We start from the raw sequence: 115,343 nt of genomic DNA, 5'->3' as shown, positions 1-115,343 counted from the left end.
GTACACACCAGCAGGTTAAAGCGCTGGTGGTAGAAATCATTCATGATGCGTTCGAGTTCGCGCTCTCTCATCTGACCATGAGCCACGGTAACGCGAGCTTCTGGAATCAGCTTCTGTAGTGACTCAGCTGTCTTTTCAATCGTGTCGACTTGGTTGTGTAGGAAGTAAACCTGACCACCACGCATAATTTCACGCAGTACCGCTTCTCTTACGACTGCATCGTCACTTTCGCGAACGAAGGTTTTAATTGCCAAGCGTCGTGCGGGTGGTGTTGCGATGATCGAAAGGTCACGCATGCCGCTCATCGCCATGTTCAGCGTTCTTGGAATCGGTGTTGCGGTTAACGTAAGGATATCAACATCGGCACGCATCGCTTTCACTTTCTCTTTCTGACGTACACCAAAGCGGTGTTCTTCATCGACAACCAATAAGCCAAGGTCTTTGAACTTAATATCACTAGAAAGCAGCTTGTGAGTGCCGACCAGGATATCAACCTTACCGTCGGCGACATCTTGCATGATCAGTTTTTGCTCTTTAGCTGACTTAAATCGAGATAGAACCTCAACACGAATCGGCAGATTGGCGAAACGGTCTCGGAAGTTTTCGAAGTGTTGCTGAGCAAGTAGGGTAGTTGGTACTAACACGGCCACTTGTTTGCTGTTGTCGGTACATACAAATGCAGCGCGCATTGCCACTTCTGTTTTACCAAAGCCAACATCACCACATACTAAGCGATCCATGGCTTTTGCTTGGCACATGTCAGACATAACCGCATTGATAGCCATCGCTTGGTCATCGGTTTCTTCAAACGGGAAGCCCGATTTGAAAGTCGCGTATTGACCTCGATCGAGCACAAACTTGTAGCCTGGCTTAAGTTCGCGTTTGGCGTAAACATCAAGCAGTTCGGCTGCAACGTCACGTACTTTCTCTGCGGCGCGTTTACGAGCTTTCTGCCACGCTTCACCACCGAGTTTATGAAGTGGTGCAGAATCTTCAGCGCCGCCAGAGTAACGCCCGATTAAGTTTAAAGAAGCAACTGGTACGTAAAGCTTGGCATCGTTTTGATATTCAAGCGTTACGTATTCGGTTTTCATACCACCGGCTTCTAGGGTTTGCAGGCCGATGTAGCGCCCAATACCATGGTCAATGTGAACGACAGGCTGACCCGGTTTCAGCTCCGCAAGGTGACGGATGACCGTGTCACTATTAACGCTTTTTTTATCTTTCTTACGGCGCTGGACAACGCGATCACCCAACAGGTTGCTTTCACAGATAAGGGCGATGTCTTGTTCTTCGTGGATAAAGCCATGTTCAGCTGAGCCAAGGATCAGGCTGAACTTGTCTTGGCCTTTAATCGCTGCATCAAGGTTTTCAATTTCGCTTGGACGAACTTTGATGCCTCGAAGTAATTCACTCAGCGCTTCACGACGACCTTCTGATTCAACTGAAAAGACGACTTTACCGTCGAAGGCTTCAGTGAACTTTCTTAGGTTTGCGAGTGGCTCTTTATTCTGATGTTGAACACTGAGGTCAGGCAGTGACACAACAGGCAAGTTAGTGCGGCCTGCTTTCTCTTCAATACAATCAAGACTTAGGTTGACCTGTGGCTTCTGTTTGAAGTGAGCGAACAGCTCGTCTTTCCTCAACCAAAGTTGTTCAGGTGTGAGCAGTGGTCGTAACGGATCAACACCACGCTGTTCGTATCGATGGGCGACGTCTGCAAGGAAAGCATCAACCGCGGTTTCAACATCACCTAAAACGAGAATTTGCGCTTCATCGGCAACGTAATCAAACAAGGTTTCTGTATGATCGAAGAACAGTGGCTGCCAGTATTCAATACCAGCAGGCCATGTGCCTTTAGATACCTGCATATAAACCGATTCTGGTTCACGACGTGCATCAAACTGTTGGCGCCAACGAATGCGGAAATCTTCAATAGCACTTTCCGAGGTTGGGAACTCATGAGCAGGCAGCAGTCGAATCTCAGATATGTCTTCAATAGAACGCTGGTTTTCAGGATCGAAAGTACGGATGGTGTCGATCTCGTCATCGAAAAAATCGATCCGATATGGATCTTTGCTTCCCATAGGGAATAGGTCAAGAATAGAACCACGGCTTGCGTATTCGCCCGGGCCAAACACTTGATCAACGTAACGATAGCCAGATTTTTTAAGCTGTAAGCGCAGTTTCTCAAGCGAGTAGAGATCGCCCGTTTTCACCATTAACGTGTGCTGTAGCAAAAAGTCTCGCGGTGACTGGCGTTGCAATAATGTGCTGATCGGAACGATCGTGATGCCGTCTTTTAATGTTGGCAGTGCGTAAAGGCGAGCGATACGATCTGAGATGATCTCTTGGTGCGGCGAGAAGCTATCGTATGGCAGCGTTTCCCAATCTGGGAACAGTGCGACTTCATGTGCAGTAAACTGACCAATTTCAGATTGAAGCTTAAGTGCAACTTGTGGGTCCGGAACAGCTAATACAGTATGGCTGTTATGTTGCTCTGCGAGTTTGGCAATGGCAAGAGCGAGAGACGAACCGACTAGGTTACCAATGTGTTTTTTGTCACCGGCACCTTTAAGTTTAGGTAGTGTAAATATGGATTTTTTGGTCATGTTAATTTACTTGTTATCTCGGTCTAGAGAGCGTTGACGCAAGAGTTTCTGTTGTTGATGAAGTGCCGCTTTAATGAGCAGGTCTTGGTCGGTATCGCGAAGATGAGCATATTTAAATTTGATTTCGAAACCTGAGTCTTTCGCTTCACTCGCAAATACTTCTGCGTAGCAATAAATGGCCGCAGCAGGGTGCTCTAGGAAAAGTTTGGCTTTTACCAAGCGACCCAGTTCTATGTCTGCTTTTGAAAAGCATGAAAACTGACTCGCACCAAAGGAGTAGGTGTGAGTACGAAATTTCTCATCATCTTGTTGCGATAGCATGAAGCTCAACAAGAGGTTTAATTTTGAGTTTTGTGCATCCAATAAACTGGTGACATTCTTCAAGTCGCTGTTTTTCAGTTCAGCACGAGCGCTGTCAGCTAACAGATCCAATTGGCTAAATTCACTTGCCACCACAAATGGTGCTGGGATCTCAGATTCGAATTGAATTTGAGAAGGTAAAGTGAAGCCGCTGTCCATTGGCTCAATATTAGCAGTAAGGCTGTGGTGAACGGTGAAAAACTCTTGTTCGGTCATGCGTTAGTTCCTTGAAGTGATCTATTGATTATCGCTATGTGGCCGCAGTAATCAAGGTCAGTTAATTGAAAGTCTCAAATAGTTGTTTGAAATTTGGCTATTTGACAAGGTTCTGTTTTTCAAGCCTAACTAATTGAGTTAATTCACTCTATATTTTCAATTAACCCCTACACAGTAACAGCAATACCCGTTACATTAACCCGCATCCCCTTTAGATGGTTCAAAGTATGTTTCATCCTATTTCGTTGTTTGTTGGCCTACGCTATTTGAAAGGTCGTTCAGGTGATCGCTTTAGCCGTTTTGTTTCTTATATGTCAACGGCAGGGATCACCATTGGTGTGCTGTCTTTGGTTACTGTTTTATCGGTAATGAATGGATTCGAAGCGCAGTTAAAAGACCGAATTCTTGGTGTTCTTCCTCAAGCAGTCGTTTATGAGCAAGGAGGTACTACCTCTCTTTCTGCTCAAGCGCCGAGTTTTGCAGAGCAAATGTCGCTTAATGGCCACGTTGAACCGATTGTTCGAAGTGAGGCGGTGATTCAGAGTCCTGCTCAGTTATCTGCGGGTCTGTTAATCGGTATTGAACCCAATTCAGACGACCCTTTGCAAAACCACTTAATTGCAGGCAGATTGTCTTCACTTAAAGCGGGTCAGTATCAGTTATTTCTTGGTCATACCTTGGCGAGAAATTTGAAGGTCTCAATGGGTGACAAAGTTCGCTTGATGGTAACTAGCGCGAGTCAATACACGCCGTTAGGTCGTATTCCAAGCCAACGAAATTTCACCGTTGCTGGTATTTTCAATACGGGCTCTGATATCGATGCTCAACTGATGGTGACAGATATTAAAGATGCCGGGCGTTTGATGCGCTATAAAGCAGACACTATTTCAGGCTGGAGACTGTTTTTTGAAGACCCATTTGAAGTCGCAGAGTTATCGAATCAGCCATTACCTGAAGGTTGGTTGTGGAGTGATTGGCGGGATCAACGAGGTGAGTTATTCCAAGCCGTTCGTATGGAAAAAAATATGATGGGCTTAATGCTTGGGCTGATCATCGGTGTTGCTGCTTTCAATATTATCTCTGCACTTATTATGGTGGTGATGGAGAAGCAGTCTGAGGTGGCGATTCTTAAAACCCAAGGTATGACCGATGGTCAAGTGATGGGCATCTTTATGGTTCAAGGCGCAAGTAGTGGTGTGATTGGTGCGCTCTCCGGTGGCGTGTTAGGCGTTGCCCTAGCGATGAACCTTAATACTATTTTAGAGGCGATGGGCGTTGCTCTATTCTCGTTTGGTGGACAGTTGCCAATTCTGATTAACCCAATTCAAATCGTCGTTGTTGTGGTTCTGGCTATTGCACTTAGCCTGATTGCCACAGTATTCCCTTCTTATCGTGCATCGTCTGTGAAACCTGCTGAGGCCCTTCGTTATGAGTAATTTTCTTCAATGTAATGATATCCGTAAAACATACCGTGAAGGCTCGTTGGATACCGAAGTCCTCAAAGGAGTTAGCTTTGAGGTCGAGAAAGGGGAGCTAGTCTCTATTATTGGTACGTCTGGCTCGGGCAAAAGTACCTTACTACATATCCTTGGCGCATTAGATGATGCTTCTGCGGGCAGTGTGAGCTTTCTTGGTCAGGACTTAGCATCTTTGAGTTCGAATAAGCAGGCGAAGCTTCGCAACCAGCATCTTGGTTTTGTTTATCAATTCCATCACCTTCTTTCGGATTTTTCAGCGTTAGAAAATGTGGCAATGCCTCTGTTGATTGGTGGTGAAAAGCCAGCGAAAGCAAAACAAGAAGCACAGCTCCTACTTGATAAAGTGGGGCTAAGCCACCGTGTTGATCACAGACCTTCAGAGCTTTCTGGTGGTGAGCGACAGCGTGTGGCTATTGCTCGAGCATTGGTTAATAAACCTGCTTTAGTACTGGCGGATGAACCCACTGGTAACCTAGATCACAACACAGCCTTGTCTATTTATGACTTAATGCGAGAGCTTAACCGCGAGTACGATACTGCCTTTTTAGTTGTTACTCATGATGGTGAACTTGCTGGCAAGATGGACCGCCAACTTCACATGAAAGATGGTTTGCTGGTCAACGTAGAAAAAGAGGAGAGCTAAGTGTTTTCTTCTTTATCTCTATTGATAGGCGGTCGCTTTAGCCGTGCTAAACAGCGAGACAAGATGGTGTCGTTCATCTCTTTGTCTTCAACGATTGGTATCGCTGTTGGTGTCGCGGTAATCATTATTGGCTTATCCGCGATGAATGGCTTTGAGCGAGAGCTTCAGTCACGAGTGCTTTCTGTTATTCCTCACGGTGAGTTTGAAGGCGTGAATGAACCTGTGACTCGGTGGGAACACGTGATTGAGGAGTCGGTTAAGCACGATAAAGTCGTTGCTGCGGCACCCTATGTAAAAATCACTGCGCTTGCTGAAAAGGGCAAAGAGCTCAAAGCGATCGAAGTTCGCGGTGTTGACCCACAACTTGAACAGCAGGTATCAAGCCTATCGAGTTTTATTGATAAGCAAGCTTGGAGTGAGTTTAAGGCCGGGCAACAGCAAATTATCTTGGGCTCTGGCGTAGCGAATGTGCTGGGGGCGAAAGTCGGTGATTATCTGACTTTGATGATTCCAACGGTGAATGGCTCTGTGAAAGTTCAGGCGCCAAAACGTGTTCGAGTTAAAGTCGTCGGCCTGCTAACGCTTAATGGTCAGATAGACCACAGCTTGGCTCTAATCCCGATTGGTGATGCGCAAGTTTACGCAAATCTAGGCGAGGCGGTGACAGGGGTTTCTTTAAAAGTGACCGATGTGTTGAACGCAAACTCTATAGTGCGTGAAGTGGGTAATCAGCTCGATGTGTATGTCTACCTGCGTAGCTGGCAACAAAAATTTGGCTTCTTGTATCGAGATATCCAACTGGTTCGTACCATCATGTACTTAGTTATGGTGTTGGTTATTGGCGTCGCTTGTTTCAATATCGTCTCGACCTTAATGATGGCAGTGAAAGACAGAGCATCAGAGATTGCGATTTTAAGAACCATGGGTGCATCAGACGGTCTTGTGAAACGCATCTTTGTTTGGCAAGGCGTATTCTCTGGCGTGTTAGGTAGCTTGATAGGGAGTGCGATAGGTGTCTTGGTGGCGCTGAATCTCACCACACTTATTAAAGGGCTTGAAAAGTTGGTCGACCATCAGTTCTTATCGGGTGATATCTACTTTGTTGACTTCTTGCCATCACAACTTGATATGACGGATGTTGTTGTCGTTTCTGGTACTGCAATTGTGCTGAGCCTATTCGCGACATGGTACCCTGCATCACGAGCGGCGAAATTAAACCCAGCCTCAGTGCTCAGTTCTAAATAACAAACAATCAGTTTTTCAGCAGATACAAAAAAGGACCCCATCAGGGATCCTTTTTTATTGAATTCAATTCGTGCTCTTTACGACTTTTGTTACATGCCAATCTTGCAGAGGTAAGTGGTTCATCTGATTTTAACTTGTGCGCGTTTTAAGTGAAGCGCATACAAGGTTAGATTGAGTAACAAGGAATGATATTCAGTGCCTTGCTTGTCGCTTCTTCCAGCTTCTTACTACTGAGTAACGCCATAAGCCGCGAATACCAAAGTAGCCAATCATTGCTGAAACCACACCACAAATCAGACAACCCAACAAGAACGGAGGCCCGATGGTGCTCATTTGCGCCAAGATGAAGTCCCAAGACAATTCGAAATGAAAGGCTTGAGGTGGCACATGCATAACAAACGCGCCGACCTTATAAGCAAAGTAGAACAGAACAGGCATGGTAACCGGGTTACTGATCCAAACAAGTGCGACAGCCAAAGGCAGGTTAACGCCACATGCAACAGCAAGGCCGGCAGACATAATCATTTGACTTGGTAGAGGGACAAACGCCATGAATAACCCAACAGCAAACGCGCCGGCCGCAGAGCGACGATTAAGGCACCATAAGTTGGGGTTGTACAAAACATTGCCAAAAACTTTCAATGCTTTCTGACGCTTGATTAGATCATGGTCAGGCATAAATCGTTTGATAAACTTTCTTGGCATAGGAGGAAGCTACTCTCTTGTTTAACACTTGGTTCTTGATTTCATTTGCTGCGACAGTTGTGTCTGCCAGCTTCTGGCCTGTGATGCCGCATTGGGTTTGGGCACCATTGATGCTGTTGTTATTGCTAGCATCAACAAAGTATAGCGTTTTCCGGAGTGCAAGAGGTTCAGTAACAGCATTGTTACTCGTTATCTGCCTAGGGAATGCGATTGAAATACAAACGAGTCGCTTATTCCAATCAGGGCAGAATACTACCATAAATGCGTCGGTTGTTAGCCTTTTTAGTGAAAATAGCCACGGTTTTGAAAGCGTAATAGTAGCCAGATCAATTGGCGGCGAAAAATTAATCTTTCCTCAATTGATAAAATTGCGTTTGTTTACTCCTTTTAAGTTAACGCTTGGGGATGATGTCTATTTATCGGTGTCCATAAAGCCTGTGTGGGGCAAACTCAATGAAGCCGGCTTTGATCAAGAAAAGTACTTGTTTAGTACTGGTGTGGTTGCCAATGCAACTTATAGGCCAGATACCCAATATCGAATTCACTCAAGCACCAACTTGCGCTCCCGATGGTTTGAAACCAGCCTTGAAAGGTTAAGCTTGTTAGCAAATCAAGACCTCATTGTCGCTTTGAGCTTTGGATATCGAGACCTTATTCCCCCTCAGCGATGGGACTTACTTAAAAGTAGTGGCTTGATTCATTTGATGGCTATCTCTGGGCTCCATATCGGAATTGCCTTTGGTATTGGCTATCAGGTTGGCAAGATCTGCAGATTACTTTCCCCTTCATTTCTTTGGTTTCCTACGATGTTCGGGCTCGGCTTGGCGTATTTCTATAGTTGGTTTGCTGGATTCACTCTGCCAACCTTGAGAGCTTTAGTCATGTGCGTTCTCGCCAGTTATTTCTTATGGCGTGGGCAGAATGTTAACTTGCTTCGGTATGTCGCTTTAAGTCTATGCGTCGTTCTACTTATTTGGCCGTTTTCAGCCTTGTCGAGCAGTTTTTGGTTGTCATTTGGTGCATTGGGCGCCGTCCTTTATATCGCGTTAAATACTCAGCGTTCAGCTTCAACCTCTACATTTTTCGACCATGCCCTCAAACTGATTAAGATTCAACTGATGTTGACATTCCTGATCGCGCCTTTCTCGATGCTATTTTTCAAAGGAATCAGTTTGGTCTCTGTTTTCTACAATTTACTCCTTTTGCCTTGGGTATCGGTGGTGACGATCTCGTTGTTGTTTCTGGCAATGTTTATTAGCTTAATATCGGAATCAGTGTCTGGTGTGGTTAGTTTAATAGAGCTAGAAAATAGTTTAGTAAGCCAGCTGTGGAAGTTAGTAGATTTATCGCTCGAGCCTCTCGTATTTAGTCTTCCTTTCTCTGAACGATTTTGGATCCAAGTTGATAATCAGACGATTGCGTTATCTGTATTCCTTATCTTGTTTTTGAGCTTTGTTAGTCGATATTTCAAGAAAACAGTATCGATATTGGTAATTGTCGTGTTCGTACTATGGTGGGAGTTCGGCAAACCTCAGCAAGACAAACTAACTATCGATATCTTGGATGTTGGGCATGGGTTGTCTTTGGTGTTGGAAAAGAACAGTCAGATCGTTATTTATGATCTTGGCAACGCATGGCCAGGAGGCTCGGTTGTCGAATCCTTGTTGATTCCTACTTTGAACCAGAGGGGGATTCATGAATTAGAAGGCGTGATTGTGAGTCATTTTGATTCTGACCATGCTGGTGGCTATCCAGTATTACTTGAGAGCTACGATCCTAAGTGGATAAGAACCAGTCAGAACAGAAATCAACAGCCCCAATCTCAGTCTAAACTTCAAGCATGTATTATTGGAGAGAATTGGAGCTGGCAAGATATTGTTTTCGAAGTATTGTGGCCTCCCAAGCAAGTGAAGAGAGCGTATAACCCACATTCATGTGTGGTCAAGATTTCAGATCCAAGTACAGATTTTTCAATGTTGCTCACTGGAGATATAGAATTGGTAAGTGAGTGGTTACTTGCTCGTGATGGTGAACAGCTACGGAGTGATGTCATGTTGGTACCGCATCATGGCAGTGATTCGTCATCGATTAAGCCGTTTATTGAGGCCGTGTCACCTCAGCTGGCGATAGCTTCTCTTGCTAAAGGCAATCAGTGGGGTATGCCGAGTGAGTCTGTTGTTGAACGCTATCAAGATGCGGGGAGTACTTGGCTTGATACTGGCGAAAGCGGACAAATAACCATCACTCTTAGCGAAGAAGGTTGGCAATATCATGCGATTAGAGAACAACAAGGCGGGCAGTGGTATAGGCAGATGCTCCGTAAGGGAGTAGAATAGATAAATTATTGTGAGAAAATTAAGCGATTCTATGTCAACACAAACAGATGAAACTACCTGGGTCACATTTAAAAGACTTTGGACTTATATTCGACTATATAAGGCCGGCCTAGGTGTTGCGGTAATTGCGCTTATTATTAATGCCGTTTCTGATACCTATATGATTTCCTTACTAAAGCCGTTACTTGATGAAGGCTTTGGTAATGCTGAATCTGACTTTTTACGTACACTTCCACTTATTATCTTTGCCATGATGTTCGTTCGTGGTGTCAGTGGTTTTGTCTCAACCTATTGTTTGAGTTGGGTCTCAGGCAATGTCGTGATGGAAATTCGACGTAAGATTTTCAGCCATTTCATGCATATGCCTGTTTCTTTCTTCGATAAAGAACAGACAGGCGCATTGCTATCTAGAATTACTTACGATTCAGAGCAAGTTTCTGCTGCAACCAGTAAAGCGTTGGTCAGTATTGTCCGTGAAGGTGCGAGTATTATTGGCTTGTTGACGCTGATGTTCTGGAACAGTTGGCAGTTGTCTTTGGTGTTGTTTGCTGTTGCTCCACTAGTTGCTTGGGCGATCAGCATCGTATCGAAGCGATTCAGAAAGATCTCTAAAAATATGCAAACCAGCATGGGGCATGTTGCGTCTTCAGCTGAACAAATGCTGAAAGGGCATAAAGTCGTTCTAACTTACGGTGGCCAAGATGTAGAGAAACACCGCTTTGATAAAGTTAGTAACCAAATGCGCCAACAAAGCATGAAGCTAGTTACAGCTCAAGCGGCCGCTAACCCGATTATTCAGATGATCGCATCTGTGGCGATTGTTGTTGTTCTATTTCTTGCTAGTGTCGACTCAATTAAAGCTGAGCTCACTGCTGGTACGTTTACCGTGGTCTTCTCTGCGATGTTCGGTTTAATGCGTCCTCTAAAGTCACTGACCAACGTTACCTCTGAATTCCAACGTGGTATGGCTGCAAGTACGACACTGTTTGGCTTGATAGACTTAGACACTGAGCAAAACAAAGGTACATTAAAACCTGAAACAGTAAGTGGTGATGTTGCGGTAAAAGATGTGACGTTTACTTACGAAGGTGCAGAGAAGCCAGCTCTCGATAAGGTCAGTTTCAATATACCGAAAGGTAAAACTGTCGCACTTGTTGGTCGATCTGGCTCGGGTAAGAGTACTATTGCCAATCTATTTACTCGTTTTTATGACGTAGACTCAGGTTCAATCGAGCTTGATGGCCACGACATTCGCGATTATGAATTGAGAAATTTACGCGAACACTTTGCTCTCGTTTCTCAAAATGTGCACCTGTTTAACGATACGGTGGCGAACAACATCGCCTACGCAGCAGAAGAACAGTATTCACGTGAACAGATTGAACACGCAGCTAAGCTTGCTCATGCGAGTGAATTTATCGATGGTATGGAAAATGGCATTGATACGGTTGTGGGTGAAAATGGCGCGAGCCTTTCTGGCGGCCAAAGGCAGCGTATTGCGATTGCACGAGCGCTATTGAGAGATGCACCGGTGTTGATTCTTGATGAGGCAACGTCTGCACTGGATACAGAGTCAGAGAGAGCGATTCAATCTGCGTTAGAAGAGCTGCAAAAAGATAAAACAGTATTGGTTATCGCACACCGACTCTCTACCATCGAGCAAGCTGATGAGATTTTGGTGGTTGATGATGGTCATATTGTAGAAAGAGGAGCACATGCTGAGCTAATCGCACATGATGGCGCCTATGCACAATTACACCGAATTCAGTTCAGCGGATAAGATTAGGTCTTGTTGTGATCGAAAAAATTTGGTTTAACAATCACCCGTTGAAATATCTTCTTTGGCCGCTATTGTGGCCACTGAGTTTGCTGTTCAAAATGATCAGTAGTCAACGTCGTGACGCTTATCTATCAGGCAAGAAAGAGACCTACCGCCCGCCTTTACCCGTAATTGTAGTTGGCAATATTACCGCTGGCGGAAATGGCAAAACACCGGTTGTGATTTGGTTGGTGGAGATGCTTCAGACTCACGGCTTTAAACCTGGAGTCGTGTCTCGTGGATACGGTGCAAAAGCACCAAGCTATCCATTAGTGCTGGATGAAAATACGCCAGCAGAGCATTCGGGTGATGAACCTCGTTTGATCCGCAAGCGAACAGGAGCACCTGTAGCGGTGGATCCTGTTCGAGCTAATGCAGTAAAAGCATTGCTGAGCGAAGGCGTTGATGTGATTATCACTGACGATGGCCTTCAACATTACGCGCTTGAACGCGATGTTGAATTTGCGGTTATTGATGGTGCAAGACGCTTTGGCAGCGAGAGTATGATTCCTTTAGGCCCATTGAGAGAGCCTGTATCTCGCTTGGATGAGGTCGACTTTTTGGTTAACAATGGCGGTAAAGTGCAAGGGCGAGAGTTCTCTATGTCTTTGCTTCCAAGCCAAGCGGTTAACCTGAAGACAGGTCAGAAAGCATCGGTAGCTGAATTGCAGAAGCTGGTGGCTTTTGCCGGTATTGGTCACCCACCACGCTTTTTTAAGACATTGGAAGATCTTGATGGTGATGTAGTTTTTACTCAGGGTTTCGCCGACCATCAAGATTTTGATAAAGATGAACTTCATGCCCTAGCTAAGAAAGGCATGAATCTTATTATGACAGAAAAAGACGCTGTAAAATGCGAAGAATATGCTCAAGACAACTGGTGGTATCTTCCAGTTTCTGCGCAGTTTGATGAAGATTCGCAACAGCAAATTTTAGAAAGAATAAAAGAGGTTATGGAATACTATGGATCACCGTCTACTTGAGATCGTTGCTTGCCCTGTTTGTAAAGGTAAACTAACTTTTGACAAGGATAAGCAAGAGCTTGTTTGTAAAATTGATCGCCTTGCTTACCCAATTAAAGAGGGTATTCCTGTTCTTCTTGAACCTGAAGCTCGCACTCTTTCAATGGACGAGGGCAAGTAATGTCTTACACGGTTGTTATACCAGCAAGATACCAATCGAGCCGTTTGCCAGGTAAGCCTTTGGCTGATATTGGCGGAAAGCCGATGATTCAGTGGGTATACGAACAGTCAATGAAAGCGGGTGCCGATAAAGTTATTATCGCAACCGACGACGCTCGAGTTGAAAAAGCGGCTAAAGCATTTGGCGCGACCGTATGTATGACATCACCGAATCATGAGTCGGGCACTGAACGCCTAGCTGAAGTGATTGAAGTTATGAATATCCCTGATGACCACATTATTGTGAACGTACAAGGGGACGAGCCGCTTATCCCACCTGCAATCATTAATCAGGTGGCGAATAACCTAGCAAATAGTACTGCGCCGATGGCAACGCTAGGTGTCGAGATCACTCATGCTGATGAAGTGTTTAACCCTAATGCAGTAAAAGTAGTGACAGATAAAGACGGGTATGCGCTGTACTTTAGCCGTGCGACCATCCCATGGGATCGCGATGCTTACGCGAACAATGGTACGTCTGCGGAATCTCCTTTGCTTCGTCATATTGGTATCTATGCTTACCGAGCTGGTTTCATCAATACATATATTAACTGGCAACCAAGTACCCTAGAGCGTATCGAGTGCCTGGAGCAACTTCGCGTACTTTGGTACGGTGAAAAAATCCATGTAGACGTTGCTGCCGAAGCGCCTGCTGCAGGGGTTGATACGCCTGAAGATCTAGAAGCGGTTCGAGCTATTATTGGCTAAACCTCTTTGAACTACTTGTTCTTTGCTCACAAAAGACGAAATCAGGAGCCTCGCTTATTGCGAGGCTTTTTTCTATCTATCGAAAAGTACGCGCGTATCTCGTTGACCTAAGCAAACGGATATTGAGTCTGTTGCATTGCTTGATGCATCATCAACACGGAATTATCTGAGATTTACCTCGCTCGACTTCCAATTTTTCTCTATAATATGCCGCCTATAAAGTAGTGGCGAATTGCTAGTACAGAATAAAACTTACGACAAAACGTGGAGTAAAAGATGCCTTCTCAAAGCCCAGTGATTACGGTTGATGGACCAAGTGGTGCAGGTAAAGGTACCCTGTGTATGTTGCTAGCAGATAAGCTAGGCTTTCATCTTCTAGACTCGGGCGCGATCTATCGCGTATTGGCTTTAGCGGCAATTCACCATGGTGTGGATACTGAATCAGAAGATGCTTTAGTACCGCTTGCTACACACTTAGACGTGCAGTTTATTGCTGAAGGCGACTTAGTTAAGGTTATCCTAGAAGGTGAAGACGTGTCTGGCGAGCTTCGTAAAGAAGAGACGGGCATGGCGGCTTCAAAAGTGGCTGCTTTACCTCGCGTTCGCGAAGCACTGCTTCGTCGTCAACGCGCATTTAGCGCTGCACCAGGTTTGGTTGCCGATGGCCGTGACATGGGAACAGTTGTGTTTCCTGAAGCTGAAGCGAAAATATTTTTAGATGCAAGTGCTGAAGAGCGTGCGAGCCGCCGCCTTAAACAGTTGCAACAGAAGGGGTTAGATGTTAAATTTGACGACCTTTTGAGCGAGATCCAAGAGCGAGACGACCGAGATCGTAATCGCCCAGTGGCGCCACTTCGCCCTGCAGAGGATGCTCTAGTGCTTGATTCCACCTCAATGAACATTGAGCAGGTAGTAGAAAAAGCACTACACTATATTGAATCGAAACTGGCTGGGTAATTTCGCCGAGCTAGTACGAACGTTGGTCGCAAGGATGATGACCGGCGAATTTATCAACCCCATGCGGTAGGATACCCATGGACGTTTAATTATTGAAGATTAAATAATGACTGAATCTTTTGCTCAACTCTTTGAAGAGTTTCTAAACGAAACTGAATTCCAACAAGGCAGCATCGTTAAAGGTACTGTAGTAGCTATCGAGAACGGTTTCGTTCTTGTAGACGCTGGTCTTAAGTCTGAATCTGCTATCCCTGCTGAACAATTCAAGAACGCTGCTGGCGAACTTGAAGTTGAAGTTGGTGCTGAAGTAGACGTAGCTCTAGACGCTGTTGAAGATGGTTTCGGTGAAACTCAACTTTCTCGTGAGAAAGCTAAGCGTCACGAAGCTTGGATCGTACTTGAGAAAGCTTGCGAAGAAGCTGAAACTGTTGTTGGTATCATCAACGGTAAAGTTAAAGGCGGTTTCACTGTTGAACTTAACGGTATCCGTGCTTTCCTTCCAGGTTCTCTAGTAGACGTACGTCCTATCCGTGACACTGCTCACCTAGAAAACAAAGAGCTAGAGTTCAAAGTAATCAAGCTAGACCAGAAGCGTAACAACGTTGTTGTTTCTCGTCGTGCTGTTATCGAATCTGAAAACAGTGTTGAGCGTGACGAACTTCTTGAAACTCTACAAGAAGGTACTGAAGTTAAAGGTATCGTTAAGAACCTTACTGACTACGGTGCATTCGTTGACCTTGGCGGTGTTGACGGTCTTCTACATATCACAGATATGGCTTGGAAGCGCGTTAAGCACCCATCAGAGATCGTTAACGTTGGTGACGAAATCCTAGTTAAAGTTCTTAAGTTCGATCGTGAGCGCACTCGTGTTTCACTAGGTCTTAAGCAACTAGGCGAAGATCCATGGGTAGCAATCGCTAAGCGTTACCCAGAAGGTCACAAGCTTTCTGGTCGTGTTACAAACCTAACTGACTACGGCTGCTTCGTTGAAATCGAAGAAGGCGTTGAAGGTCTAGTACACGTTTCTGAAATGGATTGGACTAACAAGAATATCCACCCTTCTAAAGTTGTTAATGTTGGCGACGAAGTTGAGGTTATGGTTCTTGATATCGACGAAGAACGTCGTCGTATCTCTCTAGGTCTGAAACAGTGTAAAGCTAACCCATGGCAGTCATTTGCAGAAATGCAAGCTAAGGGCGACAAAGTTACTGGTAAGATCAAGTCTATCACTGACTTTGGTATCTTCATCGGTCTAGAAGGCGGTATCGACGGTCTAGTACACCTATCTGACATTTCTTGGAACGCTGCAGGCGAAGAAGCTGTACGTGAATACAAGAAAGGCGACGAAATCTCTGCTGTTGTTCTAGCAGTAGATGCAGAGCGTGAGCGTATTTCTCTTGGCGTTAAGCAAATGGAAAACGACCCGTTCAACGCATACGTTGCTGACAACAAGAAAGGTGTTCTTGTAAACGGTACTGTTACTGCAGTTGACGCGAAAGGCGCTACTATCGAGCTAATCGAAGGCGTTGAAGGTTACATCCGCGCTTCTGAAGTTTCTCGCGACCGTATCGAAGATGCATCTCTAATCCTAAGCGTTGGCGACAGCGTTGAAGCGAAGTTCACTGGTGTAGACCGTAAGAACCGCGTAATCAACCTATCTATCAAAGCTAAAGATGAAGCTGATGAGCAAGAAGCAATGGCTTCACTGAACAAGTCTGAAGAAGGCGCGTTCGGTAACGCAATGGCAGACGCATTCAAAGCTGCTAAAGGCGAATAATTTAATTTTTCGCTAAGAAAGGAGCCGTAAGGCTCCTTTTTTTTTGCTTATTTTTCCGATAGGTCTATAATTTCTAAAAAGAAAACCAACGAGGGTAACTATGACTAAGTCTGAATTGATTGAAAGACTGTGCGCTGAGCAAACGCATCTTTCTGCAAAAGAAATTGAAGACGCTGTAAAAGACATTTTAGAGCATATGGCTTCAACACTAGAAAGTGGTGATCGAATCGAAATTCGCGGTTTTGGCAGCTTTTCTCTGCATTATCGTGAGCCTCGTGTTGGACGTAACCCAAAGACTGGTGACAAGGTAGAGTTGGAAGGTAAATACGTTCCTCACTTCAAACCAGGAAAAGAGCTGCGTGAACGAGTAAACTCAGGAATGTAGTCTACTTATCGGAATTAAGAAAAGCGGCATACTATAATGTATGCCGCTTTTTTATGACCATAATATGGTGGTCTGATTAGTAATTTTCCTGCATAATCGTACAGCTAACCAACCAATGAGTGATGAACTATGAAAATTATAAAAATAGTCGCCGTTATCGCACTTTTCCTAATTGCACTGGCTTTAGGCTCTCAAAACCAAACTACTGTGAATTTCAACTATCTGCTAGCGCAAGGTGACTTCCACCTATCAAGTTTATTAGGTGTTGTGTTCGTTTCAGGCTTCGCTCTTGCTTGGTTAGTCTTTGGTAATATGCACATGCGGTCTCAGCTTAAAATTCATCGCTTGAAGAAACAACTCAATAAGCAATCAAAGCAGGTCGCTGCTGATACTAAAGCTTAAAGGCTATATTTGATGTTAGAGTTACTGTTCTTACTTTTGCCCATCGCAGCCGCTTATGGTTGGTATATGGGTAATCGTAATGCTCAGCAAGAAAAACAAAAGCAATCACACCAGATCTCCCGTCAATACGTGACGGGTTTGAACCTATTACTGTCAGATCAATCTGACAAAGCGGTTGATCACTTCATTGAACTACTTCAAGTCGACAATGAAACCATTGATACTCACTTGGCTTTGGGCAATTTGTTTCGCTCAAGAGGTGAAGTAGACCGCGCTATTCGTATCCACCAAAACCTCATCTCTCGTTCGGGACTTACCCTCGATCAGAAAAACCTCGCACTGCAACAATTGGCTAAAGACTATATGGTCTCTGGCTTTCTTGACCGCGCCGAAAAAATCTTTGAGCAGCTTGTAGAAGAACCCGACCATAAAGAGGGTGCTCTGCAACAGTTAGTTGCTATTTATCAGCAGACCCGTGAGTGGAATAAGGCAATCCATTATGGAAATATCTTAGTTAAGCTCGGCAAGAAAAAGATGAAGATGCGTGCCACAGTAGCGCATTTTTGGTGCGAGCTTGCGATGCAAGAACAAGCCGATGGCAATCGTTCTAAAGCGCTTCAACACTTTAAGAAGGCGCTTTCTGAAGACCCTAAATGTGTTCGTGCTAGCATTGCTTTAGGTAAGTTTCATTTAGCGAACGAAGATTACCAAAAGACCATCGACTGTCTTGAGTCGGTGCTAGAACAAGACATCGACTTCATTAGTGAAGTGTTGCCAACCCTTGCTGAGTGTTACCAAAAGCTGGGACAAGAAGCTCAATTGGTTGAATTCCTCAAAGCGTGTATTCAGAAGAAAGCCGGTGTATCTGCCGAACTGATGCTGGCGCAATTGGTTGCTCACCATGAAGATGTAGGCTCTGCTCAAGAACTGCTGACGAAGCAACTTGTTAAAAACCCAACCATGAAAGGTTTTTATCGATTAATCGATTACCACCTAGCGGAAGCAGAAGAAGGTAGAGCAAAAGACAGCTTAACCACACTTCAATCTATGGTTGGTGAACAGCTAAAGGTTAAGCCGCATTACCGTTGCCGCCAGTGTGGCTTCTCAACACACTCAATGTATTGGCACTGCCCATCATGTAAAGGGTGGGGGACGATCAAGCCTATTCGTGGGCTTGATGGTGAATAGATTTGTGGTCATTTTAAGACCAAATTATTAATTGCAGCTTTCGGGCTGCATTTTTATGACTGTTATTTATCATCTGTTTAGGTGATAGAACAATTTTTAGAAAGTTAACTGCGTTAGGAGATGAAATGAACGACCAAAAAATCATTGTAGCCTTGGATTATGACAACCAAGCGGATGCGTTAGCCTTTGTTGATCGTATTGACCCTGCATCTTGCCGCTTAAAGGTTGGCAAAGAGATGTTTACCTTGTTTGGTCCTGAGTTTGTTCGTGAATTACATAAACGTGGTTTCTCAGTATTCTTAGACCTAAAATTCCACGATATCCCTAATACATGCTCTAAAGCAGTACGTGCTGCCGCTGAGCTAGGTGTTTGGATGGTGAACGTGCACGCAAGTGGTGGTGAGCGCATGATGACGGCTTCTCGCGAAATCTTAGAACCTTATGGTAAAGACCGTCCGTTGCTTATCGGTGTGACAGTACTAACCAGTATGGAACAGTCTGATCTAGCAGGTATTGGTTTAGACCTAGAACCACAACAGCAAGTAATGCGCTTGGCTTCTCTTACTAAAAACTCTGGTCTAGACGGTGTTGTATGTTCAGCGCAAGAGGCTTCATTGTTGAAAGGTGCACTTGGTCAAGAGTTCAAACTAGTGACTCCGGGTATTCGCCCTGTGGGTGCTGATGTTGGTGATCAAAAGCGCATCATGACGCCTTCTAAAGCTATTGAATCAGGTTCTGACTACCTAGTTATCGGTCGTCCAATTACTCAAGCTATAGACCCTGCAGCGGTTCTTGCTGAGATTAACGGTACTCTAGCTTAAGTTTCTCTTATAGCTAGCGATACGAATAAAGAAGGCCAGCAAATTGCTGGCCTTCTTGTTTGTTTTCGAGAAACAGAACTCGTTTGGGTTAGATTGGTTTAATTTAAACTGGCGCACCACTATGGAATTTAAAGTCACTGTCTTCTGAAGTAATAAGGTCAGCTTCTACTTGAGCAAAGTGAGCAATGCGCTCAGAGATGTCTTTCCCTGCGATCTGCTCTGCTAGCTCGAGGTAATCTTGATAGTGACGCGCTTCTGAGCGAAGCAGAGACACGTAAAACTTCTCCATGTCTTCTTCCAAGAAAGGAGCTAATTTAGCGAAGCGTTCACAAGAGCGAGCTTCAATAAACGCACCGATGATAAGCTTATCAACCAGAGCATCAGGCTCATAAGTTTTAACTTGTTTGATCAAACCTTTCGCGTAACGACCCGCTTCAATTGGCTGGTAAGTCACGCCTTTCTTCTCCATCAACTCCATTACTTGATAGAAGTGATGCAGTTCTTCTTTGATCAGTAATACCATCTTATCGATCAGATCCGCGCCGTAATTGCAGCCTTCTTTCGCTGTAATTTGCTTTGATACATTGCTCTTGCCACGAAGTGACTCTAAATCTCCGATACGACGGTAAGCAAATTGCTCGTATGGCAAAATCCATTCATTCAGTTGCTTTGCGCTTTCTTTATCAACAGCGTACTTACGGATCAGGAACAGAGCACTTTGAGCCGCTTTAAGCTCACAAAGCATGTGATCGCGTAGAATGATGTGAAGATTTTCGGGTTTTTTAGCTTCATCTATCCATGAATCTGGCGTTTCAGCTTTAAGAAAAGAGTGGATTGGATCGAGTAATTCTTGATACATGGTCAGGGAAAGTTTGTTGATAATGTGAGGATTTTATCACAGCCCAAGAGATCTCCCTATATGGAGAAAGGAAATTAACTAGGTACAAAAAAGGCCGCCTATTTAAGTAAATAAGGCGGCCACTTCTTGTTGGGGTTAGACGATTACCATTTCTTTTTCTGACCGAATAGGGCATCCATATCGTCGTCACGCTCTTTAGATTCCATCTGTTGCAAATCTTGCGCGTTTTTATCTTGGCGCTTCTGATCAAGATCGTTAAGCATCTGCTGAAGCTTCTCTTTTGCTTGATTAGAGTATGAGTCGTTTTTGGTAGCTAACGCATCAATGCCTTTACGCAGTAACTGAATTGCTGTGCCTGGTTGGCCGCGAGATATTGAGTCGTTTGCACGCTTAATAACGTTCTCGATGTTAATGCGAATTTGAATTGTCTCAAGACGAGCATTCTCAACCACATAAGCTTGGGTTTCAAAACGACCTTTGTTGTGTTCATTACGAACCGTATCGCGAAGGCGTTTGACTAGCTTAAGCATCATGATCGCTTGTTTATCACTGCTTGGAACACGGAAAGCGGTGCTCTCGCCACCTTGATAGTTCTCTTTAAGCTGAGTGATTTGCTGCTTCACGCTTTCGATACGTTGAGCGAGCTGCTTATTTTTAGGATCGAGTTGATACATGTTTTCCAATGCATCAAGAATTCGGTTATTTAAGCATACAAGAAGGTCTTGGCTAAACGGCATATGGTGTGCGTTACCAATCAGCTCTTCGGTTCCATCAATTATGGTTAAATAGCGAGAAGCTTCCTGTTTCTTCGCAGTTTCTACCTTAACTTTATATTGAAGCATGATGTTGTAACCTAATACCAACACCAAAAGAATCGCTACTAAGGCAATAATTAAACCAGGGTTATTCATATATTTATGTCTGCTTTTGTTTTCTTGAGCTAACCAGAGAGGATACACGATTCCATGGTGTATCGGCACTCGTAAATTGCAATTTCTGATTATCTCTTGTTGAGCGAAATCAGCAATCAAAACTTACCAACTAATGTATGAGAATGAGGGTTGGGTTGCAAAGCGTTAGTGATATTTTTGTTTGTTAAGCTAGAAAAGCTCAATTTTTCTGTCATTTTTGTGTTTGAAGCGTTATAACTATTAATTATATTACATGAGACTATAACGCTCTCTTTGCAAATAAGTTAGCACAGAAATGAGTAAAGGATTACGAGGTTAGATATGAAGTTACAGCAACTGAAGTACATTGTTGAGGTTGTAAACCATAACCTAAATGTTTCAGCTACAGCAGAGAGTTTATACACATCTCAGCCTGGCATTAGTAAGCAAGTTAGATTACTTGAAGACGAACTGGGCATTCAGATTTTTGAGCGTAGCGGCAAGCATCTAACGCAGGTTACCCAAGCTGGTGAGGATATCATTCGTATCTCTCAAGAGATTTTGGCACGCGTTGAGAGTATTAAAGCGGTAGCAGGTGAGCACACTCATCCAGAGATGGGTACATTGAACATCTCAACGACTCATACTCAAGCTCGTTATGCACTGCCTGACGTGATTAAAGGTTTTACGGCGCGCTATCCAAAAGTATCGCTTCACATGCACCAAGGCACACCAAGCCAAATGTCAGAAGCTGTCGCTAAGGGAACTGCGAATTTTGCGATTGCCACGGAAGCACTACACCTTTATCAAGATGCGATCATGCTGCCTTGTTACCACTGGAACCGCTCGATTGTTGTGACTAAAGATCACCCTCTGGCACAGAAGCGTAATGTTACGATAGAAGATCTTGCTGCTTATTCTTTAGTGACTTACGTATTTGGTTTCACTGGTCGTTCTGAGCTTGATACTGCGTTCAATAAAGTTGGTCTAACACCGCGCGTTGTGTTTACCGCAACGGATGCAGACGTAATCAAAACTTATGTTCGTATGGGAATTGGCGTTGGTGTCATCGCAAGTATGGCGATTGATCACGAGCAAGATACTGATTTGGTTGCGATTGATGCAAGCCATCTATTTGGTGCGAGCACCACAAGCATTGGCTTTAGAAAAGGCACCTTCCTACGTTCTTACATGTTTGACTTTATGGAACGTTTTGCACCGCACTTAACTCGCCCTGTGGTTGAGCAAGCTATTTCTTTGAAATCGAATGAAGAGATCGAAGAGATGTTCAAAGATATCGAACTGCCAGTTCGTTAATCTCATTGTGTAAATTTAAATTCTTATTCGGCCTGTATTTACAGGCCGTTTTTCTTTCGATCTTTTGGCTTTCGTATAAGTCTCTCCATCGAACCTTTCCATTTCGGCGTCTTACCCCTACAATCCACGCTTCATAGGGGGAAGCATGCATTCACGATTTAAAATACTCGATTCATTTTTGCTAGAGCACCAGATTTATTGGCGTTCCGAACCTTTTCATCTATGCCAAACTCAACAACAGCCATGGAAAGAGGTTAATCGTCCGCTCGTTGATTGGTTAGAAAGCTTAAGTAATGAGAGCATTCAAATTTTAAAAGAGCAGCCTCAGCTTTTGGCCGAGGAGCTGACTCGTTTCTTTCCTGAATTAGATACCGCAGCTCAAAATATCCAGTTCGAGAACACAGCTTTGGTTGGCTTAGAGCTTCCTCGAGGTACTGCTGATGGTATTCCTGGTCGAAAACTGAACCAAATTGTCGCGATGGGCGAGGCTGCACTTGAGCACCATCAAGGCAAAGAGTGGCTCGAGTGGTGTTCTGGCAAAGGTTTTCTTGGTCGAATTCTATCTCAGCAATCTGATCAAAAAGTTACTAGTTTTGAATGGCAGCAATCGTTATGCGAAAGCGGACAAAAGATTGCAGATGACCTTAAGTTAGAGATGAGCTTTGTTCAAGGTGACGCGTTTTCAGACGATGCCGATAATGTATTTAACTCAGACCAACATGCGGTAGCACTGCATGCCTGTGGTGACCTTCATGTCGAGTTGGTTAAAAAGTCTGTCTCACATGGGCTACCTGCAGTAACCATCTCTCCTTGTTGCTATCACTTGATTAGAGACGAATACTACCAACCGATGTCACAACTGGCAAAGGCTTCGGCTTTAACATTGAGCAAGAGTGATTTGCGAATCCCGCTGCAAGAAACCGTTACGGGTGGTGAAAGAGTAAAGAGACATCGTCAACTAGAGATGAGCTACCGTTTGGGCTTTAGCCAACTGCTTAAGACTGAAAAGGGAATCGACGAGTACATACCTGTTCCGAGTATCAAAAAATCAGAGTTAGCTGAGGGATTTGAATCATTCTGCCGCTGGGCATCTGAAGTGAAAGAACTATCGCTGGGTTCAGATATCGATTTTGATTCTTATCTTGTTCAAGGCGAATCACTTTTCTGCGAAATGGAAAAGCTGAGTTTGGTTCAACAAGTTTTCAGGCGCCCATTAGAGATATGGCTAGCTTTGGATCGTGCACTCTACCTGCAAGAACAAGGTTATGAAGCTTCAATTGAAGAGTTCTGCGAGCGCAGTATTACGCCAAGAAATCTATTGATTCATGGGGTTAAGATCTAGCGCTAACGGTAAACAGCATTGTTACGTGTTTTTACGATCTAAACTCTGAATGCAAAGTAAAAGTTATAAATACAAAAAAAGCCAGCGCGACATAATGTCGTTCTGGCTTTTTGTTTAATGTGCATGAGTTAACTGAACGCTCAACGAGAAGGTTATTGCGTTCAGTTAGCCATTACATCATTAGTTAAACATTGCGATAGCTTCTGCTGGATCTACGTATTCTAGGTCAAAGCTTTCTGCAACTTCTTTACAAGTTACTTTACCGTGGATTACGTTTAGACCTTCTAGGAAGCCTTTATCTGATAGAAGTGCTTCGCGGTAGCCTTTGTTTGCTAGCTTAACAATGTAAGGAAGTGTTGCATTGTTAAGTGCGTAAGTTGAAGTACGGGCAACAGCACCTGGCATGTTAGCAACACAGTAGTGAACTACGTCATCAACAATGTAAGTTGGGTCTGCGTGAGTTGTCGCGTGAGAAGTTTCGAAACAACCACCTTGGTCGATAGCAACGTCAACAACCGCTGAACCTGGCTTCATCTTAGCGATGTGCTCTTTTGTAACCAGTTTAGGCGCTGCTGCGCCTGGGATCAGTACTGCACCGATTACTAGGTCTGCTTCTAGAACATGCTTCTCAATAGCGTCTTCAGTAGAATAAACCACTTTTGCGCGGCCTTGGAATTCTTCATCAAGACGACGAAGCGTATCTACGTTACGGTCAAGAATGGTCACATCTGCGCGAAGACCAACAGCCATACGTGCTGCGTTAGCACCTACAACACCGCCGCCAACAACAACAACTTTTGCTGGCTCAACGCCTGGAACGCCACCAAGAAGAAGACCACAACCACCGTTAGATTTCTCTAATGTTTGTGCACCTGCTTGAATAGACATACGACCAGCTACTTCAGACATTGGTGCTAATAGTGGCAAGCGACCCATATTATCTGTTACAGTCTCATAGGCTACGCAGACAGCTTTGCTCTTGATAAGCTCTTCAGTTTGTGGAAAATCTGGTGCAAGGTGTAAATAGGTAAATAATATTTGCCCTTCGCGAAGCATAGCTCGCTCGACAGCTTGAGGTTCTTTAACCTTTACAATCATCTCTGCTTTCGCGAAAACGTCAGCAGCAGTAGGAAGAATGGATGCGCCTACAGCGATGTAATCATCGTCTGAAAAACCGATACCAGTACCGGCATTGGTTTCTACAAAAACTTGGTGGCCGTGTGAGATTAGTTCTCTCACGCTAGCTGGGGTCATACCAACGCGGTATTCGTGGTTCTTGATTTCCTTAGGTACGCCAATGATCATCCTGACTCCTCATTTTATTTTGGTTGTTTTATCTATGTGTAGGGTAATTCTGTCGAATTAATATCTAGTATAGATAGGTTCAGATAAAATTTGATACTGAATATTAAAAAGTTGTAGTATATTTTTTTGCAAGGAAGTAATAAGGTGGAATAAAAAATGGCAGACAATTATAAGAAGCCGTCCAAGGAACTAGATCGTATTGACCGCAACATTCTTAATGAGTTGCAAAAAGACGGTCGTATCTCAAACGTTGAACTCTCAAAACGAGTAGGACTTTCTCCGACTCCATGTCTTGAACGTGTTCGTCGTTTAGAACGTCAAGGTTACATTACTGGGTACACAGCGTTGCTGAACCCACAGTATCTTGATGCTTCACTTTTAGTGTTTGTTGAAATTACATTGAACCGTGGTGCGCCAGATGTGTTCGAACAATTCAACACCGCTGTGCAGAAACTGGATGACATCCAAGAGTGTCATTTAGTGTCGGGTGATTTTGACTATCTTCTAAAAACACGTGTATCTGATATGGGTGCTTACCGTAAGCTACTGGGTGATACGTTACTTCGTCTACCAGGCGTAAACGACACTCGAACTTACGTAGTAATGGAAGAAGTGAAAAAAACCAATCAACTTGTGATTAAAACTCGTTAGTCACAATTGGTGAAATGAAAGAAAGCGGACATTTGTTCCGCTTTCTTGCTTTCTGGAATTGGGTTTTTCTGTTTGATATGGTTAAATCAACAGTAGTTTCATTGAAAAGAGCGGCTTTTGCCGCTCGAGATGTTTTTATCCCGTTTAATTATTAAGTTGGTTTATGTTCAAGCAGAGCAGTAATAAAGTAGAAACAATCATTAAAACGAGTGAAGAGCCTCAGTCTCCTCGTTTGAGTGGTTCTCAACGTCTCAAAGAGTGCAGTCTGATTCTCGGTGTTCTCTTCTCTATTCTACTTGCCGTTGCGTTATTAACTTTTAGTCCTGCAGACCCATCATGGTCGCAAACGGCGTGGGGTGGTGACATTCAAAATGCGGGTGGCTACCTAGGTGCTTGGTTGGCGGATACGCTTTTCTTCGTATTTGGTTCTTTGGCTTACCCTTTGCCTATCTTAGTGACGGTTGCTGCGTGGGTATTATTCCGCAAGCGTAATGAAGACGAGCAGATCGACTTCATGCTGTGGGGCACTCGCTTACTCGGCCTGACGATCCTAATCCTTACTAGCTGTGGTCTAGCGGATATCAACTTTGACGACATCTGGTACTTTTCATCAGGTGGCGTAGTGGGCGACGTCTTAACAAGCCTTGCACTTCCGACGTTGAATGTTCTTGGTAGTACGTTAGTCCTTCTTTTCTTATGGGGTGCTGGCTTTACTCTATTAACCGGTATTTCTTGGTTAAGCATTGTGGAATGGTTGGGTGAATGTGCCATCAAATTCTTCACATCTGCTGTTAATAAGGCTCGTGGCCAAGAGCAAGAGTTACTTGAGCCTCAGTTAAGAGAATCAGCAGACCGTGATTTAATCGAAGATCGTCATCAAGAGTCAACTTACCGTGATGCTCCTGCTCTAGAAGATAACAAAGAATCAAGAGAGCATGATCCACTCGATCCGGTGATGAGCTTTTCCGCGACTAATGATTCTTCAAGCGTGGCTACAAATGCGTTAGATAATGCTGCATCGCCGAAGCGTCATTACAATATTCACATGCCAGTCGATGCTCCTGCGAAACAAGAAGCTCCTGCGAAGCAAAATGTTTCTGTTCAGGAGGAACATCGGGTTCAGCCTCAAGCTGTAATTGAGCCAGAGCAACCGATCCCTGCAGCGCCTGTTTACCAAGCGCCAGAAGAACCATTAGAAGAAGGTATTGAGCGTTCGAAGCAGTTGAATGCAACGATAGAGCAGCTAGAAAACGCCGCTATGTATGAAGGTGACCTTGCGGAGCAAGAGCAGGTTGATGCGCATGAATCTCAAATCGCGTATCAGCAATACATGCAGAATGAGCAACAAGACGTTACCTCTACTGATACGGCTCTTGAAAGTACAGAACCAGAGAACAATAGCTCGCCAGAAGTAACGAATGAAGTCGATGTTGAAGATGTTCAGCCAGAATCTCTATACGCTTCACCAATGGGTGAGCCAGAAGCAACTGTGGAAGACGATTTCTCTGCACAAGCTTCACCATTTGATGTAACGGAAGAACAGACTGACGAACAGGTTTTCGCTCAGCAGACTGAAACCGAGCAAGCTGATGCAGAATTAGCGGATGAGCAATTTGAACCTTTCTCTTATCAAGAAGAACATTCAGAGCCTGAACAGCCAACAGCACAAAGCCAAGAACCAGCTGTTGATCTTCCTTGGGAAGAAGTAACGGAAGAAGAACCTTCGCATCAAGATCAGGATGTCGCCGCATTCCAAAGCATTGTTTCTGAAGCACAAGCGAATATGGCAGCGGCGCAGAACCCGTTCTTGGTTCAACAAGATGTTAATTTACCGAAACCTGCTGAGCCATTACCAACGCTTGAATTGTTATTCCACCCTGAAAAGCGTGAAACCTTTATTGACCGTGATGCACTAGAAGCGATTGCTCGCCTTGTTGAATCTAAGCTAGCGGACTATAAGATCAAGGCAGATGTGGTTGATATTTTCCCAGGTCCAGTAATCACTCGATTCGAGCTGGATCTTGCTCCAGGCGTGAAAGTGAGCCGTATTTCTGGCCTTTCTATGGACTTGGCTCGTTCGCTCTCTGCATTGGCTGTACGTGTTGTAGAGGTGATTCCGGGTAAACCTTATGTTGGCTTAGAGCTGCCGAACATGAGTCGTCAAACGGTATTCTTCTCAGATGTGGTTGCTAGCCCTCAGTTCCAAGAAGCGAAATCGCCGACGACAGTGGTTCTAGGACAAGACATCGCAGGTGAAGCGGTCATTGCTGATCTATCGAAAATGCCTCACGTTCTGGTTGCTGGTACAACCGGTTCTGGTAAGTCGGTAGGTGTGAACGTAATGATTCTGAGTATGCTTTACAAAGCATCACCGGAAGATGTTCGATTCATCATGATCGACCCGAAAATGCTTGAGTTATCGGTTTACGAAGGCATCCCTCATCTATTGTCTGAAGTGGTAACCGACATGAAAGATGCGTCGAACGCCCTTCGTTGGTGTGTTGGCGAGATGGAACGCCGTTATAAGCTGATGTCAGCGTTAGGCGTTCGTAACATTAAAGGTTACAACGATAAGCTTAAGATGGCTGCGGAAGCGGGTCACCCAATTCACGATCCACTGTGGAAGCCGGGCGACAGCATGGACCCTGAAGCACCATTGCTTGAGAAGCTGCCTTACATTGTGGTTATCGTTGATGAGTTTGCCGACCTAATCATGGTGGTCGGTAAGAAGGTTGAAGAACTGATCGCACGTTTGGCACAAAAAGCACGTGCGGCGGGTGTTCACTTGATCCTAGCGACGCAACGTCCTTCGGTGGATGTTATTACCGGCCTTATCAAAGCGAACATTCCAACCCGTGTGGCCTTTACGGTATCAACCAAAACGGATTCAAGAACTATCCTTGACCAAGGTGGTGCGGAATCACTATTGGGCATGGGTGATATGCTTTACTTGCCACCGGGCTCTAGTCATACAACTCGTGTTCACGGTGCCTTTGCATCTGATGATGATGTACACGCAGTTGTGAATAACTGGAAAGCGCGTGGTAAGCCAAACTATATTGATGAGATCACTAACGGCGAACAAACCCCAGAAACCTTGCTTCCGGGTGAGAAGATGGAAGGTGATGAAGAGGTCGATCCTCTGTTTGATCAAGTGGTAGAACACGTTGTTCATTCACGTCGTGGTTCAGTTTCAGGCGTACAGCGTCGATTCAAGATTGGCTACAACCGTGCTGCACGTATTGTCGAGCAACTTGAAGCTCAAGGTATTGTGAGTGCTCCAGGCCATAACGGTAACCGAGAAGTCTTGGCACCAGCGCCACCAAAAGATTAGTTCCACTAGGAACTCATACCCATTAAGTCGGTCAAATCGAAAATATGACCGACTTATGTTCTAACAGGATTATTGATGAAAAAAGTATTCGCACTTTTATTTATGAGCTTCTCAGTGTTTGCTTCTCCGAAAGAAGAGTTGAGTAGCCGTTTGGCATTGAACGCAGGCTTTAGTGCTGACTTTAAACAAGTCGTGACCAGCCCTGATGGCGATGTTGTCATGGAAGGCGAGGGCACGGTAGAGATTGCACGCCCAAGCTTATTCCGTTGGGAAACCACTTTCCCTGATGAAAACTTGTTGGTATCTGATGGCCAAAGCTTGTGGTACTACAGCCCCTTCATCGAGCAAGTAAGCATTTATTGGCAAGAGCAAGCGACATCACAAACACCTTTTGTTTTGCTTACACGCAACCAAGAAAGCGATTGGGATAACTACAATGTGGCGCAAACAGGTAATCAATTTACGCTAACGCCAACCGCGGTCGATTCAAATCAGGGTGACTTCCAGATTAATATCACTGAAAAGGGCATTGTTCAGGGCTTTAATGTGATTGAACAAGATGGCCAAAAAGGTGAGTTTACCTTTAGCAATGTTGACTTAGGTAAACCAGCAGCAGACCGCTTTACTTTTGTGGCGCCGGAAGGTGTCGAGGTCGACGACCAAAGAAACTGATCTAAACAAGCAGATCGTTTGGTAGTACGTCGATAGGCATTAATGCCATCAACGAATCAAGAGATTGCAATTGAGTAATTACAGCTTAGATTTTGCAGGGGACGAAGATTTTCGTCCCCTTGCTGCTCGTATGAGACCTGAAACTGTCGAACAGTACATCGGTCAGCAGCATATATTGGGCCCAGGGAAACCCCTTCGCAGAGCATTGGAAGCGGGCCATATCCACTCCATGATTCTATGGGGGCCTCCGGGCACCGGTAAAACGACACTCGCAGAAGTGGCAGCAAACTATGCCAATGCTGAAGTTGAGCGCGTATCAGCGGTAACATCGGGTGTGAAAGACATTCGTATCGCCATTGAGAAAGCGCGAGAAAACAAACAAGCAGGGCGCAGAACAATCCTGTTTGTGGATGAGGTCCATCGCTTCAACAAAAGTCAGCAAGATGCCTTTCTACCTCATATTGAAGATGGCACGGTCACCTTTATTGGCGCGACCACAGAAAATCCTTCTTTTGAATTGAACAACGCTTTGTTGTCACGTGCGCGTGTCTACAAGCTAACTTCTCTAAATACTGACGACATCTCCCTTGTTATTCGCCAAGCGGTTGAAGACAAGCAGCGCGGATTAGGTGATGTGCCAGCCGACTTTGCTGACAACGTTTTGGATCGTTTAGCTGAGCTAGTGAACGGTGATGCACGTATGTCGCTCAACTATCTTGAGTTGCTGTATGACATGGCAGAAGACAACGATAAAGGCGAGAAAGCGATCACCTTGCAGTTGTTGGCTGAGGTCGCTGGTGAAAAAGTCGCTCGCTTTGATAACAAGGGCGATATTTGGTACGACCTAATATCTGCCGTTCATAAATCGATTCGTGGTTCAAACCCTGATGCCGCGTTGTATTGGTCGGCAAGAATGATCGCGGCGGGTTGCGACCCTCTGTATATCGTTAGACGCTTACTGGCGATTGCTTCTGAAGATATTGGTAATGCTGATCCTCGTGCTATGCAGGTTGCGATGTCGGCTTGGGATTGCTTTACGCGTATTGGCCCTGCGGAAGGTGAGCGTGCGATTGCACAGGCGGTAGTCTATCTCGCGTGTGCACCAAAGAGTAATGCCGTTTATACCGCTTGGAAGCAAGCCTTAACGGACGCACACAACCTACCGGAATATGAAGTGCCTCATCATTTACGAAATGCACCAACAACTTTGATGAAGGACATGGGCTACGGGCAAGAATACCGTTATGCTCATGACGAACCTGGTGCCTACGCGGCTGGCGAAAAATATCTGCCACCTGAAATGGGAGAGAAGCAATACTATTTCCCAACAAAACGAGGCTTAGAAACCAAAATTGGCGAGAAGCTAGATTATCTGGCGGATTTGGACGCAAAAAGCCCACAAAAACGCTATGAAAAGTAGTCTTTTTTGGATATCGTTACCTAGTCATAAAATTTCAATTAAATCGTTATAAATTGGTCGAAATAGCACCAGTTTTAGGGGTTTAGCAGTGATTCAGTAGCAAACTACTGAATATTCAAATAACTAAAGCATAGGATTAGCAATGCTGGATTCTAAATTACTTCGAGCTGAGCTGGATGAAACAGCGGCAAAATTAGCACGTCGAGGCTTCACCCTTGATGTAGAGACAATTCGTGAACTTGAAGAAAAACGTAAGTCCCTTCAGATGAAAACTGAAGAGCTACAAGCGTTACGTAACTCTCGATCGAAGTCCATTGGTCAAGCGAAAGCAAAAGGCGACCATGAAGAAGCTGAGCGTATCCTTGCAGAAGTAGGCAACTTAGGCGCAGAACTAGACCAAGCTAAAGTAGCATTGGCTGATCTTCAATCTGAGCTAGAAACGATCACAATGTCTATTCCTAACCTACCTGATGCAGAAGTGCCAGATGGTAAAGATGAAGACGACAACGTAGAAGTTTCTCGTTGGGGTCAACCTAAGACTTACGACTTTGAAGTGAAAGATCATGTAGATCTTGGCGAAATGTCTGGCGGTCTTGATTTTGCTAGCGCAGTTAAAATCTCTGGTTCTCGTTTCATCGTGATGAAAGGTAAATTTGCACGTCTACACCGTGCAATTGCTCAGTTCATGCTGGATCTTCACACTGATGAGCACGGCTACACAGAAATGTACGTACCGTACCTAGTGAACCACGATAGCCTTTACGGTACTGGTCAACTTCCTAAGTTCGGTGAAGACTTGTTCCACACAAGCCCACTAACTGAGCAAGTAAGTGACGTACCTCTTAAGACGCTATCGCTTATCCCTACTGCAGAAGTACCGGTAACGAACATGGTTCGTGACACTATTACTGATGAAGCTGAACTGCCACTTAAGATGACAGCTCACACGCCATGTTTCCGTTCTGAAGCGGGTTCTTACGGTCGTGACACTCGTGGTCTTATCCGTATGCACCAATTCGACAAAGTTGAATTAGTACAAATCACTAAACCAGAAGACTCAATGGCAGCGCTTGAAGAGCTAACTGGTCACGCTGAGAAAGTACTTCAACTTCTAGAGCTTCCTTACCGTAAAGTGATTCTATGTACGGGTGACATGGGCTTCGGTTCTGCGAAAACTTACGACTTAGAAGTATGGGTTCCAGCACAAGAGACTTACCGTGAGATTTCTTCTTGCTCAAACATGTGGGATTTCCAAGCGCGTCGTATGCAAGCTCGTTTCCGTCGTAAAGGCGAGAAGAAACCTGAGCTTGTACACACACTAAACGGTTCTGGTCTTGCTGTTGGTCGTACTATGGTTGCGATTCTTGAGAATAACCAAGAAGCTGACGGCCGCATTGCTATCCCAGCAGTACTTCAACCATACATGGGCGGCGTAACGCACATCGGTTAATCGTTCGACGATTTAGTGAGTTCATAAATTATTGAAAACCCAGCTTATTGGCTGGGTTTTTTATTATCTGAAAAATATATTGGTGTGTTCTTTGACTACTTTTACCTAAATATTATTACCAAAAAGTAATAGTGTTTTATTATTTTTGTATATTATTACTTAATTGTAATTTGGCTATAATGTCCTCTTACCGCGGTAGGTAAAGATTTTCTCGTTTATGTACAGAGGAGGGCTTATGGCCGTAGGATGGGCTGGAGACGATAGTGTCAGCCAGCAAATACAAAATACCATTGATGATGAGATCTCTCGTGTAAGAGGAAACCTTCGAGGTGGTGAGAGCTTACTTTATTGTGATGAATGCGGTGATGAGATACCAGAACAAAGACGTCTTGCGATCAAAGGCGTTCGTTTGTGTATCGAATGTCAGTCAATATTAGAGCATGACGCACATCGACATTCATTGTTTAACCGTCGAGCAAGTAAAGATAGCCAATTACGTTAAACTGACGGTTACCTTCAAAACAGTAATGGCCTTACTTTTATGTAAGGCCTTTAAGCTTAATTAAGTGATTTATTATTGAAGATATATAGAAATAATCATCGCTCTTGTTCAGAACAATAAGCGCATTATTTAATGACTATTTAAAGCAATGAGCATTTTGTAATGCAGTGTCGATAGCAGCGACCAATTGCTCAATATGTTGTGGTTCGCTAATAAACGGAGGCATCATATAAATTAACCTTCCGAACGGACGAATCCAAACACCTTGCTCAACAAAATGAGCTTGAATGGTTTCCATATCGATAGGTGTGTGCGTTTCAACAACGCCAATCGCACCTAGCCAGCGTACGTCTTTTACAAGATCATGCTCTCGTAAAGGTGGCAGTAATTCAGAGAAGAGCTGTCCGATCTGTTGAGTCTGATTTTGCCAATCGCCTCGCTCTATGATCGACAAGCTTGCCGCACCGACTGCGCAAGCCAATGGGTTCCCCATGAAGGTTGGTCCGTGCATAAAGCAGCCCGCTTCACCGCCACATACTGTGTCTGCGACTTCTTTACTGGCAAGTGTTGCTGACAGTGTCATATAGCCGCCAGTTAAAGCCTTGCCTACGCATAAAATATCCGGTTGAACATCGGCATGCTCACAGGCGAACAATTTCCCTGTGCGGCCAAATCCGGTCGCAATCTCATCCAATATCAGCAATACGTTGAATTCATCACACAGTAATCGAACCTGTTTTAGGAACTCAGGGTGGTAGATGCGCATACCGCCAGCGCCTTGAACAATTGGCTCTAGAATAACGGCAGCGATTTCTTCATGGTGTGCGGTCAACTTTTCGCGAAAGCTATCAATGTCTTTGGCGTCCCACTTATCCCAAAAGCCAGTTTTTGGTGAATCAGCGAAAATGTGTTCCGGCAGAAAACCTTTATAGAGGCTGTGCATCGAGTTATCAGGGTCGGTAACCGACATCGCAGCAAAGGTATCACCGTGGTAGCCATCTCTGAGCGTGAGGAACTTCGAACGAGGTTGCCCTTTGGCATGCCAGTATTGAAGAGCCATCTTGAGGCTAACCTCTACGGCTACTGACCCTGAATCGGCCAAAAATACATGTTCGAGATTATCTGGCGCGAGATTCAAAAGCTTTTTACACAAATCGATAGCAGGCTGGTGGGTGATACCGCCAAACATAACGTGTGAAACTTTATCGATTTGACTGTGAGCTGCAGCATTTAGCTCAGGGTGATTGTAGCCGTGGATGGTTGACCACCAAGATGACATACCATCAATAATTCGTTTTCTGCCTTCTAATTCTAGGTAAACACCGTCTGCGTTGGTGACTGGATAGCAGGTCAGAGGTGTTAACGTTGATGTGTAGGGATGCCAGATATGCTGGCGATCAAAGGCGAGATCCATAGTAACTTCCATTCTTGGTGTGATTAAAAAATAACCAGATGTAAACTTTTGATATTATCAATGTGTTGACAGTCTAAAGCTTGTCGGTAGACTAGCCAAGCATAAATGCAAACTCTAGACGCAGAGTTGTAACATCAAAAAAATAAAAAAAAGGATCGACACGTGGAAGTTCGTCATGACTGGACAGTTGCTGAAGTAACAGCGCTGCTTGAAAAACCGTTTATGGATTTAATGTTTGAAGCTCAAGTCGTTCATAGACAGTACCAAGAGCACAACCACGTGCAGGTGAGTACGCTTTTATCGATAAAGACAGGTGCTTGCCCTGAAGATTGCAAGTACTGCCCTCAAAGTGCTCACTACCGAACGGATGTCGACAAAGAACGCTTAATGGAAGTCGAGCGTGTTTTGGATGCGGCGCAAAAAGCCAAGAATGCGGGCTCAACTCGTTTCTGCATGGGCGCAGCATGGAAAAACCCGAAAGAGCGTGACATGCCTCACCTGACTGACATGATCAAAGGTGTGAAAGGTATGGGCTTAGAAACTTGTATGACACTGGGCATGTTAACGCCAGATCAAGCGGGTGAATTAGCAGACGCAGGCTTGGACTACTACAACCACAACCTTGATACGTCACCTGAATTCTACGGCAGCATCATTACCACTCGTACTTACCAAGATCGTTTAGATACCTTATCTCATGTACGTGATGCAGGAATGAAGATCTGTTCTGGTGGCATCATAGGTATGGGCGAAAGCACCAATGACCGTGCAGGCCTACTTGTAGAGCTAGCGAACCTTCCTGTCCATCCTGAAAGTGTGCCAATCAACATGCTTGTGAAAGTGAAAGGCACACCAATGGAAAATGTTGATGATGTTGAGTCTTTTGATTTCATTAAATTGATTGCGATTGCTCGTATCATGATGCCTAAATCTGCAGTTCGTTTATCTGCAGGTCGCGAGAACATGAACGAACAGATGCAAGCGATGTGTTTCATGGCGGGTGCAAACTCTATCTTTTACGGTTGTAAGCTACTGACTACGCCAAACCCTGACGAAGACACAGACATGCAGCTATTCAAAAAGTTGGGGATCAACAGCCAACAAGTGGCTCAAAAGCCTGACGAAATTCAAGAAAACGAACTGTTAGATCAAGTGGTGGAGCGCGTCGCGGCTCGCCCTACGAAAGATGACATGTTCTACGATGCCACTGTTTAAATCTCGAATCAAAAGTGCCCTTGCTCATCGTCGCGAGCAAGGGTTAACTCGCCAACTCAAGGTACTTGAAAACAGCAATGGTCCTTTGCTCACTAGCGAAGGTTCTAACTTCATCAACTTTTCGAGCAATGATTACTTAGGCTTGGCGAACGATCCTGAATTGGTCGATGCATGGCAAACAGGGCTTTCCCAATATGGCGCCGGAAGTGCAGCATCGCCATTGGTTACGGGCTTTAGCCCTGCCCACCGAAATTTAGAGGTTCAGCTGTGTGAATGGCTTGGCTTCGAACGTGCCATTCTCTTTAGCTCTGGTTTCAGTGCTAATCAAGCCTTGTTGTTTTCTCTGCTCGAAAAAGATGACTCTTTGTTGCAAGACAAACTTAACCATGCCTCTTTAATGGAAGCTGGGATGCATTCACCTGCAACCATGAAACGCTTTAAGCATAACGACACGCCACATCTCGAGTCGCTATTAAGTCGCTCCCCACAGTCACTGGTCGTGACGGAAGGCGTGTTCAGCATGGATGGCGACCAAGCGCCCCTCAATCAAATATCTAACTTGACCAATCAATACGACAGTTGGCTCGCCGTTGATGATGCCCACGGTATTGGTGTATTGGGTGATAAAGGGGCAGGGAGCTGCAGTGCCGCGCAAATAACGCCTGATATCTTGGTGGTGACCTTTGGTAAAGCATTTGGCCTATCTGGTGCTGCGGTTTTGTGTTCAGCAGAGGTAGGCGACTACTTAACTCAGTTTGCTCGTCATCATGTGTATTCAACAGCAATGCCACCCTCGCAGGCAGTGGCTTTGTCTCATGCATGCCAGATGATTCAAACTCAAGAGTGGCGACGTGAGAAACTAACCGATTTAGGCGCTCTCTATGCAGAGCAAATGAACGGGATAAAAGGTTTTGTTGATACCCAAACACCAATTAAGCCATTTGTAGTAGGTGAAGCACAAGCTGCGTTATCTATTGCAGAAGAGTTGAAGCGTAATCAGCTATGGGTTACAGCGATAAGACCACCAACCGTGCCTGTTGGGACCGCTCGCTTACGAGTGACGTTAACCGCTAATCACACTCAAAATCAGGTTCTTCAGTTAACCAGTTCGCTGCAACAAGCGATTGAATCCAGCTTAGCATTAAGGAAAGAGGCTCAGTAAATGTCACAAGAAGCAGTAGTGCATCATTACGTAGGCCAAGACAAAAGTGCAATTGCCGAAGCTTTTGGTAAAGCGGCAACCACCTATGATAAACACGCCGAGTTTCAGCGTGATGTTGGCCACCGGTTACTAGATAAGCTGCCGAGCGATCTATTTGGTCTAAAGGTTCTCGATTTGGGCTGTGGGACCGGCTACTTTTCTGAGCAGTTAGTCAAACGTGGCGCTAACGTCACATGTGCGGATCTCTCGATTGGAATGCTTGAGAAGTCCAAGCAACGTTGCGGCTCAGCAGTCTCTTTATATCAACAAGCCGATGCCGAACAATTGCCATTTGAAAATGGAAGTTTTGATGTTGTATTTTCTAGCCTTGCGTTGCAATGGTGTGATGATTTGTCGTTGCCTTTGAGAGAGATGAAGCGTGTTACGGCGGTTGGTGGGCGTGTTATTTTCTCAACTTTGCTTGATGGGTCACTGTTTGAGTTGAAAAAGTCATGGTCCAAAATTGACGCACATCAACACGTTAACCATTTTATTACAATCAATCAGGTAAAAATTGCGTTAGCGCAATCTAGCTGTAAGGTTCATCAACTAGACTTGCCCACCATCACCGTTTGGTACGACACTGCGTTTGAACTGATGCGCGACCTTAAAGGCATCGGCGCTAATCACGTAAGTGGTCGCTCACAAGGTTTGACAAGTCGACGCATGCTGCAGCTTGTTGAACGGGAATATCGAGAGTTTAAAAACCATCAAGGTTTCTTGCCAGCAACATATCAAGTTTGTTTAGGGGTTATTCAATTATGATTGATGCATTATTTATTGCAGGTACGGATACCGAAGTGGGAAAAACTGTGGTTTCAAAAGCGATTCTTCAAGCTTTGGCTGCACAAGATTTATCGACAATTGGTTACAAACCAGTTGCTGCAGGGTGTGAGAAATACCCTGAAGGTTTACGTAATAGCGATGCTCTGCATCTTCAAGAAGCCGCGACACAAGATATTGCTTACGAGAACGTAAACCCGTACGCACTGTTGCTACCGTCATCACCTCATATCGCGGCAAAGCACGACGGTGTTGTGATTGATGAAGCGGTGTTATCAGCGAAGTTAGAAGAGCATAAGCAAAACTCTGATATCGTATTAGTGGAAGGCGCTGGTGGTTGGCGTGTCCCTGTTTCTGACGACGAATACCTGTCTAGTTGGGTTAAGAAAGAACAACTTCCGGTTGTGCTGACAGTGGGTATTAAGCTGGGTTGTTTGAGCCACGCTCTATTAACGGCAGAAGCGATCCGAGCAGATGGTCTAAACCTAGTAGGTTGGGTAGCAAACCGTATCAATCCAGGTACTGAGCACTATGCAGATATTATTGCGATGCTTGAAGATAAGCTAGGTGCACCAAAGCTAGGAGAAATCCCTTACGTGCCGAAAGCCAAGTCTAAGAACATTGGTAAGTACATTAATGTACAGCCATTGCTTGATCTTTAAGTTTCAAGTTATGCGTTAAACAAGAAAAGGGCTGCGATTGCAGCCCTTTTGCTATGTTAAGCCATTGGCCATTAGTTTATAAATAATTAGCCTTTTAATCTAACAAGCTCAGGATCAATGTTCTTTTGTCAGTCCCATTAGTGCTTGCTGTGTTTCAGTCATTTTTGTCTGTGCCGTTTGCGGTGTTAGGGTTCCGATCTGCTTTTTCGCTTCTTCTTCAGTAATCCCTAGGTGACAGCACAGTAAATCGATAGCCATTTGAGTGTTAGTACCTTCAACCATGATTCTTCCCTTTTTGTACATGGACCAGCCCATAAATCATCTGATGTCACTGTAAACGGATTGTTATTTCGACACCATACGACTTAGGTCTAATAGGATAGGCTTAATTCGGATATGGTCTCGTAATCAAATGTTGCAATTTAATGCTTAACCTTGTTTTCTTAATCTAAGACTATATGTATAAGTAAGTATAAGTCTTCAAGGTTGGAATCTATTGCTGTCTGCCTTGTCCATAACAATAAGTTTTATAAAAACAGCTTTCATGCGGAGATAAGTAATGAAGCGAGTAATGTTGTTCCTTGCAACCAACCTAGCGGTTGTATTGGTACTAAGTGTTGTTCTTAATATTGTATACGCAGTCACAGGTATGCAACCCGGTAGCCTCTCAGGCTTATTGGTGATGGCTGCGGTATTTGGTTTTGGCGGCTCATTCATTTCATTAATGATGTCAAAGAAAATGGCGCTACGTTCAGTAGGCGGCATGGTCATTGAAAGCCCACGTAACGAAACAGAACATTGGTTGATGGAAACGGTAAGCCGTCAAGCTCAACAAGTTGGTATTGGTATGCCAACAGTGGCGATCTACGATTCGCCAGACATCAACGCATTTGCAACGGGCGCTAAGCGTGATGATTCATTGGTCGCAGTATCAACGGGTCTTCTGCACAGTATGACGCGTGACGAAGCTGAAGCGGTATTAGCTCACGAAGTTAGCCACATCGCGAATGGTGACATGGTGACCATGACTCTAATGCAGGGTGTTGTGAACACGTTCGTTATCTTCCTATCTCGTTTTATCGCCAACATTGTTGCGTCGAATGACAATGAGGAAGAAGGTGGCAGCAACATGATGGTGTACTTCGGTGTGTCTATGGTGCTGGAGTTGGTGTTTGGTTTCTTGGCAAGCTTCATTACGATGTGGTACAGCCGTCATCGTGAATTCCATGCCGATGCAGGTGCTGCGCACTTGGTAGGTAAAGAGAAGATGATTGCAGCGCTAGAGCGTCTAAAAGTGAGCCACGAGCCACAACTAGAAGGTTCTATGATGGCGTTTGGCATTAACGGTAAGAAATCTCTTACTGAACTACTAATGAGCCACCCACCGCTAGATAAGCGTATTGCTTCTCTACGTAACATGTAATATCTAGCATAAGCTGCTGTCGTTAAGCGGCAATATGTATTCTAAAGGCTTCCTTCGGGCGGCCTTTTTTGATCTTAGCGTTCAAGGATGTTTTTCTAATGTGATTTGCAGTATCTGAATGGGGGAGGAGAGTAGGAGAAGTCAGATTTGAATCATTGCTGTTGCTTTGCTTGGAGTATCGTTCGGGACCTTTGTTCTACGCAATAAAAAGGCTTCCACATGGGAAGCCTTAGTCTATTCTGAGATTCGAAATTCGAATCTTACAGCTTGTCAGTTAGCTCAATTGCTTGACCGATGTAGTTCGCTGGAGTCATCTCTTTTAGGCGAATTTTCTCGTCTTCAGGGATTTCTAGACCGTCGATGAATGCACGCATGCCTTCGCCATCTACACGCTTACCACGAGTTAGCTCTTTAAGCTTCTCGTATGGCTTCTCGATGCCGTAACGACGCATTACTGTTTGTACTGGTTCAGCTAGAACTTCCCAGTTCTTGTCTAGCTCAGCAAGTAGCGCTTCACGGTTAACTTCTAGCTTGCTAATGCCTTTCAGAGTTGAAGTGTATGCAATGATTGCGTAGCCAACACCAACACCTAGGTTACGAAGAACCGTAGAGTCAGTTAGGTCACGTTGCCAGCGAGAAACTGGAAGTTTTTGTGCAAGGTGGCTAAATACTGCGTTAGCTAGACCAAGGTTGCCTTCAGAGTTTTCGAAGTCAATTGGGTTAACTTTATGCGGCATTGTAGAAGAACCGATTTCGCCAGCAATAGTCTTCTGCTTGAAGTGACCAAGAGCGATGTAGCCCCATACGTCACGGTCGAAGTCTAGAAGGATTGTGTTGAAACGTGCAACTGCATCAAATAGCTCAGCGATGTAATCGTGAGGTTCGATTTGAGTTGTGTAAGGGTTCCAAGTTACGCCAAGAGATTCAGTGATGAACTCTTCAGAGAATTGGTGCCATTCAACTTCAGGGTATGCAGAAAGGTGAGCGTTGTAGTTACCTACAGCGCCGTTGATTTTCGCTAGGATTTCAACGCTTTCGATTTGCTTGTATTGACGTTCCATACGGTACGCAACGTTAGCCATTTCTTTACCCATAGTAGAAGGAGAAGCTGGCTGACCGTGTGTACGAGAAAGAAGAGGAATATCACGGTATTCGTTCGCAAGTGCTTTGATAGCATCGATTACGTTACGAATTTCTGGAAGAATCACTGTATCACGAGCTTCTTTAAGCATAAGCGCGTGAGATGTGTTGTTGATGTCTTCAGAAGTACATGCAAAGTGAATGAATTCGTTAACTGCGTGAAGCTCAGGAACGCCAGCAACTTTCTCTTTCAAGAAGTACTCAACCGCTTTTACGTCGTGGTTTGTTGTGCGCTCAATCTCTTTGATACGCAGAGCGTCTTCTTCGCTGAAGTTAGCGGCTAGTTCATCAAGAAACTGGTTAGCTTCTGCACTGAACGCTGGTACTTCTTTGATTGCATCAGTTGCTGCAAGCTTTTGTAACCAACGAATTTCAACGATAGAGCGGTACTTTAGTAGTCCAAACTCACTAAAGATGCTGCGCAATGCAATAGTCTTACTTCCGTAACGGCCGTCTACTGGTGAAACAGCAGTCAATGCTGACAGTTCCATGGTGTTCTCCTGAATTGAGTTTTCTAAATTTTGAGAGGTTTATACCAGTAACAATCTCAATTGTCACGCATATTGCGCAATCGTTTGCGTGAGAGTTGTGTTGATACAAAAAACAAGCTCGCGACAAGGCGCGAGCTAATAAATTACATTCGAGCTAGTAGGATTTGAGCCTGCTCGATCATCTTCTTACGGCCGAAGATAAGGTGGCGACGTTTGCCGCCAACTTGACGCCATAGCACAGCGCTTCGAATTCCCGATAGAAGCAGTGCGCGAACCTTATGTTGGCTCGATGTCTGTTGAAGTACAGACGGTGTACCAGAAACCTGAATGCGTGGGCCGATAGGGCTGACGACATCAAGGTAGATACTTGCAAGGTTGCTGATCATTTGCTCGTCAAACAGATCAAAGTGTTCAGTTTGGCGTTCTGCAGTTTGAATGCGGTCGCCAAGCTGAGACATAGAGTCGTTGCGAGAAGATAGCTTACGCTCAAGCGCCATCAAGCTGATGATGTAACGCGTGATATCGCTACCTGCTGGAGTACTATCGATACCTTTTACTAAGCACTCAAGGCCAAGCTTTAGGTTCGCTTCACGTCCAAATACGCCCACGGTATTCGATGGATTGGTATTTAAAATGGCACTGAGTGAAGCTTCGAAGGCATCTTTATCACAATGGCCGTCTTTCGCTACTTGTTGAACCAAAGCCACAGCTTGGCAAATTCCGGCGAAAGCAATAGTACGGTCATAAAGTGTATTAGCCACGTAGTAACTCCTAGTTGTCTTCTATCGTTTGTCGTTTGATTGATTAGATGCGCTTTTCGATGATACCACCACCAAGACATACTTCGCCTTGGTAGAACACTGCAGATTGACCTGGGGTCACAGCGATTTGTGGGTCATCAAAAATAACCTTAATGTTCTCATCATCAATTGGGATGATTGTACAAGGAATATCTGTTTGACGGTAACGTGTTTTTACCGTGCATGTCATAACTTCAGTAATTGGTGTGCGATTTACCCAATGAAGTTGAGAAGCGATCAAACCTTCTGATTTCAGAAGAGGGTGGTCTTTACCTTGTACTGCGATAAGTACATTACGCTTAAGGTCTTTTTCACCAACAAACCATGGTTCTTCATTACCGCCGCCGCCTTTGGTGCCGCCGATATGTAGGCCTTTACGTTGACCTAGTGTGTGGTACATCAAGCCTTGGTGTTGACCAATCACTTGGCCTTCTGGCGTCTCGATGTTACCCGGTTGTGCTGGTAGGTATTTGCCTAGGAACTCAGTGAATTTACGCTCACCAATAAAGCAGATACCTGTAGAGTCTTTTTTCTTCGCTGTGATCAAGTCTTGCTCTTCAGCAATGCGTCGAACTTCAGGCTTCTCTAGTTCGCCAACAGGGAATAGGCTGCGTGCTACTTGATCTGAGCTTAACGTGTATAGGAAATAGCTCTGGTCTTTGTTGCTGTCTAGGCCACGTAGCATTTCTGGTTTAACGCCAGCATCTAGCTCTTCTTGAGTTGGGAAAGTACGACGAACGTAGTGACCCATCGCGATGTAGTCCGCGTCTAGTACTTCATCAGCAAACTCTAAGAATGCTTTGAATTTGATTTCTTTGTTACAAAGGATATCTGGGTTAGGCGTACGGCCTGCTTTGTATTCTTCAAGGAAGTATTCAAATACGTTGTCCCAGTATTCTGCAGCAAAGTTAATGGTGTGAAGGTGGATACCTAGTTTGTCACATACCGCTTGAGCATCAGCAAGATCTTCAGCTGCCGTGCAGTATTCTTCGTTATCGTCTTCTTCCCAGTTTTTCATGAAAAGGCCTTCTACCTGATAGCCTTGTTGCTGAAGAAGATACGCCGATACTGACGAATCTACACCGCCGGACATACCGACAATTACTTTCTTTTCGCTGTTTCCAGAGCTGATATCTGACATGTCTAAACACCGTTACTATTACTTGGTCGCAGATTCTAACAGAAAGAGAAACGCCGTGACAGATCCGAGACCGGAATCACAGTTTCATTTGCACAAATAGTGCGCTGACTTTGTTAGATAATCGCATGAGAGCGAGGTGAGTCGCTAGGATGTCAGAAGTATATGTGGCATAGTCGCTCGAAATCCAAGACCTGAGATAAAAAAATGTCTGAACAAAATGAATTTATGCAAGAAGAAGAACTGATTGAGATCATCGAGAACCAGCTTGAAGATGGCGAACCAGTGAAAGTGAAAGAGACGCTAATGCGTTTAATGATGACAGGTACTCCTCGCGAAGAGGCCATTGCAGCGATGGCATGTGCATTGGCAATTGAAGTATTTGACGTGATGAAAAACGGCGCGGAGTTTAATCAAAAACGTTACGCCGAGCATTTAGGCATGCTGCCTGATTTAAGCTTTATGGAAGGCGAATAAAAAAAACCTTTAGCAAACGTTTGCTATAGTTTGAGAGATTGCCGCGTTAAATATAGCGCGGTAGAATCCGCCACCTATTTCCCCTTGACTTAGACTAGCCCTATGAAATTCCCTGGACAACGTAAATCAAAGCACTACTTTCCGGTTCACGCTCGTGATCCTTTAGTGAGCCAAGCTCAAAGCAGCAAAAGAATGTCACGCACTCATATTATCGGTATCGACCAAACTTTGGTGGATATTGAAGCTAAGGTGAGTACTGATCTTATTGAGAAGTATGGTTTGAGCAAGGGACATTCACTGGTTATTGGTGATGAAGCCGCTGAATCTTTATATCAAGAATTAAAAGATCAGTGCCTGATTACCAATGAATACGCTGGTGGCACAATTGGTAACACATTACACAACTATTCAGTACTGGCTGATGACCGTTCAACACTGTTAGGTGTAATGAGCCAAGATATTAAGATTGGTAGCTACGGTTACCGCTATTTATGTAATACATCAAGCAGAATGGATCTGAACCATTTACAAGGGGTAGATGGCGCAATTGGTCGCTGCTTTGCATTAATTACAGAAGATGGTGAACGTACTTTCGCAATTAGCGAAGGACAAATGAACCAATTAAAACCAGAAAGCATTCCTGAAAAAATCTTCAAAAGTGCTTCTGCTTTAGTATTAACGGCTTATTTAGTTCGTTGTAAGCCTGGCGATCCTATGCCAGAAGCAACAATGAAAGCGATCGAATACGCGAAGAAATACGACGTACCCGTTGTTTTAACCCTTGGTACTAAATTCGTTATTCAAGACGATCCAGAATTCTGGAAAGACTTCTTAGAGCAACACGTAACGGTTGTTGCAATGAATGAAGACGAAGCTGAAGCATTAACGGGTGAAAGCGATCCTCTTGCTGCATCAGATAAAGCACTAGAGTGGGTAGACCTTGTTCTATGTACAGCCGGCCCTGTTGGCCTATTCATGGCTGGCTACACGGAAGATGCAGCTAAGCGTGAAACGTCACTGCCTTTACTTCCAGGTTCAATTGCTGAATTCAACCGTTTTGAATTTAGTCGTCCTGCCCATAAAGAGTTATGTGAAAACCCAACTAAAGTGTACTCGCACATTGCGCCATACATGGGTGGTCCAGAAAAGATCAAAAACACCAATGGTGCAGGTGATGCTGCGTTATCAGCTTTATTACATGATATGGCTGCTAATAAGTACCACAAAGAAAACGTGCCAAATTCAAGTAAGCACCAGCATTCATTCTTGACGTATTCTTCATTCTCACAAGTTTGTAAATATTCAAACCGTGCTAGCTATGAAGTGTTAGTTCAACACTCTCCACGTTTATCTCGCGGCCTTCCTGAAAGAGAAGATAGCCTAGAAGAAGCGTACTGGGAAAGATAAGCGACTTTCTTTAATCAGTAGTACTGTCAGTTTTAGCTTGTTTCTAATACTGATGGTATAAATATAAAAAAGGCTCCGAAAGGAGCCTTTTTTGTTTCTGAATATATTGAAGTCGTAAATAATACTTTGGTCGACTTAAATATTAATTCTATTGCTTAGCGTGTAATTGATTACTCGCCAAGTAAACTAAATGTTTAGATAGCAAACTCTTCTAGAGATTTACCAGCATCTAGCTGTTCTTGGATAGCTGAAGGCGTACGGCCTTGACCTGTCCAAGTCTTCTCGTCGCCGTTTGCGTCTACGTATTTGTATTTCGCTGGGCGAGGAGCGCGTTTAGCTTTTGTTGTTTTAGATTTTGCTTCACCAGAAAGTGCAGCAATAAGATCGGCAACATCAATTCCGTCTTTTGCAATTTGTTCAGCAATAGCAGAAAGTTTCGCTTCTTGCTCAGCTTTAGCAGCACGTTCTTCAGCTTCAGACTCTTGACGCTCTTGTACAACAATGGTCAGCTTGTCTAGTGCTTCTTCAAGTTGCTCAAGAGTTAATTCACGTGAGAACGCACGAAGGCTGCGGATATTTAATAGAGTTTTTGTTAATTCAGACATGATATTTTCCATCAAGGTAAACTAAATAATCCTCCTAATAATAAACAGAGCCTAGGAATAAAACAAATAGTATTTCTTCTATTACATATTTAAATATAAAAGTGAGATGAATGGTTGAAAATTCACAGCTCTATTTCTATCGAATTTATAATAATTATTAAAATTATCTTAAAAACGGATATGTGACTGGTGGAGTAGTTAACTTATGTGGACTATTCTTCTACTGATTAGTTCATTAACAAAAAGCTACGTTTTCTCGGAATGATATGTTGCATTGTTGCTCTTGATGAGTACAATTGCGGCTACCTGATGCGAGGCTTTGGTTAATTTGTTGTTAAACTCTGGTTTACACGGTTAATAATGTTATCGCACGTAGAGGTGCAATTATAAAAAGTAACTTCCGTTGGGGTGATGCCAATGAACGGGAATGAAAGGTGTAATTGCCGAAGTAAATTGTATATCTAAGCAATTTGCTGGGGTTGTGCTCAATAGGTACAACACTGCCATAGTCTTAATTTTAAACTATGGAGCGCTACTGTAGGGTTGGGTGAAGTGTTCACTTCCCTTTCGCTTAGTTCAACATGAGCTTGGTCAGTCGTATCAAGTTTGTCTGCAGTAGATCTCTAGCCAAATAAAAAACTGGTTTTTGAAGATCATGAATTTAATAGATTTTGCAACATCACCTTTATCTTTGCTTCCGCCTCTTGTGGCTTTAAGTCTTGCTATTGTTACCCGCCGTGTATTGGTTTCTTTGGGTGTCGGTATCATCATGGGTGCGATTCTACTTGCTGACTACTCTGTAGTTAATGCAGCGAGTTACGTGTTTACTAAAGCATCTGGTGTTTTCATCGAAGATGGCGGCATTAACACTTGGAACATGAGCATCATTGCATTCCTAATCATTCTTGGAATGACTACTGCACTACTAACGCTGTCTGGTGGTACTCGTGCATTTGCTGAATGGGCACAGTCTCGCGTTAAGAGCAAACGTGGTTCAAAACTACTTGCTGCTTTCTTAGGTGTATTCATCTTTGTTGATGACTACTTTAACAGCCTAGCGGTTGGTGCTATCTCTCGCCCTGTAACAGACCGTTTCTACGTATCTCGCGCTAAGCTTGCTTATATCCTAGATTCAACGGCTGCTCCTATGTGTGTGATTATGCCTGCTTCTAGCTGGGGTGCTTACATCATCACTATCATTGGCGGCATCTTAGTGACACACGGTGTGACAGAGTATTCTGCACTGGGTGCTTACGTTCGTCTTATCCCAATGAACTTCTACGCTGTGTTCGCACTACTAATGGTGTTTGCTGTGGCATGGTTCGGCCTAGATGTTGGTAAAATGCGTGAGCATGAGATTGAAGCATCTCAAGGTCGTGGCTTTGAAGGCGACAACGATCAAAAGCAAGCGCACGATCTAAATGAAGAGCTAGACATCGAAGAGAGCGAAAATGGTTCTGTTTCTGATCTAGTTATGCCAATCGTATCGCTAATCGTAGCAACAGTTGCTGCAATGCTTTACACAGGGGGCCAAGCGCTTGCTGCTGATGGTGAAGCATTTAACCTTCTAGGTGCGTTTGAAAACACAGATGTAGGTAAGTCTCTTGTTTACGGTGGCATCATTGGCCTACTAGTTGCACTAGCGACGGTATTTAAGCAGAAGCTGTCTATGGCAGACATCGCAAGAACGATGTGGATTGGCGCAAGCTCTATGTTTGGCGCTATCCTGATTCTTGTGTTCGCTTGGACTATCGGTTCTGTAATCGGCGACATGAAAACAGGTTCTTACCTATCGTCTTTAGTAACAGGCAGCATTGATTACCACTGGCTACCCGTTATTTTGTTCCTTCTTGCTGGCGTTATGGCGTTCTCGACAGGTACATCTTGGGGTACGTTCGGTATTATGCTACCTATCGCGGGTGACATGGCTGCTGCATCTGACATCGCGCTAATTTTGCCGATGCTAAGTGCGGTTCTAGCGGGTGCTGTATTTGGTGACCACTGTTCTCCAATCTCAGACACAACGATTCTGTCTTCTACAGGTGCTCGTTGTAACCACATTGACCACGTATCGACTCAGCTTCCTTACGCGTTGTCTGTGGCGTTCGTATCGTGCATTGGTTTCATTACCCTAGGTATGACATCTTCAATTGGCATCGCATTTGGCGCAGCGTCTCTAACGTTTGTGGCTGTTTGTTTTGCATTGGCTTATTTCTCTCGCTGTAAAATGGCGACGTGCAAAAGCTAAAACCGAAAGTTAATCAGTAAACTATCAGGGAGGCGTTGGCCTCCCTTTTTTGTGCTTGTTAATTTAATTTTAAGTTTCGTGAAAAAAGTTCGAATAAATGGTTGAAAAAGGATCCCAGCTTAGTTAGTGTGGAGACAAGAAAGCAAACAACTGAAGAGCTTATAAGTATGCGTAAATTAGTAATGAACATTCATCACCATCATCACCCTATCTAGTCTTTCGGGGAGATTTACGTATACCCGGGAGCAAGAATTCTCCCGGAGGTTAAGTCAAAGAATTTAGATTTAAACCCTCGGGATGACAAAGTCTTCCGAGGGTTTTTTAGTTTTAGCGCTTTTAAATAATCAATAAATTCAAACATTTGCACAGGGATACAGCAATGCAGACACAACGCCTAAGAATCGCAATTCAAAAGAAAGGTCGCTTAAGTAAAGAGTGCCAAGACCTACTTAAAAAATGTGGTGTTAAATTTAACATCATGGGTGAGCGCCTAGTTGTTCATTCACTAAATATGCCAATCGACTTGTTATTAGTTCGTGATGATGACATCCCAGGTCTTATCATGGATGGTGTGGTTGACCTTGGTTTTATCGGTGAGAATGAACTGGAAGAAGTTCGCCTAGACCGTGTTGCTCTAAAAGAACCATCAGAGTTTCGCACACTACGCCGTCTAGACTTCGGTGGTTGCCGTCTTTCTATCGCTATCAACAAAGATGAAGAATACAACGGCCCACAAGACTTAGCGGGCAAACGCATCGCGACAACTTACCCACAACTACTGAAAGCCTACATGGATGAGCAGGGTGTTGAATTCAGCACTTGTATGCTAACAGGCTCGGTTGAAGTTGCTCCTCGCGCAGGCCTAGCAGACGCTATCGCAGATTTAGTTTCTACAGGTGCAACGCTAGAAGCAAACGGCCTAAAAGAAGCAGAAGCTATCTTCCAATCGAAAGCAACACTGATTCAACGTGTTGGTGAGTTCGACGCAGACAAAACCGCATTGATTGAAAAACTACTGACTCGTATGCAGGGTGTTCAGCAAGCGAAAGAGTCGAAGTACATCATGCTTCACGCGCCAACATCTCAGCTAGAGCAAATCAAAGCGCTACTGCCTGGTGCTGAAGATCCAACGGTTCTTCCACTATCAACAGACAAAGATAAAGTTGCTGTTCACCTAGTAAGTACAGAGAACTTGTTCTGGGAAACAATGGAGCAGCTGAAAGAGTTGGGTGCAAGCTCGATTCTAGTATTACCAATCGAAAAAATGATGGGGTAGTGACGATGAGAACCGTTGTTTGGCAAGCTTTAAGTGAATCACAGCAAGACTCGGTATTAGAGCGTCCAGCTATTACTGAAGGTGCAAACATCACAGCGACTGTTTCTGATGTTATTGCAAAAGTACGAAATGAAGGCGATGCCGCGCTTAAAGAGCTGACGGCAAAGTTTGATGGTGTGACTCCAGAATCTATTCGAGTCAGTTCAAATGAAATCGAAGAGGCATGTGCTCGTCTAACACCAGAAATGAAGCAAGCGCTTGAGCAAGCTTATAGCAACATTGCTAAGTTTCACGAAGCTCAAAAGCCTCAACCTATCAAAGTTGAGACACAGCCGGGCGTTGTGTGTGAGCAAGTGACTCGCGCGATCAATACTGTTGGTCTTTATATTCCAGGTGGCAGTGCGCCACTACCGTCAACGGTTCTTATGTTAGGTGTTCCTGCTCAAATCGCAGGTTGCCGTAAGGTAGTGCTTTGTTCACCTCCGCCAATCGCGGATGAAATCTTGTATGTCGCTAAGCTTTGTAAGATCGACGAGGTGTATAACGTCGGTGGTGGCCAAGCCGTGGCTGCAATGGCTTACGGTACCGAGAGCGTGGCTAAAGTCGATAAGATCTTCGGCCCGGGTAATGCCTATGTAACCGAAGCTAAGCGCCAAGTAAGCAACGATTTCTGCGGCGCGGCGATTGATATGCCTGCTGGCCCATCTGAAGTGTTGGTGATTGCTGATGAAACGGCAGATGCAGACTTTATTGCAGCGGACTTGTTAAGCCAAGCGGAGCACGGCCCTGATTCTCAGGTTGTACTGGTTACACCATCGCCCGTGGTTGCAGACCAAGTAACAGAAGCCGTTCAGAAGCAACTGAAAGAGTTATCTCGTGCGAACATCGCTCAGCAAGCATTGGCTTCAAGCTTAATCATCATTGCTGAATCGATCACTCAAGCGATTGCGATTTCGAATTTCTACGGTCCAGAGCACTTGATCGTTCAAACCAAGAACCCACGTGAATTGCTGCCATTGCTTGATAATGCTGGTTCAATCTTCCTTGGCGACTGGTCTCCAGAATCGGCAGGTGACTATGCATCTGGTACAAACCACGTTCTTCCGACTTACGGTTATACCAAGACTTATTCAAGTTTAGGTTTGGCTGATTTCTCTAAGCGAATGACAGTACAAGAGCTAACAGCCGATGGCTTAAAAAGCCTAGCTCCAACTGTAGTAACAATGGCGGAAGCCGAAGGCTTGGATGCACACAAACGTGCTGTGACTATCCGAGTTGAAAAATTAAACCAAGCTAAGTAAGGGCAGGGCATGGAAAAGTTAGCAAGAAAACAAGTTCAGGCTCTCACACCTTATTTGTCTGCAAGACGCATTGGCGGGACTGGTGATGTTTGGCTAAACGCCAACGAATCTCCGTTTGATAACGAGTACAACCTAAACCTGTCTCGTCTCAATCGCTACAGCGAATGTCAGCCTAAAGAGTTGATTGACGCTTACGCACAATACGCAGGTGTGAAATCAGATCAAACACTGACGACTCGTGGTGCTGACGAAGGCATCGAGTTATTGATTCGTGCTTTTTGTGAGCCGAACGAAGACGCTATTCTTTACTGCCCACCCACTTACGGTATGTACGCAATCAGTGCAGAGACGATCGGTGTTGAGCGTAAAGTCGTACCTCTGACTTCCGAATGGCAATTGGATCTTCCTGCGATTGAAGCACAACTCGACAACGTGAAAGTGGTGTTTGTTTGTAGCCCAAATAACCCAACCGGTAATTTGGTTGATCGTAAAGACATCATCAAGTTGCTTGAAATGACACAAGACAAAGCGATTGTGGTGATGGATGAAGCGTATATCGATTTCTGCCCAGAAGCTTCAACCGTTGACTTGCTTGAGCAGTATCCAAACCTAGCGATTCTGCGCACCTTGTCGAAAGCCTTTGCGCTAGCAGGTTTGCGTTGTGGTTTTACGTTGGCGAACAAAGAGCTTATCGATGTACTGTTGAAAGTGATTGCGCCTTACCCTGTGCCAATCCCAGTGGCTGACATTGCCGTTCAAGCGCTTTCAGAGCAAGGACTCGCACGAGCTAAGTTCCAAGTTCTGGATTTAAGTGCTAACCGAGCGTATTTGCAAGCCGGTTTAATGGGCATGCCTCAGGTGACGGTATATGACGGTTGGGGGAACTACCTACTGGTTAAATTCCCGAACGGTGACGATTTATTTAAAGCGGCTTGGGATACGGGCATTATCTTGCGTAATTCTCCAATCGAAGATTGTGTTCGTATTAGTATTGGTAACCGCGAAGAGTGCGAAAAGACACTTGGATTCATTCGTAACTTCTATCAGTAACGAAAGGCTTACCAGCAATAGCATTTGCCAGTTTGAGTTGATTCATCACCAGCTGGCAAGTGAAACCAATATTTTGGGTTAGCGTTTGATTTTAGCTAGGCCACCAGATTTAAAATTAAAAGGAAGTTCAAGTGAGTAAACAACAGAAAATACTTTTTATAGACCGCGACGGCACCTTAATTGTTGAGCCGCCAGTTGACTTTCAAGTAGACCGTTTAGACAAGCTAAAATTCGAACCGTTAGTGATTCCTAGCCTGCTTGCATTACAAGATGCTGGCTATCGCTTAGTGATGGTCACTAACCAAGATGGCCTAGGTACCGATAGCTACCCACAAGAAGATTTCGATGCGCCACACAACATGATGATGGAGTTCTTCGAATCTCAAGGCGTTAAGTTTGATGACGTGCTTATTTGCCCTCACTTTGACGAAGACAACTGCTCTTGCCGTAAGCCAAAACTGGGTATGGTTAAAGAGTATCTACAAGGCGGCAAAGTCGACTTCCAACACTCGGTTGTGATTGGCGACCGAATGACGGATCTTCAACTTGCAGAGAACATGGCTATCCGTGGTATTCAATACGGGCCGGATGCGGAAACTGAAGGCACATTGAACTGGCCACAAATCGTTAAAGATCTGACGGTTAACGCTCGCGTTGCTGAAGTGGTTCGTACGACTAAGGAAACCGACATTAAGGTGGCGGTAAACCTTGATGAAACCGGTGGTAACAAGATCGATACTGGCATGGGTTTCTTCGACCACATGCTTGATCAAATCGCAACACACGGCGGTTTCCAAATGAACTTGACTGTGAAGGGTGATTTGCACATTGATGATCACCACACAGTAGAAGATACAGCACTTGCGTTAGGCCAAGCTCTGAAAGATGCGCTAGGCGACAAACGTGGCATTGGGCGCTTTGGTTTCAGTTTACCTATGGATGAGTGTTTGGCTCAGTGTGCGCTAGACCTTTCTGGTCGCCCATACCTGAAATTCGATGCTAAGTTCAGCCGTGAACAAGTGGGTGATCTTTCAACAGAGATGGTGGTTCACTTCTTCCGTTCTCTGACCGATACATTGGCTTGTACGCTGCACCTTTCTTCTGATGGTAATAATGATCACCACATCATTGAGAGCCTGTTCAAAGCGTTTGGTCGCACTCTTCGCCAAGCAATCAAAGTTGAAGGTAACGAGTTACCAAGTAGCAAAGGCGTCCTGTAAGGCTAACGTTAGCAAGGAAAAAACAATGAAAGATCAAAAAGTCGTCATTATTGATACTGGTTGTGCCAACGTTTCTTCAGTGAAGTTTGCGATTGAACGTTTGGGCTACGCAGTTGAAATTTCAAAAGAACCAGAAGTTGTTCTTGCTGCCGACAAGTTGTTCCTACCTGGTGTAGGTACAGCAAGTGAGGCAATGAAGAACCTACAAGAGCGTGACCTTGTTACCCTTGTGAAGCAAGTAGAGAAGCCTCTGCTTGGTATCTGTCTAGGTATGCAGCTGTTAGGCAAACTGTCTCAAGAGAAAGGCCAAAAGGCTGATGAGTTAGTTGAATGTCTAGGTTTGTGTGATGGTGAAGTTCGCTTACTTGATACGGGCGACTTGCCATTACCACACATGGGTTGGAACACTGTAACGGCAACACCTAATCACCCTCTGTTTAAAGACATTGAAGAAGGAGAATACTTCTACTTTGTTCATAGCTTTGCAATGCCAGTGGGTGACTACACAATCGCACAATGTGATTACGGTAATCCGTTCACTGCGGCGGTTCAAAGTGGCAATTATTATGGTGTTCAGTTCCACCCAGAGCGTTCTTCGAAAGCTGGCTCTAAGCTGATTCAGAACTTCTTGGAATTGTAATAAGGATTAGGCAGCGGCTAACGTTGCCATATAAGGAATGTAAATGATTATTCCCGCATTAGATTTAATTGAAGGCCAAGTAGTTCGCTTATTCCAAGGTGATTACGGGCAAGTAACAGAATACAAAGTAGACCCAGCAGAGCAGTTTAATTTGTATCACCAAGCAGGCGCTGGTTGGCTGCACCTTGTTGACCTAACTGGCGCAAAAGACACAACGGCTCGTCAGTTAGACTTGATTGCTAAGCTACTGGCTAGCACGCCTGCGAACATCCAGATTGGTGGTGGCGTGCGTAACGAACAAGACGTCGTTGATCTGCTAGAAGCGGGCGCACAGCGCGTTGTGGTGGGTTCTACAGCAGTTAAGCAGCCTGAGTTGGTTAAAGGTTGGATGGAAAAATACGGGGCTGAAAAAATCGTTCTTGCTTTGGACATCAACATCGACGAAAGCGGCACACGTAAAGTGGCGATTTCAGGTTGGCAAGAAGATTCAGGCGTGACCATTGAAGCGCTAATTGAAGACTATCTAACGGTTGGTCTTAAACACGTTCTGTGTACTGATATTTCACGTGATGGCACGCTAGAAGGATCAAACGTAGAGCTTTATGTAGATCTTTGTAAGCAGTACCCACAAGTGCAATTCCAATCATCTGGCGGCATTGGCAGCCTTGTGGATATCGAAGCGCTTAAAGGCAGCGGTGTTGCGGGCGTGATTGTGGGTCGTGCGCTACTTGACGGCAAGTTTACCGCAGAGGAGGCATTTGCATGTTGGCAAAGCGAATAATCCCTTGTTTGGATGTCCGTGATGGACAAGTGGTTAAGGGCGTTCAGTTCCGTAACCACGAAATTATCGGTGACATCGTTCCGCTAGCACAACGCTATGCGGAAGAGGGTGCTGATGAATTAGTATTTTACGATATCACGGCATCAAGCGATGGTCGTGTAGTCGACAAGAGCTGGGTAAAACGTGTAGCAGAAGTGATTGATATTCCTTTCTGTGTCGCTGGTGGTATCAAATCAGCGGAAGATGCTGCGCGCATTCTTGAGTTTGGTGCGGATAAAGTATCCATCAACTCGCCTGCGTTGGCTAATCCACAGTTGATCACTGACCTTGCTGATAAGTTCGGCGTGCAGTGTATCGTTGTTGGTATCGATTCATACTTCGATAAAGAAACAGGTAAATATCAGGTTTACCAATTCACAGGCGACGAAGCGCGTACCAAAGCAACCAAATGGGAAACCAAAGATTGGGTGCAAGAAGTACAAAAACGTGGCGCAGGTGAGATTGTGTTAAACATGATGAACCAAGATGGCGTACGTAACGGCTACGATATCGAGCAACTCAACATGGTCCGTGAAGTGTGTAACGTGCCGTTGATTGCTTCGGGTGGCGCTGGTGCAATGGAGCACTTTGCTGAAGCCTATAAAAAGACCAACGTGGACGGAGCGCTAGCAGCTTCGGTATTCCACAAGCAAGTCATCAATATTGGTGAGCTTAAACAGTATTTAAAACAACAAGATGTAGAGGTGCGACTATGAGCTTTGAAACCGCAAGCTTATCAAGAACAGAAGTAGGCGCATTGTCAGAGCGTATTAACTGGGAAAAAGTAGACGGTTTAGTGCCAGCTATCGTTCAAGATTACCAATCGAGCCAAGTGTTAATGATGGGATACATGAACCCTGCAGCACTTGAGAAAACCGCTGAAACAGGCAATGTGACGTTTTTCTCTCGCACCAAAGAGCGCCTTTGGACGAAAGGTGAAACGTCAGGCAACGTATTACAGCTACAAAATATTGCCTTGGACTGTGACAACGACACCTTGCTGGTTAAGGTTAATCCCATTGGCCCAACGTGCCACACAGGTACAACAACATGTTGGGATGGAGACAAGCAAGAAGAGTCTCAGATGGTGTGGCTTCATCAGCTTGAGCAGCTACTGGCTGCCCGCAAGGACGCAGACCCTGAGTCTTCTTATACTGCCAGTCTATATGCCCGTGGCACCAAGCGTATTTCGCAAAAAGTGGGCGAAGAAGGCGTTGAAGTCGCGCTTGCGGCGACGTCGGGCGATAAGGTGGAGCTAGTGTGTGAATCTGCAGATTTGATTTACCACTTGATGGTTCTTCTTCAAGACCAAGGCTTATCGATGAACGATGTGGTAAACAAATTAAAAGAGCGCCATAAGTAAGCTCTCTTTAGGTTTATCGAACTACGCAAAAGATAGATAAAGCCCCGAAAACAAGTATGTTTACGAGGCTTTTTAGTTTTCAGTGTCTCAAAGTATCAAGATTTCTGAGTCCCTGTGTTACTTTTCTAACCTCTAACCTCTAATTCTTCGTCATTCCGAGGAGCCTTAGCGACATCAGGAATCTATTCCCTTAATCTGACTTCCCAAATGCACGAGTTACCCGCAGCACTTCTTATACTTCTTTCCGCTGCCACAAATACATGGGTCATTACGTCCGATCTTGAAGCTTTCTACGGTTTGATTTAGGCGAGGATCGACCTCTGGGTGTGGCGCTTCTTCTTGCTCAGGGAAGGTGCCATCAATGTAGTACCAAAGACCCTCCTCACGTATAAAGCGCGAGCGCTCTTGCATGCAGTACTGTGAACCGTCTTCATTGAAGTACGCTTTAAACTCAACAAAACCTTCGTCTTGGTGCGAGCCTGCCGCTGTATCAATGACTTCTAGGCCTGCCCAATCACTTCCGATAGATTCAGCAATACCTTCTCTTTGTGCTTCTGCATTGCAGATTGGGTGGTAAGTTGCAACAACATAGTCAACCAAACCCAACACGTGCGCTGAATAACGAGAGCGCATTAATTGTTCAGGCGTTTCAACTGCACTGTGGTTAAGGTGCGCTGATTCACAGCACTGTTGGTAAGTATTGTTGCTACCGCATGGGCATAAAGACATAGTCAGATCCTGTAAAAATGGCCTCTATTAAGAGGCCATAAATGAATGCGATGGAGTTTACCAAGAAACAATCGCTCACCAAAGCGTAGTTTCTATAGAAGTGATTTTAGTGATAGTGCGAAGTTCACTATTTCAGGGCTGGAGACAATAGCTCTTGAGCCCAAGTGGTCGCTTCATCATAAGCCTGACCAAGTTGAGCTTCACTCAGTTTGAGAAGCTGGCGTATACGAGTCGCTTCATCCCAACGAGCTTGTTCATAAGCAACGACCATTGCTAATACCGCACCTAACACACCTTTACGTTGAATTAGAGCTTGCTTGATCTCCACATCGATTGGCACTGAATCAAGTACTTGTTTTAATGGTTGGTCAAAGAGTGAATCCAATAGAGAGAACATACCGGTTAAAAAGGCTTGTCCTGGCTCCACCTTAACATTCATCTTCTCGACCAAGAGCTCACACTGGCGCGCACGTATTACCGCTAAACCATAGAGTGAATCCGGCTTATCTTCTTTCGCAGAGGCGATAGCCACCAGTGAAACGAATTTACGCAGCTTTTGTTCACCAAGGTAAATAAGCGCTTGGCGGAATGAACGGATCGTTGTTGGTGAACCGCCTGCCGAGTTTACATAGGTGAGTAGCTTATACGACATGGTGACATCAAGTGTGATTAAGCGCTCTACTTCACCAAAGTCGATAGGGTCGTGTGCTATCTCTTTTAACAGCTGAACAGTTGTCAGAAATGCAGGATTAAGTGCACGCGTTTGGATCATCTCTGGTTTGCTAAAGAAATAACCTTGAAAGTAGGTGAAGCCTGCTTTTTTTGCTTCTTGGTATTCTTCGTATGTTTCTACTTTTTCAGCAAGAAACTTGATATCTAACCCTTTGAGAGAGTTCATAAACATCGCTGCTTTGACAATGGGGGTCAAACGGATATCAAACTTGATAATCGAAATGTAGGGTAAGAAGCGCTTCCAAGCTTTACTTGGTACAAAGTCGTCTAACGCGATGGTATAACCCGCGTCAAAGATAGCTTTGATTGCTTCAAGTAATTCGTCTGTTGGTTCGCAGTCTTCAAGAACCTCTACAACGAGGCTTTCTTTGGGGAACAGAGTAGGGACTAAGTTGATTAGGCTTGCATATGGGAAGTTCACGAACCCAAGCTTATCACCCAACGTATTATAGTGGGTCGATAAGAAGTGGTCGGAAAGCAAACGGCTAGTAGCGAGCTCCGGCTCTACTTCAGGGAAAGTGTTCTTAGGACCATCCCTGAATAGCAACTCGTAACCTATGGTTTTCTTGCCTGTGTCGAGTATTGGTTGACGCGCTACGTATGAATATTTCAACTTGGTACTGTGTTCGGTTTATTTCTGGTAGAGAGATAATAGCTAATTCACTAGAAATTACCATACACTTTCAAAGAAAGTCTGACCGACAATAATAATCAAAGTGAAAGTTTAAGAGTGATGTTAAAAGCTATTGCTAAACTCTCGATTCTGTAGTTCAAAACTTTGCGGAGTGAACACCAAAACTGAGCCTTGAGTATACCAATCGCCAAGTACGATACGGGTTTTACTGCAATTATTGGCAGTGAACGTGTGGATGTCGGGACGGTGAGTGTGGCCGTGGATCATCAGGTTCACATTGTTCCGTTCCATCACATCTTCGACTTCTTGTTGTGTCACATCCATGATGTCGAGAGATTTGGTTTGCTTGTCATCTTTTATGTCAGATTGAACCTTCGAGACAATTTTCTTCTTGATGAAAAATGGAATTCGGTTGAAGACCCATTGTAACCATGGCTGATGAACTTTTTCTCGGAAGGCGAGATACTTTACATCTTCAGTACACAACGTATCACCATGCAACACCACCGCTTTTTGACCGTAGATATCGATAGTTGTCACTTCGTCTAAAAGTTGAACGCCAGTCTGCTTAGCAAATCTTTTACCGACCAAAAAGTCACGATTACCTTGTGTGAAGTAACACGGTACACCGCTTTTTACCAAGTCGATAAACGCTTGGCGGATAGATGTCGCAAAGTCACTTTTATCGTCGTCGCCAATCCAGAATTCAAAAAGATCGCCTAACACGTAAAGTGCATCTGCTTCGACAGCTTCCTTCTTCATAAAGGTTAAGAAGCAGTCTGTAATGTCTTGTCGTGACGGAGCAAGATGTAGGTCTGATATAAAATATGTTTTCATAGGTCTAAAAAAAGGGAGCGATTCGCTCCCTATATCCTGATTTTATCGGCTCATCAATTATTAATACTAATCGAAAGCAAGCAAGTAATTAAGCTTCGATTGTAGTACCAGTGATGATCACTTCTTCTAGAGGTACATCTTGGTGCATACCCATAGAACCAGTGCTAACACCTTTAATCTTGTTTACGATGTCCATGCCTTCAACAACTTCTGCGAATACACAGTAGCCCCAACCGTCTAGGCTCTCGCTACGGAAGTTTAGGAAAGAGTTGTCGTTAACGTTGATGAAGAACTGAGAGCTCGCTGAATGCGGTTCCATAGTACGAGCCATTGCTAGCGTACCAACTTTGTTCGCAAGACCGTTGTTTGCTTCGTTCTTGATCGTTGCACGAGTCGCTTTTTCTTTAAGGCCAGAAGTCATGCCGCCGCCTTGAATCATGAAACCATCGATAACACGGTGGAATAGTGTGTTGTCGTAGAAACCGTCACGGCAATACTGTAGAAAGTTTGCGCTTGTTTCTGGTGCTTTTTCTTCGTTAAGTTGAACTTTGATGTCACCAAAATTTGTGTGAAGGATGATCATGATTGTTACCTTACTGTCTTTTTAATATGAAGTTCGAATTCTAGCGCATGTTGGCGGACTTTCAAATCACCAAATCATTAACTTACTCGGGTGTTTGAGGTAATTCCTGCTTTTGGGGATTACCTATTAAGGTATGACTTGTTATACTGCGAGCTTATTTTTGATTAATCCATAAAATAGATAGAGATCATGCTGAAGATATATAACACGCTCACAAGACAGAAAGAGGAATTCAAACCAATTACAGCTGGCAAAGTCGGCATGTATGTCTGTGGGGTAACCATATACGATCTCTGTCATATTGGTCATGGCCGTACGTTCGTTTCTTTCGACGTTGTGACTCGTTACTTACGTTACTTAGGTTACGACCTAACGTTTGTACGTAATATCACAGACATCGACGACAAAATCATTAAGCGTGCCAACGAAAATGGCGAGTCTTGCGACTCTCTGACTGAACGCCTAATCGGTGACATGCACGCAGACTTCGATGCGTTGAACATGAAGCGTCCAGACGTTGAGCCTCGTGCTACGGAGTTCATCACTGAAATTATCGAACTTGTTGAAAAGCTGATTGAACGTGGCTTTGCATACGTAGCAAGCAACGGTGACGTGATGTTTGAAGTAAAGAAATTCGACGAATACGGCAAGCTTTCTAAGCAAGACCTTGACCAGCTTCAAGCCGGTGCTCGCGTTGATGTTGAATCTGCAAAACGCAGCCCATTAGACTTCGTTCTATGGAAGATGTCTAAGCCAGGTGAACCGACATGGGAATCACCATGGGGTCCAGGTCGTCCAGGTTGGCACATCGAATGTTCAGCGATGAACTCGTCTATTCTTGGTAACCACTTCGATATCCACGGTGGTGGTTCAGATCTACAGTTCCCACACCACGAGAATGAAATCGCACAGTCTTGCTGCGCGCACGGTACTCAATATGTAAATACTTGGATGCACAGTGGTATGGTGATGGTAGACAAAGAGAAGATGTCTAAGTCGCTAGGTAACTTCTTCACTATCCGTGACGTGCTAGCACATTACGATGCTGAAACGGTGCGTTACTTCCTAATGTCTGGTCACTACCGTAGCCAGCTGAACTACAGCGAAGACAACCTAAACCAAGCTCGTGCATCACTAGAGCGTCTATACACGTCACTTCGTGGCCTAGACTTAACTGCTGCTCCTGCTGGTGGCGAAGAGTACGTGACTCGATTCTCTACAGCGATGAACGATGACTTCAACACGCCTGAAGCTTATTCAGTACTGTTTGAAATGGCGCGTGAAATCAACCGTATCAAACCTGAAAGCATCGAAAAAGCAAGCGGACTTGGTGCATTGATGCGTGAACTAGCAGACATCATCGGTATTCTTCATCAAGAGCCAGAAGCTTTCCTTCAAGGTGATGCGGCAGGTAACGATGACGAAGTGGCTGAAATCGAAGCGTTGATCAAACTGCGTAACGACTCTCGTGCTTCAAAGGATTGGGCAAACGCCGACCTTGCACGTGACAAGCTAAACGAGCTGGGCATCATTCTGGAAGATGGTCCAGAAGGCACGACTTGGCGTCGTAAGTAAATCTTATAAAAAGGGCTGATTTTCAGCCCTTTTTTCTGGCACAAATTCTCTATTTTCACCTTTTCTATATTAAACTTTTAATTAACAGGAATATTTCTGTGGCTCAGATGTATTTTTATTACTCGGCAATGAATGCGGGTAAATCAACAACGCTTCTTCAATCTTCATTCAACTACCAAGAGCGTGGCATGACGCCAGTGATCTTTACGGCTGCGTTGGACGACCGATATGGTATCGGTAAAGTGAGCTCACGAATTGGTCTGCAATCTGAAGCTCAACTTTTTAAAAATGACACCAACATGTTTGATGCAATTAAAAAGCTCAATGAGGAAGAAAAGCGCCATTGTGTTTTGATCGATGAGTGCCAGTTTCTTTCGAAGGAGCAGGTTTACCAATTAACAGAAGTGGTTGATAAGCTACACATCCCTGTGTTGTGTTACGGCCTACGTACCGACTTCTTGGGTGAACTATTTGAAGGTAGCCGCTACTTACTATCTTGGGCAGATAAACTGGTTGAGCTTAAAACGATTTGTCACTGCGGTCGTAAAGCGAACATGGTAATTCGTACCGACGAGCACGGTGTGGCGATTGCCGAAGGTGACCAAGTGGCTATTGGTGGTAACGATAAATACGTTTCTGTTTGTCGTTTGCACTACAAAGAAGCGTTAGGAAAATAAACGCTTCTCAATGTTTCAGCTATAACTTAAACGCTAAGCAATAAAAGAAACGGTGGCTCAATGCCACCGATTTTGTTTTTCAATGGGTTGTTGCTATCTATTCAAAGCCAAGCTTCTTGATCTCTAAGTAGGCGTGATCAACTTCCTCTGGAATCGACATCTCGATCTGAAAGCCTTTTGCTGGGTAGGATTTGATTCGCTCGAAATCCGCAACTAATGCGCCTAATACCATGTCTAACGGCAACTCTTCATTAAAGTAATCGACCCAATCTTGCCATTTTGACGTCACGGTGATTTCTGTTGCTGCTTCAGGCCACTGTTTACTGAAAGTGGCGTAGGTGCGTTTTTCCATGAAGGGCTTCTGAACTAAGGTCAGCCTCTTCGGAGATAACCCTTGCCCTGTCAGTAATTCGTGAGTGAATCGTACATTTTCCCCAGTGTTTGTTGCTTGCTTCTCTATGATAATGTCAGAGTCAGGCACACCACAATCTCGCGCAATAGAAGCGAATGTTTCGGCTTCTGAGCGCTCAAAGCTTCCTTCGGTAAAGCGTCCCACACCACCAGAAAAAACGATGTAAGGTGCGATCTTTTGGTGATAAAGCTCGGCTGCATATTCTGCGACGCGAGTATCGTTGCTGCACAACACAAAGATACAGTCGGAAGGTGTAACCTCGTGCCCCATAGACATAAAGTTCCAAAGGGTGTCGACTGAGCGATGCAGTTTTATATTGGTAGCTTTCTTAGCAATAGATTGTTCAGTCATGAAGTGCGTCCAGTGTGGATTCGAATTTAAATGAATAACCTAAGTCGAGAATTTTCTGCGAAGAGATCAACTTGTCTGGGGTGTCAACAACGGCGGGTAGAGGCTCGCTGCTGTTGGCGCTTTTCAGTGCTGCGGCATAAAACTCCGCTTTACTGACCGTATTTGGCGTCGTCACGTTAACCACTTCGTTGTGCAGCTGACTGATAGCGAAGTCGACAGCGCCAATCGCGTCATCAAGGTGCAGCATGTTGGCTGGAGCTTGAGTGCTGACTTGTTTTAACTTGCTTGCGAAGCGTGATGGGTGACGACTTGGGCCAATTAACCCACTAAAGCGAAGAACGGTGTAGTCGATACCGGACTCCATCACCGACTGTTCAGCTTGCAACATGATTCGCGCGTTATCAGAAAATGAAGACGCGTGATCGTTATCTGAGGTTGCAAGGGGGAGTGATGCATCCAGCTCATTTAGTACGCCCGGCTTGGTTGGGTATACCGTGGTTGAACTGATCATGATGAGCTTTTTAATGTTGGCCTTTTGACATGCTTTGGTCAGTTGCTGCCAGTATTCGGCATACTCTTGTCCCGCTCCTTTTCGAAATCCAGGAGGAAAGCTGCCAACCACAATCTCGGTGTTGTTTTCGAGTAACAGGGAATAGAGTTGCCCGATAGTCTGTTCGGGCTCTGACGAATCAAAACTAAACACTTCACATGGAATTCGCTCGCTAGCAATCGCGTCTGCTCCTGCTTGGGTCGTTTTCGTGACCACCACTCGGTTACCATGTTTTTCTAAATGTTCAGATAAAGGTGCACCTACCCATCCTGCACCGACAATAAATATAGAAGCCATCTGTTCCTCACAACTGCAAGCTATGGATTGGTATAAGCCTAACAAACCTTTGCCCAAAAATGAAAAAACTCCACGGCCGAAACGAGTGGAGTTTTTACTAGAACAATGGAGATTTATTTTAGTACGCGGAGTAGTTTATCTGCGCGCTCTGCCATCTCGATACCTTCATCTGTTAGATAACCGCCGTCTGGCTGAGTACAAAGGTTTTTTTCGAACAGGCGCTTAACAGCGTCCTGAGTTTCTTGAGCAGCCTCTTGATGAACTTTAATTCCAGTAGCAGCACTACTTACATCAAATTGAAGAAGGAGGTTTAAATCAGCAATATGTTCAGCGTTGTACTTCATAATTAACCTATATATTCATAACGTTCTCTACCTTCACCTTAGTGCGCATTCTCGGCTCAGGCAATAGCAAATAAAGAGAATTGATAAGTGATACCAAATTGATTGATTAATCATCGAGTGACGAGTTTATTTTGGTTATATTGGGTGATTTGCGCCCACTTAAATCATCAATGATGTTTATTGCTAAGTGGTTGTAATATATTGTGACTAGAAATAATTTGCATTGAGCGAATATTGTATAAAAAAGGATATGCATAAGTGAGAGCGAACAAAGTAGCATTAACGATCAGTATGCTATTTGCTATCTCAGGTTGTCAAAGCACACCTTCAGAGCAGGCAGACGCGAACCAAACCACAAACAACAATAATGAATCTACAATTGAGGTCCGTTCATTTCAGTCTGTCCAAAGTGTTTACTCCGAATGGGAGGTTAAGCTTGCAGATCACACCCAATTATCTCTCTATGCACCAGAGAATTACAATGAACTATTAGATGCATGGGGTGATGCTGAAAGTATTTATGCGGACTTACTGAAAGACGAAACTCGGATAACCAAGAGTTACTCCATTTTTTCAAGCCTAACTTACGCTGAAGCATTTGATGAAAAAATCGCATTGATCAAATCAAACTATGACTCGATTTTAGTGCTAAAGAAGAAGGCTGACCGAGTACTCGCTGATTCGATTGTTCAAATGGATTACCTGAAGTTCCTAGGCGCAGATACCATGTTTACCTCGAGCTATAAACGTTTGTATTCAGAATACAGCGAGCTGTTTGAGTATGTATTGGTCAATGAGCTTGAAGACGCACAAGAACCGCAGGTGGAATTTCTTAATAACGCCCGTTTGCTAGAAGTTAAAGTGGCGCATAAGAAATACATCGAACCTTTGAAGAACGAATTAGAGTTCTTGGAAGATGAAGATTTCGATGACGTTGCTCCATTGACCTTTGCTAAGGCAGCATCTCAAATTGCGTTGGCCGAAAGCCAAGTGAAAGCTAGCCCTCGCGAAAAGTCGATCATTGAAGACGCGGTCCATGCTGCAGAATTCGAATTGAACCACGTGCGCAGTGTCGCTCATGAAGTCAAAGTTCTCGCCAGCGTTAAAGGTGACCAATTCGAACAATCGGTTTTGAATGCTGAGAATCAGCTCTTGAGCATTTCACAAGTCGTCAATGATGAAGACTACCGTGATGTTGGGCTACGTCAGCAATCGCAGAAGATTGTGGCGAGTGTGAAAGCGTTAAAAAGCTCCGATATGACAGGGCTATTAAAGTCAGAGATTGAAACTTTGACTGAGCAGTTGGCTCAGTTGGAGTCTGAAAACCAGAAACAAGCACAGCAATTGTCGGAAGCAACTAAACACAGTGAGTTGCTAGGTGAGCAGATTACCAAGAGTGATGCTCACATCAAAAGCTTAGAAGAATTAGTCGATAGTTTGAAAAGCTTAGGTGGTAAAGTTGCCAACGAAAGTGATTCTGATGCGATCCCGCCGAGTATTGAAACAAATCTAGAGAACCCGGCTCTAGAACTATCATCAGAAGAAGTGATTGAACCTTCGGTTTAGCATCACTAATTTCTTTATTTGTGATTGAGTTAAAAGCGCCTAAGGGCGCTTTTTTGCGTTCTCTTGATCTATATCAAAATCTACAAATAAAAGCGCTTAATGGACACTTTATAGTGTACGGCATTCCTTCGGTTTTAACGTAACTTGTTGATATTTATAGGTGTGTTATTTTCTATGCTGATAACTAATCATTCAGCAGAGTTTTCTTTTTACTACTAAAGTCGTATGAATTTGGAATAACTCGGACTATTTGCTTTCAACAAGGCTGTGAGAGGCATTTTGAGCCTAAAATAGCTCTTGAATTCAGAAATGAAAGAGAGGATTATCGCGCTCCCGACGACATGTTTCAAAATGTAAATCATCATGAATCTAAACCAATTTGACTCATTATTACCGCCACAAATGGCTGAGCGCGCTGCAGATATTGGCGTAGGTAAAGCAACCAAAGATCCAATCAAATCTTTTCTCTTGGCGATTTCCGCTGGCATACATATCGGTATTGCGTTTGTGTTCTACACCATCGTAACGACCGGTGCTGGTGATTTGCCTTGGGGTATTACTCGCTTATTAGGTGGCCTTGCATTTAGCTTGGGCTTAATTCTCGTTGTTGTTACCGGTGGTGAGCTATTTACCAGTTCGGTGCTTACTCTGGTTGCTCGTGCAAGTGGCAAAATTACTTGGCGCACGCTCGTCAAGAACTGGGCTACGGTTTATGTAGGTAACTTGATCGGCGCGTTGCTGCTGGTGGCTTGTATGTTACTGACCAAACAGTACATGTTTGACCACGGGCAAGTAGGCTTGAATGCAATGGCGATTTCCCAACACAAGATGCACCATGATTTTATCCAAGCTATCGCGCTCGGTATCATGTGTAATGTATTGGTTTGTATCGCGGTATGGATGACGTTTAGTGGACGTACACTAACCGACAAAATCGCTGTAATGATTTTACCTGTTGCGATGTTCGTATCGGCTGGTTTCGAGCACTGTATTGCGAATATGTTTCAAGTCCCTTTAGCTATCGGCATCAAAACATTTGCTCCAGCTGAATTCTGGACAATGACAGGCGCTAACCCTGCGGACTATGTTGATCTGAACATGGTTGACTTTTTAATGAACAATTTGCTGCCCGTTACCATCGGAAACATCATTGGCGGCGGTATCTTTGTTGGCATGTGGTACTGGTTGATCTATCTGCGTGACTAATCAAGGTGGCTCTATCAACAAAGTTGGCGTACCTAACTAACTCAGTTGACGAGATGAGCTAAAGTTCATTGGAAACACTGAACTGACTTATGACATTTACAAGACGGTCTGCATTGCAGGCCGTTTTTTATTTGTGGAAAACCCTCGTCTTCATCGCTCGAATGATCATTTGAACACTCAACTGCGCTGATCATCATGTGTGTATATGTCTTTGAAATCACCCAAAGATCAAAGGCAATGATCTTTCCTTGGGTCTAAATGGACAAAAAAGGATCGATATTGATTTGGTTATCCACAGTTTCTGTGGATAACCTGTCTCAAATTCAGTGAGTAACCAGATCTAAGCGGAGTAGGGAGGCTATTTCGCAGGCTGTATTTGAGCAAGAACTCGTCCTTCTTTGGTCAGAGAAGTCTTTAGTGAAAGGTGAAGTGCAAGTGCTAAAGAACAGCTCATCATCACGAAAATAGCCAGCATGATCATCAGTTGATACTTAATCGCGATCATCGGCGAAGCACCACCTAAGATCTGCCCCGTCATCATTCCCGGTAGCGTGACTAAGCCGGTGGTTGCCATAGAAGCCATTATTGGTGACATCGCTTTCTGTATCGCATTACGCACAAAAGGCGCAGCAGCATAGGTTGGAGACGCGCCTAATGCGATTGCCGCTTCATATTCTGATTTCTGCGTTTCAAAAGCGCCAAACAAATTCTGCAATGCCACAATATTACTGCTTAAGCTATTACCCAGTAGCATTCCTGCAATTGGGATAAGGTACTGCGCGTTAAAAACCGGTGTTGGTTTAATGATGAAAAAGCAAATGAACAAGACAATAGGTACACAAGTTACCGCAAGGCTAACGGCCACAGGAGCCAAAAGTAGGTTTCTTGGGAGCTTAGATTTTTCAACGATCGAGCTTGCGCCGACGATAATCATCGCAAATAACCACAGCAAATTGACCCACAAACTATTCAAGGTGAACAAGTATTCTAGGTAAAGACCAACCAGGAATAGCTGAATTACCATACGAATTATGCTGATCGAAGCCTCTTTGCCAAGGCCGAGTTTTAGCTTGTGGTTGATAGTAATGGGTAGCAAGAGTAGTGAGCTGAAGAACAATAACTGCCACCAAGATATATCAATAACGTCTTGCATAATGCTTCCTTTTCAGTAGGTCCCCATCATATCTGAAAGTGCCAAATGATGCATTTCAGCTTCTCAACTGTTGCTTCAAAAAACATTCAATAATTTAACAAACAAACCACAAAATATTGGTTGTTTGAGGCTTTTTTGGCTACTACTTAGTAGGTAAAACGTTAAAATTAGTTACAATATGGTTGTGTAGGTGTTGGAATTTAACAATTGTGAAATATACTTAATTCTTCACATTTGTTAATACTTTTTAATAACTTTGTTTAACTAAAAACAAGTTTGGATGACCTCAAAAAAGTATTGATTAGCAAGGGTTATAACGGGAGATTTGATTGAACCCTACTTTGTGTATGGTCTAAAATTTGTTGTTAGATACTTAAGAACTTTAGCCCCATAGAATGGGTTACTCGAAATTACTAAATACAAAATAGGCAAAATGTATGAGTGATGTTAATAAAATTGAAACTGGCGAAAAACGCTCGTTGGAGTGGAAGTCTTTCCTCTTCATTGCGGTGGTTCTCTTTCCAATATTAAGTGTGGCTTTTGTAGGCGGTTACGGCTTCCTAGTTTGGGCACTGCAAGTGTTTGTATTCGGACCTCCTGGTGCTCACGGCGGCATGTAATGCCCTCTAGTAACAACATTTTTTAAAATCAATATTTAAGAGAGCTAAACATGAAATCATTTTTAGTTAAATTATGGCGCACAATGACTCGCCCAGCGGTACACATCAGTCTTGGTGTACTAACTATGGGTGGCTTTATCGCCGGTGTTATTTTCTGGGGCGGTTTTAACACAGCTCTAGAGCACACAAATACAGAAGAATTCTGTGTAAGCTGTCACACCATGCGTGACAACGTATACGTAGAACTACAAGAAACGGTTCACTGGAAAAACACTTCTGGTGTACGTGCTACTTGTCCTGACTGTCACGTTCCACATGAATGGACAGCAAAAATCGCTCGTAAGATGCAAGCATCTAAAGAAGTATTCGCTCAAGTATTTGGTGACCTAGATACACCTGAGAAATTCGAAGCTCGTCGTATTGAACTGGCTAAACACGAATGGGATCGTTTCTCTTCGAACAAATCTCTAGAGTGTAAAAACTGCCACAACTACGATTCAATGGATTTCGAAAACATGCGCCCAACAGCGCGTATCCAGATGAAGAACGCGGCAGAGCGTGATCAAAGCTGTGTCGACTGTCACAAAGGTATTGCTCACAACCTTCCATTAGATATGGCATCAGCGAGCGGTATTGTTGGCGAGCTAGAAAATGTAGCAAGCAGCACATCTTACGCAAATGGTTCAGACGTGATCTCTATTCGTCATCTACCAATGTACACGGATGAAACTGCAACCGTTGAAGCGGGTCTACTAAGCCCTGCAAGTAAAGTTGCGGTTATCGACGAAAAAGGCGACATGATCAAGATTCAAATCGACGGTTGGCGTAAAGCGAAAGGCTTCGGACGTGTAATCCAAGAAGACTTCGGTATGAACATCTCGACAGCAATCTTGACTAAAGAAGTATCTCAAAGCGACGTAATCACTGTTGGTGAAAAGAAAGAAGATGAGCTAACTGGTCTTCCATGGGAAGAAGTTAACCTAGCACTTTGGATGAAGAAAGAGTCTATGGTTGATAACTTCGATCCAATCTGGAACGCAGCTGGTCAAGCGTACCAATCTAACTGTTCAACGTGTCACTCGCAGCCAGATGAAGCTCACTTCAGTGCTAACGGTTGGGTAGGTATGCTAGATGGTATGATTGCATTCGTTAACTTCGATACAGATACAGAAGCACTTGTTCTTAAGTATCTACAGAAGCACTCATCAGATTTTTCTGAAGGCCATCACTAATAAGACGTCAATTGGAGTAACACAATGGCAATTACAAGAAGAAGTTTTCTGAAAGGTGTCGCTACTACAAGTGCGGCATCGGTTATCGGTCCAAGCTTATTGGCGTCGGCATCAGCGTCTGCTGCAGAAACAGACGGTGCGTGGAAAGTCTCTGGTTCTCACTGGGGTGCATTCCGAGCTCGCGTTTACGCGGGTAAAGTACAAGAAATTAAACCTCTAGAAATCGATCAGCACCCAACAGAGATGCTGAAAGGTATCAAAGGTATTATCTACAGCCCATCACGTGTGCGTTACCCAATGGTTCGCTTAGATTGGTTGAAGAAGCACAAGTACAGCGCAGACACGCGTGGTAACAACCGCTTTATTCGTGTGACTTGGGATGAGGCACTAGACCTTGTTTACCGCGAACTAGAGCGCGTACAGAAAGATTACGGTCCATGGGCGCTTCACACAGGTCAAACTGGTTGGAGACAAACAGGTCAGTTCCACAGCTGTACGAACCACATGCAACGTGCAATGGCGCTTCACGGTTACTCTGTGAAGAAAATCGGTGACTACTCGACAGGTGCTGGTCAAACGATCATGCCTTACGTACTAGGTTCTACTGAAGTTTACGCACAAGGTACATCTTGGGAACTTATCCTAGAAAACAGTGACAACATTGTTCTTTGGGGTAACGATCCAGTTAAGAACCTTCAAGTAGGTTGGACATGTGAGACTCACGAGTCATTCGCATACTTAGAACAGCTGAAAGAAAAAGTTGCTAAGAAAGAGATCAACGTTGTTTCTGTTGACCCTGTTAAAAACAAAACAGGCCGTTACCTAGAAAACGAGCAAATGTACATCAACCCACAAACTGATGTGGCGTTCATGCTAGGTGTTGCTCACGTTCTTTACAACGAAGACCTATACGACAAGAAGTTCATCGAAACTTACTGTCTAGGTTTTGAAGACTTTATCAAGTACGTTCAAGGTGAAACGAAAGATAAAGTTGAGAAGACACCTGAGTGGGCTTCAGCTATCTGTGGTGCGAGCGCGGACTCTATCCGTGACTTCGCTAAGATGCTGGTTAACGGTCGTACACAGATCCTTGTGGGTTGGAGTATCCAACGTCAACAACACGGTGAGCAACCGTACTGGATGTGTGCAGTTATCGCAGCAATGGTTGGCCAAATTGGTCTACCTGGCGGTGGTATCTCTTACGGTCACCACTACTCTGGTATCGGTGTATCTTCAACTGGCTTCGCTGCTCCGGGCTCTTTCCCGCTGAACATCGATCAAGGTCAATCACCTAAGTACACGAACACAGATTACAACGGTTACAGCCGCGTAATCCCAGTTGCTCGTTGGGTTGATAGCTTGCTAGAGCCTGGTAAGAAGATCAAAGCGAACGGTTCAACGGTAACACTACCTGATATCAAGATGATGGTATTCAGTGGTAACAACCCGTGGCACCACCACCAAGATCGCAACAAGATGCGTAAAGCATTCAAGAGCCTACAAACTGTAGTCGCTGTTGATTTTGCTTGGACTGCAACTTGTCGTCACTCTGATATCGTGCTTCCAGCATGTACTCAGTGGGAACGTAACGATATTGATGGCTACGGCGCATATTCAGGCCGTGGTTTGATCGCGATGCACAAACTAGTGGATCCTCTGTTCCAGTCTAAGACTGACTTCGAGATCATGTCTAGTCTAACTAAGCGTTGGGGTCGTTACGACGATTACACGCGTGGTATGGACGAAATGCAGTGGGTTAAATCTCTGTACGAAGAGTGTCGTGCTGCAAACGAAGGTAGCTTCGAAATGCCTGAGTTCGCTGAGTTCTGGGAGAAAGGTTTCCTAGACTTCGGTAAAGGTAAGCCTTGGACTCGTCACGCTTCATTCCGTGAAGATCCAGAGATCAATGCACTAGGTACGCCTTCTGGTTTCATCGAAATCACAAGCCGTACTGTTGGCAACATGGGCTACGAGCACTGTCAAGAACACCCAATGTGGTTCGAGAAATCTGAACGTTCACACGGTGGTCCAGGCTCTGACAAACACCCGTACTGGCTACAATCTTGTCACCCAGACAAGCGTCTTCACTCTCAGATGTGTGAATCTGAAGAGTGGCGTGCGACTTACGCGGTACAAGGCCGTGAGCCAATCTACATCAACCCAGCTGATGCTAAGAAGAAAGGCATCAAAGACGGTGACGTAGTACGTGTGTTCAACGACCGTGGTCAACTACTAGCAGGTGCTGTTCTAATGGATAGCTACGCTCCTGGTGTTGTACGTATCGAAGAAGGTGCTTGGTACGGTCCGATCAACGAGAAAGTAGGCGCGCTAGATACATACGGCGATCCAAACACACTGACACAAGACATCGGTACTTCTGAACTAGCTCAAGCGACGTCAGCAAACACATGTTTGGTAGACTTCGAGAAGTTCCAAGGCAAACTGCCTCCAGTAACTTCATTCGGTGGTCCAATCGAAGTTTCTTAAGCATCTCGCTTAAAAGCAAAGATTAGAGCTTGAATTAAAGCCCCTGTAAGTACTCTTACAGGGGCTTTTTGTATTTTAGTTATCAGTCTTCATATTTATGGTAAACCACATATGTAGAGCGTCTGGAAGCGTATTGATAGCGGGAGAGGGGTTAGAATGTGAGTACAAATAAGAACGGTAGCAAGTACTGATCAGCGTGACAAAGTATCAGAAAGCAAAAAGGTCGATATAAAGTAGCGACCTAATAGAGACCTATCGAGTTGTGAGATTTAAATCTCGAACATAAACCAATATCCATAAGCACAAATCAAAGCGGGTACACTTGAGTATAAGGTTGCGACAAGCGCTGCTTTTGGTGCCATTGCAATCGCAGGGAAAAGCGCGTCACCATCATTTGAAATCGCATTACCAACCTGAGCCGAAAGTGGAAGCGCACCTGAAAGGTAAAGGCTCGTGACCAACAGTTGTGGTCCACAGCCCGGTAACAAACCCATCAGGACACCAGCCAAGGGGAGCATAATGCCCCAGCTTGAGAATAGCGCCGCAAAATCAACATTTGCTATCACAGCGCCAAATTCAAAGAAGAGAAAGGCAACCACAACCCATGCAGTTACGAAGTTAGTATCTTGAGCTGTTTTCTGTAGTGGGTGTGAGCCTAGACATTTCTCATCCTCACTAACTGCTGATTTATAGTCTTTAATCTCTCGGGTTAGTCCCCATAAAAACATTGAGCTAATCAACAAGATAGCACCAATCCATTCCATCGACATCTCAGGTAATGACAGCAGCTCGTTTACATCGACTTGAAAAGAGCCGAGTAGAGCAACCGCCGCACCCGGAACAATCAACACCGACCACAAGTAGCCTTGTAGATTGATCGCTTTTTTAGAAACCGCCTCTTTGTCTTGTGATTGCGATGAACAGCTTCTAACAGGTTCGTTATCCTCTACTTGTTTTGGGCGTAAGAAATCGTCTGCGTGAAACAAGTTAATAATCCGACCTGATGCCGTACCCACAATCACGCCCATCGCCATCATGGCTAAACCTGTTTTAGGTTCGCTTGCAATGAGTAAGAAGGCAGCATCGCCCATGGTTGAGACGAGCACCGCAACAACCGCGCCAAATCCGAGCTTACCTGAGATGAATTGTGTAGTGACAACGATGGCCCCACCACAACCTGGAAGTGCGCCCATCAGGGCTGCAAATACGACTTGGTTAGAACGAGATTGGTGAACAAGTTTGCTGAACACGTTGTCTTTATTGATGTACAGGCTGAGCCAGTGATAGACCGCTAAGGTTAAAGCGACATAACAAGACACGGCCCAGAATGCGTCTGACAAGGTCGTAACCGTAAGCTCTCGCGTAGCAGGCGCAGCAACCAAAGCTGCAAGTGAGATAGGTAATAGCAGTCGCTTAAAAGAGAGTGAGAACTGAGTTGTTTTCGCAGCGCTACTGCTTGGCAAAAAAGAGATTAATCGATCCATAGGTGTTACTCAAAATTAGTGGCTTAAGATAAATATATACGAATGATAATAATTATCAATTGCATTTGTTGTTTTTTTACCTATTGTTACTATTGGCTAAACCCACGAAACATGACCAATCTAAAAAAATGAGGTAAAGTATGGCTAATAAAGAGAGGCTCTAAAGGTAGAGTCGTAATTGTTAGTGTAATAGGAAGAAACATGATTTTAGTTGTTGGTCACAAAAACCCTGATAGTGACAGTATTTGTAGTGCGTTAGTTGCAACTGAGCTTCTTAAAGCTCGTGGCGAGGAAGCGACACCAATTCGCCAAGGCGAGATCAACCGCGAAACTCAACATATTCTTGAAGTTGCTGGTGCTGAAATGCCAGAACTTCGTACTTCTGTTGCTGGTGAGAAAATCTGGCTAGTAGACTACTCAGATCTAGCACAAGCACCAGATGATGTTGCTGAAGCAGAGATCGTAGGTATTGTTGATCACCACCGTCTAGGCGACGTGATGACAGTAAACCCAATGGAAGCTTGGATCTGGCCTGTTGGTTGTACAAACACTGTACTTTTCAACATGTTCAAGATTGAAGGTCACGCTATCTCTCAACAAATCGCTAAACTAATGATGTCTGCAATTCTTTCAGACACAGTTGGTTTCGCTTCTCCAACATGTACTCAAAAAGACAAAGACGCCGTTGCTGAGCTTGCTGAAATTGCTGGCGTAGAAGACGTTGATGCATTTATCAAAGCACTTCTAATTGCTAAAACAAACATCGAAGGCCTATCTGCTGCACAGCTAGTAGAAAAAGACCTTAAAGGCTACCCATTCAACGGTCGTGATGTTGTTGTTGGTCAAGTTGAACTTGCGACTCTTGAGCAAGTAGACGGCATGATCGAAGCTTTAGAAGCTGATCTTGAAGAGCGTTGTGAGAAAGACGGTCTAGCATTTGCTGCGGTAATGCTAACTGACATCACTACTGCGCAAACTCGCCTTCTTTACAAAGGTGAGTGGGCTGAGAAATTGGTTAAGCACGAGAAAGACGGCGTATTGATGATGGAAAATACACTAAGCCGTAAGAAGCAAGGCTGGCCTTGGCTACAAGGTGAGCTTGTTTAATCAAGTCACTTAAATAATAAACGCCTGCTTATTTAGCAGGCGTTTTTCTTTGAAGTAGATTTTTTTCTTCATCGATAATGTTTGAAGTTAAAAGCACTCGGCATAGAATAGCTTTAAGAACAAAGTTACTGACTAAAGTAGGAAATTAAGATGACTACACAGCTAGACGATAAAAAAATCGCTGAAATCAATAAGTATACGGGTGAGCAACGCCTGAAATACTGTGTGAAAGAAATCGTAGCAAACCGTGAAGTATGGATCTTAACCGATGAACACGGTTGTGTGATGCTGAATACGGAAGATGAAGACTGTGTTCCAGTATGGCCAAATCAAGAGTTCGCAGAATCATGGGCAACGGGCGATTGGTCTGAGTGTAAGGCTGAGTCTATCTCATTAAACAAATGGCACAGTCGCTGGACGAACGGTCTAGAAGACGACGAGCTTGCTGTTGTGGTATTCCCAAACGAACAAGAAGAAGGCGTTATTTTGTTCCCGGATGAGTTCGACTTCGAATTGAAAAAGCAGGCTGCTAAGCGCTAGTTCTTTCGTTATACAGTGACATCGTAAGTCAGCGTTGCCTTTCTTAGGCAGCGCTATCATTCAATTATCCCAACTAAGCTGTTTCAACGTATTTTCTTCAATACCCAATCAACTGATACAACGGCGCTTGTTGTGCGGCTTTAGAAGCTTGTTGAAGCACACCTGTTTTGCTGTACCTCTTGAGTATCTTCCGAACGATAGGTTTTACTTCAGATTTTGCCATTCCAGCTTTCAATTCGGGTTCATACAGTAGTTGCAGTAGCACCACATCTAAGGGGGATAATAAGTCTTCTGGCGTGTGATCATTGAAAATAGAAGGGTAGGCTTTATCTGAATCATTCGGCAGGCCTAGAACTTGTGTGATCTCTTCTACGATACATGCGACTAGCTTGCCTCGTGACCTTGCCTGATCAACGGGAATTACAATTCCAGCGTAAACAATCTCACCTTTAGAATTGGTTCGATAACTTGCTGTGCAGATAGCGTTATTTAAATGCTGAGTTGATTTGAGTTTGAGCACAGATTTCGCCTCAGATATCCACTGACTTTGCCTTGTGTATATCCATTTTACGTTCGCTTCGGACTCTTTACTGACGATTGTTATGGGGTGTTGGGTAACTTCGGCTAAATGTTGGATATGAAGTTCTGTGAGTTCTTGATGCAGTTCCTCGTCACCCACTCGATGCTCGATCCAAATCTTGATTGGTTGTTTCCATTTGGCGAGCGGTTTGTTGCCTTGGGAGTATTCGTGTTGAAGCGCGACGTTGTAAAAGGCAGTTTCGACGAAGCTTCTATCTAGCCAGGTGAGCGGTGTGCTTGAAACGTTAAAGGAAAATAGTGCCAACAAGAGGGGAAGCATTGAAGCTGTTCGTAACATACTTTTTCCCCTCTGTTGGATCTGCGTTATTTCAGATTAGTGGTTCGGCGCTTTGGAGAAATGGCTCTCAACCAATCTTTGGGTGATTTGGTGGGTTGGATTGGTCAACACTTGATCTGTTTCCCCACTCTCAACCACATTACCTTCGTGCATAACAATGATCTTGTCGGTAATGTGTTTAACAATACCAAGGTGTTGAGATACATAAACGAACGACACGCCCATCTCTTCTTGCAGCTCTAAGAACAAGTTAATGATTTGCGAGCGCATTGCCATATCCAAACCATTCAACGCTTCATCAGCGACAATGATGGATGGCTGAAGTATCAAGGCTCGAGCCAAACAAACCCTCTGTTTCTGGCCTGCAGCAAGCATCTGAGGGTAGAAGTAAGCATGTTCTGGTAGAAGCCCCACGCGTAACAGTGTGTCTTTCACACGATGCATACGAGCCTCGGGTGGCATGTTGGTGTTTCGCTTTAATGGACCCTCAAGAATACGACCGATCTGAATACGTGGATTTAGCGACGTATTCGGATCTTGGAAGATCATGCGAATCAGCTTACAACGAGTCGAGTAGTCTTTGTGCTCCAACTTTTCGCCATTCACGCGGATCTCGCCCGAAGTCGGTTCAACCATGCCTGCGAGCATTCTTGCTAATGTCGATTTCCCAGAACCATTTTGACCGATAAAACCAATCGTCTGACCTGCTTCAAGAGAGAAACTGACCGGCTTCACTGCTTGGTGAATCTTTTTACGGAAAAGACCAGAGCGAGTCGTAAAGTCTTTAGACAAATCACTGACTTCTAATAATGCACTCATGATTTCTTTTTCTTCTCCATATTCAGAGGGAAGTGACAGTTAAACTTATGGTTTTTGATACGTTTAGTATGTGGGATCTCGACACACTGCCTTTGTGCGTATGGGCAGCGAGGCCCTAATCGACAACCAATAGGAAGATGCTGCAGTGGTGGAATTGATCCTGGCAAAGATTGAAGCTTCTCTTTGTGGGGAATCCAGTCGTTAAAGTCCGGCATCGCTTTTAGCAGAGCAACGGTATACGGGTGCTTGGGTGCATCCAGCAGTTTTTGCGTATCCGCAGATTCTACAGACTGACCACAGTACATCACAGTAATGCGAGTCGCCCATTGAGTGATGGTCGTTAAATCATGGCCTATCAGAATGATGGTCGTGTTATTGATCTGATTCATTCGGCTCAATAAACGCAAGATCTGAGACTGAGTGATAGGATCTAAGTCGTTGGTTGGTTCATCGGCAATCAAGACTTTTGGCTTGGCTGCGATGGCCATTGCGATCATCACTTTTTGACACTCACCATCGGTCAGCTCATAAGAGTAACTGTCCATTAGGCGAGAGTGGTCTTTGATGCCTACTTTGTGCAACAACGCGATCGCCTGCTTCTTACGCCATTTAAATCGTTGCCACCAACGACCTTCAAATGCATGAGAAGGGATCGCTTCAATTAGCTGGTTGCCTACTTTTTCAGAAGGGTCAAGACACGTTGATGGTTCTTGGAAAATCATTGCGATATCGCGGGCGATCACTCGGCGTCTTTCTTTAGGCGTCAGTTGCAGTAGGTCGATATTACCTAAGCGCATTCGGTCTGCAGAAACCTTCCAGTTTTCTTTACAGACTCCGACGATTGCCTTCGCGACCAAGCTCTTACCTGAGCCAGATTCACCTACTAAGCCACGAATTTCCCCTTCGTTGAGGGTAATACTCATTCGATCTACGGCTTTAACCATCCCTTGAGGGGTCTCAATCTCAATGGTTAGATGTCGAATATCAAGTAACGGCATTATTCGATTCCTGCATTTAGCGCTTGGCGAACACCTTCACCGACGAGGTTAATCACGATCACTGTAAACATAATGGCTAAGCCGGGTAGGGTAACTGTCCATGGCGCAAGGTAAATCAACTCGACCGAGTCTCCCAAGATTGAGCCCCATTCAGTACTTGGTGCTTGAGCGCCAAGCCCTAGGAAACCCAAGGCGGTGATATCAAGAATTGCGACTGACAATGCCAGCGTAACTTCAAGTGCGACCACAGTGAGGATGTTTGGAAGAATTGAGTTCCAAAGCAGGTAAAAATCGTTCGCACCATCAAGGCGAGAGGCCAGAATATAGTCCTTCTCAACCTCTGCATGCACGGCGATGTACACCGAGCGTATAAAGCGCGGAATCAGTGCTAAACATAGGGCAAGCAAGATATTAAACTCCCCAAAGCCTAGGAATGCCACGAAGATAATCGCCAACAGAAGAGATGGAATCGACATGACCGTATCAAGCAGGTGGTTTAGCGTGCTTGATAGCAATCCACGAGTCATCCCGGCAAGTACACCAATCAAACAACCAATGACCGCTGCGATAAAGGTAATCACCACCGCAGCGCCGAAGGTAAGTTGAGAGCCGATTATCAGACGAGAAAGAATGTCTCGGCCTAAGTCATCAGTACCAAGAAAGTATTCAACCGTACCCGCTGGGTCCCAAGAGGGAGGGGTTAGAAGGTGACCCGTTTGTTCTTGTGCATCATGCGGAGCTAACCACGGTGAAGTGACAGTAACCAGAATAATAAGAACCAAACACCACAGGCCAAACATCGCCAGATTATTGCTACGGAAGCTTCGCCAAAAACGCTCGAACTGGGTTGGAATTTGTTCTTCTTGGTAGACGTTATTTGTTAGCATACCATTCCTTCCTTACCAGTGGATTGATCATAGCGCCCAGTAGATCGGACAGAATGTTTGCGGTCAAAACTAAGGTTGCCACGACAATCACGCCTGCTTGAATAGAAACGTAGTCTTGATTCGACAAGGCATCCAACAACCAGCGGCCAATGCCCGGCCAGTTAAAGATCGACTCAGTAATAATTGCAAGCGTTAACATACTCGATAGTTGAACACCGACCTTAGGAATAATCGGAGGGATCGCGTTTCTTAGCACATGCTGCGTGATGATCTCTCGCGTAGAAAGACCTTTAATTCGTGCGGCACGGATGTAGTTTTGAGTCATCACTTCAGCCACTGACGCTCTCATCAATCGGATGACCTGAGTTGTTGGAGCCAGCGCTAAAACAAGACAAGGTAACGCCATATGCTCGATAACACTTTGCAGTGCATGTGCTCGGTAGCGGCCTTTCGCAAAGAAGGCATCAATCATTGCAAAGCCACTTACATGTTCAATCTCGTATAGCAGATCGTATCGACCGCCAACTGGGAACATCTCAAAGTGTAATGAGAACACCATGATCATCAGTAGTGCGACCCAGAAAATCGGCGCAGAGTAACCCGCCATTGAGGTAAACGATATGGTGGTATCAACAAATTTACCCTGTCTCATACCCGCAATGGTGCCGAAAGGGATACCAATCAAAAGTGCTAATACAAATGCGAAAAAGCAAAGCTCTAATGTCGCCGGGAAAACGATCACAAGCTCATCGATAATAGGCACGCCGTGCTTACTTAAACCAAAGTTGAGCGTTGATAATTCAGTGAGGTAGCTTAACCAACCTGGCCAAAAATCTTGAATTGCCCAAGGTGAGGTTTGGTCGAGGCGCAGCAGAGAAAAGCCAACTAGCGTCAAAATCGCTAAGGTAATAACGAATAAGTTTATACGTCTTAATGTATACCAAAACATCACTGCACCTCTCTTCTGACTTGATCAAAAGGTTGGGCATTGAAAGGGCTCTGTTTAAAGCCCGTTAGCGAACGATCGTGTACGCGAAATTGCACGCCATGAGCCAGAGGGATCACTGGTACTTCTTCGTTGAGAATGTTTTGGGCTTGACGATACAAATTCACGCGATGCCTTTGTTGATTGATCTCTAGTGCTAAATCGAGAAGGAAATCAAAGTCTGAATTACACCACATCGAAACGTTTAATCCTGCGCGTTCTGAACTGCATGAGAGAAGCGGGCGTAAGAAGTTATCTGGGTCACCGGTATTGCCTATCCAACCTGTAAGCAACAGGTCTGTTGAGGAAATCGAGGATAACTGTGTACGGTCAAATCGGTCATCGGTATAGAGTTTCAATTCAATACCAATATCCGCCAAGTTTGCTTGGATAAGTTCTGCTGTTTTTCTTGGGCTTGGGTTGTATGCGCGAGGCTCTAATGGTACCCACATTGAAAGCTCTAACCCGGGTTCAACACCTGCTTCTTTGAGCAGCGCAATCGCATAGTTTCGATCATAACGAACTTGAACGCTGTCCTCTTGGTGAGCCCAAGAAGTAGGAGGAAGCAATGTATAGGCTTTCGTCCCTGTACCGTAGTACACAGAATCGAGTATGTTTTGGCGGTTGATGGCTAAGTTAAGCGCTTTACGCACTCTAGAGTCACGCAGTGCCGGATGCTCGGTATTTAGCGCGATGAAAGAGACATTGACCGCAGGCGTGGCAGAAATCATCAACTCTTCATGAGCTTGAATAATCGGTATCTGACTAGAAATAGGTGAGTTCAACACGTCACACTCACTGCGGAGAAGCTTAGCAAGTGTGCCTGTCCCACGTTGTGAAGTATCAAACACAACTTGGTCCATTTGTACGTCACCTCTCCAGTAATGCTTGTTCTTTTTCAAGCGAACTAGATCATTGATCTGGTATTCGTCTAAGTAGAAAGGACCAGTGCCGACCGGGTTGGAATCGATTTGATTTTTCTCGTCCGCAGCAATTAGCTTATTGGCATATTCTTTAGAATGAATGACCGCATAGCTGGTGGCGATATTATTGAGAAATGAATTGTCTGGGCGACTTAATTGGAATTTCACCGTTAGGTCGTCAACAGCAGTGATATCGACGATCAGGTTTTTGAAGTCAATTCCGGCAAACCATGGGTATAGACCACCGCCTACATAATGAAATGGGTTTGAACTATCAATGACACGTTCAAAGCTAAACACCACGTCTTGTGCATTCATACTACGAGTGGGGGTGAACCAGTCTGTAGTTTGGAACGCAACATTTGGGCGCAGTTTGAACGTGTACTCTGTACCTGATTTATCAACAGACCAACTTGTCGCCAAGTTCTGCTTTGGTCGGTAAGTCATCGGATCAAGAGTGAGCAGTGTATCGAAGATTTGAGGGCTCAGCGATTCTGCGGTAATACCACTATCAACCAACTGTGGGTTGAAGGTACTAGGATTACCTTGGCCGCAATAAATGAAGCCTTTTTCACGGATTTGCTCGTGATTCACACTCTCACCACATCCAGCTAGAAAGCTCAGCGTGCAGATGCTCAGTGATAGTCTTATTAGTGCTTTCATAAAAAGAAATACTTTTCGAAACGAGGCGTTAGAGGAGCCTCAAGATCCGGACAATTTAACATTTTATTTATTCGGCTCCAAATAATAATCAAGTGTGGACAGCTATTTATCGTTAGCTTGTCCGACAATCGCGTACTTCCTCACCATTCCACGTAATTGGTTGTAGGTTAACCCAAGTAATTCTGCTGCTTGTTTCTGGTTGTACTTACTCTGTTTTAGGGCTTGATTGAGTAGCTTGATGTCTTGTTGTTCTTGCCATGCTTTGTAATCAAGTGGCAAAGAAAACGAGCTCTCAGATGAAGTATGGCTGTTAGACGGCTCATTGCCAGTTTCTGGCGAGGAATCTTGCTCTGTTTTCCATGCGGGCTTGAATGGGTTAAATACCAAAGATTCAATAGGATATGGGTCTTTACCGTGCTGGTAGATGGCTCGCTCTATCACGTTTTTCAGCTCTCGAACATTCCCTGGCCACGCATAATCCAATAGCGACTCAACAGCAGAGGGAGCAAAGCCAACAAATAACTCCAATTCTAATTCACGGCACATCTTAATAGCGTAGTATTCTGCCAACAGCATGATGTCTTCTTTCCGTTCGCGTAACGGAGGAATAGTAATTACATCAAACGCCAGTCTATCCAATAAATCGGCTCTGAATTCACCCTTTAATGCCATCTCTGGTAAGTCGGCATTGGTGGCACACACCAGTCTTACATTGGCATTTAGCGCTTTTTGACCGCCGACGCGCTCATATTGCCCGTATTCAATAACGCGCAATAGCTTTTCTTGAACGGCAAGGGGAGTCGTAGCAAGCTCATCCAGAAACAGCGTGCCTCCTTCCGCTCTTTCAAAGCGACCTTGATGACGACCTTTCGAACCTGTGAAAGAGCCTGACTCATGACCAAACAATTCTGAATCAATCAAACCTTCACTGAGGGTTGAACAGTTCAGCGAAATCAAAGGCTGATCCCAGCGTCTTGAAAGATAGTGCAGCCTTTGTGCAATCAGTTCTTTACCCGTACCACGCTCGCCAATGATCAGAATGGGCCTTTCAATTGGAGCCAGTTGAGAAACTTTGTCCAAAACAGAGAGAAAGCTAGGTGATTCACCAATAAGATTCTGCTGCATAACGGGTCCTTGTGTGAGCTGAGCGCTGGTGTAGGTCATATAAGGTTTTAGTGGTGAAAAATACCAATACTTGGCTAAATTCATCATAGCACGGTTCGGCTTAATCACCATTTTATTGTAAGTGATTGATAATGAATGTCTAAAAAGTTGGCACGCTACTTGGATTACTTATGGTAGGTTTAACAACAAATGTAGATTAGTGAGCAAGTGGTGACGAGTCGACAACGATTTGAAACGCATTTGCCATCATTGTAATTAAGGAGTTCCTCATGGGTATTTTTTCTCGCTTTGCAGACATTGTAAATTCAAACATCAGTGCACTATTAGATAAGGCTGAAGATCCTGAAAAGATGATTCGCCTGATTATCCAAGAAATGGAAGACACGCTGGTTGAGGTTCGCACTAACTCAGCAAAAGCAATTGCAGACAAGAAAGAGCTAGCACGCAAAGTTGAAGCAATCGAAACACAGATTCTAGATTGGCAAAACAAGGCGACACTAGCACTGACTAAACAACGCGAAGATCTGGCGAGAGCAGCGCTAATCGAAAAGCAAAAATTGGAAGACATCATCAAGAGCTTGCACACCGAGCAAACGTTGGTCCATGAAACCATCGAAAAGCTAACCAGTGAGATTGGCAAGCTTGAAACCAAAATTGCAGAAACTCGTGCCAAGCAACAAGCTTTGATGATTCGTAATAACGCAGCAAGCAATCGTCGTGATGTTCAAAAACACCTGCATTCAAGCAAAACCAACGAAGCAATGGCGAAGTTTGAGCAATTCTCGCGTAAAGTGGACGAATTAGAAGCTGAAGCGGACGTTTACGCTAAAACAGGTAACGCAAAATCTTTAGACCAAGAGTTTGCAGAACTACAAGCTCAAGATGAAATTGAAAAAGAGCTAGCGAAATTGAAGCAACAAGTTGAAAACCGAGATAAATAATTTAGGAGTTGTCTATGTCAACATTTCTAATTGCAGGTCCACTGATTGTCTTTTTAATCTTCGTTGCACCTCTATGGTTATTCTTACATTACCGCAGCAAGAAGAAATCCAGCAATGGTCTTTCAGAAACGGATCTTCAACGTCTGCATAAGCTTTCTGCGCAAGCCGAATCCATGCAAGAGCGAGTAAAAACGCTAGAAAAAATACTGGATGCGGAGTCGCCTAGCTGGAGACGAAACTATGAGTAGAGAACTGTATCGCGATACGATTAACGGAAAGTTGTCTGGCGTATGTGCAGGTTTAGCGAACTACTTCGGCCTTGAAGTGTGGTTGGTTCGCATCTTAGTTATCTCTGCAGCATTGCTTGGTGGTAGCTTTCTGGTGTTATTAGCGTATTTAGCTTTGACATTTATGCTTGAAAAACAGCCAGCTCACTATGTCGATGAGATGAAAGCCAAACAAGAGCACACGCTCAAGCAAAAACCTTGGGAAAAAGGGCAAACGGCAGAGTCGTTACTGGGCACTTTAGAGGGCGATTTCCAGAAGTTAGAGACCAGTGTCCGCAACATGGAAGCTTATGTAACCTCGGACACTTTCAAAGTCGACCGCGCATTTAAGAACATGTAGTGCTAAAACGTCAAAAACAATAGATAACGGTTTAGGATAATTTATTCCAAGCCGTTATTTTTTTTAATAATTTTGTCTAAATAAATCTTACGATAACTGGTAAGTTACATGTGATTAATCTATGTTATAAAAATATTTATAGATATGGATGATCACCAATGTATAGAGCCTCCGTTGTCCTATTGGCAGCCTTAGCTGGGTTGTCTGGGTGTGGTAAGGAGCTTCCTCCCGTACCTGAACCTGATTCTAGACCCGCCAAACTCTTCACCGTTTCCGTCGGTAATAACGCCTTTGAACGTAGCTTTCCTGCCACCACTGAAGCGGGTGACAAAGCGGTTCTTGCATTTCGTGTTCCAGGATTACTTCAGACTATCGATGTGACATCGGGTCAAAAGGTCAGCAAAGGGGAAGGGCTTGCAACGCTTAATCCTGACGAATATCAATTGTTAGAGAAGCAAGCAAGAGCCAACTTTAAGCTTGCTGATGTTCAATACCAACGTTCGATTAAGCTGCGAAAAGACCGAGTCGTATCAGAGCAAGATTTCGATCAAGCGAAAGCCAATCACAATTCTGCCAAAGCGATGCTTAATCAAGCCAAAGCTAACCTTCGCTACACCACTTTAATTGCGCCTTACGATGGAACCATCTCCATTATTCCGGCTGAAAATCATGAATACATTGCCGCCAAGCAAGGCGTGATGAATATTCAAACCAATCAAATTCTTAAAGTCGTCTTCTTATTACCCGACCAACTTATTACGCGCTTTTCTTCAGGGTTCGAGACAGATGCAACCATGGTTTTTGATGCGTTTCCTGAAAACTCTTATGTTTTAACCTTCCAAGAAGTCGATACCGAAGCCGATCCGAAAACAGGTTCGTACAAAGTTACTATGGTAATGGAAAGACCAACCGACGTGGGCATTTTGCCGGGTATGTCTGGCACGGTAAATTTAGTTTCATCGTTAGCGGCTGCTACCAAAATTCCAACTTCAGCAATGATGACCGACGGGGACGATGTCTCGGTGTGGCGTGTGAATAACGACGGTATTGTTGAAAAGGTTGCCATCGTTATTGATGAAAAACGTCATATTGTCTCTGGACTAAACGATGGCGATCGTATTGTCACCTCCGGCGTCAATGGTCTTGAGTCGGGCATTAAAGTTCGCGAGTGGATCAAGGAAAGGGGGCTATAACATGAAAACACTTAAAGTGGCCGCTGGCCTGTCATGTTTGGCCTTACTTACGGCTTGTGAAGATAAGCAAGCTGTAGAGGTGAACAACACACCCTTGGTTAAAGTTATTGAGATTTCAGTCATCGATTTTAGCGACAAACTCTATTTTCCAGCGGTTGCAAATGCTGCTGAGAAAGCTCACCTCAGTTTTCGAGTCGCTGGTGAAATCTTTAAGTTGGATGTGAAGGAAGGTGAACGTGTTTCTAAAGGGGACGTCATTGCCGAGCTTGACCCAACCGATTATCAATTGGACGTAGACAATGCCCAGGCACGTTACACGGTAATCAACAGTCAATACAGACGTTCTAGCCCGCTAGTGAAAAAAGGTTTATTGGCTAAGTCGCAGTTTGATGAAATTGCCGCTGAACGCCAGATTGCTTATTCGGAGTTGGAGTTGGCGAAACTGCGCTTATCGTTCACTAAGCTTCGTGCGCCTGTTGATGGGATTATTTCTCGTGTCAGTGTCGACCAATATGAAAATATTCAGGTAGGCCAGCAAATAGTGAATATTCACAGCGTTGAAGATGTTGAAGTCGTTATTCAGTTGCCAGACCAAATCTATGTGAACCAACCAAGTGAGCAGCTGCTATCGAACGTTGAGGCCTCGGTCAGAGTGCCAAGTGGTAATGAATACACGGCAGGTATTAAAGAGTTCACCACCGAACCAGACCCAAGTACGGGCACGTTCACTGTGACGCTTGCTCTGCCTATGCCTGAAGATGACTTGATTCTGGACGGTATGGCAGTTGAGGTGACCTCAAATGGGCGAGATATTGGCTTAGATCTAAAAGCCGGCGTGCTTATTCCAATTGAAGCTGTATTTAATGCTGATGGTGATGCTTTAACGCGCCAGAACTCTTATGTGTGGGTGCTTAATGATGACAATACCGTCTCGAAGCAACAAGTCGTGTTAGGAAAAGCAAATCAGAAAACATTGCAGATCATGAAAGGACTAGAAATGGGGCAGCATGTCGTTGTTGCAGGCGTATCGCGATTGCGAGATGGGATGACAGTGGATGTATTGTCTCAGGAGACGAACAATGAGTGAAGTGAATAACAAGCCCCAAAATGACGACCAACAGGGTGATGATCAGATCACAGGTGTTGCTGCTTACTTTATACGTAACAAAGTCATCAGCTGGATGCTATCTTTGATCTTTCTTATTGGTGGTGTCTCTGCTTTCTTCGGTTTGGGACGTTTAGAGGATCCTGCCTTTACCATCAAAGACGCAATGGTCGTGACTTCATACCCGGGGGCAACGCCTCAACAGGTGGAAGAGGAAGTGACCTATCCATTAGAGAAAGCAATTCAACAACTTACCTATGTGGACGAAGTGAACTCTATCTCTAGCCGTGGCTTGTCTCAGGTAACGGTAACGATGAAGAACAATTATGGCCCAGATGATCTTCCACAAATCTGGGATGAACTTCGCCGAAAAGTAAATGATCTCAAGGTTGAATTGCCACCTGGCGTTAATGATCCACAAGTCATTGATGACTTTGGTGACGTTTACGGTATTTTGTTGGCGGTGACGGGGGATGGCTACAGCTACAAAGAGCTGCTGGATTACATTGATTATCTAAGGCGAGAGCTGGAGTTGGTCGATGGGGTCAGTAAAGTTTCTGTTTCGGGGCAACAGCAAGAGCAAGTATTCATTGAAATTTCGATGAAACGGATAAGTTCACTCGGTATCTCTCCAAGCACCGTATTTAATCTATTGTCGACTCAAAACATTGTATCAAGCGCTGGTGCAGTAAGAATTGGCGATGAATACATTCGAATCCATCCAACGGGTGAGTTCCAGAATGTTGAACAACTCGGTGATTTGATTCTGACAGAAGGGGGTGCTCAAGGCCTCATCTATTTGAAAGATGTCGCTGACGTGACTCGTGGCTATGTCGAAGTTCCGAGTAACATCATCGGTTATAACGGTAAACTCGCGCTCAACCTTGGTGTCTCTTTTGCGCAAGGCGTAAACGTGGTTGCTGTGGGTGAAGCCTTTGATCGACGACTTGCTGAGCTGAAATACCAGCAGCCAGTTGGCATCGACATCTCTGAGGTATATAACCAACCCAAAGAGGTAGATAAGTCGGTAAGTGGTTTTGTGGTGAGTTTAGGGCAGGCGGTTGCAATCGTAATCGTGGTGTTACTGTTCTTCATGGGATTGCGCTCGGGTCTGTTGATTGGCTTGATACTGTTGTTGACCGTTTTCGGTACCTTCATTTTCATGCAGTATTTCAAGATCGACCTCCAACGTATTTCACTAGGTGCATTGGTTATCGCCTTGGGGATGCTGGTGGATAACGCCATTGTGGTAGTGGAAGGGATATTGATCGGCACGCAGAAGGGGCGAACCCGGATGCAGGCCGCTACCGATATCGTCACTCAAACCAAATGGCCGCTGTTGGGGGCTACCGTTATTGCGGTGACCGCATTTGCTCCAATCGGTTTATCTGAAGACTCAACAGGTGAATATTGTGGCACCTTGTTCACAGTGCTCCTGATCTCCTTGATGCTGAGTTGGTTTACTGCCATCTCGCTCACGCCGTTCTTTGCCGATATGTTCTTTAAAGGTCAGAAGGTCGATCCGGGTAATGAAGGTAAAGACCCGTACAATGGGATGGTTTTTGTGATCTACAAAAACTTCCTTGAGTTCTGTATGAAGCGTGCGTGGTTAACCATGTTTGTTCTGGTTATTGGATTAGGCGCGAGTGTGTATGGCTTTGGTTTTGTTAAACAAGCCTTTTTCCCTTCTTCAACAACACCTATGTTCCAAGTGGATGTATGGATGCCAGAAGGCACGGATATTCGAGCGACCAATACCAAGCTTAAAGTGCTGGAAGGTTGGTTAGCAGAGCAGGATGAAGTTGAACATATCACGACAACAGCGGGTAAAGGTCTACAACGTTTCATGCTGACTTATTCACCGGAGAAAAGTTATAGCGCTTACGGCGAAATAACAGTTCGTGTGAAAAGCTATGAGGTGCTCCAAGGGCTAATGCTACGTTTCCGTGAGCATGTGGGTAGTCAGTTCCCAGAGATTGATTACAAGCTTAAACAGATCGAATTAGGTCCGGGTGGCGGTGCGAAAATTGAAGCGCGAATTGTGGGTTCTGATCCAACGGTTTTACGTTCAATCGCATCTCAAGTTATGGATATCATGCGTGCTGATGATGGTGCTTTCAATATTCGTCACGATTGGCGTGAAAGAACTAAGGTGCTAGAGCCTCAGTTCAACGAAAGCCAAGCACGTCGATATGGTATTACTAAATCTGATGTTGATGATTTCTTGGCAATGTCCTTCTCTGGTAAGTCGATTGGTGTGTATCGTGATGGTACAACGTTGATGCCGATAGTAGCTCGTTTACCTGAAGATGAACGTGTCGATATTCGTAACATCGAAGGCATGAAGATCTGGAGCCCTGCATTAAGTGAATACATCCCACTGCAACAAGTGACTTTAGGTTACGAGTTAGAATGGGAAGATCCACTGATCATCCGTAAAAACCGTAAGCGTATGCTGACGGTAATGGCGGATCCTGATCTATTGGGTGAAGAGACAGCCTCAACTCTACAGAAACGCTTACAACCACAAATTGAAGCGATTGAGATGCCACCGGGTTACTCACTCGAGTGGGGGGGCGAATATGAGTCGTCGGCAGATGCGCAGGCGTCACTGTTCACAACTATGCCTCTAGGTTACTTGTTCATGTTCTTAATCACGGTGTTCTTGTTTAACTCGGTGAAGGAGCCTCTGATTGTTTGGTTAACGGTGCCACTGGCGTTGATAGGGGTGACGACAGGTTTATTAGCCTTGAACACACCATTTGGTTTTATGGCGCTGTTGGGTTTCTTGAGTCTATCTGGGATGCTACTGAAAAACGGTATCGTACTGCTTGATCAAATTGAGATTGAAATGAAATCAGGTAAAGATCCATATGTGGCGGTTGTTGATGCGGCATTAAGTCGTGTTCGTCCGGTATGTATGGCGGCGATCACAACTATTCTTGGTATGATCCCTCTGTTACCCGATATCTTCTTCAAGCCGATGGCGGTAACCATCATGTTTGGTTTGGGCTTTGCGACTGTACTGACGCTAATCGTAGTACCTGTTCTATATCGTCTATTCCATAAAATTGAAGTAGCTTAACGCTAATTAACCTTTGAAATAATGCCCCTAAATGGGGCATTATTTTTATATACCGATTGATAAAAGAGAATTCAAAAATGGAAGTAAATGCATCGGATAGAACCTGCGCATGGGCACTGAAACATGAACTTGAAAGGGAATACCACGACGCAGAGTGGGGCGTCCCTGTTTATGATGACCAAGTTTTGTTTGAGTTCATAACTTTGGAAGGCGCTCAAGCCGGCCTGAGCTGGATTACTATTCTCAAAAAGCGTGAAGGTTATTGTGCCGCTTTTGATAATTACGATCTAAATAAGCTAGCAGCCCTCAATCAAGACAACGTGCCACACATCATTGAAAATTTCGATGTGGTTAAGCACAAAGGCAAAATCGCTTCGGTATACAACAATGCGCGAGCAACGCTTGAGTTACAGAAAGAATTCGGCTCTCTTTCAAATGCCTTATGGCAATTTGTCGATAACGAAGTAATCGTGAACCAATGGACTGAGATGTCTCAAGTTCCTGCTTCTACAGAGCAATCTAAAGCGATGAGTAAGTTTTTGAAGAAGAGAGGCTTTAAGTTTGTAGGGGAAACAATCTGTTACGCGTTTATGCAAGCGACAGGCATGGTTAATGACCATACTGTAGGTTGTCCGTACAAATAAAAGTGTTATTTATCGTCGAAAAATAATTGCGTTAATATTGGAGAATTTACTGGTCATTTATAAACTATTCAATATCATATGCGACCGAATTTAAACCTAGAAGACGATAGTGAAACAACAAAGCTACCAAATTTGTGATGCTCGTTATGATCCCTTGCTTAGGCAGTTTGTGCGTGAAGATGGCCACGTAGAAACTATCGCGCCGTTAGAGGGTAAGGTGTTCCTGCTCTTGCTAGAGAATGCTGGTGAGTGCATTGAACGAGGTCTGATATTTGATAGGTGTTGGGGCAATGTGATTGTCTCAGAGCAAGCGCTCACTAACGTGATATCTAAGATTCGAAAAACGCTGTCACGCGTTACTTGTGGCTGTGCGACCATTCGCACAGTCAGCAAAACGGGTTATTCACTTGAAATTGATGAGTCGATAGAGCCTAGCAAAACTGAAACTTCTCAAGTGACTACTGAGTTATCCAAATCAAGCTCTCCGCCTGCCGGTCAAGAAGTGTTTGCTGCAACTGATTCAGAACTCAAGACACCTCCCAACCAAGATCAAAAGTTAACTGAAATAGAGACTTCAAACTCTAAAAGCAATGCACCCCTTGTTAAAGCTGGCTATTTAGTTGCATTGATTTGTGTCGTTGTAACGGCGTTCAACCTTTTCCAAACCTATTATACGCCACAGCCTTATTTTATTGATAAAGGCGAATATCGCGACAGTTATACAGATAATACCAATCACTATTTTTTCCATATTGCGCACCATGAATCCTATTCCCTGCCTGCTATCACTCAAAAGCTTACGGATGTGATGCCTAGTCACTGTAATGTGGATGTGTTTGTCCGTATCTATCCGTCAGTCGATCAGCCTGAAAATGATGCGCTATATATGTTGGTTCAAAAGAAAAACGGTGAAGCTTTGAATTATGGTGCTTCTATTTTTAATGTAGAGACGTCTTTTGATTCATTTGCAGCTCATATGGCAAAGAGGAGCTACTTTTGCGATTAATTGGCTTACTTATTGTTTGTGCAATCACCGCTGCGAGCTTCTTGTTAGAACAAAACGTCTTGGCTGGCACTCGATGGCACTGTAAAACGATCAAAACTGATTTTTTATCTCAGGCATTCCAACCATATAAAGCATTGTATGAACGCATAAGCCTTACTTTTCAATCTGATCATACTTTTAATATTAGGGAGTTTGTGACAATTACTGAGCAAAACGGCAAGGAAAGTATGATGGAAAATCTTTATTCAGGCTACTACGGGCTTGATGGAAACAATCTGTCGATGAGTATTCTGGATGTGAGAACGGCAACGCCTTTTCATGACCCTGTTATTAATCAGGAATATAGTGAGTATAAAGGGGTGACGATTGACTACACGATTGCAGTGAAGGATAAGTCTTTGTATATGTTCAATGAACATCGAACTGAAATATTTAATTGGGCGTGTTTTAACGTTCAGTAACTTTTTTAAAGCTATGTGTCTAATACGCTAATTTGAAAAAGGCAGGAAAATCCTGCCTTTTTGCTTATTGGATCTAGCCTTTAGATTACACCAGAGCGTTGTAACGTTCTAATCCAGCTTCTAGGTCTGCAATCAAATCATCAACGTCTTCTAAGCCGATATGAACGCGAATCAAGGTACCTTCGAAGTTAGGGTTCGCTACTGTTCTTAGGCTGTCAAAACTGTTCGGTTCATTCGCTAGAATCAAGCTCTCAAAGCCGCCCCATGAGTAACCCATACTAAAGTGCGTCATACCATCAAGCAGCGCTGTGGTGGCTTTTGTATTTGAGTTCTTCAGCACGAAAGAGAACAAGCCATTACCGCCAGTAAAGTCTCGTTTAAAGAATTCGTGGCCAGGACAAGACTCAAGAGCAGGGTGGCGAACATGGTCAACCTCAGGGCGAGTTTCTAACCACTTTGCGACTTTCAAGCTGCTCTCAGCGTGTTGGCGCAGGCGAACGTCAAGCGTGCGGATACCACGAAGTCCAAGGTAAGCATCATCTGGCGAAACACATTGTCCCATCAAGTAACTCTGTTCACGCAGTTGGTCCCAACATTTTTCGTTGGCAACAGCGGTACCTAGCATTACATCTGAGTGACCTACTATGTATTTAGTTGCTGCTTGGATAGAGATATCAACACCAAAATCGAACGGTGAGAAGTTAACTCCAGCTGCCCAAGTGTTATCTAACATAACGATGATGTCATGTTCATGAGCAATACGTGCAAGCGTTGGAACGTCTTGAACTTCCATTGTTACTGAACCCGGAGACTCGGTAAATAGAACCTTAGTGTTCGGCTTGATGAGGTCTTGGATACCTTCACCAATGGTTGGTTCGTAGTAAGTTGTTTCGACACCCATCTTTTTCATGATCGTGTCACAGAAATCACGTGTCGGCTCGTAGCAGGTATCAACCATCAGAATATGGTCGCCTGATTCTACAAAAGAGAGGATGGCATTAGAAATAGCTGCCGTGCCACAAGGGTAGAGCGCACAGCCAGCGCCGCCTTCCACTTCAACCATAGCATCTTGGAAAGCGAAATGAGTGTTGGTTCCACGACGTCCGTAAAAAAGCGTCTTATTAGCGCGATTAATCGTAGCTTTGCGCTTTTCTTCTACTGAGTTGAACACGACAGTTGAAGCGCGCTGTACTGGTGGGTTAACGACACCATTGGTCCACTTCTTATCACGACCTGCAGTGATCAGCTTAGTGGTTTTGTTTTCGGACATGCTGTGAATTCCTTATCAATCGGTTATGTCCTATTTAAAACATGCCAATAGCCTTCAAAGCAAGAGTGAAGCGGGGGTTTTTATGTTTTTCTTTGTCTTTTTAACCTTTCACGTCGTTTATCGTGAAAGGTTAAAAATCAGATAACCAGCGAGTGATGGGTCGCAGTGAATCCATAGATTGGATTACAGCAGTGGGTTGAACAGATAGAACAGCCTTTCGAAGAAGCGATTTCGCAAGTTTCTCTGTTCCCATTGTTCCAATACGACTGGGTGAGATGATTCAATGTACGATTGTTGCAGCTCAGAGAGTTGTTGAGTGAAGTGTACGTCATCTACAGCTAGTGTCACTTCAAAGTTGAGCCATAGGCTGCGCATGTCGATATTGACCGTTCCGATCAAACAAAACTCCTCATCAATAACAACCGACTTAGTATGAAGAAGGCCACCGTAAAACTCGTAGATCTTAACGCCGGCCTCAAGTAACTCGGTATAGAAAGCGCGCGAAGCCCACTTAACCATCAATGAATCGTTATTGTGAGGGATGATCAGTTCTACATTGACACCTCGTTGCGCGGTCATTTTGAGTGTTTCTAATAAATCGGCACTCGGTACAAAATAGGGTGTTGTGATACGAACAGAATGGTTTGCCTGATTAATCGCAATGGTTAGAACCTGTAAGATCAAATATTCCGGCATGCCCGGGCCTGATGGCACTACCTGAACAGGGTGATGCGTCATTACTTCTTCAACCGGACATTCTGGCAAATCAGGAAGGATTCGTTCGCCTGTTTCCACTTCCCAATCCCAACCATGAATGGCCGACAGCACATTAACCGTAGGGCCTGTTACGCGAACCATTACGTCAATCCACTGACCCACACCTGAACTTTGTTTGAAGTGAGCAGGGTCAACCATGTTCATTGAACCGGTATAGGCAATGGTTTCATCAATCACGATTATCTTACGGTGCTGTCTCAGGTCTAGACGGCGTAAGAAAATACGCCAAGGGCTAACCTCTAATGCTTGCACAACTTGCACACCGGCGTCTTTCATCATTGAAAGCCAGTGGCTTTTGAAAAATCGTGGGCTACCTGCAGAGTCAAGCAAGACCTTAACATCCACACCACGTTTCGCAGCGCGAATGAGTGCGGAAGCCACCGAATCCGCTAAGCCACCTGGATGCCAAATATAGAAAACCATCTTGATACTGGTTTGAGCGTTTTCTATATCTTCGATAATTGCGTGTAAGATCTCTTTGGGAGAAGCTTGCAGTGAAAGAGTGTTTCCGCTGAGTGCAGGAATGCCCATCCGATTGTTACAAAGCTCATCAATCTTGTGGATAGGGGAGCCGACTTTTCCCGGCAGGTGGAGCTGGCAATCATCAAGTTTTCGGAACCAATCACCAAACGGGGTAAACATGCGATGTGCGCGCTCAGCCCTCTTTCTACCTAGGTTTAGCTCTCCGAAAAGGAAGTAACACGCCACACCTACAATTGGGATAATGTAGATAACCATCAACCACGCGAGAGAAACGCTGACAGAGCGTCGTTTTAATACGACACGAAAAGTCACACCGGCTACAAGAACCCAGTATAAAGCGACAGAAGCTAAAGTTAAAAAATGGTAGACCTTTTCCACATTGAATACTCGAAAAAAGAGATACTTAGATAGTAATGCTATTTTGTGGATATGGGAATTTAAGGACTCAACTATTTACAAAATAGAGCAAAAGCTGTAAACAGGTTATAGTTGTTAAGTTTTGGTAAACTTAAGACGAAAACGATTGTTTTGTATGAAAAGGCGGCATTTAACCATAAAAATTTACATTGGTAACGAAATATGTACGGTTCGGACTTCCAATTTTAATCTTAAACTGGTTTACTTGCTATATAACGAGCGTCAATCAAATCTTTTAGGTGTGTAAATTTTTTTATACACCTTATCTTTTAAAGACGCCACCCAAAGCAAAACACAACATCACATAACACAAAAGTTTGGAGTACACGTGGCTACGAGTAATACAACCACAACACCCCGCGATACCTGGGGTTCGAAGTTAGGATTCGTAATGGCTGCAGCAGGTTCTGCTGTTGGTCTAGGTAACATTTGGAAATTCCCTTACACAGCAGGCGAAAGTGGCGGTGGTGCATTCGTTGCAATTTACCTGTTTTTTGTAATTTTCATCGGTTTCAGTGTAATGCTGACTGAATTTGCGATTGGCCGTCATACGCAGAGATCAGCAGTAGGTGCATTTAAATCAACTGACCGTCGCTGGACGTTCGCTGGTGTAATCGGCGTAGTAAGTGGCCTGCTAATCATGGGTTTCTACCCTGTAGTCGGTGGTTGGTCTATCGCATACATCGGTAAAATTGCTGGTGGTCTACTAGACGCACCTGAAGCAATTGGTGACAGCTTTGGTGGCTTTATCTCAAACCCAGTTCAACCACTTATGTGGATGGGACTATACCTACTACTTAACGTTGTAATCGTTATGAAGGGTATTTCTGGCGGTATTGAGAAAGCGGGTAAGATCCTGATGCCACTTCTTTTCATTATCCTTATCGTGGTATCAATCAAAGGCATCATGCTTCCGGGCGCGATGGCTGGTCTAGAATTCCTATTCAGCCCTGACTTCTCTAAAGTAGACAGCGGTGTAATTCTAGCTGCACTAGGTCAAGCATTCTTCTCTCTATCTCTTGGTATGGGTTGTATGCTGACATACGGTTCTTACCTTAAGAAGAAAGAGAACCTAGTTCAAACTACGGCTATGGTTACGGCAATGGATACAGGTGTTGCTATCCTAGCTGGTGTTGCAATGTTCCCTGCAATGTTCGCATTCGGTATGGAGCCTGCAGCGGGTCCTGGTCTAGTATTCGTTGTTGTTCCTCAGCTATTCGCTGAGATGGGCGGCGTAGTTGGTCTTCTATTCGCTCTAATGTTCTTCGTTGGTCTAAGTGTTGCGGCACTAACTTCTTCAGTATCTCTGCTTGAAGTTGTGGTTTCTTACCTAATCGACGAAAGAGGCATGAAGCGTGTGACTGCAGTATTGTCTGCAAGTGTAGTAATGGCGATTCTATGTATCTTCGCTTCTCTATCACTAGGTGGCTTCGGTCCTACACTGTTCGGTACTGGTGCATTCGATATCTTCGACCTACTAACGGATAAGATCTTCCTAGCGGTTGGCGGTATGTTGGTATGTATCTTCGCGGGTTGGAGACTAAACCGTGCTGACCTAGAGAAAGAAATCACTAACGACGGTGAAGTATCTTTCCCACTATTCGGTCTATGGTACACACTTGTTAAGTACATCATCCCAGTAGCTATCGCTATCGTAGCGTTCATGGGCATCTCTTCTGGCTTTGACAGCGGTAAAGGTGCAATCATGCTACTAGGTATTGGTATTATTGCTGGCTCTGCGCTTATCTCTAAGAAGCTATAGTTTTTAGAAACCAAAGTTCTTAGAAGCTACAATCGCGAGTTACGATAAGTTAAGAAACGGGAGCTTAAGGCTCCCGTTTTTTTATGTGTAAAACTTAATTATTGGCGAAAAATAAATCCTGCCTATTCACTCAAGTTATCCGTGCGCAAGCCGATATATTGAATGTTAAAGGTTTCTAAGTCGTATTTTATTTAGGTAGGTGTTGTGTGAAATTGTCAGTGAGAAAGAAACTGTATGCCGGTTTTGGCTCGATATTGGCGGTGCTTGTCACGTTAGTCAGTATTGTATGGATAGAAGTTATTGGCGCTCATAAAAGTGCTGATGAGATCAGAATGGATGATGTGCCGGGTACTGTTACCTATCTTGTACTGATAGATGAAGCTGGGGATGTCTACAGAGATGCACTTGGCGCGATTCTCCAGGTTGATAACGCGCTGAACGACTATAGAACCAATAAGAACGAGTTTGCCCAAGCAATTGAACAAGCGAAGCGTTTGGAGAGCAGAGGCTCTGAAGACCATCGCCGTATTCAGCGAATTGAAGAGCTGATGGGGCGTTTCACTCAAGAGTTTGAATCGAAGCTTGTGCCTAAGATTAATGTTGAATCTGAGCTACTCGCCAATATTCAACAGTTACGCTCTTTGTATGAGAGTAACCTCATCCCGATTGAGAACTTATTAGACCAAGCATCGGCAAGTGAGCGTGCTGATACAGAGCAATCGCTGCTTGTATTAACCGAGTCGTTTACCACCATCGAACGTACCATCATGGTGTTGTCTGCTATTGCGATTGTCTTTGGCTGTGTGATTGCATTTGTATTGTCTAGCTCAATCACTAACCGCCTTACCCGTGTCGAACAAGTTGCGCGACGTGTAGCAAATGGCGACCTAACGGCGGGCGATATTGTTGATGACTCTGGTGATGAACTGGCTGATCTAGCAAAATCGATTAACCAGATGCAGAAATCGCTAGTAGACCTATTAGGTTCAATCTCGTCTGTAACTCACCAAGTTCAATCTGTAACCGGTGAGCTATCTTCTATCAGCCAAGACATTGTTTCTGGTGCTTCAGCTCAAGCTGACAAAGCTAACTTAATTGCGACGGCCGCTGAAGAGCTTAGCTTGACCATTTCAGAAGTGGCACAGCAAGGCACTTCTACTTACGAAGAAGCACGCCGCTCTGAAACCTCTGCAGAAGATGGCCGCAATGTGATTGTTGAAATGGTGGCGAGTATTCAGCAAGTGTCGACTCAAATGAGCGACATGTCGCTACAAATGAATACACTGGGTTCTCATGGTGAGCAGATCGGTAGCGTCATCAAGGTAATCGAAGACATTGCAGAGCAGACTAACCTGTTGGCTCTCAACGCTGCAATTGAAGCGGCACGTGCGGGCGAATTCGGACGAGGTTTCGCGGTTGTAGCCGATGAAGTGCGAGCGCTCGCAGAGAGAACGACTAAAGCAACACAAGAAGTGTCTGGCATTATTCAATCGATTCAGTCGGGCACTCAAGAAGCAGTGACTTACACTCAAGACAACTGTCGCTTAGTTGAGATTGGTGTCGAGCAAAGCTCTGGTGCAGTTTCAGCACTCGAAGCGATTGTGAGCGGTGCGGGCAATGTACAAAGCATGGTCAACTCTATTGCGACTGCGGCTGAAGAACAGACGGCTGTGACCAAAGAAATTGCTGCGGATATTACTGCGATTAGCGATATCTCTGAGCAATCTCTGCAGCTAGCAACTCGTAGCTCTCAAAACACATCAGGTTTGAATGCTAAGGTTGCTGAGTTAGAAGCACTAGTTGGTAAGTTCAAACTTGCTTAGTGCTCAGTCCGTATTCAATCGGAACTAAAAACCGATTACCTAAAGCGGACAAATAAAGAGAAGCCCAATGATTCAATGTTAATTGAGTTAGTTGGGCTTTTTCGTAGCTGGAATCTGGGTTCAGACACGGTATACTCCACGTTCTACAATGGAGCTAGCCTTTACATGTTCGATATTCTTCTGAACCACTCTGATTTTTTACTTATCAATAAGCACCCTGGTGTCAGCGTCCACAAAGACGATGGTGATACCATGTTGCTTCAAGAAGTTTCTAAGGCAATCAATGAGCCTAAGCTGTATCTCGTTCATCGACTTGATAAAATGACCTCTGGCATTCTGCTGCTGGCAAAAAATGCGGCGGCGGCGAGCGAGCTTTCAAAGCTCTTTGCAAAGCGTGAAGTAGAGAAATACTACCTTGCGATTGGCTCTAAGAAGCCAAAGAAAAAGCAGGGTTTGATTTCTGGAGATATGGAGCGCTCACGACGCTCTAGTTGGAAACTACTGACTAGCAAAGAAAACCCAGCGATTACCCAATTTTTATCAGCAACAGCTGAACCCGGTGAGCGTCTACTTTTATGTAAACCCTATACGGGGCGAACTCACCAGATCCGTGTCGCGATGAAGTCGATCGGTTCAGCCATTGTTGGTGACCCTATTTATAATCCATCGAGTGAGGCTGACAGAGGTTATCTGCATGCTTTCGCGATTCGATTTACCTATCAATCACAAGCCTACGAATATGTCTGCGATCCAAGAAGCTTAAACTCTTTGGGTGAGAAGTGGCATCAGGAAACCGTCTCTAACGGTTTGGACAGTTGGCTTGAACCTTGGTCATTAACTTGGCCAAAGCTAAACACTAAGTGAGTGAAATAATGGAAGCATCAGCTTTACCTCTGTTTTTTAGTCATATTGAACAGCAACTTAATGAAGTACCGAATGAACTGCGTCGTATCTTTCACGGTCGTGGTAAGTTTTGGCCAGGTCTAGAGCAACTGACATGTGATTGGGTTGATGGACAGCTACTGGTTAACGTATTCAAAGAAGTAGACGATGAGTTCTTGTCATCTCTCAACGCTGGATTGGTTGATCTTACCAATAAAGACATCTGGCAAGCAAAGCAGGGCACAAGCATTGTTTTGCAACACCGTTATGCCGATGGTGCGCCTTCTGAGGTTCTATGGGGCGAACTGAACGACTCTCCAGTCGTGGTTGAGCACGGCCTTAAGTATCAACTCGACATTGGCCGTAATCAGAACTTTGGTTTGTTCCTAGACATGCGTAATGGCCGTCAGTGGGTACAAGATAATGCCAAGGGTAAGAATGTACTTAACTTGTTCGCATACACTTGCGGTTTCTCTGTAGCGGCTATCGCTGGTGGTGCTCGCCAATGTATGAACGTGGATATGTCTCGTGGTTCATTGAATAAAGGCCGCGATAACCACCGACTGAATGACCACGATATGCGTTCGGTTAATTTCCTTGGTTACGATATCTTTAAGTCGTGGGGAAAAATCAAGAAGGGCGGCCCTTACGAGTTAGTTATCATTGATCCGCCGTCATTCCAAAAAGGCAGCTTTGCTTTAACCAAAGATTACAAAAAGATCTTACGCCGTTTGCCAGAGCTTCTAACTGAAGGTGGTGAAGTGATTGCGTGTGTGAACTCACCGGCTGTATCACCAAATTTCTTGATTGAGACGATGGCAGAAGAAGCGCCAAACGTTGAGTTTATTGAACGTCTAGACAACCCGCCAGAGTTTGTCGATGTTGACCTTGATTCAAGTTTGAAAGTGTTGAGATTTAAGATCAACGACTCTGCTGACGTTTAAGATAGCTCGAACATCAGATAGCAAAACGCCGCTCATTTCGAGCGGCGTTTTTGTTTAAATGAATAGAGAGCCATAGATCAGCTGGTTTGATTCTTAAGAGTCTGAAAACCAAAATAAATACGCATGAACGTAGTTAGCCAACAAGCCGCACCAAAGGTGTACGCGATAACCGCAAAGTGCTGAGGCCAAATGCAGAAAGCGATGAAACAGGCGATGGTTTCCGTACCCTCGGTTAGCCCAGACATATAATAAAGAGACTTATGTTTATAAACGGGATTCTCGATACCTCGTTTGCCTGCCATTACTGCAAACGCTAAAAAGCTGCTGCCTGTGCCGATAAAAGAGAAGATCAAAAATGCACCGGCAATGGCGTTGTGTTCAGGATTGGCAATCACAAAGCCAAAAGGAATCAGCGAGTAGAAAAGGAAATCTAGGCTGATATCGAGGAAGCCACCCGCATCACTAATGCCTTGGATTCGAGCCAAAGCGCCATCAAGTCCGTCACATACTCGGTTGAATACAATAAAGCCTAACGCCCACTCATATTGTTGAAATGCTAACGCCGGGAACGCTAAACAGCCGACTAAAAATCCAAATAGGGTGGTTTGGTTCGCCGTGATACCAAATTGGTTAAGTAACTTAGCCGACTGATTTAATGGCCATTTAATGACCTTGATGGAGTACTTATCCAACATTGTTATTTCTCCATGGCCAAGATAGGACTTCTGCCCCTTGAGGTACATCGGCTTCGTCATGCGTGACCATTAATGTTGGGATATTTGCTTTGGTCAGTTGTTCGAACACCCAATCACGAAATTGTGCTCTTAACTCTTGGTCTAGCTTACTGAACGGTTCGTCGAGTAGGGCGAGTTTCGGTTTAGCTAATAACATACGAGTTAGGCTTATTCTCGCACGTTGACCACCAGATATTTGATCCGGGAAAGACTCTGCCAAGTGAGTTAGCTCTATGTCTTTTAGCGCAGCCATTGCTTGTTGTTGACGAGCAGAGCCTTTAACTGAGTTAGGTAATGAGAATGCCAAGTTTTCCCATACTTTGAGATGAGGGAACAGTAAGTCATCTTGAAACAAAATACCGACTTCGCGTTGATGTGAAGGTAGGTCGTCCAGCGGAATATCGTTCAACACAACGGTGCCCGAATATGAAAACTCTTCACTTAGGTGACCAGCAATCGCATCCAATAAGGTCGACTTTCCGCAACCACTCGGCCCCATCAAAGCCAGTATTTGGCCAGATTTTAATGTTACGTTTAGCGCTGAGAACAGCGAATCCCCATCGGTTTTACGGATGGCGAGGTCGTTGAGGTACAGACTCATTACTTAGGAAACCTTTGAAAGTAAGACGGCGATATCTGAGCTGAAGTCGGCTGACTAATATCGCTAAAGAGAAAAAGAATAGAGGCAATAAGGCCTGCCAAATGGTGTAAATAGCGGTCACTCTGCGGTCGAAACCACTCGTTAGCGCAACGGCTTCTGTGGTGATTGTGCTTATGCGTCCTGCGCCGAGCATCAATGTCGGTAGGTACTGAGCCAAGCTCACACTGATCCCGACCGCCCAAGCAAAAGCAATAGCAGGAAGTAGGATTGGCAGTTTGATTGAATACCAACTCTGAAATGGCGACTTACCAAGGCTAAGCGATGCTTTAATCAAACCATCATTGAAGCTTTTCCACGGGCCATCCAAAGACAAATATACAAACGGGAAAGCAAAGAAAACATGCGCCCAAATCACCCAGAACTCATAGGCACTGCTGCCAATGTAGAGGGTCGTAACTTGCATACCAAACAGCACAGAGAGCTGTGGTATCAACATTGGAATAGCGATAATGAAGCCCGGAACTTGCCACTTGTATTTGATTCTGTATTCGTGAGCAACCAGCGCAAGCAACAAAGCGACTGAAGCGGCAATCAAGCCAATCCACAAACTTTGTCCGACGGTACTGATGATGCCATCCCACTCAAACTCCCAGAAACGCGTGCTATATCGGCTAGGGAGCAGGTCTGGGAAACGCCAACGTTGGGCAACACTCCAAATCACCATCAATGGAATGATAAGCAGTGACAACGCAGCAAGCACAGTAAACACGGTTTTCCCCGGAAGGTTTGCGCCTGTTCTGCCTGAATACTGCCAAGTTCGAAAGTACTTAAGAATTGCCCATTCAACTAAGCGCGCCAAGGCGATGATCAATGAAGCTAAGCCAAACAAAACGATGGCACCAGCAGCAGCTCGCGGGAGTAAATTAAGGTCAGGATCGTTGAACCATTGCCATACTAAAACGGCAAAGGTCGGCGGGTTGGTTGGGCCAATGATCAGAGCAATATCGACAACCGAGACACTGTAAGCGAGCACGGCCAACATTGGGAAGCGAAGCTTAGTAAACCATTGTGGGAAAATACATTTCCACCAGATCTGATCACGGCTATAACCCAGAGATGCACTGACCTTAATGATACGCTCTACATCAATTTGCTGCAGTATCGAAATGCTCATCAGCAATAAGAAGGGTACTTCTTTGAGTGCCAGCATGATGATCAAGCCGAATGCATATGGATCTTTAACCAACAAAGCCAATTCAGAGCTCGTAGCCGATTCGCCGAGCAAGTGATGTATGGCTCTTGCGCCAAGCCCCGTTGGGCTAAACAGAAAAGCAAAGCCGATAGCGAAAGCCACATGTGGAATGGCAAGCATCGGTGATAGCGTTAACTCAATCTTTCTCCAAAATTGGTTTCCCCAAGAGGCTTGAAGAATACAAAAGGTCAGGAAGCAGGCAATATAGCTGCTTGCAACCGCTGAACCTAGGCTTAAGCCAATAGAGTGCAAAGCCCCTTCCCATTGAAAGACTTGGCTAAAACCGTTGAGTGTCGGCTCCTCTAAACCTAGGGGCGGGATGAAACTCAGTGACGAAGCCACGACTCCCGCTACCCCAGGAATGGTTGGGATAATGCACACCGCTATGACAACAAAATATAGAGCGCGTAGCATCAAGCTTAGTTACCGTATCGCTTAAGCCACTCTTTTTCGAGCGCGTTTTGCCAGCTAGGGTGTGGTTCATCAATTGATTTAAATTGCTGGGTGTTTTTAGCGCTGCCAGTGAGGTACTTGCTGCTTAGTACCGAAGGATCGCCCCAAACATTGAGGTCACCTTTGCGAGACTGTGCTTCTGGGCTCAGTAAGAAGTTAATGGTCACTTGAGCCCCTGCGGTTGCATTGGCATTCCAAGGAATAGCAAGGAAGTGAATGTTAGATAAAGCGCCACTTTCTAGAGCATAAGCCTTGGTGGTTTCGGCTAGGCGACCACTTGCTTGTGCTGAATAAACAGAGTTTGGATTGAACGTAATCGCGAGATCGAGCTGTCCGTCATCCAGAAGTTGGATGCTTTCCGATGTGCCTGCTGGGAATTGTTTACCACCGCGCCATGCCACTTTATGGAATTTATCTAAGTAAGCCCAAAGTGGTGCCGTCACTTCTTGGAAGTTGTCTTCTGAAACTGGCTGGGCCAGCGAAGGGTTATTGTCTGTTAGTTCAATCAGTAGAGACTTAATGAAGCTCGTACCATGAAATTCAGGTGGGCGAGGGTAGCTTAAGCGGTTCGGGAAAGCTTGAGCGTAGCTCAACATCTCTGAAAACGATTGTGGTGGATTGTGCAGTGTCTCTTGGTCGTGAATGAACACAAGTTGTCCAACACCCCACGGTGCTTCTAAGCCTTCTGTCGGCTCCGAGAAATCGACATCAATTGGCATAGACTTATCGACATACTGCCAATTTGGAAGTGATTCTGTAAACGGCCCAAACAATAGCGCGTTGTCTTTCATCGAACGAAAGTTCTCGCCATTGATCCAAACGATATCGACGCTGCCTTCGCTGTTCTTTCCAGCCGCTTTTTCAGCGAGTAGTCGAGTAGTGGTTTCTGCAATATCGGTTACTTTCACATGCTTTAACGTGACACCGTAGTCGCTTTGTAATTTCTTGCCTGCCCACTGTAGGTAACGATTGATCTCTTGGCTTCCGCCCCAAGCATGAAAGTAGACAGTTTCTCCCTCTGCCTGCTGTTCTATTTGGTTCCAACTGTCGGTGGATGTTGCTTCATCAGCATAAATGGTTGCGCTGTATGCAACGGTTGCCATGATTCCTAACGTACTTACTATCTTGTTCATAAACTTTTCCATTTGGTAGTGAACGGGCAAGAGCATTGTATTTTCGAACTCCCTAATAGTTATTCTATCTGTTTCTGAAATAATTTCTAATTCAACAGTAAATTCAATCAATTACTTGAGAAGATGCAGGGAGTTCGCGGTTGAGTTTTGTTCGATATTCAATTATCTCACAAACTCAACAGACTCTAGGCTTTTGCCATCCTAGCAACAGACCGCTTAACAGGTGAATTTATTGCATCTAAATGAGAGATTTTTGAGGTTTATTGGAGGTTGGTGCTAAAAGTCGGTGATGAGTGTCAATTTTGAAGAAATAGTGAGGGCAAGTCGACAATAAAAAAGGAGCCTTAGGCTCCTTTAATCAGTGTTTGGTTCGATGACGGATTAGTTTACCCAGTCACGAATTGTGTACGTTAGCGTGTGTACATCGTTTTTCAGTACTAGCGTATCGTTTGTTAGAGTTACGTCGCTCCACTCGCTCAGAGTAGCAGAAACCGATTGTTCGATTTCCATCGCGGAGCCTTGACACATTTTCATTGTCATGCCCATTTGCTTGATACGGAATTGACCGTCTTTCAGCTCGCCTTGGCCGAAGAAGTTGTTACAACCAGCCATGCCGTTTGCAGTCATCTTTTCGCCGATCGCTAGACGAGGAGCTGCTTGATCTTCGCTTTTCGCAATGTCCTTGCCATCAATTTGCGCAAGTTCCCAATTATGGTGCTGTAGATCGGTTGGTGTTACTTGCATAGCGTTGTCACCTGTTGTTGTGCATGCTGCTAGCATCATAGGTAAAGCGGCTACTGCTAGTAATTTTTTTGAACTAAACTTCATATTATAAGGCTCCAAAGGAAAGAACGAAGTTACCGAATAAGAGTAACTTGATGGGTTCAAAGTATAGTTTACAAAACACTATATGTGTCAGTATAAGGTCATAGTTTAGTATGGATTTCATGAGCTAGGCGACAAATTAATCGCTTATTTTTGAGATAGTAAGCGTAATTTTGGATGTGTAAGGAGGCACAGTGGAGCAGTTAGAGTTTTTCCAAGTTCCAAGCCCTTGCGTTGGGGTTTGTTCAAGCGATGACAAAGGCTATTGCAATGGTTGTATGCGCAAAAGAGAAGAGCGCTTTAATTGGATATCTATGACGCCGTCAGAACAATTGCACGTCATAAAGCTGTGTCGTCAGCGCTATAGAAGAAAAATAATGAAGCAAAAAAACTTGGTTGGTCAGCCGGTTGAAGAAGAGGGAAATGCAAGCCCCCAAAGAGATCTTTTTAGCTAAAGAGCAAGTATTAATATTTTATTTAACTCCGGAGTAACTATTACTTTACATAATGGTTGGGGTGTAATATTAAAGTAGGTACCTTTGTACCCGAAGGAGTGGTGTCGGTATGAATAAAAAGAACGTAAAACTTAAAAAAGAGCCAGTCAAAGCTTTGGACCGAAAACCGATCGGGGCTAAAGATGACCCTGAAGAAGCGCCGCGTGATTGGCACTCCATGTCAGAAGAAGAACGACTGGAAATCCTCTCTCACCTTTCAGACATGCCTTTTCAATAACACTACCGGTTCTTCAGAGCCTTTCTTCAAGCTCAGTTTTCAGAAACTAAAACCTTACTAAACAAACATGTGATTCGCTTTCGTTACACCACGATGGTATGTGCAAAACGTATCGTCTGCCTCGGTGGTTTTGCTGTGAATCTTGATGTTTGTGATCACTTCTATTGCCCCTGCATCGTAGCAAGCTTGTTCTGCTTTTTTAACAATATCGAGTAATTGGGTGAGTTCGCCTTTCATCGTGGTTTCCATTGCACCGACTTGGAAAGTCACATCGGCAGCTTTCACAACTTCAATGGCTTTATCAACCACTTCGAAGTTGTTGCCTTCTTTAACGCGAGGTATCACTTGGAAGGCAACCATCACTTCTTTTTCTCTTTTTAACTCAGACACTTTCTGCTTACTCTAGGGTAGGGATTTGTTGCAGATGATAGGTTAATGCGGAGACAAATTCTACAGCGACTATGCTGGTTGGATTATTCTCGTTTTCCTACTTATTACCCCAGTGGTCGCTTACCCAACCACCTATGTGTTCATCGAAATGACTGCCACTGAATCTATGGTTGCGTTCAACCGAAGTATCACAATCATCTTTGTTATCTATTAGGGTTTGTATGTAGTTTGCCATCGGGTCATTGGAATGTTGACGATCTCGGCGGGTTGCCACTTCTTTAATCAGTTGTAATCGATATGTAGAGCTAGCACGTTTCATTTCAATGACCTCCTGTTGTAGACACTAATAGAAAAATCTAGTTGCCAGATATAGGGGCGTCAACGTGATTTAAGAGTATTTTTTTTGAGCAACCAAGAATCAATACGTTGGCATCATAATTCACAAAAGTGTCATTTAAGTTGGCAACGTTAGGGGAGTTTTTGGGTGCTAATTTCTGTTTTGTTGCATATAAAAAAGCCCAGTATAAACTGAGCTAATTATTCTATTTCTGGTTGCTTAGAGCTATTTCTGGTTACTTTGAGCTATTTGATTTGCTTTTAAATTGCTTAATGCTCTTCTTTTTGGCTGTTCTTCGATTCGCCATTTTGTCTTTAGGTGGACGCTTGCGAGCTGTTGCTTCAGATGCAGGTTTGTCTGTAACAGGAAAACCTTCTAATGGTAGCAGTGCTAACGGCTTATTGGTCAGAGTGCGAATCGCGTTGAGATAGTCAGTTTCACTGTGGCTAACCAGAGAGATCGCGCAGCCAGTGCTTCCTGCTCTTGCTGTACGACCAACGCGGTGTACGTAAGTTGCTGCGTGAGATGGCAATTCGAAGTTAATCACGATAGGTAACTGATCAATATGGATACCTCGAGCCATAACGTCTGTCGCGATAAGCACGCGAGTCTCGCCACTTTTGAAACTTTCTAATGCCTGATCTCGTTCTTCTTGGCTCTTATTTCCATGTAACGCACTCACACTGATTTTGGCTTTATTCAATCGCTTGGTTAATGCATCGGCATTGTCTTTTGCGCCAATAAATACCAACACTTGCGGCCATGTGTGTTGATTGAGTAGGGCGATGAGCGCTTGAGCTTTACTGCCTTTGTTCACTAAGTACAGAGTTTCTTCAATAGTCGCGACCACGCTGTTTTCTTGGTGTGTCGTGACTTTAACTGGATTTGAAAGAAGCTCTTCAGCTTGACCTACCAATTCCGACGGAAGTGTTGCTGAGAATAGTAGTGATTGTCGTTTCGCTGGCAGTGCAGCGGTAATCGCTTGAATATCTGGCCAAAATCCCATGTCGATCAGGCGATCGGCTTCATCAAGAACCAATGACTGACACTGAGTTACATCCAGTTCACCGCTTTTGATTAACGCGAGTAGGCGGCCTGGTGTAGCGATGGCTAATTGCGGCTTAATGGATAATCGTTGCTGTTGATCATCGGTATTCACGCCGCCCGTTAAAGTTACGAGTTTGATATCGAGCGCTGTCGCGATAGGCTCTAAAGATTTCGTCACTTGAGATGCGAGTTCACGCGTTGGGATTATGATCAGTGCTTGCAGTTCATTTACATCATGATTGATGTTGTTCAGCAGTGGTAAGCCGAAGGCCAATGTTTTACCGCTACCCGTTTGAGCTAATGCAAGCACATCTTTCCCCGTAATAATTGTAGGGATTACTGCTTGTTGTATCTCTGTCGGCTTATTGAATTGAGATGGGAGCGCGGAGACGGTTTTAGCATTAAGGGTTAGGTTATCAAATGACATAAATGAACCAAGTATCAAAAGGGAGGTGGAGTCTAACAGGGCTGTAAATGTTAGAGAATCAGTTTTGTACGTTACACGATAAACACGTTCATTATACGCGTTATTTTGTGACGATCTCTATGCGAGTTAATTAAGCGTTTAGCATATTGTAATGCTATCGAATGGACGTACAATGTCCGTCCTAAAAATGTTCATGAAATGAGATCGAAATGAGTTGGGACAGTATCTGGCTGTTTATTGTTATCGTGTTTTTTATTGCCATTATACCGGGCCCTAATGCTTTGTTGGTATTAAGCACGGCCTTAACTCAAAGAAAGCTGTTCGCATTTGTGAACGTGTTGGGCGTGTCATGTGGTTTCTTTTTTCATGCCTTTATCTCGGCCAACGGCATAAGTTTGTTACTGTCGAACACTCCAATGGCTTTTGAAGGGCTAAAGTGGGCAGGGGTTTTGTATCTTGTCTGGCTTGGATACAATCATTTCCGTGCAGCACTGCGCGCTCAAGAGGGCGTAATTTCTGTGGTCAGTGCATCGGAAAGTAAGCTTTATAGCCAATTTTTCAAAGGGCTCCTCACAAATCTACTGAATCCTAAAATCGTCCTGTTTTATCTTTCTATATTTCCTCAATTTGTTTCAACAGATGCGATTGTGACAGACAGTCTCATGCTTGGTGGAATTCAGGCGATGGTTGTTTCGATGTGGTTCTTGGTTGTGATCTTAATGGCGGATACGTTTAAGCGCTTGTTGGTTCAAAAGCGTACCTCGCAAATGATGAACATTGTTTGTGGAATTCTATTTGTGGGCTTCAGCATTCAGTTGGCGTTGTTTCAGCTTTAGGGTAACCACACGAAGAATTGGGTGTTTGGCTATCGGTTCAGGTTTTATTGCCGTCTCAGATATCATTTCCGACTTAGTTCTCATTTTTTACTGAATGCTGAGCAATTCCTGTTTCTCTGTATAAATCTCTAAAGCATTAGCTCTGAAAGTCGATATAATAATCAGCTATCAATTTGGTGAATGTGTTTATTTAAAACCAATTGAAGCTAAAGTCTATTGCTTGACCGAATAATAGAGACAGGGAGTCACTAATGCGTGAAGATTCATTCACCCAAAAACGCAAATATTACCGCTTAAAGTACCCTCAAAAGGCACGTCCGGTGATGCGAATTAAGGATGAGCTTTTTCATGTCAGCGAAGTTTCTGAAAAAGGTGTACGCCTGATGATGCGTAATATCATTCCGGTTTATCGTGGCTTTTCAATGGCTGGCACCTTGAGGTTGCATGACAACAACAGTATCGACATTAGTGGTGCAGTATTGAGACAAGAGGGCGATGAAGTGATCGTTCAGTTATCACAAGGCCCAAGTTTCAAAGATATGGTGTCTGAACAAAGGCATATTAGGCAAAGATACCCGGTATTTTTTGCAAGCCTGAGAGTGGCTTAAAAGCGTCTAAAATTAGATATCTGAATCGTTAATTCTGAGCAAACATTAAAAAGCCCAGCACTTCACAAGTGCTGGGCTTTGTTATATCTAACTAGATACAGAGGCAAACTAAAGAGCTTAGTGACCCTATAGCTCGTCTACAGTTGCCCAAACTGCGGCTAGCATGTCATGACCAAACGCTATACTGCGCTCTGGCGACCAACCGTAAAGTTCGTCAGCGTGGCTGATGTGATCTTTAAATGGCATCTCGACGGTGTAAGCTAAACACTTAAACTGCTCACCAATCCAGTTTGTGCCAACCGTCATGTTAGCTTTGCCCGGCTCGTCTTTATCGTAGCCAAACTCATCTTGGAACTCTGGCGTGATCGTCAGTAGTGCTTGCTTGAAGTGATTCTCTAGTTTAGTAATGCGCTCGTTGTATGAAGGCGTGCCTTCGCTACCTGCCACAAAGTTATATGGAATCGCTTCGTCGCCGTGAATGTCTAAACACAGGTCTACGCCCGTTTCTAGCATGCGCTCACGAACAAGGAATACTTCTGGGCTACGTTCCATAGAAGGCGATTGCCATTCACGGTTCAGGTTAACGCCAATCGCGTTAGTACGTAAGTGACCGCGGATGCTACCATCTGGGTTCATGTTAGGAACAACGCGGAACACAACGCTGTCTAGCAGTGAACGACCTACCGTGTCTGTTTCATCAAGCAGGCGTTGAAGTAGACCTTCGATCAACCATTCAGCCATAGTCTCGCCAGGGTGTTGGCGACCAATAACCCAGATGTTTTTCTTCTCTTCACTTGGCTCACCAATGGTTAGCAAAGTGATGTCGTTGTTGTCTAGCGTGTGGCCCAGTGTTTCAAGCTTACAAGCCGGGTGTGTTTGCGCGCTGTGCAGAAGATCTTGGTGACGATCGTACGAGTAAGGTGCGAAGTACGCGAAGTACATTGAATCGTGCTCTGGAATAATGTCGAAGCTTAGTGTGTCGCCATCGAACTGAGATGGGATACGGAACCACTCTTCACGGTCGTACGATGCAACCACATCGTAATCTTTCCAGCCTTCAGGATAAGCCGATGTTGCCAGTTGACCGATTTCAAAGTGGTGTGCTTGTTGCGCTTCACTCTCTAAACGGAAATGGAACCACTGAGAGATTTCAGTTTGGTTGTCTGCAGGGATAGTCAGTTGAATGTTTTGTGGTGAATCTGCTGAAACGACGTGAATGTTGCCGCTTTCGAAATTGCTGAAAATTTTCATTGTAGTTTTTATCTCGTGGTTGAGTTGTCGTAAGACTAGCACACTTTTTTTCGAGCAAACCACTAACTAAATCGTAATGAGATGTTATTTCAACTATCTACTTTTTAGTTCTCTATTTTTGAACAACCAACTTTCTAACTATCGGCGCTGGCAAGTGGTACACCCACGACAGGCCGAACGAGTGTGGCGATCTAACTTGCTGCGTTGAACCTTACAATAAGCGTTTTTCAGCGCTCTTCTTCCAGAGAACCAATCATCGGGTTTTGACAGGATCAGATAACCATTAAAGCGTTTCACAAGCTCTATTCTGTTTTGCTCGATGAACTTGCTATCAAACCCAATTTCGAAGTAATCAAGCGCTTGTTCAATCGAGGTGAAACTCGCTATTTTTTGCTGGAATTCTGTCTGGTTCATTTTTATTTCAGTACCGTAAATTTGCAAACATTGTATATGTGCTCGCTACTCCTGATCTTGATTCTAGTGCGTTTTTTAATGGGGAAGTACGCCGTTATTTTTAGATGAATTTTATAAATTAAAGCGACCTTATTTGTTTTGTGAATATAAACAGAATGGTTGCGAAGTCATGGTTATAAGTGATTTGTATTTAGGTCTCATTGCTCGCTTTCTTTATTATCAATAAAGACAATTTATGACGTGAATCAATAGTGGCTAACCCTAAAGTATTATTCTGATCGCAATTGTTACTAATTGTTGAAGATGATTTCTAAATATGTCTATTAAAAAACGATATATCGCTCTTATTGCTGCTGTTGGTATAGGTATCGGCTGGCTAACGCTGGGCGGTACTGCAGCCGTTATGCACTACACATCGAGTACTGAGTTCTGTACTTCTTGCCACACTATGCAAATTCCGTATGAAGAATATGAAGGTTCAATCCACTTCAGCAATGCAAAAGGCATTCGAGCTGAGTGTTCTGACTGTCATATTCCTTCCGATCCAATTGACTACGTAATCACCAAGATTCGTGCATCTAAAGACATTTATCACGAGTTTGTGACTGGCAAAATTGATACCGAAGACAAATACGAAGAGCACCGTATGGCGATGGCCGAAACCGTTTGGGCTCAACTGCGTGAAAGTGATTCTGCTACTTGTCGTTCTTGCCATACTTTCGACGCGATGGATAGCTACGAGCAATCTGAAGATGCGGCGAAAATGCATGAATACGGGCAAGAGAATAATCAGACTTGTATCGACTGCCACAAAGGTGTTGCTCATTTTGCTCCTGAGCCAGAAATGGACAGCGAAGCTTTCGACAACTTGATGGCATTCACTGAGAAAACAGACCCGAATGCGAAAGTCGTTTACTCAGCAGAAACCATCAGTATTGGTGACCTTGGCACTATCAATCCAACGGCACGCCTAGATGTGAAAAGTGTTGAAGGTACTGAGCGCAAAATCGAGTTGCATGCTTACCAAATGAAGGGTGCAGAACAGGTGCTTTACTACGGCGAAGGTCAACGCTCAATCGTTGCGATGCTGACAGACCAAGGGCAACAGAGCCTTGAAGTTGGTGATTTTAAAACGGATGCGTACGGCAATGAATGGCGAACGGCGGTGCTAACCGCGAACGTTGATGCGCCTGTACTGGATTCACTCGAGCCAATCTGGGATTACGCTGAAGAACTCGACAACGTTTACTGCTCGACATGCCACGCAAAAATTGGCGCGAACCACTTCACCGTTAATGCTTGGGGTCCCGTTGCGAAAGGCATGGGCGAAAGAACTGACATTTCAGACCAAGATTTAGAACTTCTTACTAAATACTTCCAGAACCACGCAAAAGATGTGGCTGGCCACTAAGAAACAAAAGGGAAATAATTATGACAGATATTACTCGTCGCGGATTCCTCAAAGGAACAAGCATGGCTGCTGGTGCGCTGGCATTCACATCATTGACACCAATGACAGCATCGGCTGCGAATAAGCGTGGTAAAGGTATATTAACAGCAGGTCGTATGGGGCCAATGTTATGTGAAGTGAAAGATGGCAAGCTAGTTTCAACGACGAATGCTCTCGCACAAACAGTGCCAAATAGTTTACAAACGACAGGTCCTGATCAGGTTCATACCAAAGCTCGTATAAAATACCCAATGGTACGTAAAGGCTTCTTAGATAACCCATCCGATCCAACAGGAACTCGTGGCGCAGATGAATACGTTCGAGTGTCTTGGGATGAAGCTTATAAGCTGATCCACGAACAACACATGCGTATCCGTAAAGAGAGTGGCCCTGAATCTGTATTCGCGGGTTCTTACGGTTGGCGTTCAAGTGGTGTATTGCACAAAGCACAAACGCTACTACAACGTTACATGAGCTTGGCTGGTGGTTACTCAGGTCACTTAGGTGACTACTCAACTGGTGCTGCTCAAGTGATCATGCCGCACGTAATGGGATCTATCGAAGTTTATGAACAGCAAACCACTCACCCTGTGGTGCTAGAGAGCTCAGACGTTGTTGTGTTGTGGGGTATGAACCCAATGAACACGCTTAAGATTGCATGGAGTTCAACCGACTGTTCAGGCCTAGAGTTCTTTCACAAACTTAAGAAGTCTGGCAAGACAATCATCGCTATCGACCCAATGCGCTCTGAAACTATCGACTTCTTTGGTGACGCAGTTCAGTGGATTGCACCGCGCCCAATGACCGACGTCGCCATGATGATGGGTATCGCGCACTCTTTAGTTAAAAAGGGTAAGCACGATGTCGAGTTCCTAAACAAATACACGACAGGCTACGATAAATTTGAAGCGTACCTAATGGGTAAAGAGGACGGTGTTGAGAAGACACCAGCTTGGGCTGAAGCGATTACCGGCGTTCCTGCGAAACAGCTTGAATTACTAGCTGATATCTTTAGCCAAAACCGCACTATGCTGATGGCGGGTTGGGGTATTCAACGCCAACAATACGGTGAGCAACGTCACTGGATGGTAGTAACGCTAGCGGCAATGCTAGGTCAAATCGGCTTGCCTGGTGGTGGTTTTGGTCTGTCTTATCACTACTCTAATGGTGGTAACCCAACTCGTGATGCGGGTGTACTGCCAGCGATTTCAGCTTCAATCGGCGGCGGTTCTTCTGCTGGTAATGACTGGGCAGTTTCGGGCGCGGTGAATAGCTTCCCTGTTGCTCGTATTACAGAAGCATTGGAAAATCCAGGCAAGAAATACATGCATAACGGCCATGAACTGACATTCCCTGACCTGAAAATGATTTGGTGGGCGGGCGGTGGTAACTTTACTCATCACCAAGATACCAACCGCCTGATCAAAGCGTGGCAAAAACCTGAGCTAGTGGTTATTTCTGAGATCTACTGGACAGCTGCTGCTAAGCACGCGGATATTGTTCTGCCAATTACTACATCGTTTGAACGTAATGATATGACGATGACGGGTGACTACAGTAACCAACACCTAGTGCCAATGAAGAAAGCGGTTGAACCTCAAGGTGAAGCGCGTAATGACTTCGATGTATTTGCAGACATGTCTGAGATGATCAAAGCGGGTGGCCGTGATGTCTTCACCGAAGGCAAAGACGAAATGGCATGGTTGAAAGGCTTTTACGATGCGGCACAAAAAGCAGGTAAATCTGCTCGTGTTCGTATGCCTAAATTTGGTAAGTTCTGGGATGATAACCAGCTTATCGAAATGAAGTACAACAAGAAGGCGGCTCAATTTGTTCGTCATGCTGACTTCCGTAAGGATCCAGTGATGAATCCGCTAGGTACGCCAAGTGGTAAGATTGAGATCTTCTCTAAAACCATCGAAGGCTACAAGCTTGCAGATTGCCCAGCTCACCCAACATGGATTGAGCCTACTGAGTTCTTCGGTAAAGCGAAAAGTGATGAACTGCAACTGATGACAGCGCACGCCGCTCACCGTCTACACAGCCAGTTCAACTATGCGAAGATCCGCGAAGAGTATGCGATTGGTAACCGTGAGCCTATCTCAATTAACGTAGAAGACGCGAAAGCACGTGGCATCAAAACGGGTGATCTTGTTCGCGCATACAACGATCGCGGACAAGTACTTGTTGGTGCATTAGTGACGGATGGCATCAAGCAGGGCGCTGTATGTATCCATGAAGGCGGTTGGCCTGATTTAGATAAAGAGACAGGTCTATGTAAAAACGGTGGCTGTAACGTACTTACGTTGGATATTCCGACCTCTCGTTTGGCAAATGGTTGTGCTGCGAACTCTGCGCTTGTGAAAATTGAAAAATACACAGGTCCAGTATTAGAGCTAACGGCATTTGATCCACCTAAAAATGGCTAATCTTTAACGAGAAATAGCTAATCGAACGAAGCCAGTCTAACCGCTGGCTTTTTTTATGATCCTTTTTGCGATGGAAAGACTATTACTTTGTGTCGAGTAGACAACTCATGATAATCAACAACGTCAAAGCAAGAGAGAAGCCCATGAATCGGATCAACCCAAAGAAGTTATTTCGTAGTAAATGGACAGCCGTCAGCCCTGTGAAGAAAGAAAAGCACTTCATGGTCACAGAAGTCGAATTTGATGAAGGGGAGGTCGTGCGCTGCATGATAGAGGCAGTAATGACTAAACGAGAAGAAGACATCAATTGGCGAGAACTTACTGATAATCAAAATTGGCTCCCAGGCTGGAAGTAGAGCCGGAAGCCTGCTTGATTCGAATCTGATGTAAATGGCGAACTGGTGTTTATCGGATATTCGACGCTCGCCTTTGCCAGTATTTGAGCCCCTCTAACACACCCTCAGCGTGCGTTGCTGTGCTGGTATATACATTGTCTCTGTCGGAAAGGTGAGCCACTTCAGGGTAGTGGTTAGCGACTAGTATTGAATTTACCCCTTCTATCGTTAGCATGGATGTGTCGTTCGCAGAATCGCCCGCGACACACACCTCTTCAACGCTTAAATCATGCTGCTTGAGCAGGTGATGAATCGCAGTAGCTTTATTGACGCCTTTTGGTGTGATGTCCAAATACCAATCGTGGGAATAGGTAAGGTGTACATCCAATCCGCGCGACTCCAATCTTGATTCGATCAATTCATGTTGAGGCTCAGACAACTTCCCTTCAAAAGTAATCTTGTAATCACCTTGATGGTTTTCAAAGCGTTCACCCATAAAGTCAAGCGGTGCGAGAGCCGCTTCTATCTGTGATTTGTTCCAAGAAGCTTCCAATTGGTTATGCCAAATATGGTCTGGCTTTTGGGAATGTACATGATGAATTTTCGTACCCACATCACTGATAATGCTATGTGGTTTCGGGTAGTTATCCGATGCCAGCCCCATTCTAATCGAAGGTAATGTTCTTCCTGTTGCGATGATAAAGCGGATATCGGGTTGTTCTGTGAGGTAGTCAAACAACTGGTTAACGCCCTGAGATGATCCCCCATCAAGCGTACCGTCAAAGTCACACACCAGCATTTTAATCATTCGAATTCCTTGTCATTTTCTCTAATTATTACGGAGAGAACATCCATACCTTTCATAAAGAGTGGTTCAGCAATGAGTAGTCTACAAGTTGTCTTTTGGCTTAGATAATCGATATTGAATAGTTTGTAGCAAGTATCACAGTTGGTGTGGTGTTTTAAATTTTTTGTTTTTAAGACTGGTTTTGTCTCAATGACCTTAGTTGTAGTGGTCAAGTAAAAC

Annotated in this window: 109 protein-coding genes, 1 riboswitch and 1 other annotated feature (1 of these 111 running past the window's edge); of the genes, 67 read left to right on the top strand and 42 right to left on the bottom strand. The window is 44.5% G+C overall.

Going from position 1 to position 115,343, the window contains the following annotated elements:
• Positions 1 to 2,612, bottom strand: the 5' portion of a protein-coding gene (gene mfd / locus BCT34_RS07605) for a transcription-repair coupling factor (protein ID WP_076650977.1). Its footprint begins 850 nt before the window's first position; the window shows 2,612 of its 3,462 coding nt (coding positions 1-2,612); the start codon lies at positions 2,610 to 2,612; the stop codon falls past the left edge of the window.
• Between the two features lie 6 nt (positions 2,613 to 2,618).
• A complete protein-coding gene (locus tag BCT34_RS07600; RefSeq protein ID WP_076650978.1) occupies positions 2,619 to 3,188 on the bottom strand; it encodes a PilZ domain-containing protein in 570 nt (189 codons plus the stop codon).
• 227 nt (positions 3,189 to 3,415) lie between these two features.
• Here BCT34_RS07600 and lolC point away from each other — a divergent pair, with 227 nt between their 5' ends.
• From lolC to lolE, 3 genes are read left to right on the top strand one after another with little or no spacing between them, the layout of a single operon-like run.
• Entirely contained in the window at positions 3,416 to 4,624 is a 1,209-nt protein-coding gene (gene lolC, locus BCT34_RS07595; protein WP_076650979.1) for a lipoprotein-releasing ABC transporter permease subunit LolC, read from the top strand.
• Positions 4,617 to 5,309 carry a lipoprotein-releasing ABC transporter ATP-binding protein LolD gene (lolD, locus tag BCT34_RS07590; protein ID WP_076650980.1) on the top strand — a complete coding sequence of 231 codons (693 nt, stop codon included), beginning with the start codon at positions 4,617 to 4,619 and terminating at the stop codon, positions 5,307 to 5,309. Before lolC ends, lolD begins: the two co-directional genes overlap by 8 nt.
• Positions 5,310 to 6,554 (top strand): lipoprotein-releasing ABC transporter permease subunit LolE, encoded by a 1,245-nt coding sequence (gene lolE / locus BCT34_RS07585; RefSeq protein WP_076650981.1) that lies wholly within the window; start codon positions 5,310 to 5,312, stop codon positions 6,552 to 6,554.
• A gap of 192 nt (positions 6,555 to 6,746) precedes the next feature.
• Here the strand turns inward: lolE and BCT34_RS07580 are convergent, their stop codons facing one another.
• Positions 6,747 to 7,259, bottom strand: coding sequence for a DUF2062 domain-containing protein (locus BCT34_RS07580; protein ID WP_017060232.1), 513 nt, complete (start codon positions 7,257 to 7,259; stop codon positions 6,747 to 6,749).
• 17 nt (positions 7,260 to 7,276) lie between these two features.
• Here BCT34_RS07580 and BCT34_RS07575 point away from each other — a divergent pair, with 17 nt between their 5' ends.
• From BCT34_RS07575 to pyrF, 11 genes are all read left to right on the top strand, one after another.
• Positions 7,277 to 9,595, top strand: coding sequence for a DNA internalization-related competence protein ComEC/Rec2 (locus BCT34_RS07575; RefSeq protein WP_076650982.1), 2,319 nt, complete (start codon positions 7,277 to 7,279; stop codon positions 9,593 to 9,595).
• 31 nt (positions 9,596 to 9,626) lie between these two features.
• Positions 9,627 to 11,375, top strand: a complete 1,749-nt coding sequence (msbA, locus tag BCT34_RS07570; protein WP_076650983.1) for a lipid A ABC transporter ATP-binding protein/permease MsbA — start codon at positions 9,627 to 9,629, stop codon at positions 11,373 to 11,375.
• A gap of 14 nt (positions 11,376 to 11,389) precedes the next feature.
• Positions 11,390 to 12,397, top strand: a complete 1,008-nt coding sequence (gene lpxK / locus BCT34_RS07565; RefSeq protein WP_076650984.1) for a tetraacyldisaccharide 4'-kinase — start codon at positions 11,390 to 11,392, stop codon at positions 12,395 to 12,397.
• Complete coding sequence (locus BCT34_RS07560) at positions 12,378 to 12,557, top strand: Trm112 family protein (protein ID WP_004741973.1); 180 nt, start codon at positions 12,378 to 12,380, stop codon at positions 12,555 to 12,557. Before lpxK ends, BCT34_RS07560 begins: the two co-directional genes overlap by 20 nt.
• Entirely contained in the window at positions 12,557 to 13,303 is a 747-nt protein-coding gene (gene kdsB / locus BCT34_RS07555; RefSeq protein WP_076650985.1) for a 3-deoxy-manno-octulosonate cytidylyltransferase, read from the top strand. Before BCT34_RS07560 ends, kdsB begins: the two co-directional genes overlap by 1 nt.
• 276 nt (positions 13,304 to 13,579) lie before the next feature.
• Complete coding sequence (cmk, locus tag BCT34_RS07550; protein WP_017060237.1) at positions 13,580 to 14,260, top strand: (d)CMP kinase; 681 nt, start codon at positions 13,580 to 13,582, stop codon at positions 14,258 to 14,260.
• Positions 14,261 to 14,366: 106 nt separating this feature from the next.
• Positions 14,367 to 16,037: a 30S ribosomal protein S1 gene (rpsA, locus tag BCT34_RS07545; RefSeq protein WP_076650986.1), complete on the top strand. Its 1,671-nt coding sequence runs from the start codon at positions 14,367 to 14,369 to the stop codon at positions 16,035 to 16,037.
• Positions 16,038 to 16,137: 100 nt separating this feature from the next.
• Positions 16,138 to 16,422 (top strand): integration host factor subunit beta, encoded by a 285-nt coding sequence (gene ihfB, locus BCT34_RS07540; RefSeq protein WP_017060238.1) that lies wholly within the window; start codon positions 16,138 to 16,140, stop codon positions 16,420 to 16,422.
• Between the two features lie 129 nt (positions 16,423 to 16,551).
• A complete protein-coding gene (locus BCT34_RS07535) occupies positions 16,552 to 16,824 on the top strand; it encodes a lipopolysaccharide assembly protein LapA domain-containing protein (protein ID WP_017066774.1) in 273 nt (90 codons plus the stop codon).
• 12 nt (positions 16,825 to 16,836) lie between these two features.
• Positions 16,837 to 18,012 carry a lipopolysaccharide assembly protein LapB gene (lapB, locus tag BCT34_RS07530; protein WP_076650987.1) on the top strand — a complete coding sequence of 392 codons (1,176 nt, stop codon included), beginning with the start codon at positions 16,837 to 16,839 and terminating at the stop codon, positions 18,010 to 18,012.
• Between the two features lie 125 nt (positions 18,013 to 18,137).
• Positions 18,138 to 18,833 (top strand): orotidine-5'-phosphate decarboxylase, encoded by a 696-nt coding sequence (pyrF, locus tag BCT34_RS07525; RefSeq protein WP_017078954.1) that lies wholly within the window; start codon positions 18,138 to 18,140, stop codon positions 18,831 to 18,833.
• A 103-nt stretch (positions 18,834 to 18,936) separates the two neighbouring features.
• Here the strand turns inward: pyrF and miaE are convergent, their stop codons facing one another.
• Positions 18,937 to 19,692, bottom strand: coding sequence for a tRNA isopentenyl-2-thiomethyl-A-37 hydroxylase MiaE (gene miaE, locus BCT34_RS07520; protein ID WP_076650988.1), 756 nt, complete (start codon positions 19,690 to 19,692; stop codon positions 18,937 to 18,939).
• 143 nt (positions 19,693 to 19,835) lie between these two features.
• Positions 19,836 to 20,603, bottom strand: a complete 768-nt coding sequence (locus tag BCT34_RS07515; protein ID WP_076650989.1) for a DNA repair protein — start codon at positions 20,601 to 20,603, stop codon at positions 19,836 to 19,838.
• A 321-nt stretch (positions 20,604 to 20,924) separates the two neighbouring features.
• On the opposite strand from BCT34_RS07515, the gene cysB reads away from it, so the two are divergent.
• Positions 20,925 to 21,899, top strand: coding sequence for an HTH-type transcriptional regulator CysB (gene cysB / locus BCT34_RS07510; RefSeq protein ID WP_076650990.1), 975 nt, complete (start codon positions 20,925 to 20,927; stop codon positions 21,897 to 21,899).
• A gap of 145 nt (positions 21,900 to 22,044) precedes the next feature.
• A complete protein-coding gene (locus BCT34_RS07505; protein ID WP_076650991.1) occupies positions 22,045 to 23,241 on the top strand; it encodes a methyltransferase in 1,197 nt (398 codons plus the stop codon).
• A 180-nt stretch (positions 23,242 to 23,421) separates the two neighbouring features.
• Here BCT34_RS07505 and ald read toward each other — a convergent pair whose 3' ends face one another.
• On the bottom strand, positions 23,422 to 24,546 hold the full coding sequence (gene ald, locus BCT34_RS07500; protein ID WP_008224299.1) for an alanine dehydrogenase: 1,125 nt from the start codon (positions 24,544 to 24,546) through the stop codon (positions 23,422 to 23,424).
• Positions 24,547 to 24,702: 156 nt separating this feature from the next.
• Here ald and lrp point away from each other — a divergent pair, with 156 nt between their 5' ends.
• The 6 genes from lrp to BCT34_RS07470 all read left to right on the top strand — a co-directional run bounded on the left by lrp (position 24,703) and on the right by BCT34_RS07470 (position 32,575).
• Positions 24,703 to 25,197 (top strand): leucine-responsive transcriptional regulator Lrp, encoded by a 495-nt coding sequence (gene lrp, locus BCT34_RS07495; RefSeq protein ID WP_076650992.1) that lies wholly within the window; start codon positions 24,703 to 24,705, stop codon positions 25,195 to 25,197.
• Between the two features lie 163 nt (positions 25,198 to 25,360).
• Positions 25,361 to 28,531: a DNA translocase FtsK 4TM domain-containing protein gene (locus BCT34_RS07490; RefSeq protein ID WP_076650993.1), complete on the top strand. Its 3,171-nt coding sequence runs from the start codon at positions 25,361 to 25,363 to the stop codon at positions 28,529 to 28,531.
• Positions 28,532 to 28,606: 75 nt separating this feature from the next.
• A complete protein-coding gene (lolA, locus tag BCT34_RS07485) occupies positions 28,607 to 29,203 on the top strand; it encodes an outer membrane lipoprotein chaperone LolA (protein WP_017060248.1) in 597 nt (198 codons plus the stop codon).
• Between the two features lie 64 nt (positions 29,204 to 29,267).
• Entirely contained in the window at positions 29,268 to 30,623 is a 1,356-nt protein-coding gene (locus BCT34_RS07480) for a replication-associated recombination protein A (protein ID WP_241902783.1), read from the top strand.
• A gap of 142 nt (positions 30,624 to 30,765) precedes the next feature.
• Positions 30,766 to 32,073 carry a serine--tRNA ligase gene (serS, locus tag BCT34_RS07475; protein ID WP_010439959.1) on the top strand — a complete coding sequence of 436 codons (1,308 nt, stop codon included), beginning with the start codon at positions 30,766 to 30,768 and terminating at the stop codon, positions 32,071 to 32,073.
• Positions 32,074 to 32,308: 235 nt separating this feature from the next.
• A complete protein-coding gene (locus BCT34_RS07470) occupies positions 32,309 to 32,575 on the top strand; it encodes a DksA/TraR family C4-type zinc finger protein (protein ID WP_076650994.1) in 267 nt (88 codons plus the stop codon).
• Positions 32,576 to 32,711: 136 nt separating this feature from the next.
• On the opposite strand, the gene bioA is transcribed toward BCT34_RS07470, so the two are convergent.
• Positions 32,712 to 33,989, bottom strand: a complete 1,278-nt coding sequence (bioA, locus tag BCT34_RS07465; RefSeq protein WP_076650995.1) for an adenosylmethionine--8-amino-7-oxononanoate transaminase — start codon at positions 33,987 to 33,989, stop codon at positions 32,712 to 32,714.
• Positions 33,990 to 34,151: 162 nt separating this feature from the next.
• On the opposite strand from bioA, the gene bioB reads away from it, so the two are divergent.
• From bioB to bioD, 4 genes are read left to right on the top strand one after another with little or no spacing between them, the layout of a single operon-like run.
• On the top strand, positions 34,152 to 35,204 hold the full coding sequence (gene bioB / locus BCT34_RS07460) for a biotin synthase BioB (protein ID WP_076650996.1): 1,053 nt from the start codon (positions 34,152 to 34,154) through the stop codon (positions 35,202 to 35,204).
• Entirely contained in the window at positions 35,191 to 36,366 is a 1,176-nt protein-coding gene (gene bioF / locus BCT34_RS07455) for an 8-amino-7-oxononanoate synthase (protein ID WP_076650997.1), read from the top strand. Before bioB ends, bioF begins: the two co-directional genes overlap by 14 nt.
• A complete protein-coding gene (gene bioC, locus BCT34_RS07450; RefSeq protein ID WP_076650998.1) occupies positions 36,367 to 37,170 on the top strand; it encodes a malonyl-ACP O-methyltransferase BioC in 804 nt (267 codons plus the stop codon).
• Complete coding sequence (gene bioD, locus BCT34_RS07445; RefSeq protein ID WP_076650999.1) at positions 37,167 to 37,850, top strand: dethiobiotin synthase; 684 nt, start codon at positions 37,167 to 37,169, stop codon at positions 37,848 to 37,850. The genes bioC and bioD overlap by 4 nt, the downstream gene beginning before the upstream one ends.
• 114 nt (positions 37,851 to 37,964) lie before the next feature.
• Here bioD and BCT34_RS24405 read toward each other — a convergent pair whose 3' ends face one another.
• Positions 37,965 to 38,132: a hypothetical protein gene (locus tag BCT34_RS24405; RefSeq protein ID WP_165690280.1), complete on the bottom strand. Its 168-nt coding sequence runs from the start codon at positions 38,130 to 38,132 to the stop codon at positions 37,965 to 37,967.
• A 277-nt stretch (positions 38,133 to 38,409) separates the two neighbouring features.
• On the opposite strand from BCT34_RS24405, the gene htpX reads away from it, so the two are divergent.
• Positions 38,410 to 39,273 (top strand): protease HtpX, encoded by an 864-nt coding sequence (htpX, locus tag BCT34_RS07440; protein WP_048609388.1) that lies wholly within the window; start codon positions 38,410 to 38,412, stop codon positions 39,271 to 39,273.
• Between the two features lie 260 nt (positions 39,274 to 39,533).
• Here the strand turns inward: htpX and purB are convergent, their stop codons facing one another.
• The 3 genes from purB to mnmA all read right to left on the bottom strand — a co-directional run bounded on the left by purB (position 39,534) and on the right by mnmA (position 42,845).
• Positions 39,534 to 40,904, bottom strand: a complete 1,371-nt coding sequence (gene purB / locus BCT34_RS07435) for an adenylosuccinate lyase (RefSeq protein WP_076651000.1) — start codon at positions 40,902 to 40,904, stop codon at positions 39,534 to 39,536.
• 143 nt (positions 40,905 to 41,047) lie between these two features.
• Positions 41,048 to 41,665 carry a high frequency lysogenization protein HflD gene (gene hflD, locus BCT34_RS07430; protein ID WP_017060259.1) on the bottom strand — a complete coding sequence of 206 codons (618 nt, stop codon included), beginning with the start codon at positions 41,663 to 41,665 and terminating at the stop codon, positions 41,048 to 41,050.
• A 43-nt stretch (positions 41,666 to 41,708) separates the two neighbouring features.
• Positions 41,709 to 42,845 carry a tRNA 2-thiouridine(34) synthase MnmA gene (gene mnmA, locus BCT34_RS07425; protein ID WP_017631376.1) on the bottom strand — a complete coding sequence of 379 codons (1,137 nt, stop codon included), beginning with the start codon at positions 42,843 to 42,845 and terminating at the stop codon, positions 41,709 to 41,711.
• A gap of 204 nt (positions 42,846 to 43,049) precedes the next feature.
• Here mnmA and BCT34_RS07420 point away from each other — a divergent pair, with 204 nt between their 5' ends.
• Positions 43,050 to 43,319: a hypothetical protein gene (locus tag BCT34_RS07420; RefSeq protein ID WP_010439986.1), complete on the top strand. Its 270-nt coding sequence runs from the start codon at positions 43,050 to 43,052 to the stop codon at positions 43,317 to 43,319.
• A 102-nt stretch (positions 43,320 to 43,421) separates the two neighbouring features.
• The gene (locus BCT34_RS07415) at positions 43,422 to 44,726 is read left to right on the top strand and encodes an inosine/guanosine kinase (RefSeq protein ID WP_102300455.1); all 1,305 of its coding nucleotides are present in this window, start codon (positions 43,422 to 43,424) and stop codon (positions 44,724 to 44,726) included.
• A gap of 194 nt (positions 44,727 to 44,920) precedes the next feature.
• On the opposite strand, the gene BCT34_RS07410 is transcribed toward BCT34_RS07415, so the two are convergent.
• Positions 44,921 to 45,331: an H-NS family nucleoid-associated regulatory protein gene (locus BCT34_RS07410; RefSeq protein ID WP_017060262.1), complete on the bottom strand. Its 411-nt coding sequence runs from the start codon at positions 45,329 to 45,331 to the stop codon at positions 44,921 to 44,923.
• A 365-nt stretch (positions 45,332 to 45,696) separates the two neighbouring features.
• Positions 45,697 to 45,874: riboswitch (Lysine riboswitch) on the top strand.
• 112 nt (positions 45,875 to 45,986) lie between these two features.
• On the opposite strand from BCT34_RS07410, the gene BCT34_RS07405 reads away from it, so the two are divergent.
• The 9 genes from BCT34_RS07405 (at position 45,987) to hisIE (ending at position 55,249) form a co-directional block, all read left to right on the top strand.
• Positions 45,987 to 47,579 carry a Na+/H+ antiporter NhaC family protein gene (locus BCT34_RS07405; RefSeq protein WP_076654394.1) on the top strand — a complete coding sequence of 531 codons (1,593 nt, stop codon included), beginning with the start codon at positions 45,987 to 45,989 and terminating at the stop codon, positions 47,577 to 47,579.
• Positions 47,580 to 47,769: 190 nt separating this feature from the next.
• Positions 47,770 to 47,905 (top strand) — a sequence feature (His leader region).
• A 53-nt stretch (positions 47,906 to 47,958) separates the two neighbouring features.
• Positions 47,959 to 48,855 carry an ATP phosphoribosyltransferase gene (gene hisG, locus BCT34_RS07400; RefSeq protein ID WP_029223418.1) on the top strand — a complete coding sequence of 299 codons (897 nt, stop codon included), beginning with the start codon at positions 47,959 to 47,961 and terminating at the stop codon, positions 48,853 to 48,855.
• Entirely contained in the window at positions 48,855 to 50,156 is a 1,302-nt protein-coding gene (gene hisD / locus BCT34_RS07395; protein ID WP_076654395.1) for a histidinol dehydrogenase, read from the top strand. Before hisG ends, hisD begins: the two co-directional genes overlap by 1 nt.
• A gap of 9 nt (positions 50,157 to 50,165) precedes the next feature.
• Complete coding sequence (hisC, locus tag BCT34_RS07390) at positions 50,166 to 51,206, top strand: histidinol-phosphate transaminase (RefSeq protein WP_076654396.1); 1,041 nt, start codon at positions 50,166 to 50,168, stop codon at positions 51,204 to 51,206.
• A gap of 131 nt (positions 51,207 to 51,337) precedes the next feature.
• Positions 51,338 to 52,426 carry a bifunctional histidinol-phosphatase/imidazoleglycerol-phosphate dehydratase HisB gene (gene hisB, locus BCT34_RS07385; protein WP_076654397.1) on the top strand — a complete coding sequence of 363 codons (1,089 nt, stop codon included), beginning with the start codon at positions 51,338 to 51,340 and terminating at the stop codon, positions 52,424 to 52,426.
• A gap of 25 nt (positions 52,427 to 52,451) precedes the next feature.
• On the top strand, positions 52,452 to 53,066 hold the full coding sequence (gene hisH / locus BCT34_RS07380) for an imidazole glycerol phosphate synthase subunit HisH (RefSeq protein ID WP_076654398.1): 615 nt from the start codon (positions 52,452 to 52,454) through the stop codon (positions 53,064 to 53,066).
• A gap of 43 nt (positions 53,067 to 53,109) precedes the next feature.
• Entirely contained in the window at positions 53,110 to 53,847 is a 738-nt protein-coding gene (gene hisA, locus BCT34_RS07375; RefSeq protein WP_076654399.1) for a 1-(5-phosphoribosyl)-5-[(5-phosphoribosylamino)methylideneamino]imidazole-4-carboxamide isomerase, read from the top strand.
• Positions 53,829 to 54,602: an imidazole glycerol phosphate synthase subunit HisF gene (gene hisF / locus BCT34_RS07370; protein WP_017630683.1), complete on the top strand. Its 774-nt coding sequence runs from the start codon at positions 53,829 to 53,831 to the stop codon at positions 54,600 to 54,602. Before hisA ends, hisF begins: the two co-directional genes overlap by 19 nt.
• Positions 54,599 to 55,249 (top strand): bifunctional phosphoribosyl-AMP cyclohydrolase/phosphoribosyl-ATP diphosphatase HisIE, encoded by a 651-nt coding sequence (gene hisIE, locus BCT34_RS07365; RefSeq protein WP_076654400.1) that lies wholly within the window; start codon positions 54,599 to 54,601, stop codon positions 55,247 to 55,249. Before hisF ends, hisIE begins: the two co-directional genes overlap by 4 nt.
• Positions 55,250 to 55,465: 216 nt before the next feature.
• Here the strand turns inward: hisIE and BCT34_RS07360 are convergent, their stop codons facing one another.
• The 4 genes from BCT34_RS07360 to BCT34_RS07345 all read right to left on the bottom strand — a co-directional run bounded on the left by BCT34_RS07360 (position 55,466) and on the right by BCT34_RS07345 (position 58,764).
• A complete protein-coding gene (locus BCT34_RS07360) occupies positions 55,466 to 55,978 on the bottom strand; it encodes a YchJ family protein (protein WP_076654401.1) in 513 nt (170 codons plus the stop codon).
• A 127-nt stretch (positions 55,979 to 56,105) separates the two neighbouring features.
• Positions 56,106 to 57,323, bottom strand: coding sequence for an EAL domain-containing protein (locus BCT34_RS07355; protein ID WP_076654402.1), 1,218 nt, complete (start codon positions 57,321 to 57,323; stop codon positions 56,106 to 56,108).
• A gap of 123 nt (positions 57,324 to 57,446) precedes the next feature.
• Positions 57,447 to 58,181: a UDP-2,3-diacylglucosamine diphosphatase gene (gene lpxH, locus BCT34_RS07350; protein WP_076654403.1), complete on the bottom strand. Its 735-nt coding sequence runs from the start codon at positions 58,179 to 58,181 to the stop codon at positions 57,447 to 57,449.
• Between the two features lie 88 nt (positions 58,182 to 58,269).
• Positions 58,270 to 58,764 carry a peptidylprolyl isomerase gene (locus BCT34_RS07345; RefSeq protein ID WP_017060275.1) on the bottom strand — a complete coding sequence of 165 codons (495 nt, stop codon included), beginning with the start codon at positions 58,762 to 58,764 and terminating at the stop codon, positions 58,270 to 58,272.
• Positions 58,765 to 58,953: 189 nt separating this feature from the next.
• Here BCT34_RS07345 and cysS point away from each other — a divergent pair, with 189 nt between their 5' ends.
• Positions 58,954 to 60,339 (top strand): cysteine--tRNA ligase, encoded by a 1,386-nt coding sequence (gene cysS, locus BCT34_RS07340; protein ID WP_076654404.1) that lies wholly within the window; start codon positions 58,954 to 58,956, stop codon positions 60,337 to 60,339.
• Between the two features lie 98 nt (positions 60,340 to 60,437).
• The gene (locus BCT34_RS07335; protein WP_017060277.1) at positions 60,438 to 61,016 is read left to right on the top strand and encodes a thymidine kinase; all 579 of its coding nucleotides are present in this window, start codon (positions 60,438 to 60,440) and stop codon (positions 61,014 to 61,016) included.
• A 97-nt stretch (positions 61,017 to 61,113) separates the two neighbouring features.
• On the opposite strand, the gene BCT34_RS07330 is transcribed toward BCT34_RS07335, so the two are convergent.
• From BCT34_RS07330 to BCT34_RS07320, 3 genes are all read right to left on the bottom strand, one after another.
• On the bottom strand, positions 61,114 to 61,779 hold the full coding sequence (locus BCT34_RS07330) for a YdcF family protein (protein ID WP_076654405.1): 666 nt from the start codon (positions 61,777 to 61,779) through the stop codon (positions 61,114 to 61,116).
• A complete protein-coding gene (locus BCT34_RS07325; protein ID WP_076654406.1) occupies positions 61,772 to 62,626 on the bottom strand; it encodes an NAD-dependent epimerase/dehydratase family protein in 855 nt (284 codons plus the stop codon). Before BCT34_RS07325 ends, BCT34_RS07330 begins: the two co-directional genes overlap by 8 nt.
• Before the next feature lie 113 nt (positions 62,627 to 62,739).
• Positions 62,740 to 62,970 (bottom strand): TIGR02647 family protein, encoded by a 231-nt coding sequence (locus BCT34_RS07320; protein ID WP_017630468.1) that lies wholly within the window; start codon positions 62,968 to 62,970, stop codon positions 62,740 to 62,742.
• 258 nt (positions 62,971 to 63,228) lie between these two features.
• Here BCT34_RS07320 and BCT34_RS07315 point away from each other — a divergent pair, with 258 nt between their 5' ends.
• Together BCT34_RS07315 and focA are read left to right on the top strand one after the other, a co-directional pair.
• On the top strand, positions 63,229 to 64,536 hold the full coding sequence (locus tag BCT34_RS07315) for an ATPase (RefSeq protein ID WP_076654407.1): 1,308 nt from the start codon (positions 63,229 to 63,231) through the stop codon (positions 64,534 to 64,536).
• 363 nt (positions 64,537 to 64,899) lie between these two features.
• Positions 64,900 to 65,742, top strand: coding sequence for a formate transporter FocA (focA, locus tag BCT34_RS07310; protein ID WP_048658323.1), 843 nt, complete (start codon positions 64,900 to 64,902; stop codon positions 65,740 to 65,742).
• Positions 65,743 to 66,100: 358 nt separating this feature from the next.
• Here focA and BCT34_RS07305 read toward each other — a convergent pair whose 3' ends face one another.
• Positions 66,101 to 66,895: an ABC transporter permease gene (locus BCT34_RS07305; protein ID WP_076654408.1), complete on the bottom strand. Its 795-nt coding sequence runs from the start codon at positions 66,893 to 66,895 to the stop codon at positions 66,101 to 66,103.
• Between the two features lie 437 nt (positions 66,896 to 67,332).
• Here BCT34_RS07305 and torE point away from each other — a divergent pair, with 437 nt between their 5' ends.
• From torE to torA, 3 genes are read left to right on the top strand one after another with little or no spacing between them, the layout of a single operon-like run.
• Entirely contained in the window at positions 67,333 to 67,515 is a 183-nt protein-coding gene (torE, locus tag BCT34_RS07300) for a trimethylamine N-oxide reductase system protein TorE (RefSeq protein WP_008222628.1), read from the top strand.
• A gap of 50 nt (positions 67,516 to 67,565) precedes the next feature.
• Positions 67,566 to 68,747 (top strand): pentaheme c-type cytochrome TorC, encoded by a 1,182-nt coding sequence (gene torC / locus BCT34_RS07295; protein ID WP_004734592.1) that lies wholly within the window; start codon positions 67,566 to 67,568, stop codon positions 68,745 to 68,747.
• Between the two features lie 24 nt (positions 68,748 to 68,771).
• Positions 68,772 to 71,234, top strand: coding sequence for a trimethylamine-N-oxide reductase TorA (torA, locus tag BCT34_RS07290; protein ID WP_076654409.1), 2,463 nt, complete (start codon positions 68,772 to 68,774; stop codon positions 71,232 to 71,234).
• Positions 71,235 to 71,503: 269 nt separating this feature from the next.
• On the opposite strand, the gene BCT34_RS07285 is transcribed toward torA, so the two are convergent.
• Positions 71,504 to 72,718, bottom strand: coding sequence for a putative manganese transporter (locus tag BCT34_RS07285; RefSeq protein WP_076654410.1), 1,215 nt, complete (start codon positions 72,716 to 72,718; stop codon positions 71,504 to 71,506).
• Positions 72,719 to 72,919: 201 nt separating this feature from the next.
• Between BCT34_RS07285 and BCT34_RS07280 the strand changes: the two genes are divergently transcribed.
• Positions 72,920 to 73,825, top strand: a complete 906-nt coding sequence (locus BCT34_RS07280) for a manganese-dependent inorganic pyrophosphatase (RefSeq protein ID WP_076654411.1) — start codon at positions 72,920 to 72,922, stop codon at positions 73,823 to 73,825.
• Positions 73,826 to 73,975: 150 nt separating this feature from the next.
• Complete coding sequence (locus BCT34_RS07275; RefSeq protein WP_004734596.1) at positions 73,976 to 74,365, top strand: DUF2750 domain-containing protein; 390 nt, start codon at positions 73,976 to 73,978, stop codon at positions 74,363 to 74,365.
• Positions 74,366 to 74,462: 97 nt separating this feature from the next.
• Here the strand turns inward: BCT34_RS07275 and BCT34_RS07270 are convergent, their stop codons facing one another.
• The 7 genes from BCT34_RS07270 to pspF form a co-directional block, all read right to left on the bottom strand.
• Complete coding sequence (locus BCT34_RS07270) at positions 74,463 to 75,242, bottom strand: DUF2927 domain-containing protein (RefSeq protein WP_076654412.1); 780 nt, start codon at positions 75,240 to 75,242, stop codon at positions 74,463 to 74,465.
• A 36-nt stretch (positions 75,243 to 75,278) separates the two neighbouring features.
• Positions 75,279 to 76,061 carry an ATP-binding cassette domain-containing protein gene (locus BCT34_RS07265; RefSeq protein ID WP_076654413.1) on the bottom strand — a complete coding sequence of 261 codons (783 nt, stop codon included), beginning with the start codon at positions 76,059 to 76,061 and terminating at the stop codon, positions 75,279 to 75,281.
• The gene (locus BCT34_RS07260; protein ID WP_060982812.1) at positions 76,058 to 77,059 is read right to left on the bottom strand and encodes an oligopeptide/dipeptide ABC transporter ATP-binding protein; all 1,002 of its coding nucleotides are present in this window, start codon (positions 77,057 to 77,059) and stop codon (positions 76,058 to 76,060) included. Before BCT34_RS07260 ends, BCT34_RS07265 begins: the two co-directional genes overlap by 4 nt.
• Positions 77,059 to 77,946 (bottom strand): putrescine export ABC transporter permease SapC, encoded by an 888-nt coding sequence (gene sapC / locus BCT34_RS07255; protein ID WP_048658330.1) that lies wholly within the window; start codon positions 77,944 to 77,946, stop codon positions 77,059 to 77,061. The genes BCT34_RS07260 and sapC overlap by 1 nt, the downstream gene beginning before the upstream one ends.
• A complete protein-coding gene (locus tag BCT34_RS07250) occupies positions 77,933 to 78,895 on the bottom strand; it encodes an ABC transporter permease subunit (RefSeq protein ID WP_076654414.1) in 963 nt (320 codons plus the stop codon). The genes sapC and BCT34_RS07250 overlap by 14 nt, the downstream gene beginning before the upstream one ends.
• Positions 78,895 to 80,517 carry an ABC transporter substrate-binding protein SapA gene (gene sapA / locus BCT34_RS07245; RefSeq protein WP_076654415.1) on the bottom strand — a complete coding sequence of 541 codons (1,623 nt, stop codon included), beginning with the start codon at positions 80,515 to 80,517 and terminating at the stop codon, positions 78,895 to 78,897. The genes BCT34_RS07250 and sapA overlap by 1 nt, the downstream gene beginning before the upstream one ends.
• Before the next feature lie 102 nt (positions 80,518 to 80,619).
• Complete coding sequence (gene pspF, locus BCT34_RS07240; RefSeq protein WP_076654416.1) at positions 80,620 to 81,642, bottom strand: phage shock protein operon transcriptional activator; 1,023 nt, start codon at positions 81,640 to 81,642, stop codon at positions 80,620 to 80,622.
• Positions 81,643 to 81,911: 269 nt separating this feature from the next.
• Here pspF and pspA point away from each other — a divergent pair, with 269 nt between their 5' ends.
• The 9 genes from pspA (at position 81,912) to BCT34_RS07195 (ending at position 90,704) form a co-directional block, all read left to right on the top strand.
• Positions 81,912 to 82,583 (top strand): phage shock protein PspA, encoded by a 672-nt coding sequence (gene pspA, locus BCT34_RS07235; RefSeq protein WP_010440091.1) that lies wholly within the window; start codon positions 81,912 to 81,914, stop codon positions 82,581 to 82,583.
• Positions 82,584 to 82,597: 14 nt separating this feature from the next.
• Positions 82,598 to 82,831: an envelope stress response membrane protein PspB gene (pspB, locus tag BCT34_RS07230; protein ID WP_076654417.1), complete on the top strand. Its 234-nt coding sequence runs from the start codon at positions 82,598 to 82,600 to the stop codon at positions 82,829 to 82,831.
• Positions 82,824 to 83,210, top strand: a complete 387-nt coding sequence (pspC, locus tag BCT34_RS07225) for an envelope stress response membrane protein PspC (RefSeq protein WP_076654418.1) — start codon at positions 82,824 to 82,826, stop codon at positions 83,208 to 83,210. The genes pspB and pspC overlap by 8 nt, the downstream gene beginning before the upstream one ends.
• A 158-nt stretch (positions 83,211 to 83,368) precedes the next feature.
• Entirely contained in the window at positions 83,369 to 84,403 is a 1,035-nt protein-coding gene (locus BCT34_RS07220) for an efflux RND transporter periplasmic adaptor subunit (RefSeq protein WP_076654419.1), read from the top strand.
• Position 84,404: 1 nt separating this feature from the next.
• Positions 84,405 to 85,490: an efflux RND transporter periplasmic adaptor subunit gene (locus BCT34_RS07215; protein ID WP_076654420.1), complete on the top strand. Its 1,086-nt coding sequence runs from the start codon at positions 84,405 to 84,407 to the stop codon at positions 85,488 to 85,490.
• Positions 85,483 to 88,593, top strand: a complete 3,111-nt coding sequence (locus tag BCT34_RS07210) for an efflux RND transporter permease subunit (RefSeq protein WP_076654421.1) — start codon at positions 85,483 to 85,485, stop codon at positions 88,591 to 88,593. Before BCT34_RS07215 ends, BCT34_RS07210 begins: the two co-directional genes overlap by 8 nt.
• A gap of 77 nt (positions 88,594 to 88,670) precedes the next feature.
• A complete protein-coding gene (locus BCT34_RS07205) occupies positions 88,671 to 89,237 on the top strand; it encodes a DNA-3-methyladenine glycosylase I (RefSeq protein ID WP_076654422.1) in 567 nt (188 codons plus the stop codon).
• A 109-nt stretch (positions 89,238 to 89,346) separates the two neighbouring features.
• Complete coding sequence (locus tag BCT34_RS07200; RefSeq protein ID WP_076654423.1) at positions 89,347 to 90,243, top strand: winged helix-turn-helix domain-containing protein; 897 nt, start codon at positions 89,347 to 89,349, stop codon at positions 90,241 to 90,243.
• Positions 90,234 to 90,704 (top strand): hypothetical protein, encoded by a 471-nt coding sequence (locus BCT34_RS07195; protein WP_076654424.1) that lies wholly within the window; start codon positions 90,234 to 90,236, stop codon positions 90,702 to 90,704. Before BCT34_RS07200 ends, BCT34_RS07195 begins: the two co-directional genes overlap by 10 nt.
• Positions 90,705 to 90,789: 85 nt before the next feature.
• On the opposite strand, the gene BCT34_RS07190 is transcribed toward BCT34_RS07195, so the two are convergent.
• Together BCT34_RS07190 and cls are read right to left on the bottom strand one after the other, a co-directional pair.
• Positions 90,790 to 91,974: a cystathionine beta-lyase gene (locus tag BCT34_RS07190; protein WP_076654425.1), complete on the bottom strand. Its 1,185-nt coding sequence runs from the start codon at positions 91,972 to 91,974 to the stop codon at positions 90,790 to 90,792.
• Positions 91,975 to 92,157: 183 nt separating this feature from the next.
• Entirely contained in the window at positions 92,158 to 93,612 is a 1,455-nt protein-coding gene (gene cls, locus BCT34_RS07185) for a cardiolipin synthase (protein WP_076654426.1), read from the bottom strand.
• Between the two features lie 367 nt (positions 93,613 to 93,979).
• Here cls and BCT34_RS07180 point away from each other — a divergent pair, with 367 nt between their 5' ends.
• From BCT34_RS07180 to BCT34_RS07165, 4 genes are all read left to right on the top strand, one after another.
• Positions 93,980 to 95,413, top strand: coding sequence for a sodium-dependent transporter (locus tag BCT34_RS07180; protein WP_076654427.1), 1,434 nt, complete (start codon positions 93,980 to 93,982; stop codon positions 95,411 to 95,413).
• Between the two features lie 206 nt (positions 95,414 to 95,619).
• The gene (locus BCT34_RS07175) at positions 95,620 to 97,236 is read left to right on the top strand and encodes a methyl-accepting chemotaxis protein (protein ID WP_076654428.1); all 1,617 of its coding nucleotides are present in this window, start codon (positions 95,620 to 95,622) and stop codon (positions 97,234 to 97,236) included.
• A 165-nt stretch (positions 97,237 to 97,401) separates the two neighbouring features.
• Positions 97,402 to 98,100 (top strand): TIGR01621 family pseudouridine synthase, encoded by a 699-nt coding sequence (locus tag BCT34_RS07170; RefSeq protein WP_076654444.1) that lies wholly within the window; start codon positions 97,402 to 97,404, stop codon positions 98,098 to 98,100.
• Positions 98,101 to 98,108: 8 nt separating this feature from the next.
• Positions 98,109 to 99,062 carry a class I SAM-dependent methyltransferase gene (locus tag BCT34_RS07165; protein ID WP_076654429.1) on the top strand — a complete coding sequence of 318 codons (954 nt, stop codon included), beginning with the start codon at positions 98,109 to 98,111 and terminating at the stop codon, positions 99,060 to 99,062.
• Between the two features lie 77 nt (positions 99,063 to 99,139).
• On the opposite strand, the gene BCT34_RS07160 is transcribed toward BCT34_RS07165, so the two are convergent.
• The 5 genes from BCT34_RS07160 to BCT34_RS07140 all read right to left on the bottom strand — a co-directional run bounded on the left by BCT34_RS07160 (position 99,140) and on the right by BCT34_RS07140 (position 104,063).
• The gene (locus tag BCT34_RS07160; protein WP_017109886.1) at positions 99,140 to 99,757 is read right to left on the bottom strand and encodes a CDP-alcohol phosphatidyltransferase family protein; all 618 of its coding nucleotides are present in this window, start codon (positions 99,755 to 99,757) and stop codon (positions 99,140 to 99,142) included.
• Positions 99,747 to 100,397 (bottom strand): ATP-binding cassette domain-containing protein, encoded by a 651-nt coding sequence (locus tag BCT34_RS07155; protein WP_076654430.1) that lies wholly within the window; start codon positions 100,395 to 100,397, stop codon positions 99,747 to 99,749. The genes BCT34_RS07160 and BCT34_RS07155 overlap by 11 nt, the downstream gene beginning before the upstream one ends.
• Positions 100,363 to 102,063 (bottom strand): thiamine ABC transporter permease, encoded by a 1,701-nt coding sequence (locus BCT34_RS07150; RefSeq protein ID WP_076654431.1) that lies wholly within the window; start codon positions 102,061 to 102,063, stop codon positions 100,363 to 100,365. Before BCT34_RS07150 ends, BCT34_RS07155 begins: the two co-directional genes overlap by 35 nt.
• A 5-nt stretch (positions 102,064 to 102,068) precedes the next feature.
• Positions 102,069 to 103,235, bottom strand: coding sequence for an ABC transporter substrate-binding protein (locus BCT34_RS07145; RefSeq protein WP_076654432.1), 1,167 nt, complete (start codon positions 103,233 to 103,235; stop codon positions 102,069 to 102,071).
• Between the two features lie 381 nt (positions 103,236 to 103,616).
• The gene (locus BCT34_RS07140) at positions 103,617 to 104,063 is read right to left on the bottom strand and encodes an META domain-containing protein (protein WP_076654433.1); all 447 of its coding nucleotides are present in this window, start codon (positions 104,061 to 104,063) and stop codon (positions 103,617 to 103,619) included.
• Between the two features lie 191 nt (positions 104,064 to 104,254).
• Between BCT34_RS07140 and BCT34_RS07135 the strand changes: the two genes are divergently transcribed.
• Both BCT34_RS07135 and BCT34_RS24400 read left to right on the top strand, forming a co-directional pair.
• Positions 104,255 to 104,515 carry a DUF1289 domain-containing protein gene (locus BCT34_RS07135; protein WP_076654434.1) on the top strand — a complete coding sequence of 87 codons (261 nt, stop codon included), beginning with the start codon at positions 104,255 to 104,257 and terminating at the stop codon, positions 104,513 to 104,515.
• Between the two features lie 109 nt (positions 104,516 to 104,624).
• Positions 104,625 to 104,792 (top strand): hypothetical protein, encoded by a 168-nt coding sequence (locus BCT34_RS24400; protein WP_165690303.1) that lies wholly within the window; start codon positions 104,625 to 104,627, stop codon positions 104,790 to 104,792.
• A 57-nt stretch (positions 104,793 to 104,849) separates the two neighbouring features.
• Here the strand turns inward: BCT34_RS24400 and BCT34_RS07130 are convergent, their stop codons facing one another.
• The 3 genes from BCT34_RS07130 to BCT34_RS07120 form a co-directional block, all read right to left on the bottom strand.
• Positions 104,850 to 105,152 carry a thiamine-binding protein gene (locus tag BCT34_RS07130; RefSeq protein ID WP_076654445.1) on the bottom strand — a complete coding sequence of 101 codons (303 nt, stop codon included), beginning with the start codon at positions 105,150 to 105,152 and terminating at the stop codon, positions 104,850 to 104,852.
• A 127-nt stretch (positions 105,153 to 105,279) separates the two neighbouring features.
• On the bottom strand, positions 105,280 to 105,501 hold the full coding sequence (locus BCT34_RS07125) for a hypothetical protein (RefSeq protein WP_076654435.1): 222 nt from the start codon (positions 105,499 to 105,501) through the stop codon (positions 105,280 to 105,282).
• A 253-nt stretch (positions 105,502 to 105,754) separates the two neighbouring features.
• Entirely contained in the window at positions 105,755 to 106,993 is a 1,239-nt protein-coding gene (locus BCT34_RS07120; RefSeq protein ID WP_076654436.1) for a DEAD/DEAH box helicase, read from the bottom strand.
• A 209-nt stretch (positions 106,994 to 107,202) separates the two neighbouring features.
• Between BCT34_RS07120 and BCT34_RS07115 the strand changes: the two genes are divergently transcribed.
• Positions 107,203 to 107,829, top strand: a complete 627-nt coding sequence (locus BCT34_RS07115) for a LysE family translocator (RefSeq protein WP_076654437.1) — start codon at positions 107,203 to 107,205, stop codon at positions 107,827 to 107,829.
• A gap of 251 nt (positions 107,830 to 108,080) precedes the next feature.
• On the top strand, positions 108,081 to 108,437 hold the full coding sequence (locus BCT34_RS07110) for a hypothetical protein (protein ID WP_017060329.1): 357 nt from the start codon (positions 108,081 to 108,083) through the stop codon (positions 108,435 to 108,437).
• Positions 108,438 to 108,563: 126 nt separating this feature from the next.
• Here BCT34_RS07110 and BCT34_RS07105 read toward each other — a convergent pair whose 3' ends face one another.
• Positions 108,564 to 109,688, bottom strand: coding sequence for a M14-type cytosolic carboxypeptidase (locus tag BCT34_RS07105; protein ID WP_076654438.1), 1,125 nt, complete (start codon positions 109,686 to 109,688; stop codon positions 108,564 to 108,566).
• 138 nt (positions 109,689 to 109,826) lie between these two features.
• Positions 109,827 to 110,102, bottom strand: a complete 276-nt coding sequence (locus BCT34_RS07100) for a nitrogenase-stabilizing/protective protein NifW (RefSeq protein WP_076654439.1) — start codon at positions 110,100 to 110,102, stop codon at positions 109,827 to 109,829.
• Between the two features lie 316 nt (positions 110,103 to 110,418).
• Here BCT34_RS07100 and BCT34_RS07095 point away from each other — a divergent pair, with 316 nt between their 5' ends.
• The 3 genes from BCT34_RS07095 (at position 110,419) to BCT34_RS07085 (ending at position 114,337) form a co-directional block, all read left to right on the top strand.
• On the top strand, positions 110,419 to 111,513 hold the full coding sequence (locus BCT34_RS07095) for a NapC/NirT family cytochrome c (protein WP_076654440.1): 1,095 nt from the start codon (positions 110,419 to 110,421) through the stop codon (positions 111,511 to 111,513).
• A gap of 20 nt (positions 111,514 to 111,533) precedes the next feature.
• Positions 111,534 to 113,981: a molybdopterin guanine dinucleotide-containing S/N-oxide reductase gene (locus tag BCT34_RS07090; protein ID WP_076654441.1), complete on the top strand. Its 2,448-nt coding sequence runs from the start codon at positions 111,534 to 111,536 to the stop codon at positions 113,979 to 113,981.
• A 143-nt stretch (positions 113,982 to 114,124) separates the two neighbouring features.
• Entirely contained in the window at positions 114,125 to 114,337 is a 213-nt protein-coding gene (locus BCT34_RS07085; RefSeq protein WP_026084164.1) for a TIGR02450 family Trp-rich protein, read from the top strand.
• Positions 114,338 to 114,386: 49 nt separating this feature from the next.
• Here BCT34_RS07085 and BCT34_RS07080 read toward each other — a convergent pair whose 3' ends face one another.
• Together BCT34_RS07080 and BCT34_RS24555 are read right to left on the bottom strand one after the other, a co-directional pair.
• Positions 114,387 to 115,124, bottom strand: a complete 738-nt coding sequence (locus tag BCT34_RS07080) for an HAD-IIB family hydrolase (RefSeq protein WP_076654442.1) — start codon at positions 115,122 to 115,124, stop codon at positions 114,387 to 114,389.
• The coding region (locus tag BCT34_RS24555; protein WP_206747681.1) for a hypothetical protein at positions 115,121 to 115,343 on the bottom strand (223 nt) is incomplete at its 5' end. The genes BCT34_RS07080 and BCT34_RS24555, both read right to left, overlap by 4 nt.

It is taken from the genome of Vibrio sp. 10N.261.45.E2 (assembly GCF_002875705.1).
Classification (GTDB): domain Bacteria; phylum Pseudomonadota; class Gammaproteobacteria; order Enterobacterales; family Vibrionaceae; genus Vibrio.
This window is presented reverse-complemented; position numbering and strand designations above follow the sequence as displayed.

Excerpts from the sequence above, each read along its gene's own strand:
- BCT34_RS07160 (WP_017109886.1), bottom strand. The coding sequence starts at position 99,757 with ATGTTGGATAAGTACTCCATCAAGGTCATTAAATGGCCATTAAATCAG.
- BCT34_RS07190 (WP_076654425.1), bottom strand. The coding sequence starts at position 91,974 with ATGTCCGAAAACAAAACCACTAAGCTGATCACTGCAGGTCGTGATAAG.
- BCT34_RS07270 (WP_076654412.1), bottom strand. The coding sequence starts at position 75,242 with ATGTTACGAACAGCTTCAATGCTTCCCCTCTTGTTGGCACTATTTTCC.
- BCT34_RS07415 (WP_102300455.1), top strand. The coding sequence starts at position 43,422 with ATGAAATTCCCTGGACAACGTAAATCAAAGCACTACTTTCCGGTTCAC.
- ihfB (WP_017060238.1), top strand. The coding sequence starts at position 16,138 with ATGACTAAGTCTGAATTGATTGAAAGACTGTGCGCTGAGCAAACGCAT.
- BCT34_RS07215 (WP_076654420.1), top strand. The coding sequence starts at position 84,405 with ATGAAAACACTTAAAGTGGCCGCTGGCCTGTCATGTTTGGCCTTACTT.
- BCT34_RS07325 (WP_076654406.1), bottom strand. The coding sequence starts at position 62,626 with ATGGCTTCTATATTTATTGTCGGTGCAGGATGGGTAGGTGCACCTTTA.
- lapB (WP_076650987.1), top strand. The coding sequence starts at position 16,837 with ATGTTAGAGTTACTGTTCTTACTTTTGCCCATCGCAGCCGCTTATGGT.
- BCT34_RS07080 (WP_076654442.1), bottom strand. The coding sequence starts at position 115,124 with ATGATTAAAATGCTGGTGTGTGACTTTGACGGTACGCTTGATGGGGGA.
- BCT34_RS07515 (WP_076650989.1), bottom strand. The coding sequence starts at position 20,603 with ATGAATAACCCTGGTTTAATTATTGCCTTAGTAGCGATTCTTTTGGTG.
- BCT34_RS07535 (WP_017066774.1), top strand. The coding sequence starts at position 16,552 with ATGAAAATTATAAAAATAGTCGCCGTTATCGCACTTTTCCTAATTGCA.
- BCT34_RS07265 (WP_076654413.1), bottom strand. The coding sequence starts at position 76,061 with ATGAGTGCATTATTAGAAGTCAGTGATTTGTCTAAAGACTTTACGACT.
- BCT34_RS07405 (WP_076654394.1), top strand. The coding sequence starts at position 45,987 with ATGAATTTAATAGATTTTGCAACATCACCTTTATCTTTGCTTCCGCCT.
- hisIE (WP_076654400.1), top strand. The coding sequence starts at position 54,599 with ATGAGCTTTGAAACCGCAAGCTTATCAAGAACAGAAGTAGGCGCATTG.
- serS (WP_010439959.1), top strand. The coding sequence starts at position 30,766 with ATGCTGGATTCTAAATTACTTCGAGCTGAGCTGGATGAAACAGCGGCA.
- pspB (WP_076654417.1), top strand. The coding sequence starts at position 82,598 with ATGTCAACATTTCTAATTGCAGGTCCACTGATTGTCTTTTTAATCTTC.
- kdsB (WP_076650985.1), top strand. The coding sequence starts at position 12,557 with ATGTCTTACACGGTTGTTATACCAGCAAGATACCAATCGAGCCGTTTG.
- hisH (WP_076654398.1), top strand. The coding sequence starts at position 52,452 with ATGAAAGATCAAAAAGTCGTCATTATTGATACTGGTTGTGCCAACGTT.
- BCT34_RS07490 (WP_076650993.1), top strand. The coding sequence starts at position 25,361 with ATGTTCAAGCAGAGCAGTAATAAAGTAGAAACAATCATTAAAACGAGT.
- BCT34_RS07115 (WP_076654437.1), top strand. The coding sequence starts at position 107,203 with ATGAGTTGGGACAGTATCTGGCTGTTTATTGTTATCGTGTTTTTTATT.
- BCT34_RS07320 (WP_017630468.1), bottom strand. The coding sequence starts at position 62,970 with ATGAAGTACAACGCTGAACATATTGCTGATTTAAACCTCCTTCTTCAA.
- BCT34_RS07120 (WP_076654436.1), bottom strand. The coding sequence starts at position 106,993 with ATGTCATTTGATAACCTAACCCTTAATGCTAAAACCGTCTCCGCGCTC.
- lolC (WP_076650979.1), top strand. The coding sequence starts at position 3,416 with ATGTTTCATCCTATTTCGTTGTTTGTTGGCCTACGCTATTTGAAAGGT.
- BCT34_RS07345 (WP_017060275.1), bottom strand. The coding sequence starts at position 58,764 with ATGATCATCCTTCACACAAATTTTGGTGACATCAAAGTTCAACTTAAC.
- torC (WP_004734592.1), top strand. The coding sequence starts at position 67,566 with ATGAAATCATTTTTAGTTAAATTATGGCGCACAATGACTCGCCCAGCG.
- BCT34_RS07130 (WP_076654445.1), bottom strand. The coding sequence starts at position 105,152 with ATGGTTGCCTTCCAAGTGATACCTCGCGTTAAAGAAGGCAACAACTTC.
- lpxH (WP_076654403.1), bottom strand. The coding sequence starts at position 58,181 with ATGAAAACATATTTTATATCAGACCTACATCTTGCTCCGTCACGACAA.
- BCT34_RS07145 (WP_076654432.1), bottom strand. The coding sequence starts at position 103,235 with ATGAACAAGATAGTAAGTACGTTAGGAATCATGGCAACCGTTGCATAC.
- BCT34_RS07305 (WP_076654408.1), bottom strand. The coding sequence starts at position 66,895 with ATGCAAGACGTTATTGATATATCTTGGTGGCAGTTATTGTTCTTCAGC.
- BCT34_RS24400 (WP_165690303.1), top strand. The coding sequence starts at position 104,625 with ATGAATAAAAAGAACGTAAAACTTAAAAAAGAGCCAGTCAAAGCTTTG.
- BCT34_RS07125 (WP_076654435.1), bottom strand. The coding sequence starts at position 105,501 with ATGAAACGTGCTAGCTCTACATATCGATTACAACTGATTAAAGAAGTG.
- rpsA (WP_076650986.1), top strand. The coding sequence starts at position 14,367 with ATGACTGAATCTTTTGCTCAACTCTTTGAAGAGTTTCTAAACGAAACT.
- BCT34_RS07090 (WP_076654441.1), top strand. The coding sequence starts at position 111,534 with ATGACAGATATTACTCGTCGCGGATTCCTCAAAGGAACAAGCATGGCT.
- BCT34_RS07085 (WP_026084164.1), top strand. The coding sequence starts at position 114,125 with ATGAATCGGATCAACCCAAAGAAGTTATTTCGTAGTAAATGGACAGCC.
- BCT34_RS07095 (WP_076654440.1), top strand. The coding sequence starts at position 110,419 with ATGTCTATTAAAAAACGATATATCGCTCTTATTGCTGCTGTTGGTATA.
- bioD (WP_076650999.1), top strand. The coding sequence starts at position 37,167 with ATGATTGATGCATTATTTATTGCAGGTACGGATACCGAAGTGGGAAAA.
- BCT34_RS07470 (WP_076650994.1), top strand. The coding sequence starts at position 32,309 with ATGGCCGTAGGATGGGCTGGAGACGATAGTGTCAGCCAGCAAATACAA.
- BCT34_RS07110 (WP_017060329.1), top strand. The coding sequence starts at position 108,081 with ATGCGTGAAGATTCATTCACCCAAAAACGCAAATATTACCGCTTAAAG.
- hisF (WP_017630683.1), top strand. The coding sequence starts at position 53,829 with ATGTTGGCAAAGCGAATAATCCCTTGTTTGGATGTCCGTGATGGACAA.
- ald (WP_008224299.1), bottom strand. The coding sequence starts at position 24,546 with ATGATCATTGGCGTACCTAAGGAAATCAAGAACCACGAATACCGCGTT.
- focA (WP_048658323.1), top strand. The coding sequence starts at position 64,900 with ATGAATCTAAACCAATTTGACTCATTATTACCGCCACAAATGGCTGAG.
- pspC (WP_076654418.1), top strand. The coding sequence starts at position 82,824 with ATGAGTAGAGAACTGTATCGCGATACGATTAACGGAAAGTTGTCTGGC.
- BCT34_RS07580 (WP_017060232.1), bottom strand. The coding sequence starts at position 7,259 with ATGCCAAGAAAGTTTATCAAACGATTTATGCCTGACCATGATCTAATC.
- torE (WP_008222628.1), top strand. The coding sequence starts at position 67,333 with ATGAGTGATGTTAATAAAATTGAAACTGGCGAAAAACGCTCGTTGGAG.
- miaE (WP_076650988.1), bottom strand. The coding sequence starts at position 19,692 with ATGTATCAAGAATTACTCGATCCAATCCACTCTTTTCTTAAAGCTGAA.
- lolA (WP_017060248.1), top strand. The coding sequence starts at position 28,607 with ATGAAAAAAGTATTCGCACTTTTATTTATGAGCTTCTCAGTGTTTGCT.
- BCT34_RS07420 (WP_010439986.1), top strand. The coding sequence starts at position 43,050 with ATGTCTGAACAAAATGAATTTATGCAAGAAGAAGAACTGATTGAGATC.
- BCT34_RS07165 (WP_076654429.1), top strand. The coding sequence starts at position 98,109 with ATGGAAGCATCAGCTTTACCTCTGTTTTTTAGTCATATTGAACAGCAA.
- bioF (WP_076650997.1), top strand. The coding sequence starts at position 35,191 with ATGCCACTGTTTAAATCTCGAATCAAAAGTGCCCTTGCTCATCGTCGC.
- BCT34_RS07205 (WP_076654422.1), top strand. The coding sequence starts at position 88,671 with ATGGAAGTAAATGCATCGGATAGAACCTGCGCATGGGCACTGAAACAT.
- BCT34_RS07280 (WP_076654411.1), top strand. The coding sequence starts at position 72,920 with ATGATTTTAGTTGTTGGTCACAAAAACCCTGATAGTGACAGTATTTGT.
- pspA (WP_010440091.1), top strand. The coding sequence starts at position 81,912 with ATGGGTATTTTTTCTCGCTTTGCAGACATTGTAAATTCAAACATCAGT.
- BCT34_RS07220 (WP_076654419.1), top strand. The coding sequence starts at position 83,369 with ATGTATAGAGCCTCCGTTGTCCTATTGGCAGCCTTAGCTGGGTTGTCT.
- hisC (WP_076654396.1), top strand. The coding sequence starts at position 50,166 with ATGGAAAAGTTAGCAAGAAAACAAGTTCAGGCTCTCACACCTTATTTG.
- hisA (WP_076654399.1), top strand. The coding sequence starts at position 53,110 with ATGATTATTCCCGCATTAGATTTAATTGAAGGCCAAGTAGTTCGCTTA.
- BCT34_RS07100 (WP_076654439.1), bottom strand. The coding sequence starts at position 110,102 with ATGAACCAGACAGAATTCCAGCAAAAAATAGCGAGTTTCACCTCGATT.
- BCT34_RS07285 (WP_076654410.1), bottom strand. The coding sequence starts at position 72,718 with ATGGATCGATTAATCTCTTTTTTGCCAAGCAGTAGCGCTGCGAAAACA.
- purB (WP_076651000.1), bottom strand. The coding sequence starts at position 40,904 with ATGGAACTGTCAGCATTGACTGCTGTTTCACCAGTAGACGGCCGTTAC.
- htpX (WP_048609388.1), top strand. The coding sequence starts at position 38,410 with ATGAAGCGAGTAATGTTGTTCCTTGCAACCAACCTAGCGGTTGTATTG.
- pspF (WP_076654416.1), bottom strand. The coding sequence starts at position 81,642 with ATGCAGCAGAATCTTATTGGTGAATCACCTAGCTTTCTCTCTGTTTTG.
- BCT34_RS07260 (WP_060982812.1), bottom strand. The coding sequence starts at position 77,059 with ATGCCGTTACTTGATATTCGACATCTAACCATTGAGATTGAGACCCCT.
- BCT34_RS07170 (WP_076654444.1), top strand. The coding sequence starts at position 97,402 with ATGTTCGATATTCTTCTGAACCACTCTGATTTTTTACTTATCAATAAG.
- BCT34_RS07410 (WP_017060262.1), bottom strand. The coding sequence starts at position 45,331 with ATGTCTGAATTAACAAAAACTCTATTAAATATCCGCAGCCTTCGTGCG.
- bioA (WP_076650995.1), bottom strand. The coding sequence starts at position 33,989 with ATGGATCTCGCCTTTGATCGCCAGCATATCTGGCATCCCTACACATCA.
- torA (WP_076654409.1), top strand. The coding sequence starts at position 68,772 with ATGGCAATTACAAGAAGAAGTTTTCTGAAAGGTGTCGCTACTACAAGT.
- BCT34_RS07505 (WP_076650991.1), top strand. The coding sequence starts at position 22,045 with ATGCATTCACGATTTAAAATACTCGATTCATTTTTGCTAGAGCACCAG.
- BCT34_RS07560 (WP_004741973.1), top strand. The coding sequence starts at position 12,378 with ATGGATCACCGTCTACTTGAGATCGTTGCTTGCCCTGTTTGTAAAGGT.
- BCT34_RS07250 (WP_076654414.1), bottom strand. The coding sequence starts at position 78,895 with ATGTTTTGGTATACATTAAGACGTATAAACTTATTCGTTATTACCTTA.
- BCT34_RS07330 (WP_076654405.1), bottom strand. The coding sequence starts at position 61,779 with ATGACTGAACAATCTATTGCTAAGAAAGCTACCAATATAAAACTGCAT.
- BCT34_RS07140 (WP_076654433.1), bottom strand. The coding sequence starts at position 104,063 with ATGAAGTTTAGTTCAAAAAAATTACTAGCAGTAGCCGCTTTACCTATG.
- BCT34_RS07275 (WP_004734596.1), top strand. The coding sequence starts at position 73,976 with ATGACTACACAGCTAGACGATAAAAAAATCGCTGAAATCAATAAGTAT.
- BCT34_RS07360 (WP_076654401.1), bottom strand. The coding sequence starts at position 55,978 with ATGTCTTTATGCCCATGCGGTAGCAACAATACTTACCAACAGTGCTGT.
- bioC (WP_076650998.1), top strand. The coding sequence starts at position 36,367 with ATGTCACAAGAAGCAGTAGTGCATCATTACGTAGGCCAAGACAAAAGT.
- sapA (WP_076654415.1), bottom strand. The coding sequence starts at position 80,517 with ATGAAAGCACTAATAAGACTATCACTGAGCATCTGCACGCTGAGCTTT.
- msbA (WP_076650983.1), top strand. The coding sequence starts at position 9,627 with ATGTCAACACAAACAGATGAAACTACCTGGGTCACATTTAAAAGACTT.
- BCT34_RS07150 (WP_076654431.1), bottom strand. The coding sequence starts at position 102,063 with ATGCTACGCGCTCTATATTTTGTTGTCATAGCGGTGTGCATTATCCCA.
- sapC (WP_048658330.1), bottom strand. The coding sequence starts at position 77,946 with ATGCTAACAAATAACGTCTACCAAGAAGAACAAATTCCAACCCAGTTC.
- pyrF (WP_017078954.1), top strand. The coding sequence starts at position 18,138 with ATGAACGACCAAAAAATCATTGTAGCCTTGGATTATGACAACCAAGCG.
- cysS (WP_076654404.1), top strand. The coding sequence starts at position 58,954 with ATGCTGAAGATATATAACACGCTCACAAGACAGAAAGAGGAATTCAAA.
- BCT34_RS07105 (WP_076654438.1), bottom strand. The coding sequence starts at position 109,688 with ATGAAAATTTTCAGCAATTTCGAAAGCGGCAACATTCACGTCGTTTCA.
- BCT34_RS07600 (WP_076650978.1), bottom strand. The coding sequence starts at position 3,188 with ATGACCGAACAAGAGTTTTTCACCGTTCACCACAGCCTTACTGCTAAT.
- lrp (WP_076650992.1), top strand. The coding sequence starts at position 24,703 with ATGGCAGACAATTATAAGAAGCCGTCCAAGGAACTAGATCGTATTGAC.
- cysB (WP_076650990.1), top strand. The coding sequence starts at position 20,925 with ATGAAGTTACAGCAACTGAAGTACATTGTTGAGGTTGTAAACCATAAC.
- cmk (WP_017060237.1), top strand. The coding sequence starts at position 13,580 with ATGCCTTCTCAAAGCCCAGTGATTACGGTTGATGGACCAAGTGGTGCA.
- mnmA (WP_017631376.1), bottom strand. The coding sequence starts at position 42,845 with ATGTCAGATATCAGCTCTGGAAACAGCGAAAAGAAAGTAATTGTCGGT.
- BCT34_RS24405 (WP_165690280.1), bottom strand. The coding sequence starts at position 38,132 with ATGGTTGAAGGTACTAACACTCAAATGGCTATCGATTTACTGTGCTGT.
- BCT34_RS07155 (WP_076654430.1), bottom strand. The coding sequence starts at position 100,397 with ATGAGTCTGTACCTCAACGACCTCGCCATCCGTAAAACCGATGGGGAT.
- lolD (WP_076650980.1), top strand. The coding sequence starts at position 4,617 with ATGAGTAATTTTCTTCAATGTAATGATATCCGTAAAACATACCGTGAA.
- hisG (WP_029223418.1), top strand. The coding sequence starts at position 47,959 with ATGCAGACACAACGCCTAAGAATCGCAATTCAAAAGAAAGGTCGCTTA.
- BCT34_RS07210 (WP_076654421.1), top strand. The coding sequence starts at position 85,483 with ATGAGTGAAGTGAATAACAAGCCCCAAAATGACGACCAACAGGGTGAT.